The sequence below is a fragment of the Mitsuokella sp. oral taxon 131 str. W9106 genome (genome assembly GCF_000469545.1).
GTDB lineage: Bacteria > Bacillota > Negativicutes > Selenomonadales > Selenomonadaceae > AWVT01.
Map to the genome: position 1 here is coordinate 1 of NZ_KI273072.1, position 115,343 is coordinate 115,343.

Annotated in this window: 98 protein-coding genes, 3 tRNA genes and 3 pseudogenes (1 of these 104 running past the window's edge); 90 read left to right on the plus strand and 14 right to left on the minus strand. The window is 59.2% G+C overall.

The window, feature by feature from the left end:
- Positions 1-186 precede the first annotated feature (186 nt).
- Entirely contained in the window at positions 187-1,500 is a 1,314-nt protein-coding gene (locus tag HMPREF1985_RS09765) for a glucosaminidase domain-containing protein (protein ID WP_021772444.1), read from the minus strand.
- Between the two features lie 264 nt (positions 1,501-1,764).
- On the opposite strand from HMPREF1985_RS09765, the gene rarD reads away from it, so the two are divergent.
- The 76 genes and pseudogenes from rarD to nspC all read left to right on the plus strand — a co-directional run bounded on the left by rarD (position 1,765) and on the right by nspC (position 92,195).
- Positions 1,765-2,649 carry an EamA family transporter RarD gene (gene rarD / locus HMPREF1985_RS09770; protein ID WP_021772446.1) on the plus strand — a complete coding sequence of 295 codons (885 nt, stop codon included), beginning with the start codon at positions 1,765-1,767 and terminating at the stop codon, positions 2,647-2,649.
- A gap of 132 nt (positions 2,650-2,781) precedes the next feature.
- Positions 2,782-4,725: a glycosyltransferase gene (locus HMPREF1985_RS11495; protein WP_040637613.1), complete on the plus strand. Its 1,944-nt coding sequence runs from the start codon at positions 2,782-2,784 to the stop codon at positions 4,723-4,725.
- A gap of 596 nt (positions 4,726-5,321) precedes the next feature.
- The gene (gene ilvB, locus HMPREF1985_RS09780; protein ID WP_021772450.1) at positions 5,322-7,010 is read left to right on the plus strand and encodes a biosynthetic-type acetolactate synthase large subunit; all 1,689 of its coding nucleotides are present in this window, start codon (positions 5,322-5,324) and stop codon (positions 7,008-7,010) included.
- Positions 7,010-7,510: an acetolactate synthase small subunit gene (gene ilvN / locus HMPREF1985_RS09785; RefSeq protein WP_040637640.1), complete on the plus strand. Its 501-nt coding sequence runs from the start codon at positions 7,010-7,012 to the stop codon at positions 7,508-7,510. Before ilvB ends, ilvN begins: the two co-directional genes overlap by 1 nt.
- A 123-nt stretch (positions 7,511-7,633) precedes the next feature.
- Positions 7,634-7,837, plus strand: coding sequence for a 50S ribosomal protein L9 (locus HMPREF1985_RS09790; protein WP_040637614.1), 204 nt, complete (start codon positions 7,634-7,636; stop codon positions 7,835-7,837).
- A 142-nt stretch (positions 7,838-7,979) separates the two neighbouring features.
- The gene (locus tag HMPREF1985_RS09795; RefSeq protein WP_040637615.1) at positions 7,980-8,279 is read left to right on the plus strand and encodes an HMA2 domain-containing protein; all 300 of its coding nucleotides are present in this window, start codon (positions 7,980-7,982) and stop codon (positions 8,277-8,279) included.
- 3 nt (positions 8,280-8,282) lie between these two features.
- Entirely contained in the window at positions 8,283-8,918 is a 636-nt protein-coding gene (locus HMPREF1985_RS09800) for an HMA2 domain-containing protein (RefSeq protein ID WP_021772454.1), read from the plus strand.
- Positions 8,915-11,011, plus strand: coding sequence for a heavy metal translocating P-type ATPase (locus HMPREF1985_RS09805; protein ID WP_021772455.1), 2,097 nt, complete (start codon positions 8,915-8,917; stop codon positions 11,009-11,011). Before HMPREF1985_RS09800 ends, HMPREF1985_RS09805 begins: the two co-directional genes overlap by 4 nt.
- A 184-nt stretch (positions 11,012-11,195) precedes the next feature.
- Positions 11,196-11,603 carry a hypothetical protein gene (locus HMPREF1985_RS09810; RefSeq protein WP_021772456.1) on the plus strand — a complete coding sequence of 136 codons (408 nt, stop codon included), beginning with the start codon at positions 11,196-11,198 and terminating at the stop codon, positions 11,601-11,603.
- A gap of 221 nt (positions 11,604-11,824) precedes the next feature.
- Complete coding sequence (gene flgM, locus HMPREF1985_RS10880; RefSeq protein WP_021772458.1) at positions 11,825-12,103, plus strand: flagellar biosynthesis anti-sigma factor FlgM; 279 nt, start codon at positions 11,825-11,827, stop codon at positions 12,101-12,103.
- 47 nt (positions 12,104-12,150) lie between these two features.
- Positions 12,151-12,633, plus strand: a complete 483-nt coding sequence (locus HMPREF1985_RS09820; protein WP_021772459.1) for a flagellar protein FlgN — start codon at positions 12,151-12,153, stop codon at positions 12,631-12,633.
- A gap of 3 nt (positions 12,634-12,636) precedes the next feature.
- Entirely contained in the window at positions 12,637-13,128 is a 492-nt protein-coding gene (locus HMPREF1985_RS09825; RefSeq protein WP_021772460.1) for a hypothetical protein, read from the plus strand.
- Positions 13,129-13,209: 81 nt separating this feature from the next.
- Positions 13,210-15,057, plus strand: a complete 1,848-nt coding sequence (gene flgK / locus HMPREF1985_RS09830) for a flagellar hook-associated protein FlgK (protein ID WP_021772461.1) — start codon at positions 13,210-13,212, stop codon at positions 15,055-15,057.
- Positions 15,058-15,088: 31 nt separating this feature from the next.
- Positions 15,089-16,468 (plus strand): flagellin N-terminal helical domain-containing protein, encoded by a 1,380-nt coding sequence (locus HMPREF1985_RS09835; RefSeq protein WP_040637616.1) that lies wholly within the window; start codon positions 15,089-15,091, stop codon positions 16,466-16,468.
- A 72-nt stretch (positions 16,469-16,540) separates the two neighbouring features.
- Positions 16,541-17,122, plus strand: coding sequence for a DUF6470 family protein (locus HMPREF1985_RS09840; protein ID WP_021772463.1), 582 nt, complete (start codon positions 16,541-16,543; stop codon positions 17,120-17,122).
- A gap of 32 nt (positions 17,123-17,154) precedes the next feature.
- The gene (gene fliW / locus HMPREF1985_RS09845; RefSeq protein WP_040637617.1) at positions 17,155-17,601 is read left to right on the plus strand and encodes a flagellar assembly protein FliW; all 447 of its coding nucleotides are present in this window, start codon (positions 17,155-17,157) and stop codon (positions 17,599-17,601) included.
- Positions 17,601-17,828 (plus strand): carbon storage regulator CsrA, encoded by a 228-nt coding sequence (gene csrA, locus HMPREF1985_RS09850; protein ID WP_021772465.1) that lies wholly within the window; start codon positions 17,601-17,603, stop codon positions 17,826-17,828. The genes fliW and csrA overlap by 1 nt, the downstream gene beginning before the upstream one ends.
- A gap of 97 nt (positions 17,829-17,925) precedes the next feature.
- The gene (locus HMPREF1985_RS09855; RefSeq protein WP_021772466.1) at positions 17,926-18,366 is read left to right on the plus strand and encodes a flagellar protein FlaG; all 441 of its coding nucleotides are present in this window, start codon (positions 17,926-17,928) and stop codon (positions 18,364-18,366) included.
- An 18-nt stretch (positions 18,367-18,384) separates the two neighbouring features.
- A complete protein-coding gene (gene fliD / locus HMPREF1985_RS09860; protein WP_021772467.1) occupies positions 18,385-20,487 on the plus strand; it encodes a flagellar filament capping protein FliD in 2,103 nt (700 codons plus the stop codon).
- Positions 20,488-20,539: 52 nt separating this feature from the next.
- The gene (fliS, locus tag HMPREF1985_RS09865; RefSeq protein ID WP_021772468.1) at positions 20,540-20,953 is read left to right on the plus strand and encodes a flagellar export chaperone FliS; all 414 of its coding nucleotides are present in this window, start codon (positions 20,540-20,542) and stop codon (positions 20,951-20,953) included.
- Positions 20,943-21,302, plus strand: a complete 360-nt coding sequence (locus HMPREF1985_RS09870; RefSeq protein WP_021772469.1) for a flagellar protein FliT — start codon at positions 20,943-20,945, stop codon at positions 21,300-21,302. Before fliS ends, HMPREF1985_RS09870 begins: the two co-directional genes overlap by 11 nt.
- A gap of 214 nt (positions 21,303-21,516) precedes the next feature.
- Entirely contained in the window at positions 21,517-22,851 is a 1,335-nt protein-coding gene (locus HMPREF1985_RS09875; protein WP_040637618.1) for a flagellin N-terminal helical domain-containing protein, read from the plus strand.
- A gap of 159 nt (positions 22,852-23,010) precedes the next feature.
- Positions 23,011-26,970 (plus strand): glycosyltransferase, encoded by a 3,960-nt coding sequence (locus tag HMPREF1985_RS09880; RefSeq protein ID WP_021772472.1) that lies wholly within the window; start codon positions 23,011-23,013, stop codon positions 26,968-26,970.
- The gene (locus tag HMPREF1985_RS09885) at positions 26,967-28,442 is read left to right on the plus strand and encodes a tetratricopeptide repeat-containing glycosyltransferase family 2 protein (protein WP_021772473.1); all 1,476 of its coding nucleotides are present in this window, start codon (positions 26,967-26,969) and stop codon (positions 28,440-28,442) included. The genes HMPREF1985_RS09880 and HMPREF1985_RS09885 overlap by 4 nt, the downstream gene beginning before the upstream one ends.
- 31 nt (positions 28,443-28,473) lie before the next feature.
- Positions 28,474-33,474, plus strand: coding sequence for an O-linked N-acetylglucosamine transferase, SPINDLY family protein (locus HMPREF1985_RS11370; RefSeq protein ID WP_040637619.1), 5,001 nt, complete (start codon positions 28,474-28,476; stop codon positions 33,472-33,474).
- Positions 33,471-35,930: an O-linked N-acetylglucosamine transferase family protein gene (locus HMPREF1985_RS09895; protein ID WP_021772475.1), complete on the plus strand. Its 2,460-nt coding sequence runs from the start codon at positions 33,471-33,473 to the stop codon at positions 35,928-35,930. The genes HMPREF1985_RS11370 and HMPREF1985_RS09895 overlap by 4 nt, the downstream gene beginning before the upstream one ends.
- Positions 35,923-37,401 carry an O-linked N-acetylglucosamine transferase, SPINDLY family protein gene (locus tag HMPREF1985_RS09900; RefSeq protein WP_040637621.1) on the plus strand — a complete coding sequence of 493 codons (1,479 nt, stop codon included), beginning with the start codon at positions 35,923-35,925 and terminating at the stop codon, positions 37,399-37,401. Before HMPREF1985_RS09895 ends, HMPREF1985_RS09900 begins: the two co-directional genes overlap by 8 nt.
- A gap of 1 nt (position 37,402) precedes the next feature.
- A complete protein-coding gene (locus HMPREF1985_RS10885; protein ID WP_051349112.1) occupies positions 37,403-38,659 on the plus strand; it encodes a tetratricopeptide repeat protein in 1,257 nt (418 codons plus the stop codon).
- A gap of 86 nt (positions 38,660-38,745) precedes the next feature.
- A complete protein-coding gene (locus HMPREF1985_RS09910; RefSeq protein WP_021772478.1) occupies positions 38,746-39,711 on the plus strand; it encodes a tetratricopeptide repeat protein in 966 nt (321 codons plus the stop codon).
- Positions 39,704-40,117, plus strand: coding sequence for a hypothetical protein (locus HMPREF1985_RS09915; RefSeq protein ID WP_021772479.1), 414 nt, complete (start codon positions 39,704-39,706; stop codon positions 40,115-40,117). Before HMPREF1985_RS09910 ends, HMPREF1985_RS09915 begins: the two co-directional genes overlap by 8 nt.
- An 82-nt stretch (positions 40,118-40,199) precedes the next feature.
- Complete coding sequence (locus tag HMPREF1985_RS09920; protein ID WP_021772480.1) at positions 40,200-41,708, plus strand: glycosyltransferase family protein; 1,509 nt, start codon at positions 40,200-40,202, stop codon at positions 41,706-41,708.
- Positions 41,709-41,773: 65 nt separating this feature from the next.
- Positions 41,774-42,973, plus strand: coding sequence for a glycosyltransferase family protein (locus tag HMPREF1985_RS09925; RefSeq protein WP_040637622.1), 1,200 nt, complete (start codon positions 41,774-41,776; stop codon positions 42,971-42,973).
- Between the two features lie 31 nt (positions 42,974-43,004).
- The gene (locus tag HMPREF1985_RS09930; protein ID WP_040637623.1) at positions 43,005-44,162 is read left to right on the plus strand and encodes a hypothetical protein; all 1,158 of its coding nucleotides are present in this window, start codon (positions 43,005-43,007) and stop codon (positions 44,160-44,162) included.
- Positions 44,159-45,328 carry a glycosyltransferase family 2 protein gene (locus HMPREF1985_RS09935; RefSeq protein ID WP_021772483.1) on the plus strand — a complete coding sequence of 390 codons (1,170 nt, stop codon included), beginning with the start codon at positions 44,159-44,161 and terminating at the stop codon, positions 45,326-45,328. The genes HMPREF1985_RS09930 and HMPREF1985_RS09935 overlap by 4 nt, the downstream gene beginning before the upstream one ends.
- Positions 45,329-45,344: 16 nt before the next feature.
- The gene (locus tag HMPREF1985_RS09940) at positions 45,345-46,733 is read left to right on the plus strand and encodes a glycosyltransferase family 2 protein (protein ID WP_021772484.1); all 1,389 of its coding nucleotides are present in this window, start codon (positions 45,345-45,347) and stop codon (positions 46,731-46,733) included.
- Positions 46,734-46,753: 20 nt separating this feature from the next.
- The gene (locus HMPREF1985_RS10890; protein WP_196805401.1) at positions 46,754-48,136 is read left to right on the plus strand and encodes a glycosyltransferase; all 1,383 of its coding nucleotides are present in this window, start codon (positions 46,754-46,756) and stop codon (positions 48,134-48,136) included.
- 29 nt (positions 48,137-48,165) lie between these two features.
- On the plus strand, positions 48,166-49,770 hold the full coding sequence (locus tag HMPREF1985_RS09950; protein ID WP_021772486.1) for a glycosyltransferase family 2 protein: 1,605 nt from the start codon (positions 48,166-48,168) through the stop codon (positions 49,768-49,770).
- A gap of 34 nt (positions 49,771-49,804) precedes the next feature.
- Positions 49,805-51,421, plus strand: a complete 1,617-nt coding sequence (locus tag HMPREF1985_RS09955; RefSeq protein ID WP_155943554.1) for a glycosyltransferase — start codon at positions 49,805-49,807, stop codon at positions 51,419-51,421.
- On the plus strand, positions 51,418-52,056 hold the full coding sequence (locus tag HMPREF1985_RS09960; RefSeq protein ID WP_021772488.1) for a PglD-related sugar-binding protein: 639 nt from the start codon (positions 51,418-51,420) through the stop codon (positions 52,054-52,056). Before HMPREF1985_RS09955 ends, HMPREF1985_RS09960 begins: the two co-directional genes overlap by 4 nt.
- 11 nt (positions 52,057-52,067) lie before the next feature.
- Positions 52,068-52,292: a hypothetical protein gene (locus tag HMPREF1985_RS09965; RefSeq protein ID WP_040637624.1), complete on the plus strand. Its 225-nt coding sequence runs from the start codon at positions 52,068-52,070 to the stop codon at positions 52,290-52,292.
- A complete protein-coding gene (locus HMPREF1985_RS09970; protein WP_040637625.1) occupies positions 52,292-53,320 on the plus strand; it encodes a 3-oxoacyl-ACP synthase III family protein in 1,029 nt (342 codons plus the stop codon). Before HMPREF1985_RS09965 ends, HMPREF1985_RS09970 begins: the two co-directional genes overlap by 1 nt.
- Positions 53,317-54,081: an SDR family NAD(P)-dependent oxidoreductase gene (locus tag HMPREF1985_RS09975; RefSeq protein WP_021772491.1), complete on the plus strand. Its 765-nt coding sequence runs from the start codon at positions 53,317-53,319 to the stop codon at positions 54,079-54,081. The genes HMPREF1985_RS09970 and HMPREF1985_RS09975 overlap by 4 nt, the downstream gene beginning before the upstream one ends.
- 16 nt (positions 54,082-54,097) lie before the next feature.
- Complete coding sequence (locus tag HMPREF1985_RS09980) at positions 54,098-55,132, plus strand: 3-oxoacyl-[acyl-carrier-protein] synthase III C-terminal domain-containing protein (protein WP_021772492.1); 1,035 nt, start codon at positions 54,098-54,100, stop codon at positions 55,130-55,132.
- Positions 55,133-55,511: 379 nt separating this feature from the next.
- Positions 55,512-56,243 (plus strand): FkbM family methyltransferase, encoded by a 732-nt coding sequence (locus HMPREF1985_RS09985; RefSeq protein ID WP_196805403.1) that lies wholly within the window; start codon positions 55,512-55,514, stop codon positions 56,241-56,243.
- Between the two features lie 12 nt (positions 56,244-56,255).
- Positions 56,256-56,738: a 3-hydroxyacyl-ACP dehydratase FabZ family protein gene (locus HMPREF1985_RS09990; protein WP_021772494.1), complete on the plus strand. Its 483-nt coding sequence runs from the start codon at positions 56,256-56,258 to the stop codon at positions 56,736-56,738.
- 86 nt (positions 56,739-56,824) lie between these two features.
- Complete coding sequence (locus HMPREF1985_RS09995; RefSeq protein WP_040637626.1) at positions 56,825-58,612, plus strand: thiamine pyrophosphate-binding protein; 1,788 nt, start codon at positions 56,825-56,827, stop codon at positions 58,610-58,612.
- A gap of 19 nt (positions 58,613-58,631) precedes the next feature.
- A complete protein-coding gene (locus HMPREF1985_RS10000; RefSeq protein WP_021772496.1) occupies positions 58,632-59,678 on the plus strand; it encodes an N-acetylneuraminate synthase family protein in 1,047 nt (348 codons plus the stop codon).
- Positions 59,675-59,917, plus strand: coding sequence for an acyl carrier protein (locus HMPREF1985_RS10005; RefSeq protein WP_021772497.1), 243 nt, complete (start codon positions 59,675-59,677; stop codon positions 59,915-59,917). Before HMPREF1985_RS10000 ends, HMPREF1985_RS10005 begins: the two co-directional genes overlap by 4 nt.
- Entirely contained in the window at positions 59,910-60,590 is a 681-nt protein-coding gene (locus HMPREF1985_RS10010) for an MBL fold metallo-hydrolase (RefSeq protein ID WP_021772498.1), read from the plus strand. The genes HMPREF1985_RS10005 and HMPREF1985_RS10010 overlap by 8 nt, the downstream gene beginning before the upstream one ends.
- A 5-nt stretch (positions 60,591-60,595) precedes the next feature.
- Positions 60,596-62,005 carry an AMP-binding protein gene (locus tag HMPREF1985_RS10015; RefSeq protein WP_040637627.1) on the plus strand — a complete coding sequence of 470 codons (1,410 nt, stop codon included), beginning with the start codon at positions 60,596-60,598 and terminating at the stop codon, positions 62,003-62,005.
- Complete coding sequence (locus HMPREF1985_RS10020) at positions 61,995-63,077, plus strand: LuxE/PaaK family acyltransferase (protein WP_021772500.1); 1,083 nt, start codon at positions 61,995-61,997, stop codon at positions 63,075-63,077. The genes HMPREF1985_RS10015 and HMPREF1985_RS10020 overlap by 11 nt, the downstream gene beginning before the upstream one ends.
- Positions 63,058-64,272: an acyl-CoA reductase gene (locus HMPREF1985_RS10025; protein WP_021772501.1), complete on the plus strand. Its 1,215-nt coding sequence runs from the start codon at positions 63,058-63,060 to the stop codon at positions 64,270-64,272. Before HMPREF1985_RS10020 ends, HMPREF1985_RS10025 begins: the two co-directional genes overlap by 20 nt.
- An 18-nt stretch (positions 64,273-64,290) precedes the next feature.
- Positions 64,291-64,464, plus strand: coding sequence for a hypothetical protein (locus tag HMPREF1985_RS11375; RefSeq protein ID WP_021772502.1), 174 nt, complete (start codon positions 64,291-64,293; stop codon positions 64,462-64,464).
- Positions 64,465-64,561: 97 nt separating this feature from the next.
- Positions 64,562-65,671: a DegT/DnrJ/EryC1/StrS family aminotransferase gene (locus HMPREF1985_RS10030; protein WP_040637649.1), complete on the plus strand. Its 1,110-nt coding sequence runs from the start codon at positions 64,562-64,564 to the stop codon at positions 65,669-65,671.
- A 20-nt stretch (positions 65,672-65,691) separates the two neighbouring features.
- Positions 65,692-67,251, plus strand: a complete 1,560-nt coding sequence (locus HMPREF1985_RS10035; protein ID WP_021772504.1) for an O-linked N-acetylglucosamine transferase, SPINDLY family protein — start codon at positions 65,692-65,694, stop codon at positions 67,249-67,251.
- A 457-nt stretch (positions 67,252-67,708) separates the two neighbouring features.
- Positions 67,709-67,853, plus strand: a pseudogene (locus HMPREF1985_RS11855) (antibiotic acetyltransferase); the annotation flags it as partial.
- 2,023 nt (positions 67,854-69,876) lie between these two features.
- Complete coding sequence (locus HMPREF1985_RS10900) at positions 69,877-72,282, plus strand: CatB-related O-acetyltransferase (RefSeq protein ID WP_021772506.1); 2,406 nt, start codon at positions 69,877-69,879, stop codon at positions 72,280-72,282.
- Between the two features lie 51 nt (positions 72,283-72,333).
- Positions 72,334-73,437 carry a DegT/DnrJ/EryC1/StrS family aminotransferase gene (locus tag HMPREF1985_RS10050; protein WP_040637628.1) on the plus strand — a complete coding sequence of 368 codons (1,104 nt, stop codon included), beginning with the start codon at positions 72,334-72,336 and terminating at the stop codon, positions 73,435-73,437.
- Position 73,438: 1 nt separating this feature from the next.
- The gene (locus tag HMPREF1985_RS10055) at positions 73,439-73,864 is read left to right on the plus strand and encodes a sugar 3,4-ketoisomerase (protein ID WP_040637653.1); all 426 of its coding nucleotides are present in this window, start codon (positions 73,439-73,441) and stop codon (positions 73,862-73,864) included.
- Positions 73,865-73,879: 15 nt separating this feature from the next.
- Entirely contained in the window at positions 73,880-74,608 is a 729-nt protein-coding gene (locus tag HMPREF1985_RS10060) for a phosphocholine cytidylyltransferase family protein (RefSeq protein WP_021772509.1), read from the plus strand.
- Between the two features lie 19 nt (positions 74,609-74,627).
- Positions 74,628-75,401, plus strand: coding sequence for a class I SAM-dependent methyltransferase (locus tag HMPREF1985_RS10065; RefSeq protein ID WP_231385197.1), 774 nt, complete (start codon positions 74,628-74,630; stop codon positions 75,399-75,401).
- Positions 75,402-75,431: 30 nt separating this feature from the next.
- A complete protein-coding gene (locus HMPREF1985_RS11500) occupies positions 75,432-77,459 on the plus strand; it encodes a CDP-glycerol glycerophosphotransferase family protein (RefSeq protein WP_196805405.1) in 2,028 nt (675 codons plus the stop codon).
- On the plus strand, positions 77,446-78,390 hold the full coding sequence (locus tag HMPREF1985_RS10075) for a choline/ethanolamine kinase family protein (RefSeq protein ID WP_021772512.1): 945 nt from the start codon (positions 77,446-77,448) through the stop codon (positions 78,388-78,390). The genes HMPREF1985_RS11500 and HMPREF1985_RS10075 overlap by 14 nt, the downstream gene beginning before the upstream one ends.
- Positions 78,383-79,114 (plus strand): NTP transferase domain-containing protein, encoded by a 732-nt coding sequence (locus HMPREF1985_RS10080; RefSeq protein WP_021772513.1) that lies wholly within the window; start codon positions 78,383-78,385, stop codon positions 79,112-79,114. The genes HMPREF1985_RS10075 and HMPREF1985_RS10080 overlap by 8 nt, the downstream gene beginning before the upstream one ends.
- Positions 79,111-80,031 carry a DMT family transporter gene (locus tag HMPREF1985_RS10085; RefSeq protein WP_021772514.1) on the plus strand — a complete coding sequence of 307 codons (921 nt, stop codon included), beginning with the start codon at positions 79,111-79,113 and terminating at the stop codon, positions 80,029-80,031. Before HMPREF1985_RS10080 ends, HMPREF1985_RS10085 begins: the two co-directional genes overlap by 4 nt.
- A complete protein-coding gene (locus HMPREF1985_RS10090) occupies positions 80,028-80,249 on the plus strand; it encodes a LicD family protein (protein WP_021772515.1) in 222 nt (73 codons plus the stop codon). Before HMPREF1985_RS10085 ends, HMPREF1985_RS10090 begins: the two co-directional genes overlap by 4 nt.
- Before the next feature lie 3 nt (positions 80,250-80,252).
- A complete protein-coding gene (locus HMPREF1985_RS10095; protein ID WP_021772516.1) occupies positions 80,253-81,374 on the plus strand; it encodes a glycosyltransferase family 2 protein in 1,122 nt (373 codons plus the stop codon).
- Between the two features lie 48 nt (positions 81,375-81,422).
- Positions 81,423-83,063, plus strand: a complete 1,641-nt coding sequence (locus tag HMPREF1985_RS10100; RefSeq protein WP_021772517.1) for a glycosyltransferase — start codon at positions 81,423-81,425, stop codon at positions 83,061-83,063.
- Positions 83,060-84,310, plus strand: coding sequence for a glycosyltransferase family 8 protein (locus HMPREF1985_RS10105; RefSeq protein ID WP_021772518.1), 1,251 nt, complete (start codon positions 83,060-83,062; stop codon positions 84,308-84,310). The genes HMPREF1985_RS10100 and HMPREF1985_RS10105 overlap by 4 nt, the downstream gene beginning before the upstream one ends.
- Before the next feature lie 48 nt (positions 84,311-84,358).
- Positions 84,359-85,477, plus strand: coding sequence for a pyridoxal-phosphate-dependent aminotransferase family protein (locus HMPREF1985_RS10110; RefSeq protein ID WP_021772519.1), 1,119 nt, complete (start codon positions 84,359-84,361; stop codon positions 85,475-85,477).
- A gap of 162 nt (positions 85,478-85,639) precedes the next feature.
- Complete coding sequence (gene speD / locus HMPREF1985_RS10115; protein WP_021772520.1) at positions 85,640-86,440, plus strand: adenosylmethionine decarboxylase; 801 nt, start codon at positions 85,640-85,642, stop codon at positions 86,438-86,440.
- Between the two features lie 39 nt (positions 86,441-86,479).
- On the plus strand, positions 86,480-87,952 hold the full coding sequence (locus tag HMPREF1985_RS10120) for an aminotransferase class I/II-fold pyridoxal phosphate-dependent enzyme (protein ID WP_021772521.1): 1,473 nt from the start codon (positions 86,480-86,482) through the stop codon (positions 87,950-87,952).
- A 10-nt stretch (positions 87,953-87,962) separates the two neighbouring features.
- A complete protein-coding gene (gene speE, locus HMPREF1985_RS10125) occupies positions 87,963-88,817 on the plus strand; it encodes a polyamine aminopropyltransferase (RefSeq protein ID WP_021772522.1) in 855 nt (284 codons plus the stop codon).
- On the plus strand, positions 88,804-89,679 hold the full coding sequence (gene speB, locus HMPREF1985_RS10130) for an agmatinase (protein WP_155943555.1): 876 nt from the start codon (positions 88,804-88,806) through the stop codon (positions 89,677-89,679). Before speE ends, speB begins: the two co-directional genes overlap by 14 nt.
- Before the next feature lie 132 nt (positions 89,680-89,811).
- Positions 89,812-91,011, plus strand: a complete 1,200-nt coding sequence (locus HMPREF1985_RS10135) for a saccharopine dehydrogenase family protein (protein WP_021772525.1) — start codon at positions 89,812-89,814, stop codon at positions 91,009-91,011.
- On the plus strand, positions 91,011-92,195 hold the full coding sequence (gene nspC, locus HMPREF1985_RS10140; RefSeq protein ID WP_021772526.1) for a carboxynorspermidine decarboxylase: 1,185 nt from the start codon (positions 91,011-91,013) through the stop codon (positions 92,193-92,195). Before HMPREF1985_RS10135 ends, nspC begins: the two co-directional genes overlap by 1 nt.
- 97 nt (positions 92,196-92,292) lie before the next feature.
- On the opposite strand, the gene HMPREF1985_RS10145 is transcribed toward nspC, so the two are convergent.
- Genes HMPREF1985_RS10145 through HMPREF1985_RS10160 form a run of 4 tightly spaced genes read right to left on the minus strand, consistent with a single transcriptional unit; the run spans position 92,293 to position 97,050 of the window.
- The gene (locus tag HMPREF1985_RS10145) at positions 92,293-93,216 is read right to left on the minus strand and encodes a carbohydrate kinase family protein (protein ID WP_021772527.1); all 924 of its coding nucleotides are present in this window, start codon (positions 93,214-93,216) and stop codon (positions 92,293-92,295) included.
- Positions 93,213-94,580: a PTS ascorbate transporter subunit IIC gene (locus HMPREF1985_RS10150; protein WP_021772528.1), complete on the minus strand. Its 1,368-nt coding sequence runs from the start codon at positions 94,578-94,580 to the stop codon at positions 93,213-93,215. The genes HMPREF1985_RS10145 and HMPREF1985_RS10150 overlap by 4 nt, the downstream gene beginning before the upstream one ends.
- Before the next feature lie 37 nt (positions 94,581-94,617).
- The gene (locus tag HMPREF1985_RS10155) at positions 94,618-94,908 is read right to left on the minus strand and encodes a PTS sugar transporter subunit IIB (RefSeq protein WP_021772529.1); all 291 of its coding nucleotides are present in this window, start codon (positions 94,906-94,908) and stop codon (positions 94,618-94,620) included.
- Between the two features lie 24 nt (positions 94,909-94,932).
- A complete protein-coding gene (locus tag HMPREF1985_RS10160; protein WP_040637631.1) occupies positions 94,933-97,050 on the minus strand; it encodes a BglG family transcription antiterminator in 2,118 nt (705 codons plus the stop codon).
- Positions 97,051-97,520: 470 nt separating this feature from the next.
- Here HMPREF1985_RS10160 and HMPREF1985_RS10165 point away from each other — a divergent pair.
- From HMPREF1985_RS10165 to holA, 4 genes are all read left to right on the plus strand, one after another.
- Positions 97,521-97,596: transfer RNA gene (locus HMPREF1985_RS10165), tRNA-Asn, on the plus strand.
- Positions 97,597-97,598: 2 nt separating this feature from the next.
- Positions 97,599-97,673 (plus strand) — tRNA-Glu (locus tag HMPREF1985_RS10170).
- A 5-nt stretch (positions 97,674-97,678) separates the two neighbouring features.
- Positions 97,679-97,754 (plus strand) — tRNA-Val (locus tag HMPREF1985_RS10175).
- 67 nt (positions 97,755-97,821) lie between these two features.
- On the plus strand, positions 97,822-98,880 hold the full coding sequence (holA, locus tag HMPREF1985_RS10180; protein ID WP_021772532.1) for a DNA polymerase III subunit delta: 1,059 nt from the start codon (positions 97,822-97,824) through the stop codon (positions 98,878-98,880).
- A gap of 7 nt (positions 98,881-98,887) precedes the next feature.
- Here holA and thiT read toward each other — a convergent pair whose 3' ends face one another.
- On the minus strand, positions 98,888-99,493 hold the full coding sequence (thiT, locus tag HMPREF1985_RS10185) for an energy-coupled thiamine transporter ThiT (RefSeq protein ID WP_021772533.1): 606 nt from the start codon (positions 99,491-99,493) through the stop codon (positions 98,888-98,890).
- Positions 99,494-99,679: 186 nt separating this feature from the next.
- On the opposite strand from thiT, the gene HMPREF1985_RS10190 reads away from it, so the two are divergent.
- From HMPREF1985_RS10190 to HMPREF1985_RS10210, 5 genes are all read left to right on the plus strand, one after another.
- Entirely contained in the window at positions 99,680-100,276 is a 597-nt protein-coding gene (locus tag HMPREF1985_RS10190; RefSeq protein WP_021772534.1) for a flavodoxin family protein, read from the plus strand.
- 167 nt (positions 100,277-100,443) lie between these two features.
- Positions 100,444-101,397: a 50S ribosomal protein L11 methyltransferase gene (gene prmA, locus HMPREF1985_RS10195; RefSeq protein ID WP_021772536.1), complete on the plus strand. Its 954-nt coding sequence runs from the start codon at positions 100,444-100,446 to the stop codon at positions 101,395-101,397.
- Positions 101,394-102,125: a 16S rRNA (uracil(1498)-N(3))-methyltransferase gene (locus tag HMPREF1985_RS10200; protein ID WP_021772537.1), complete on the plus strand. Its 732-nt coding sequence runs from the start codon at positions 101,394-101,396 to the stop codon at positions 102,123-102,125. The genes prmA and HMPREF1985_RS10200 overlap by 4 nt, the downstream gene beginning before the upstream one ends.
- Positions 102,122-103,444: a tRNA (N(6)-L-threonylcarbamoyladenosine(37)-C(2))-methylthiotransferase MtaB gene (gene mtaB / locus HMPREF1985_RS10205; RefSeq protein ID WP_021772538.1), complete on the plus strand. Its 1,323-nt coding sequence runs from the start codon at positions 102,122-102,124 to the stop codon at positions 103,442-103,444. The genes HMPREF1985_RS10200 and mtaB overlap by 4 nt, the downstream gene beginning before the upstream one ends.
- A gap of 4 nt (positions 103,445-103,448) precedes the next feature.
- Complete coding sequence (locus HMPREF1985_RS10210; RefSeq protein WP_021772539.1) at positions 103,449-103,796, plus strand: histidine triad nucleotide-binding protein; 348 nt, start codon at positions 103,449-103,451, stop codon at positions 103,794-103,796.
- A gap of 323 nt (positions 103,797-104,119) precedes the next feature.
- Here HMPREF1985_RS10210 and HMPREF1985_RS10215 read toward each other — a convergent pair whose 3' ends face one another.
- From HMPREF1985_RS10215 to HMPREF1985_RS11860, 8 genes are all read right to left on the minus strand, one after another.
- The gene (locus tag HMPREF1985_RS10215; RefSeq protein ID WP_021772540.1) at positions 104,120-106,117 is read right to left on the minus strand and encodes a molybdopterin-dependent oxidoreductase; all 1,998 of its coding nucleotides are present in this window, start codon (positions 106,115-106,117) and stop codon (positions 104,120-104,122) included.
- Positions 106,118-106,181: 64 nt separating this feature from the next.
- A complete protein-coding gene (locus HMPREF1985_RS11085; RefSeq protein WP_304412258.1) occupies positions 106,182-106,643 on the minus strand; it encodes a DmsC/YnfH family molybdoenzyme membrane anchor subunit in 462 nt (153 codons plus the stop codon).
- Entirely contained in the window at positions 106,532-106,939 is a 408-nt protein-coding gene (locus HMPREF1985_RS11750; RefSeq protein WP_081695836.1) for a 4Fe-4S dicluster domain-containing protein, read from the minus strand. Before HMPREF1985_RS11750 ends, HMPREF1985_RS11085 begins: the two co-directional genes overlap by 112 nt.
- 5 nt (positions 106,940-106,944) lie before the next feature.
- Positions 106,945-108,114, minus strand: a complete 1,170-nt coding sequence (locus HMPREF1985_RS11755) for a molybdopterin-containing oxidoreductase family protein (protein WP_369758581.1) — start codon at positions 108,112-108,114, stop codon at positions 106,945-106,947.
- A complete protein-coding gene (locus HMPREF1985_RS10225; protein WP_255349307.1) occupies positions 108,054-109,133 on the minus strand; it encodes a molybdopterin-dependent oxidoreductase in 1,080 nt (359 codons plus the stop codon). Before HMPREF1985_RS10225 ends, HMPREF1985_RS11755 begins: the two co-directional genes overlap by 61 nt.
- On the minus strand, positions 109,130-109,696 hold the full coding sequence (locus tag HMPREF1985_RS10905; RefSeq protein ID WP_021772545.1) for a TorD/DmsD family molecular chaperone: 567 nt from the start codon (positions 109,694-109,696) through the stop codon (positions 109,130-109,132). The genes HMPREF1985_RS10225 and HMPREF1985_RS10905 overlap by 4 nt, the downstream gene beginning before the upstream one ends.
- Before the next feature lie 153 nt (positions 109,697-109,849).
- Positions 109,850-111,022, minus strand: a complete 1,173-nt coding sequence (locus HMPREF1985_RS10235; protein ID WP_021772546.1) for a PucR family transcriptional regulator — start codon at positions 111,020-111,022, stop codon at positions 109,850-109,852.
- Entirely contained in the window at positions 111,009-111,569 is a 561-nt protein-coding gene (locus HMPREF1985_RS11860; RefSeq protein ID WP_021772547.1) for a 4Fe-4S dicluster domain-containing protein, read from the minus strand. Before HMPREF1985_RS11860 ends, HMPREF1985_RS10235 begins: the two co-directional genes overlap by 14 nt.
- 74 nt (positions 111,570-111,643) lie before the next feature.
- Between HMPREF1985_RS11860 and HMPREF1985_RS10245 the strand changes: the two genes are divergently transcribed.
- The 5 genes and pseudogenes from HMPREF1985_RS10245 to HMPREF1985_RS11380 all read left to right on the plus strand — a co-directional run.
- A complete protein-coding gene (locus tag HMPREF1985_RS10245; protein ID WP_196805408.1) occupies positions 111,644-112,552 on the plus strand; it encodes a 4Fe-4S binding protein in 909 nt (302 codons plus the stop codon).
- A gap of 35 nt (positions 112,553-112,587) precedes the next feature.
- Positions 112,588-113,979, plus strand: a complete 1,392-nt coding sequence (locus HMPREF1985_RS10250) for a DUF389 domain-containing protein (RefSeq protein ID WP_021772549.1) — start codon at positions 112,588-112,590, stop codon at positions 113,977-113,979.
- Positions 113,980-114,221: 242 nt separating this feature from the next.
- A pseudogene (locus HMPREF1985_RS10255) lies at positions 114,222-114,608 on the plus strand (magnesium chelatase domain-containing protein); the annotation flags it as partial.
- A gap of 122 nt (positions 114,609-114,730) precedes the next feature.
- Positions 114,731-115,222, plus strand: a pseudogene (locus HMPREF1985_RS10260) (recombinase family protein); the annotation flags it as partial.
- An 86-nt stretch (positions 115,223-115,308) separates the two neighbouring features.
- On the plus strand, positions 115,309-115,343 hold the beginning of the coding sequence (locus HMPREF1985_RS11380) for a hypothetical protein (protein ID WP_021684444.1). 145 nt of this gene lie beyond the right edge of the window; the window shows 35 of its 180 coding nt (coding positions 1-35); its start codon is at positions 115,309-115,311; the stop codon falls past the right edge of the window.

The window sequence follows — 115,343 nt, forward strand, 5'->3', positions numbered from 1 at the left end:
GCTTCGACCGAGGAGATCGCGGCAGCGAGCCACACGCTCGCCGACCTCGCGCAGGAACTGCAGAATGGGGTCAGCAAGTTCCATCTCTAAACGAGATGCTTGGAACATCGGCAAAAAGGGGCGCCGCGCTTCGATGGAAACATCGGGCGCGGCGCCCCTTTTTGCCGAGTTGGCGCTGTGGCGAGGTCAATGGGAGAGGAGACAGGATTCCAGGATGAATTGGTTCGCGAGAATGTCCATGTTTGCAGGCTGCTTCCCTGCCGCCTTGCCGAGCGCGCTCCATGCTGCCGCATAGTCTTTCTTGCCGATGCAGGCAAAGGCGAGCGCGTTCTGCGCGATGGCGTCGTCCGGCGATTCTGCTAGGAGGGCGTTCAGCTCGCGGATTGCCGCATCGTATTTCCTAGCGATGCAGAGCAGGCGGGCGCGGTTGTAGCGTGCTGCTTGGTCGTGCGGCGCGGCCTCTGCGAGCAGGCGCGCGTACGTCTTTTCCGCTTTTTGAGGGTTCCCCGTCTTCTCCTCGGCGAGCGCGCGGTCGAAGAGCGCGTCCGCGCCCGGCGATTTGCCGTCGGCTGCCCGCTCGAAATCGGCGAGGGCATTGGCGTAGTCGCCGCGCGCGTAGTACGCGCTGCCGCGGTATTGATAGGCGGCGGGATCGTTAGGCGTGCGTTGCACGCGCGCCTCTGCTGCCGCGAGCGAGCGGTCTGAGGCATCGGGGCGCTCAGCCTCCGCCAGGAGCGCGAGGATCTGCTCGCCGTAGCTCTTGCCGGGGACTGCCCAGACGCCGTCCAGCTCACGCCATTTCTTGATTTTGCCGAATACGTCCGGGCGGTTTGCCCGAAGGAGCGTGTAGCGCGGATCGACGAGCGCCGTCGTGGGCGGCGCTTCGCTCGCGTATGCCTTGAGGTGCTGGATGTGGGCGCGGACGCCGAGCCGGGGCGTCGCAAAGCTTGCGCCAGGCGCATGGCTGCCCGTCGCGCCGAGCCCGCAGAAGTTGTTCTGCGCAGGCGATACGTCGCCGCCGTAGGAGAAGAATCCCGTCTCCTTGAGCGCCTGGCAGAGCGCAAGGTCGCCTCGGATGCCCTCGCGCGCGCCTTCCTCGTAGTAGAATGCGACGATCTCGCGGACGGAGCAGCTCAGTTTTGGGCTCGGGCTGCGCCGTTCGATGAAGGCGGCCATCTGCTCCGGCGTCGCCTGCGGCTCGCCCAGGATCGCCGCCTGCATGGAGGGGCGCGGTGCGCGCGGCGTATCATAGGCGCGCGTGAGATGGAACGTCACCGCGCGGACCGCCTTTTCGTTGACGGCGCATGGAAGCGCTGCGGGGAAAGCGGGGCGCTCTGCCGTGATCTTCGCCTGCTGCGGCGCACCGGCCTGCTGTGCGGCTTCTGTCTCCTGCGCGGAAGGCGCGGAGGGTTCGCGTACCGCCGCATGCGGAGGAGGCGCAGTTGCAAGGAGAATCGCGGCGGCGATGGTGGCAGCGCTTCTTTTCCGATAGGGTCTCATGAGGGCACCTCTTTTCGTGGGCTGCGTCAAATGGCACGGATGCATGGAGCATCGCATGCATCCGCAACGTTCGGATCAAACCCTTTCCGTCCGTCGATTGACGGGTGCGATGCGAATCCATATAATAGAATCCATGGAATAAAATGGTGGAAACACCGTCATTATAAGGGAAGCGCCTCGCTGCGTCAATGTGCAAAGACGCTTCTGCTTTCCTATGAAAGAATGAAAGAATGAAAGAATGAAAGAAGTTTGAAGGGAGTTTTTATGCAGGACTCACGCCGTGCCGGCGCACTCGCCGCGCTCGCTACGTACCTGATATGGGGCGTGCTGCCGCTCTACTGGAATTTCCTTGCGGCGGCGGACGCGTGGGAGATTCTCGCACACCGCATCGTCTGGTCGTTTGTCTTCATGCTTTGCGTCCTCGCATGCACGGGGAGATGGCAGACGTTCTGCGCGGACTGCCGCACGCTGTGGCGGGATAAGCGGCGCGGCGGCGTCCTCATCCTCGCCGCGCTCTTCGTCAGCATGAACTGGCTCACATATATATGGGCGGTCAATCACAATCACGTCATCGATACGAGCATCGGCTACTACATCAATCCGCTCATGAGCGTCCTCTTCGGCGTCGTATTCTTCCGGGAACGGCTTGCGGGGCTCCAAAAAATCAGCGTCGCGCTTGCCGCCTGCGGCATCGCGATCCTCACATGGGAACTCGGCTCGCTCCCGTGGATCGCGCTCGTGCTCGCCGTGACGTTTGCGACGTACGGCGCGCTCAAAAAGCAGCTCTGCCTCAATCCGTTTTCGAGCATCACGCTGGAGACCTTGCTCCTCCTGCCCGTCGCATTCCCATACGTCGCGTATTGCGTGATGGGAGAGGGGAATCATTTCTCGCTCGCGACGCCCGGCCTCGCGCTCCTGCTCATGGGCACGGGCGTTGCGACAGCCGTGCCGCTCGTGCTTTTTTCCTACGGCGCGAACCTGCTGCCGCTCTCGGTGCTCGGCTTCTTCCAGTACATCAGCCCGACGATCGCGCTGCTCTTGGGCATTTTCTTCTTCCGCGAGCCGTTCGGCGCAGCACAGGCGGCCGCGCTGGCCTTCATTTGGGCAGGGATCGCGCTCTTCATGGGCGTCGAGCGCCTTCGCCGATAAATTTTCGCGGCTATGAAGATTCTTAGATTCTTTATCCTATGATATAATTAGAAAGCGAATGATTATGGAATGAGAGAGCCGGCTATAGGATAAAAGCGATTATGGCAGATGCCAAAGCGTGAGGGGGACGGAATGGATATAAGTTTCAAGGAGTCAAGGACAGAACAGGACTTACGCGTAGAAGGCAATTTCGAAAAGACGGGCGGGGAGCGCTACACAGGGTACTATGCTGCTCACGTTGGCGTGTACAGCTATGTCGTAAGCGGCAGGGTGAGCGGCACGCTTCCGCTCTTTCTTCGTATTGGACGGTATAGCTCCATTGGCACCGATCTGTTGTTGATTGCAAATAACACGCACGATTATAGAACGGTCACGACGTTTCCTATGTTCAGCCTTAGGCTTAGCGATAAGTTTCTTTCGCAGGAACGCGCTGAACAACCGTTTTCCAGTAATGTCAAACGGCAGGTCACGATTGGGAATGACGTTTGGATTGGGGATAAAGTGACGATCCTAGGCGGCGTTCATGTCGGAAATGGCGCGGTTATTGGCGCAGGATCTGTCGTGACGAAGGATATACCGCCATACGCGATTGTCGGCGGCAATCCTGCACGGCTCATTCGCTATCGGTTTCCTGAGGAGACGCGCAAAAAACTCGATCATATCAAATGGTGGAATTGGCATGAGGAGGATATTGCAAGACATGCGGCGGCGATGCGCGATCCCGTATCGTTTGCCGCACAGTTTGACGCGCCGTACAATCTCGGACCAGATGAAGCCAGCACGTATTTTTCTGCACGGCGCAGACCGGGCGGAACGCTCATTCTCGCTGTGGCGGATGAGGATCAGCGTTACCCTGATTGGCCGAACGTCCTGAAAGAGTACCTGCGGACGCGCGGTGCGGACGATTACCTGCTCTTTGTCGGAAAGGGCGAAAGGCGTTTCTTGGGTCGTCAGCAAGACGACCGATGGGGCATCCTTTACGGACTTTCGATGCAGCAGCAGGTACGTCTGCTCTACGAAGCGGATGCGCTCGTATCGACGCGTTCGACTGAGTGCTCGCTTCTCCTTGACTACGCGGGAACGTTTGGCAAGAAAATCTGTGACGGGCTCGACCAATGGCCGTTTGATCATTTCCTGGAAGCGCCGGATCCTCGCCGCTTTGAGCGGCGCCCGCTATTGACGGTTGGCTTCTTCACGCGCGACCGCTGTCCGTGCCTTTGCGAGTCGCTTGCGGAAGCACTCCATCAGATTGGCAATAATCCCTTGGTGGAAGTGCTCGTCGCGGACAACGCTTCGACGGACGATACGGAATTCCTTGTCCGCGAGATGCAGGGCAAGTACGGCAATCTTTCCTACTCGCGCAGCGGCGTCGGGTTCGATGCTCCTGCCGATATGGAAATGGTGTGGAAAAAAGCGCGCGGTACGTATGTCATTGCGGCGGATGACGGCGATCTCTATATGCCGGGCGTCTTGCAGCGCTTATTGACGGAAATCCTGCAGCATCGCGAGAGCACTGTATTTGGGCTTTTGACGGGAGGGCTGACGTATTCGGCAGAAATGGGAAGCGGTGCGCCCGCCTATGTAGGGCAGATGTCCTTTGCGATGACGTTTGCAGGCGGTATCGCGTTCGCGAAAGAAGCACTGCAGAAGATTGATCATTCGGGACGGCATCATGCGACGCATGGCAATTTGGTGTATGCGCAGCTTGCCGCCTTGCGTGAGAATCCTGGTTTTTGCATTATTCGCGGCAGGATATTTCAATCCTCTTCGGGCAAACATAGTCCGCGCGGCCACGATTTTGCCGAAGCGTTCCTAAAGAATTATTTGGATCTCATCATAGCGTATGCAGGTCTTTCTTCGGAGCAGCTCTCTGCGGAAAAGCACAGGTTGTTTGAACGCTTTTTGCTGCCATGGCTATCGGATGTTTTGCACGGCGGCATGGCATCAAGCCTTGACGGGATGGTTCCGCTTTTTGCAGAGTATTATGGGCAGGAGCCGTATTATGGGGAGGCATTGGCTAAGATTCGCGCGATTGAGGCGCAGGCGAGATCGGCACGAGAGCGTAAAGGACAATGACGGAGCTTCGCCATGTTGGCATCGACGTAATGGACTGCACGCTACGCACATGGGAAAGCAGGCCACTTTCCCGCTGAGGCGGCAGGCTGCGCATATAAGCAAAGGAAGGGAAACGTCCATTTGCGCGGACGTTTCCCTTTGTGCTATGATACTGGAGGAGCCACCATAACGGTAGGCGGTTTCCTCGCAGGAAGGCGAAACTTTCGGAAGCGAGGTGATGCGGAGATGGAACAAGTGATTGTCGCATTGGCGTTCATCCTGCTCCTGTATAATCGAAGCAAAAAAATAACCGCCCCATATTCCAAGTGACGGCGTGACGGCGGTTATTTTTGATAAGATAACCAACGAGCGAGGAAAAAACCGTCCATCGGTGGCTTTTCCTTCTTTTCGTATACGTCAAACGGGATGGTTTTGCAAGTACGGCCAGCAGCGCGCCCATCTGTGCATTTTAGGATTGCGGTATCGTTCCAGTGTCGTGTATAATATAAGAACGCTTTTGGAATGTGCAAGGGAAGCGATGGGCAGGCGAACCCGATTTTCGCATGGAGCGTATCGCGTGAAGGAATAGAGAGGTCGAAGGGGGCTTTCGATTGTTGATGAATGGGGCGCAGGCTGTGCTGGAGAGCCTGAAAAAGGAAGGCGTGGAGGTGGTGTTCGGCTATCCGGGCGGCGCGGTTCTGACGCTTTACGATGCGGTCTGCCAGATGAAGTTTCCGCATATCCTGACGCGCCATGAGCAGGGCGCTGTGCACGCAGCGGACGGCTACGCGCGTGCGACGGGCAAGGTCGGCGTCGTGTTTGCGACGTCGGGACCTGGGGCGACGAATCTCATCACGGGCATCGCGACGGCGTGCACGGACTCCGTGCCGCTCGTCTGCATCACGGGACAGGTCGCGAATCCCTGCATCGGCAAGGACTCCTTCCAAGAGGCGGATATCTGCGGCATCACGACGCCGATCACGAAGCACAATTATCTCGTCAAGGACGCACGCGACTTGCCGCGCGTCCTCAAGGAAGCGTTCTTCATCGCGCGGACGGGGCGCAAGGGACCCGTCGTCATCGACGTCGCGAAGGACGTCTTCGATACGACGTTCGACTACCGCTACCCGGACTCGGTCCGCCTGCGCGGCTATACGGGCGCGTACATCGGCGATGTGGCGGAGGTGGACGCGGCCGTCGAGGCGATCCGCGCAGCGAAGAAGCCGCTCCTCTTCACGGGCGGCGGCGTCGTCTCGTCCGGGACGAGCGAAACGCTTCGCGCGATCGTGCGCCGCCTCGGCGTCCCCGTGACGGCGTCGCTCCTCGGACTCGGCACGATTCCGGCCGACTGCGAGAGCTTTTTGGGATTTGCGGGCATGCACGGCTCGTATGCGTCGAACATGGCGATCCAGGAGTGCGACCTGCTGCTCGCCGTCGGCATGCGCTTCAGCGACCGCGTGACGGGCAAGGCGACGGAGTTCGCGCCGCATGCGAGGATCGTCCATTTCGAGCTCGATGCGGCGGAGGTGGGTAAGAACATCCCCGCCGACCTGCGCGTGCTCGGCGATCTAAGCTGGTCGCTCCCCATCCTGCGCGACGAGCTCGCGGCCTGCGCGGACGACTTCCCTGCCCGCTTTGCGCCGTGGCTCGCGCACGTGCGGGAGATGCACGCGCGCGTGCCGTTCCGCTGGCATGAGCAGGGCGACGCGATAAAGCCGGGCGCACTCATCCGCAAGGTTTCGGAGCTTGCGCCGAAGGACGCGATTGCCGTCACGGACGTCGGGCAGCATCAGATGTGGGCGGCACAGTTCTTCGACGTCTACGAGCCGCGCCATTTCCTGACGTCGGGCGGGCAGGGCACGATGGGCTACGGACTTCCCGCCGCGATGGGCGCGCAGGTCGCCTGCCCCGAAAAAGAGGTCATTCTCTTTACAGGGGACGGCAGCATCATGATGAACTGCCAGGAGTTCGCGACGATTGCGGACAACGACATTCCCGTCAAGACCATCATCGTGCACAATTCGATTCTCGGCATGGTCGGGCAGTGGCAGCGCCTCTTCTACAATCATCGCTACGCGCATTCGGAGCTCAAGGGCAAGACGGATTTCGTGAAGCTCGCCGAGGCGATGGGCGTCAAAGGCTATCGCTTGACGAAGAAGGAAGAGCTCGAGACGCGGCTGCCGGGACTGCTCGCGCAGAAAGGACCGCTCGTCATCGACGTGCTCGTGCCGGAAGAGGAGGACGTCCTGCCGATGGTGCCGGGCGGCAGACGACTTGACCAGATGGTGCTGGGAGGGAACAAATGATGAAAAAATACTTGCTCGCCGTGCTCGTCGACAATAAGCCCGGTGTCCTGACGCACGTTTCGGGGCTTATCAGCCGCCGTGCATTCAACATTGAGAGCATTTCGGCAGGCTACACGGAGGAACCTTCCATCACGCGCATCAACATCGTCGTCTCCGTCGCGTCGGAAAACGAGCTCGATCAGGTCGTCACGCAGCTTGGCAAGCTCATCGACGTCATCCGCATCGTCAACCTCACGAAGTACGACTCGATCGAGCGCGAGCTCGTGCTCATCAAGGTCGCCGCGACGAAGGAGACGCGTGCCGGCATTGCGAGCGTCGTAAACATCTTCCGTGCCAATATCGTCGACGTTAACCCGGAGGATGTCGTCATCGAGCTCACGGGCGGCAAGGCGAAGATCGACGGGCTCTGCCAGGTCATGGAAGAGTACGGCATCATCGAGATCGCGCGGACGGGGGCGATCGCGCTCTCGCGCGGGCCGGTGCCGGTCAAGGAAATGTGAATGCTGAGAAGAATTTGATTTCCCTGATCCAAGCCGAATACGCTTTTGACAATATGGCATGCGTATGCTAAAATACGAAAAACGGGCGGATGCCCGCAAGGTACTTTAAGGAGGATGAACAGTATGTTCCAGAAGACAGATTTTTGGATCGGTCTTGCGGTCGGTGCAGTTGCAGGCATTTTCGGCTATCGCTTCATGCAGGAGCGTGAGCAGCAGATGGCATCGCTTCAGGCTGCGCCTGCGGGGGAGATCCCGGTCGCAGAGCTCCAGCGCCAGAAGGAAGAGCTCGAGGATCTCATCGCTGCACAGGAAGCCAAGAAAGGCTGATGCGGTGCGATGCGGTGCCGTGTACGGGTACAGGATCGCCATGCGGGGAGGCTGCTGCAGGGAAAAACACCATGAGGATGGCGTTCCCGCAGCAGCTTTTCTTTTGCCGGCCTTGTTTGTTTTCCTTTGAGGAGGAAGGATTTTGAGTTTGCTTGACAGCTTGCAGATTCCGACGAGTACGCTTGATGTATTCATCCGTACGGTCGAGGTATCAAGCTATATTCCGGGGCGCGCCCGGCTCTATTCGAGACGCCTCGTCGGCAATCCTGCGCTCGCGCGCGAAGTCGAGGCGCGGCTTTTGGCATTTGCGGAGATTGACGCTGCCGCGACGAACGAGACGACGGGTTCGATTCTCATTCAGTACGAGCCGGCACGCCTTCGCCAAAATGCGAAGCTTCGCAAAGTCGAAGATTACATCAAAACACATGTGAGGAGGAAATAGCCCATGTCCTATCTATCCGGCTTTATGATGGGCACTGCGATCGGCAAGAGCCTTCGCCAGATGCTGGGAGGCGCTGCTCCCGCGCAGGGATTCCTGCACCGCGCGGGCACGGTGCGGCAGGTGCGCCGATCCGCACCGCATTCTGCCCTGCAGGTCGTGAGCAGCCTGCCCGGACGCCGCCGCTATCGCGCCGCGCTCAGCGAGGAGCTCGCCGCGCTTCTCATGGCGCATCTCGCGAAGCTCGACTTCTTGAAAGAAGTTCGCGTGAGCGCATCGACGGGGAGCATCCTGCTCGTCTTTTCGGAGGCGCATGCGGCGCGGGTCGATGCGCTTGCAGAGTGGCTGAGAACGAGAATTTTTGCCCATCCGGCGGAAGCGACGGAAGCCCGCAGGGCTGTCTTGCGCGAGGCGGACGAGCCGCATGCCGGCGATCTGACGCGAAGCATTCACCGTACGGCGCGCGCGTTTTCGGCATGCATCAACCGATTGACGGGCGGGCTTTTCGATATGAGCTCGTTCGCGTCGTTCATCCTCGTGCTGCGCGGACTTCGGAAGCTCGTCCTCACGAAGGCGTCTCCATCGGGCGCGCAGATGCTTTGGTGGGCGCTTTCCCTCATGAGGGGGTGGCGCACGGTATGAAACGCTATGCATCCTGCTGTCTGAATCTCGCCGCACCGCTCCCGCGCGAAGCGGCGCTGCGCCTCAGTGCGCGGATCCGCTGCTTCCGCGCGGTCAAGGCGTGCACGGCGCACGGAAAACGCATTCGGATTTGGTATGAGGGCGCGCTTCCCACGGCGCAGATCCAGCACATGGCAGTTGCAGCGGTGCGCGAGGAGAAGGAAGCGTCCGTGCAGCAGGCGGATCGTCTCGCCGAGTACCGCCGCGATGCGATCGTCTCGCTCGCGAGCTTTGCGGCGATGGAGATCCTGCGCCGCACGTCGCCGGGCTTCTTTGTGGGGATGAAGGCAATGCGCAGCCTGCTCGTGCTCGTGATCGCCCGCAAGTTCATCCAAAACGGCGTGCAGGGCATGATCCGTGACCGCCAGCCGAACGCCGACACGCTTACGGCGACGGCGGTCATCGCGTCGGTGCTCGCCGGAAAGCCGGAGTCGAGCCTCACGCTGCTCGCGATCTCGAACGGCGCGGAGATGCTGACGAGCTACGCGGCAGAGCGCGCCCGCTCGCACATCTCAGGGCTGCTTTCCCTGGACCAGCGCCACGTCTGGCTCGTAGAGGGCGAGGCGGAACGCAAGGTCCCCATCGAGGACGTCAAGGCAGGGGACATCATCGCAGCGCATACGGGCGAGAAGATCGTCGTCGATGGACGCGTCGTCCGCGGCGATGCCGCGATCAACCAAGCGTCGATCACGGGCGAGTCCGCGCCTGCGATGAAGCATGCGGGCTCGCCTGTCTACGCCGGATCGGTCGTCGAGGCAGGCGAGCTCGTCATCGTCGTCGAGAAGGTCGGCAAGGATACGAGCCTCGCACACATCGTCCACCTCGTCGAGGAGGCGCAGACGCGCAAGGCGCCGGTGCAGAATTTCGCCGATCAGATGGCGAATTTCCTCGTGCCCGTGTCCTTTATCGGCGCGGCGATCGTCTACGGCGCGACGCGCGACTGGCAGCGCGTCCTGAACCTGCTCTTCATCGATTTCTCATGCGGGCTGAAGCTCTCGACGGCGACGGCGATCTCGGCGGCCATCGGCGCGGCGGCAAAGCGCGGCATCCTCGTCAAGGGCGGCGGCTACATCGAGGCACTCGCCGATACCGATACGGTTGTCCTCGACAAGACCGGCACGCTGACCGTCGGCATCCCGCAGATTTCGTTTGTGCGCACGGCGGCAGGCGTCGAGGAGAAGGAAACGGTACTGCTCGCGGCATCGGCGGAGCTGCACTCCGTCCATCCGCTCGCCGTTGCGATCCAGAAGTACGTCAAAGAGCGCGAATGGGAGACGCCGCACCATACGGTCTCCAAGACGATTGTCGCGCGCGGCATGCTTGCCGACGTGCCGGATTTCGAGGGCTACAAGGGCGGACGCGTGCGCGTCGGCAGCAAGAAGTTCCTCGCGGAAAACGGCATCACGGATGACGAATCGCTCGACGTCGGGCTCACGGGACAGAATCTCCTCTACATCGCACGCGACAAGAAACTCATCGGGGTCATCGGCATCGAGGATCCCGTGCGGCCGAAGATGAAGAAGACGCTCAATCAGATGCGCCGCTATGGCATCGATGAGATCGTCATGCTCACGGGCGACAGCAAGGCGGTCGCCGAAAAGGTTGCTGCGCGCATGGACATCGACTCGTTCCACGCGGAGATCCTGCCGGAGGACAAGAGCGCTTACGTCAACGCGCTCAAGCAGCGCGGCACGGTCATGATGGTCGGCGATGGCATCAACGATGCGCCTGCGCTCGCATTTGCCGACGTCGGCGTATCCTTGGGCGGCCGTCAGACCGATATTGCGGCGGAGTCCTCCGCTGTCACGATCCACAGCGAAGACCCGTCGCGCCTCATGGAGGCGCTGACGCTTGGAAAGCGCACGATGGCACTCGTCCACCAGAACTTCATGGCGACCATTCTCGTCAACAGCGCCGCGATGATGCTCGGCGCACTCGGCCGCATCAATCCGCTTTGGGCAGCCGTCATCCACAACACGGCGACGCTTGCCGTCGTGCTCAATAGCTGCCGCATCCTGAGCCCTGCCGTTCGCGGCGTCCGCCGGAGAAGGTAGGGGAGCGCCGCAGAAACGTCCCAAAAACGTCCAAGGAAGGACTTTGGAAGGACTTTTGCAGCAGACGGCGAATAGGACGATAGAAAGAGCAAGAGAGTCCGCCGGATGAAAGGATGGGCTGAGCATGGGCTGCCAAAGGACATGTCGGCGCAAGGAGGACATGTCGGCGTAAGGAGTGGAAAGAATGGCTGGAAAGATTCGGAACTGCAAGATGTGCGGAAAGATTTTTGTCCCGTACAACAATGCAAAGATTTGCCCGGACTGCAAGGAAAAAGAAGCGAAGATGGAGTCGGTCGTCATCAACTATGTGCGCGACAACCCCGGCGTAAAGATACCAAAGATCCTGGAGGACACGGGCGCAACCGAGGCGCTGATCCGGCGCCTCATCCAGGAAGGCCGTTTCGAGAGCGCGGGCGTCCCGCTCAAATACCCGTGCGAGCGCTGCGGCGCGCCGATCACGACGGGGAAGTTCTGCCGGAACTGTGCGGACGAGATGCGCTCGGCAATCGAGTCGAAAGGCTCGAAGCTCGCAAGCGCCGTCGAGAAACAGCAAAAGAAAAAGGGCGCGGGCATTTATTCCAAGGAGCTGTAAGCATCGCGGCAGGCCCGTTGGCGCATCGCGTGGGTTGGACTGCCTAAAGGTGAAAACGGCAGGAAAATGAAGATAATGCGAGGGAAATGGAACTATCTTTCGTAGATGCCGAAAAAGCAAGAGTTAAGTCTCTTGCTTTTTTTTTCGATAACATAGCAAAAGGATTGAAATGCGGCAGGGAAGCAGCGGGTATGATATCTACTTTATGAGGCGGTGAAACCATGGTCATCAACAACAACGTACAGGCAGTCACAGGCGCCTACCACGCACCGCGTGCGGCGCAGGCACGCCGCGCCGACAGCCCTTCGGCACCGCAGGCAGGTGCCGAAGTCGTCTTTTCGGACGAGGCACAGAGCTTCAGCTCCATGCTGCAGGAACTAAAAGGCATGGATGAGACGCGCCCGGAGAAGGTCCGTATGATCGGGGAGCAGCTTGCGGCGGGAACGTACCATCCTTCCGCGAAGGACGTTGCGGCAAGCCTTTTGGCGCTTCGCTACTGATTCGGCGAGGATGCCGCTAGGAAACGAAACGAAAGGAAGGCTGCACGATGTGGCAGGAACTCACCTCGGTGATCGACGAGCTGAACAAGAGCTACGAAGCGCTCGTCCGGCTCGGCGAGAAGAAGCAGACAGCGCTCGCTTCTCTCGATATGAAGGGGCTGGAATCGCTCCTCGGCGAGGAGGCAAGGCGCACGAAGGCGGTTCGGGAGCTTGAGGAGCGGCGCAAGCAGGTCCTGACGCGCCTTGCGGCGACGGAGGAACGCCTCTCGCCGGATGCGCAGATGAAGGACGTGATCGCGCTCGCACCGAAAGACCTCGCGCGCCGGCTTCGACAGGCACACGAGGCACTGGGGAAGAATGCGGCACGTGCGGCGGAGCTCAGCGACAACAATCGCTTTCTCGCCGAGCATGCACTCGGCGCTGTGACGTTCCATTTGAACCGCATCGGCGGGGCGAAGGCGACAGGCGAATACGGAAGCAGCGGCGGCGAGCATATCGGTCACGCGCAGAACTTCGAGTTTAAGGCGTAGATCATGATGAAACAGAACGAATCGATCCGAGAAGCCATCTCCATCCTGCAGGAGCAGGCCGAGACGCTCGGGCTTTGCCTCTCGCGGTATCGATCCTTGCAGGCACTTCTGCGAGAGAAGCAGGCGTGGCATGGCGTCGCGGAGGCGACGAAGGAGATCGAGCCGCTGCTCGCGCGGCTCGCCGCACTCGTCAAGCGCCAGCAGGGATTCCTTGCGGACAAGGGCACGGCGCGCATGACGCGCTTTGTCGTGCAGCAGGGCGCAGGGAGCTTGCGCGACACGGCGCTTCGCCTCATCAAACGCGTTGCGGAGCTTGAAACAGCTCTTCGGCGAGAGAGCGCGGATGCGCAGATGCTCCTCGAAAACAGCCATCATTTTGCCGTGTTCAATATCAATGTGATGACGGCAGTCAAGGCGAACGAGACGTACGTGCCGCCGGGAGCGGCAGAAACGGAGCACGCGCGCGGGGTCAAGATGTTCGACGCGAATGTCTGACCCCGTGCCTTGCGCGAAGAGGCAAGGGACGAATCGACCGAAAGGCGATAGGCAGGGTACAGAAAGATCAGGTGAGACGCTATGCGCGCTACATTTTCCGGGCTCAATACGATGGTCCGCGGTATTTTTTCCAATCAGCTCTCCCTCGATACGGTAGGGCACAACATCACGAACGCCTCGACGGAAGGCTACTCGCGCCAGAGCGTGCAGCTCGGCGCGACGCCGGCAGAGGAAGTCGCGGGCATGTACGGCGGCAACCTCGTCGGCACGGGCGTCACCGACCTCTCGATCACGCGCGCGCGGGATTTCTACGCGGATCGTCAGTATTGGCAGGAAGAGGCGACGCAGAACTACTTCAAGACGCGCGCAAAGAATTACGACAAAGTGGAGAGCGTCTTTGACGACTCGGAAAAGCACGGCATCAAGAACGCGATGGAGGAATTCTACAAGTCGTGGGACGCGCTCTCGACCACGGCATCGCTCGACAGCAGCCGCGTGACGGTCGCGGAAAAAGGACGCGTCTACGCCGACCGCATCAAGACGGCAGCCGCCCAGCTTCAGGATCAGATCCGCTCGCAGTACGAAGACATGCGCCTTTCCGTCACGCAGATCAACGAGTACACGACGCAGATCGTCGCGCTCAACAAGAGCATCCTCGCCGCAGAGGCGACGGGCGCGATGGCGAACGACCTGCGCGACCAGCGCGACCTCACGGTCGACAAGCTCTCCGAGTACGTCAACCTGAGCGTCGAGGAGAACTCGAATGGCATGTACTCGCTCGTTTCGAACGGGATCTCATTCGTCAACGGCGCAAGCAAGCTCGACTTCAAGATGTCCGATCCCGTGCAGAACAAGCGCTACGGCGTCAACGACTACAGCGTCGAGGTCGCAGATGCGAAGGTGACGTACATACCGGCGAACGGCAGCCTGCGCGCGCAGATGGACGGTATCCGCGAGAACAAGCAGTACATGGACGAACTCGCCGACATGGCCGGCTACATGATGACGACGTTCAATCAGATGCATCAGCAGGGTGCGGGCATCGATGGCTCGGACAGTGCGCTCGGCACGGCCGGCGGCCCGACCTACGGCATCAATTTCTGGGGCGATGACGATTCCTACTATACGTGGGATGCGGACCGCAGGGAAGTGGTTCGGACGTCCTATCGGGCCGGCACGGTGACGCGCACGCTCGACGTCGTCAACATCACGCCTGCTTCGGGCACGACGAACCCGCACGAGCCGCGCGTGACGATCACGGGCACGGTCGATCCGAGTAAGAGCAAGCGCCTCGCGGGCATCGAGGTCATCAACGAACTCGCGCTCAATGCGAAGATCGCGGAAAAGGGCGGCACGAGCCGCATCGCGGCGCGCAAGTTCTCCGTCGATGAGGACGTCGATCCGTCGGGCGCACGTCTTGGCACGTACACGACGCGCGTCAACGGCACGGGCGACGGCACGAACGCCGTCAGCGTCAAGAATGCGTTCAACATGGACCGCGATAACGTCAAGAAGGCGATGAATGCGGCGATTACGGCGGATGTCGCCACGATCCACCCGGTAACGGGCGTCGTAGGGGCGGCGTCTCCATCGAATATCATCGCCATGGCCGGCAGCCCCTCGGGTGCGCGCGTCGTCACGGATCCCGACCGCAGCATCGCGGACGTCTCGCTCAACAGCTTCTACCTTTCCATGATGACGAAGCTCGGCAGCGATTCGCAGACGATGGATGGCAAGGCCGATGCGCAGGGCAAGCTCGTCGAGCAGATCGTGAGCTGGCGCAATTCGACGTCGAGCGTCGATTGGAACGAGGAACTCTCGAACATGATCAAGTTCCAAAAGGGCTACAGCGCGTGCTCGCGCTGCCTGACGACGATGGACGAGATGCTTGACCGGCTGATCAACAGCACGGGCATGGTCGGCCGTTGATCACGAAATCGATAACATGAGGTGACATGAAATGAGCGTTCGTGTAAGCAGCAACCAAATGGTCTATACCTATAAGAGAGCACTCAATGCGGCAAATGCCCGTCAGGACAAGCTCATGGAGCAAGGCGACGGCTCAAAGCTCCATCGTCCGTCCGACAATGCGGCGGACTACTCGAAGTTTCTCCGCTTTGGCACGGCGGATGCCGAAAACGTGCAGTATCAGGACAATGTTTCGACGGGCGTATCGTGGATGAAGACGACGGATGCCTCGCTCGTCTCGATGACGGCGATCCAGACGACCTTCAAGGAGAAGACCGTTGCGGCGGCGAATGACACGAACAACCAAATGGACATGAAGGCGACGGCCAAGGAAATGATGGCCGAGATCCAGGAAGTCGTCTCGATCGGCAACACGCAGCAGGGCGACCGCTTCCTCTTCGGCGGGCAGCGCGACCTCGTGCGCCCGTTCGAGATGAACGAGAAGGAGATCACGCGCGGGCTCGCCAAGACGCTCGACGAGAAGCAGGCGCGTTTCTTCAGCGGCCAGGACGGCGTCGACGACAGCACGGACCGCAGCATCACGCAGATGCTGCGCCTCAGAGGCAGCGACAACAACGTCTACTACCTCAATACGAAGGACGGCAATATCTACTCGGAGAAGTTTGTCGAGAAGGGGTACAAGGACGTCGTCGCGCAGAATGCGGATGCCGTCGCCGATGCCTCGGTGCACCCCGTGGGGAAGCTCGCGGGCTGGACGGGCGCGGCGCCGACGGAGAAGGTTTCGAAGTACTTCAAGAACACGGGCGAGCTCATCCAGGCGGGCGGCGCCCCGCCGACGCTTACGGGCGCGACGGCGAACGCCAACAACAAGGAGGGCATCCCGCTGCCGACGTCCTTTAAGTTCGAGACGATCGAGCAGAAGATCGTCACGTACAGCGGAGACCGCAAGTACATCTCGATGGTCAAGAAGAACGGCACGACGGAGCCGACGGCTGACACCGTCAACGTCACGGGCCCCGACATCTTCGGCACGGACATCTTCGACGATGCGAACTCCGGCAACGTTGCGTCCGGCACGGCGATGCTCAACGACATGCTGACGGTCTATACGAAAGTCAACCAGGACGACCATCACTGGCTCGTAACGGACGGGCAGACGATCTCCGACCAGGCACACGGGCAGACGGTCAATACCGAAGCCAAGCTCGGCGCGCGCCAGAATCTCTACGATTCGACGAAGGAAATGCTCGCCAAGCAGGAAACCATCATCACGGGCGACATCACGGACGTCAGCGCGACGGACGTCGCGGCGCTCGCCGTGAAGCTCATGGAAGCGCAGACCGTCTACAATATGAGCCTTTCGCTCGGCGCGCGCATCCTGCCCGCATCGCTCGCGGATTACCTGCACTGATGACTGGAAGCATTCCGAAAAAGATGCTATAATGGATCGGATCATGGAATCCGCTTGGAGGAGGGAAGCGCGATGCTGCGGCTCAATATACGGCAGACCCAGGCGGAAGTCGCCGTTCGGCGCATCTCCTATACGAAGCTTGAGGCGCATGCAACGCCGGCACAGCTCACGAGCGAGACGAAACCGGCGCGTTCCAATCGCGGAACGACACCGATTCGAATCGATATCGACAGCTATCCGAGCCGCCATTCGTACGGCTATGACAGCCATACGGACTTTGCGAAAGAGCACGGGCAGCAGGGCTTTGCCGATGTGAGGAAGGGGACCTCGGAGCATACGGCGCAGGCGTGGACGAATATCGACCAGGCGGCGCGCCCGGACAGCGAGGCGATTCCGCATATGTACAAGGCGGACATCGAGCAGTTTGCAAAGCAGCGCCGCGTCATCGTCGCCGCGCATATCCCGGACCCGGTCTTCACCGTCCATCCGAGCGAGGTCGTCGGCACGCCTGAGCCTGCGCACCTCGAGCAGCATGTTTCAGCGGAGCCGTTCGCAAAGACGCATTACACGCCGGGGAAGATCGAGACGTATCTCACGCAAAAGGCCGGCGTCCAGCAGTGGACGTCTGAAGGGCGCTACGACATCATGGCATGATAGGGCTGCCGTGTTTTGGGAGGCAAAACGGAATGAAAACAATCAAGACGCTTCGTTTCGGTGAGATTGAGATTGACGAAACGAAGATCGTTCACTTCGAGACGGGCATCCCCGCCTTTGAGGAGGAGCACGAATTCGTCGTGATCCCATACGACGAAGAGAGTCCGTATCTCTTCCTCCAATCGGCCGCGACGCCGGATCTCGCCTTTCTTATGACGAATCCGTTCCTCTTCTTTCCCGATTACGCCTTCGAGCTCGACGATGCGAGCCAGGAGGCGCTCGGCATCAAGGAGCAGGACGACATGGAGCTCTACGTGCTTTTGACGCTTCCGGGCGGAAGCGTGCCCGATATGACGGCGAATCTCATGGCGCCTGTCGTCATCGGCAATAAGACGATGCATGGAAAGCAGATCGTGCTCGAGAAGAGTCCCTACACGACGAAAGAGCGCCTCTTCCCGAAGAAGGAGGAGAAAGCGTAATGCTCGTACTCACGCGCAAGCCGCGTCAGCAGATCATGATCGGCGACGACGTCGTCATCAATATCGTCGAAGTGCAGGGGGACAACGTGCGGATCGCGATCGACGCGCCGCGCGACGTCAAGATATACCGCGGCGAGATATACCGCGCGATCCAGGACGAAAACAAACAGGCGGCAGCGCCTGTGCCTGCCAAGCTCGACCTGTCGGCAGCACTGCCGAAACCATGACCACAATTCCCGCGGACGCCATGGAACGGCGTCCTGCGAGGTGGTAGATAAAAGGATTGCCTGTTAGGGAAAACACGTTATCTATGGAGGGATACCAATGATTGGAAAAGTACAGGACGTGGTGGCTGCTGCTGTCGTCGTCGGCTCTGCCGACCAAGGCTTTGGGCGGCCATCTGACGCGCAGCAGGCGGGCGCGGACAGTGCGCAGGAGACTGGCGCTGCCGCGCCGCAGACGCCCGAAAGCGTTCAGTCCGCGGATGAGACGGACACGAACGCGCAGGACGAAAAAGACGGCAAGGACAAGGACAAGATGGACGAAGAGTCCGTGAGCTACATGGCGCAGGAACTCAACGAGCTCATGAGCCGGATCAATGCGAACCTCTCCTTCACGTATCATAAGGAAGTGAATCTTCTCTCGGTACAGATGCTCGACAAGAAGACGAACAAGGTGCTGAAAGAAATGCCGCCGGAAGCCATGATCGACCACATGATCAAAGCAAAGGACTGGATCGGCGCGTTCCTCGACAAGAACGCATGACGCAGGGAGGAGAAAGCAATGAGCACGAGAGGCATTTACGGGCTTTCGGGATCGGGCATCGATGTCGATTCGATGGTCCGCGTCGGCATGATGTCGAAGCAGAAGCAGTACGACAAGATGTACAAGGAGCAGACGAAGAATCAGTGGAGGAAGGACGCATACGCGGATCTCTACGCGGATCTCACGAAGTTCAACAATGCGACGATGTCGAATTACAAGATGTCGACGACGACGAGCCCGATGAACACGTCGAGCTCGAAATCGACTGTCGCAACGGCTTCCGCGAACGCCGACGCAGCCGTCATGACGCATACGGTCAATGTCACGGATCTCGCATCGAACGCCTACCTGCTTTCGCATGACCACGTCAAGCGTGCGAATACGAGCGCGAGCGCATCGAAGAGCCTCTATCTGAAAGATATGCTGTTTGACCAGACGACGCAGGCAAGCCTTCAGGCGGCGATGAGCGCGCCGGGGTTTGACCGCAACCAGGCGCTCGTGAAGTTCGAGGTTGCGGATGGGCAGGATGAGACGGCGCACAAGAGACAGATCTCGTTCTCCTATGAGGATATCTTCGGCAGCAACGAGACACTCAACGATCTCGCATCGCGCTTCAACAGCGCGGGCGTCAACATCCGCGCCTCGTACGATACGGCAAACGATACGTTCTCGCTCTACCAGAAGTCGGGCGGCGACGGCAACAAGATCCTGCTCTCCATCGCGCAGGACGGCTCGGCGGAATCGGCAAACGGCAAGCGGCTCATCCAGAACCTCGATCTCGCCCAGTCGGAGCAGACGACGGATGCGAGCGGGAATCTGACGAGCACGCTCTCCGCCCCGATCGCCTTTGCGGCGCATGCGGGCACGCATGAGATCGGCGGGGACGAGACGTCCTATGAGAGCGGCGTCTCCGTTGCGGGCACGGACGCGCTCAGCAGCATTTTCACGCCGGCTGGCGGCATGGATCACAGCGCTTCTTTTGTCATCAAGCACGGCACGAAATCGGCGACGGTCAGCCTTGCGGATGTGACGACGGATGACTACGATTCGCTCGTCACCGCGATCAATGCGGCCGCTGCTGCCGTCCCCGGCATGGATCTCCAGGCTGCGCGTGACCCGATGACGGGACGCATCAAGATCGGCAACACGAACCCCGCCAATACGGGCAACGTTTCATTCGACGTCAGCTCCTCGCTTCAGACAAATGCGGCGGCAAACGGGCGTTCGCTTCTCAATGCGATGAAATTCGTTTCGGACAAGAAGCTGACGGCGGACACGACGGGCGTCGATGCAGCCGGCAAGAGCGCGACGGCAGTCATCGACGGCAAGACGTACAAGTCCGATACGGGCAAGATCCTCGTCGCCGGCGTCAGCTACACGCTCCAGTCGAAGGGATCGACATCGATCGCCGTCTCGCAGGATACGGACAAGCTCGTCGAAAACGTCAAGAAGTTCGTCGAAGACTACAATAAGATGATCGACAAGCTCAACGGCATGTACACGGAGAAGCAGTACAGCGACTACCAGCCGCTCACGAAGGAGCAGGAAGCGGCGATGACGAAGGAGCAGGTCGCAAAGTGGAACGAGAAGGCGAAGTCCGGCCTCTTCTACCACGACCAAAACGTCGGCAAGATCATCAGCTCGATGCGCGAGGCGATCTACACGCCGGTCGACAGCGTCGAGGGCAAGTACAATACGATGATGTCGCTCGGCATCTCGTCCGAGACGAACCAAGGCCACCTGAAGCTCGACGAAGACAAGCTCAAGAAGGCGATCGCCGCCGATCCGAATGCCGTGCGCCAGGTCTTCTCGAACCTGGGCGAAGTCAAGAATGCCGACGGCACGACGTCGACGAACTACAAGAACGAGGGCGCGGTCAACCGCATCTCGGATGCATTGTACGCGAACCTCAAGACAATGAAGAAGTACGCGGGGAATTCGTCGAAGATCGACGACGCGAGCCAGCTCGGCGATCTCATGAAGTCGCTGCAGACGAAAATGACGAACTTCCAGAAGCTCCTCGACGGCTTTGAGAAGTCGCTCTACAAGAAGTACGATGCGATGGAGGTCGCGATCCAGCGGCTCGGCGTCTCGATGAACTACATCACGGGCGGACGCTGATTGGAAGCGCTTCGCTGGGAAAAAGCGGATCCCGCGCAATGGGGAGGAAGACATGGTAAACAGTGCAGCAGAGGCCTACAAGCGCCAGCAGATCATGACGGCGACACCAGAGGCATTGACGCTCATGCTATACAACGGCTGCCTGAAGTTCATCGATGAAGGCACGGCGGCTGTTGCGGAAAAGAAATGGGAGCAGGCGAACATAGCCCTGCAGAAGGCGCAGAACATCATCTCCGAGTTCCGCATCACGCTGAACATGGAATACGATATCTCAAAGCAGCTCATGCCACTCTACAATTACGCGTACGACCGTCTCGTCGAAGGCAATATGAAGAGCAGCGTGGAGAAGATCCAGGAAGCGCGCGACATCATCAGCGAGCTCCGCGATGCGTGGGCACAGGCGATGAAGAAGGCGCGCCAGGATCAGGGCACGAGGAACGTGCAGGGCGGCAGCTATGTCGGATGAGCAGCGCGCACGCGCGCAGGCGGAGGAAGACTTCCGCCTATACCTTACGCTTTCGGAAGAGATGCTCAAATTCATCTCGCGGGAGGATGTCGAGGAGTTCCTCGACTTGCAGCAGCAGCGGGATGCGCTCGTCGAACGCATGAAGGAGAATCCTGCGACGGAAGCATTTCGCGAGGAGGCCGCATGCCGGGCGATCGTCGCGCGGATCCAGCCGATCGAGCAGCAGCTTCTCTACAAGGCAAAGGCATGGCTCAACAAGAGCCGCCGCCAGACCGCTGCCGTGAAGAACTACAGCGTCACGCCGCTCGACGTGCATCCGGCAGGAAATTTCATAAGCCGCGATTCGTAAGCCGCGTTCGTAAAAAGTTCGGGGGAGAGGAAAAACGAAAAAAATTCGTTTTCCCCCTTAACATTTCCATCGGGTTTACGATATAATAGGTGTAAGGCACGGTGTGGTGTGTTTTTTTGGTCAGCTAGCAGCCAAGGAGCAGCCGCTTCGTCCGAAACGCGGTCACGGATGGCCGCAGACAATCAAACTGTTCAATCAGGGAGGAAAAACAATCATGGCAATGGTAGTAAAGAACAACATGTCGGCAGTCAACACGCTGAACACGCTCAACAGGAACTCTTCGGCACTCGCAAAGAGCCTGCAGAAGGTTTCGTCCGGCATGAAGATCAACGGTGCTGCGGATGACGCTTCGGGCTATGCGATTTCCGAGCGCATGCGCGTCCAGATCCGCGGTCTCGATCAGGCAAATGCCAATACGCAGAACGGCAGCAGCATGATGAAGGTCGCTGAGGGCGCTGTTTCGAGCACGGTCGAGATCCTGAAGACCCTCAAGGAGAAGGTCATCAACTCGGCCAACGACACGAACACGGATTCCGACCGTCAGCAGATCCAGAAGGAACTCAACCAGAGTGTCGACCAGATCGATGACAATGCGAACGTCACGTACAACGGCAAGTACCTCGTCGATGGCTCGCACAACAACAAGGTTACGGCTACCTGCACGGCGCTGACGAACGAGAGCCTGTTCTCCTCGACGGTCGGCGGCTCAGCTCTCACGGATCTTCAGACGCGTACGGGCGAGAAGCTTAACATCCACAGCACGGATAATATTACGGTTTCCTTCGTCAAGCAGGGCCGTACGTACACGACGACGTATTCGGTCGGTTCGGCCAGCACGCTCGACTCAGTCATGACGGGTCTCTCGTCGGCAATGAACGGCACGGAGGTGGCCTCTACTGTGGGCAGTATGTCGATCACGGGCACGAACTCCTACATCGGCCTCGATACGGCTGGCAACTCGGTCTTCACGGCGGATAACGGCCGCGCGCTGACGATCACGTCGAAGGGGTCGGGCACGGATTATCAGATCTCCGGCTTCACGATCAGCATCTCGAACAACCAAGGCGCGATCAACAAGTCCGCGAACGCTGCGCTCGACAACTTCACGGAGTCCATCCGCGCACAGAACCAGTCGGACGACAACGCGATCGTCCTTCAGGTCGGCACGAAGGCGAACCAGGCGATCAAGGTCGGCATGACGGATATGCGCTCGACGGCTCTTGGCCTCAAGGGCACGGACGGCAGCGTCCTGAACGTTTCCACGCAGGTCAAGTCGAATGCCGCGATCACGGTTCTCGACAACGCCCTCCAGAAGGCGCTCGACCAGCAGACGACGATCGGTTCCGTCGAGAGCCGCCTCGAGTACACGAGCAGCAACCTCACGACGGCAAGCGAGAACGTCCAGGCTTCTGAGTCGACGATTCGCGATGCGGATATGGCAAAGGAAATGACGAACTACACGAAGAACAACGTTCTTCTGCAGGCCGCTCAGTCCATGCTCGCACAGGCAAACCAGAGCAGCAGCTCGGTTCTCAGCCTTCTCCAGTAATCTTTTTGCCGAATGGCTTAAGATTTGTGCTAGCAGGAAGCTCCCTCCTCGGAGGGGGCTTTTTTTTGTGCAAGAAGACAGTTCGGATCCGGAAAAGGTTTTTCGCATGAATTGGAGAATAAAATAAAAAGGGTTTGGTTTGCATCGAAGGGGTAAGAAATGAAACTCACGGCGTGCTACATGGTAAAAAACGAGGCGAGGAATCTGCCGCGCTCGCTCGCATCGATTCGGGGCGCATGGGACGAGCTCATCGTCGTCGATACGGGGTCGACTGATGCGACGAAAGAGATCGCTGCATCCTTTGGCGCGCATGTCTTGGATGTTCCGTGGTGCGATGACTTTTCCGCGCCGCGCAATGCTGCGTTGGAGCAGGCACGAGGTGACTGGATCCTCTTTTTGGATGCAGATGAATCGTTTGAGAAGAGCAAGGATCTTCGTGCGCAACTGGATGGATTGATGCAGGAATCCGTCGATGCGTGGCTTCTGCCGCTGAAAAATGTCGAAGAAGGCAGCGCAGGAGCTGCGGCGGGCAATGTGCAGTACCTGCTGCGTCTCTTTCGCAACCGTGCCGATCTTCGCTACAGGGGACGCATCCATGAAAATATTGTACGCAGGGATGCAGAACTTGTATGGAAATACGCGCCGCAGAAATTGCTCCTATTGCATACGGGCTACGCATCGCACATTTCGCGGGAAAAGGCGGAGCGCAATATACGCATTTTGCTGCAGGAAGCGAAGCGCGAAGGGGATGCGGTGACGTATTCCGCTTACCTTGCAGATGCCTATCATGGACTTGGTGAATACGAACGCGCAAAATACTATGCCATGCTTGCCATTGATAACGGCGTCGTGACAATAGGCAACCGCACGGGACTGTATCATCTTGTGCAGGAGTGCATGCGCCATTTGGGTTATCCGTTGGAAGAGCAGCTCGCGTGGGCACAGAAGACGAAAAAACAATTTCAAAACCATCCCGACAGCCTAGCGGAATGCGGCATCGTTTTGAGTTCGATGGGACGATTGGCGGAAGCGAAGAAGAATCTTTCGGCAGCGCTTCAGCACTATGAAGCGAAAGATTACGATAAAGGATACGGTTCGTTTTTTTATGATGGAATCGCCGAACAGATTGCGGATCGCCTAAAGACGATTGCCGTCATTGAAAAAGATGAAGCGGAAGCGGCGCACTGGGAAGCGCAAGCGATGCGGTATAAGAAAAGGCAGAGGGGAGAATGCGAATCCGTGCGGATTTCGGCTTGCTACATTGTCCGTGATGAGGCGGAAGAACTTCGCCGCTCCCTTGAAAGCGTTGCGGGCGAGGTCGATGATATCGTCCTCGTCCTGACGGGAAAGGACAGCGCGGCTGCGGAAGTGGGGCAGTCGTTCGGCGCGCGCTGCCAAACATTCGATTGGTGCGATGATTTTTCCGCCGCGCGCAATGCTGCGATAGAGGCGGCACGGGGCGACTGGATCGTCTTTCTCGATGCCGATGAGTATCTCTCTGAAAAAACGCGCGGCAATCTGCGCAGCATGATCGAGCGCGAAGCGGAGAAGGGGACGCAGCAGCTCCTTTTTCCCATCCGCAACATCGAGGCGGGGACGGGCGAGACGCTGCTCGTGAGCTGTGCGACGCGCGCCTTTGCGCGAAAGGAAGGGCGCGCTTACGTCGGACGCATCCACGAGGAGATCCGCGATGATGCAAAGGGAACGCCGCGTCTCGTCGAGCCGATGCGGCGTATCGCAGAAACGGAGCTTATGCTCATTCATACGGGGTACAGCGCGGCGCGCTCGAAAGAGAAAGCGGAGCGCAACTTGCGGATTCTCTTGAAGGAGCTCGTGACCGCAGCGTATCCGGAATCGCTTTACATGTATCTCGCCGAAGCCTACGACGGCATCGGCGATGCGGAGCATGCGATCTACTACGCGAAGCGCGACCTTGCGACGGGCGGGCATAAGGGCGTCGCCTATGCGAGCCGTTCGCATCGCATCCTCCTGCGCCTTTACGCAGAATCACGGCAGTACGAGGCGCGCATGAAAGTCGCTGAGCAGGCGGTGCACGATTTCCCGGATCTGCCCGACTTTCATGCGGAGTACGCCGAGTGCCTTGCCGACGCGCTCGATTACGAAACGGCGCTTACGGAGTCGGAGCGGGCGGCGAAGCTCGCCGCAGCCTACCATGGAATCGAGCCGAGCATGCTGGACCCGGCAGCGCTTTCCGTGATGGAACGCCGCCGCGCCGTATGGCAGGCAATCTGCGTGCGCGCAGCGGAGATGAAGCTCTTCGCCTGCCTCATCGTGCGCGATGCGGGGAAGGATTTCGCGATTTGGGCGGAAAATGCAAAAGCGTATGCGGACGCGCTCATCGTCGTCGATACGGGCTCGAAAGACGGCACGCGAGAGCGTGCGGTGGAAGCGGGCGCACGGGTCATAACCCTCGCTTGGCAGGACGATTTTGCGGCCGCGCGCAATACGGCGCTCGCAGCCGCAAAAGAGGCAGGGGCGGATTGGGTCACGGTGCTCGACGCCGATGAGACGTTTTTCGATCCTTCGAAGGTGCGCCTCTTTGCTGCGCGCACGGATCTCAGCATGGAGACGATCGATGCCGTGCAGCTTCCGATCCTTCACGTCGATGAAGACGATGGCGGGCGCGAAATCAAGCGACAGCCCTACATCCGCCTGCTCCGCATGGGGCGCGGGCTATTCTACGAGGGGCGCGTCCACGAGCAGCTGAGGAAAGCGGGCGGCGAGCCCGCAATTTGGACGGAGGGGCGGCATCTTTCGATTCGCCATACGGGCTACAGCATGGGGCGCATCCGCGAAAAGGTGCGGCGCAATCTCGCACTCCTTCTGCAGGAAATCGCGGAGGGCGGGAAAAAGCCGTACCATGACCGCTACCTCGCCGACTGCTACTATGGGCTGGGCGACTATGAAAAAGCGCTCGCCCATGCGCGCGCGGCACGCAGGAGTCCTGTGCACTCGATTGGCGCGGAGAGCGATCTCTTCCGGCTCATGCTGGATGCGATGCGGGAACTTTCCGCACCGCGCACGGAGCAAGCTGCGCTTGCGCGCGAGGCGGTCGCCGCCTTCCCCCTCCTTCCCGACTTTTACGGCAGGCTCGGAATCCTGCTCGCGCCTTCTGCGCCCACAGAGGCGCTTCCGCTCCTGCAAAAGGCGATTGCCCTTGCGGAGACGGGAACGGACGGCAAGGAGGCAAGCCAGTTTGCAGACGAGGCGGCAGAGACCCATGCCGCGCTTGCTGCCTGCCACTTCGCGTGCGGCGCGCGGGAAGCGGCGGAGCGCGAGGCGCTCATGGCCATTTCGCTCGATGGGCATGAGGCGCAGGCGCTCGACGTGCTCTGCGCCCTGCATGCGGATGGGGGAGAGGGGGAACTTGCCGCCCTGCTGGTTTCAATCTTAGGCGAGGGAGATGCGGTGCGCCCCTACCTCCTTCGCTTCGCTGAGAGTTATGGGCATATCGCACTCTATCGCCAGCTTTCAAAGGATTGGCAGACGGAATGCGAAATCGGCGCGTTCTACGACAAGGCAAAAGAAGAAGAGGCGGCATCGCTTCTCGCGAAGCTTGCGCCGGAAGCAGCGCAGCATATTCGCGAAGCGCCTGCCGTGCTGCTCATGCTGGAGCGGCAGGAGACGCCAGAAGCGGCGCACCTCGCGCTGCGCCTTGCCGCACTCATGCCGCCGGCGATGCAGGCGCTTTGGCAGGCGTATCGCGGTGCGGATCTCCCGCATGGCGCATGGGCGGATGGCTGGAATCTCTTTGCGCTTGCCTTCGTCCGCTGGGGCAGCGACGCACAGGTCGTGCGCGTCCTGCCGCTCGTGTCCGCGCTTGGCGACGCGGAAAAAGCAGCATTCTTCCATCAGCTCGTCATGGGACGACGATTCGCGGCGGCGGTTTCATCGGCAGGGCTTGTCCCTGCTGATTCGCCTGCCGCGAATGGCAAGTTTTGGTACGATCTAGGACGCGCGTTTTTCGCCATGGATGAGAGGAAGACGGCACGGGAGTGCTGGGAACGGGCAATCTCGCTCGACCCTGCGCACGGCGGCGCATGCGCTTATCTCGTTTGGACGGCGCAGGACGATGGGGAAAAGGAGGGACGCGCATGAGGATCACGGCTTGCTGCATCGCAAAAAATGAGGCGGCGAACTTGCCGCAATGGCTCGCGAGCGTGCGCGGCTACGCCGATGCCATCGTCGTCGTCGACACGGGCTCAACCGATGCGACGGCGGAGATCGCGCGCGCGGGCGGCGCGCGCGTCCTCTCGTTTTCGTGGACGGGCGACTTCGCGGCGGCGAAGAACTATGCGATCGAGGCGTGCGAGGGGGACTGGATCGCCTTTCTCGATGCCGATGAATTTTTCCGCGAGGAGGATGCGCCCACGGTGCGCGTGCTTGTCGCACGGTACGACGCGGAGGAGCACGTCGCGGGCCTTGCGATGCGCCTCGTGAACATCGACCGCGACACGGGCGAGAACATGGGCACGTCGATGGTCGCGACGCGCCTCTTCCGAAACCGCCCGTGGATCCGTTACGTCGGCACCGTGCACGAGAGTCTGCGCAACCTGCGCCCCGCCTTGCCGCAGGAAATGAAGTATGTGGAATCGCCCGTCATCTACCATACGGGCTACTCGCGCGCGATCATTGCGGAAAAGTCGGCGCGCGACCTTGCGATGCTGCTCGCGCGGCAGGAGAAGGAAGGCGTGCAGCCGCTCGACGACTTCCACCTCGCCGACTGTTACTATTCGCTGAAGGACTACGAAAAGGCGGCGCATCATGCGGAGCGCGCGGCGCACGACACGCATCAGCCCGTCGGCATGGAGCAGCGCCCCTATATGGTCTGGGCGCAGTCGCTCATGCTGCTCGGACGGCCCGGCGCGGAAGTGCGCGCGGTGCTCCACGAGGCGGAGCGCCGCTACCCAGAGGCCGCAGCGTTCTTCCAACTGGACGGCATCGCCTGCCGCAGGATGGGCGACTTCCTCGCGGCGGAGCAGGCGTTCCTTTGCGCGCTCTCACTTACGGCAGAGCACCCAGACGACGCGGCGGCTCGGCTCCTGCCGCTGACGTATGAGCATCTGGGGGAGATCGCGCTTAGGAAGGGCGACAAGGAAACGGCGCGCGCGCTTCTCGCCGAGGGGCTTCGCCTCCAGGTGCGCCACGGGCACATGCTCCAACTGCTCGCCGAAGCGTGCGAGGGGCTGGCGGACGCGGATGTGATCGCGCTCCTGAATGGGCTTTTTGACAAGGCGCGCGATGCAGGCTACCTTGCGCAGATGCTCGCTGGGACGCGGCTCGGCCGCGCCGCGCTCTACTATGACCACGCGGCAGGCGGCGTGCTGGGGAGGATGGACCGTCTCCTTTTGGCAGGGCGGCCAGAGCCTGCGGCGGCGCAGCTCGTCGAGGAATTGGAGCGGACCTTTGTCCTCGCGGACGCGGCGCTCCATAGCGCGGGAACGGATGCGGCGCATGGCGTATGGCAGGTGCTCATGCCAAACGAGATCGCGGACGGTGCGAAGGAGAACGAACGGCTCAGAAAGCGAATGGAGCGCACGCGTCTTTGGTACTGCAGCAAAAATGCGTAACGGGAAAGGGAAATCAGGAAGGAAAGCCATTATGAAAGCAGAGAAGGAGCTCGCAGAAGTCTATGCGGCGGCGTACCGCGCGCTCGAATCGCACGATTACGAGGCGGCGCGCATAGCTGCCGGGAAGCTTGCCGCACGCGCGCCGGTCGAGGCGGCAGGCCTTTCGTGCGCGATCGGGATTGAGGCGGGCGAGGCGGAGGCGGCGGAGGCGGCGTGGGAAAAACTTGCAGCCCTCGCGCCGCAGGACGTCTACACGAAATTCCTCGCCGCCCGCATCGCCTTTCTGCGTGAGGATTACGCGCGCGCGCGGGATATCTTGCTGCCCATTCGCGCGGAGAAGGCGAACGATGACTATCAGGAGCGGATATGGAACCTCTACGGACAGTGCGCGCGCATCTTAGGCGATCCAAAGGAGGCGGGGCGTGCCTACCTCCACGCGGCGCGCGCGGCGACGTCCTTGGCGTTTGCCGCGACGGAGTACAGCGACTATCTGTTCAATCTCCACTACCTCCCCACGAGCCTTGCGGAGCAGAGACGGGCGGCAGAGGGATACGGCAGGCTCTTTCATGGCCTGCCGCAGTTTTTCCACGCCTATCCGAAGGAAAAGGAGAAACTGCGCATCGGCTACATCTCGGGCGACCTGCGCAACCACGTCGTCCTGCGCTTTGTCTATGCGTTCTTTTCGCACTGGGACAAGGAAAAATTCGAGGTATATGCCTACGCGAACAACGAGGAGGACGCCTGCAGCCGCCATCTGCAAAAGCGCGTCACGGCATGGCGCAATATCCTAGGGCTGCCGGCAGAGCAGGCGGCAAGCCAGATCTACGAGGACCGAATCGATATCCTCGTTGACTTTTCCGGGCATACGAAGGACAACTGCCTGCCTGTGCTTGCCTATCGTCCGGCGCCCGTGCAGATCTCGGGCATCGGCTACTTCGCCTCGACGGGGCTTCCCACCGTCGACTACTTCCTTTCCGATACGACGCTCGCGGCAGGAGAGGCGGAGCGCGCGTTTACGGAAGAGCTTCTCGTCCTTCCCGCGAGCCATTTCTGCTACACGCCGCTGGAGGATCCCGCATTCCTTCCCGCCGCGCCTTCCGCGAAAAAAGGCTATATCACGTTCGGCAGTTTCAACAACTTTGCGAAGGTCAATGAAGAAGTGCTCGGCGCGTGGCGCGAGATCCTCGCGCGCGTGCCGGATTCGCGCCTCTTCCTCAAGACGGACGCGTTCGATGCGCCCGCGAGCCGCGAAGCGGCGCTCGCGAAAATCGAGGCGGCTGGCATCGACCTCGCGCGCGTCGATTGGCGCGGCGCGACGCGCGACTACCTCGGCGCGTACCGCGCAGTCGACATCGCGCTCGATCCATTTCCGTACCCCGGCGGCGGCACGACGTGCGATGCGCTCTACATGGGCGTCCCCGTCGTGACGAAGACCGGCGAGAGCCTCGGCGAGCGCTTCGGCGCGAGCATTCTCGTAAATCTCGGCCTTTCGGAGCTCGTCGCAGGGAGCACGGAGGACTACGTCCGGCGCGCCGTGGCGCTCGCGGGCGACGCGGAGACGCTCTCGCTCCTGCACGCGAATCTGCGGAGGATGATGGAGCGCTCGCCGCTCATGGCGCACGAGCTCTACGCGTCTTCCATCGCGTCCGCCTATGCGGGCGTCTGGACGGCGTACTGCGGGAAGGCGAAGGCACCGAGCCGTGCAGAAATGCGCACGCTCGCGCAGCGGATGCGGTCGTTTCAGCAGAGGGGAGACATACGGCAGGCGGCAGCAGCCGCCTCGCATATCGTCGCGGGAGAGCCGGCCGATGCATCGCTCCTGAAGGAGGCGGCATTTGCCGCGATGGACGCGGGCGACTCCTCCACGCTTCAAGCGGCGGCAGCCGCGCTTTGCAGCCATGTGCCGAAGAGCGGCATTGCGGCGCTCGCCGAAGCCTTTTCCGCCTCGCTTCGCGGCAGGCACTCCGCGGCGATTGCAAAGGCGAAGCAGGCGATAACGGCGCATGACCTGCCGAAGGAGGAGCGCGGCATCGCCTATCACCTGGAGGCCGAGAGCTACAAGAAGCTCGGCCGGCGCGACAAAGCGGCAAGAGCCTACCTCGCATCGAGCGAGTTGAAGACGGCCGCACAGGGGAAGCTTGCGGACTACAGCAATTATCTCTTGAACCTCAGCTACGGCACGCATGCGGAAGAAGACCTTTTGCGGGCGGCAAAGGGCTACGGTTCGCTGCTCGCCGGCATACAGCCGCTCACGCATGCGAAGGCGGCGCATCGCCATGCGCGCCTTCGTGTCGGCTACATCTCGCCCGACTTCTGCCGCCACGTCGTCGCCTGCTTTGCGCTGCCGTTTTTCCGCCATGCGGATCGGGCGGTCTTCGAGGTATACGGCTACATGCTCGGCGCGGCAGATGCGGAGACACGGGAATTTGCGGCGCTTGCCGACCACTTTTGCGACCTTTCGGCGCTCCCGCCGAAGCGGGCGGCGCAGCGGATCGATGCAGACGAGATCGACATCCTGGTCGACCTTTCGGGGCATACGGGCGGGAATGCGCTGCCGATCCTCGCCTATAAGCCCGCGCCCATCTTGGTTTCGGGCATCGGCTACTTCCGTACGACGGGGCTGCCCGCCGTCGACTATTTCCTCACGGACGAGCACCTTGCGCCTGCAGGCGAGGAGGCGTATTTCACGGAGAAGCTCCTGCGGCTTCCCGAAAGCCATTGGTGCTACGAGCCGCTCGCGGGCTCGCCGCCGACGGCACCTGCGCCGTTCCTAAGAAATGGCTATGTGACGTTCGGCGCGCTCGCCCATTTCGACAAGGTCACGGACGAAATGCTCGCGCTTTGGGGCAAGATCCTCGATGCCGTGCCAGACAGCCGCCTTTACCTAAAGAGCGCCGTCATGGACGATGCCGCACGGCGCGCGCGCGTGGAAGGACGTCTCGCGCAGGCTGGCATCGACCTTTCGCGCGTGCAGCTCGAGGGGCGTACGGGCGACTACCTCACGGCGTATTACGGAATCGACATCGCGCTCGACACGTTCCCGTACACGGGCGGCGGAACGAGCTGCGATGCACTCTACATGGGCGTGCCGCTCGTGACGCTGGCAGGCGAGCACCACCACGGACGCTTCGGACTGAGCCTCCTCGAAAACGTCGGCCTTTCGGATCTCGCCGCAACGAGCGGCGCGCAGTACGTCGGGATCGCCGCAGCGCTTGCAGGGGATGCCCATCGTCTCGCCGCGCTTCATCAGACGCTTCGCCTTTCGATGCGCTCGAGTGCACTCATGGACGGCGCGCGCTACATGATGCGTCTCGAACGTCGCTACCGCGCGATCTGGCGCGCGCATTGCAGCAAAATGGGCGAGCGGGATGCGCACGCGGCAAGCGAGGAGGCGCTCGGCGAAGCATTTTCGGCAGGCGATTGGGAGAAAGCCTCGCGCCTCGCATTCTGGCAGGCGGGGCTTTCACCGCGCCGCGAGGATGCCGAGCGCATGGAGGTCTTTGCCGCGTACGAGCGCAAGTGCAATTGCCGCACCGCGATGCTCGCGGCGGACTGCCTCGAAAAGGAGGGCGCAGATGCCCAGCTTCGCTTCCTGCGCGCTTCGGCGCTCGAACAGCTCGGCGCGCTTCCCGACGCGCTCGCCTTGACGCGCGAGACCTTGCAGATGGCGCACCTCGCGCCCGACGTGCGGCTGAAGCTCCTGCAGCTTGCCGCCTTCACGGCGTTCAAGCTCGGCAATCCAAAGGCACCCGATTACTACCGTATGGTTTTTGAACAGGATCCCGCCGATGTCGATTCGTACAGCTCGGCGCTCTTTGCCTACAATTCCTTTTCGATCAAGGAAGACAATCTCTTCGCGCGCTCACAGCGATACGGCACGTTCTTTGACGGCGTCAGGCCGTATGCGCACGACGGCGCGCATCATCGTCACGAGAAATTGCGCATCGGCTACATCTCGCCCGATTTTCGCTTCCACGTCATGTTTCATTTCTACCTCGCGATGTTTACGGGCTACGATGCGGATGCGTTTGCGGTTTATGCCTACAGCCTTTCGGCGAAACGAGACAGCCGGACGGATATCGTCGCGCGCTGCGCCGATACATTCCGCGACCTTTCGGGCATGTCGGCGGATGAAGCGGCGAAGATCGTCTATGCAGACGGGATTGACATTCTCGTTGACCTGGCCGGCCACACGGCAGGGAATGGCCTGCCAATCCTCGCGCGCAAGCCGGCACCCGTCTTGCTATCGGGGCTGGGCTACATGGCGACGACGGGACTGCCTGCCGTCGACTACTTCCTGACGGACGGCGTCCTCGACCCGCCAGGGGTCAACGAGCGGTATTTCACGGAGCGGCTTCTTCGCCTTACGAGCCATTTCTGCTACAGCGGCGTGCAGGATGCGCTTCCTGCATCCCTTGGCGCGCCGGCAAAGGAGCGCGGCTGGATCCTGTTCGGCTCGTTCAACCACTACCGAAAGATCACGGACGAAATGCTCGCCGCATGGCGGGAAATCCTCGCGCGCGTGCCGGGCTCGAAACTCCTCGTCAAGACGCAGGTCTTTTTCAGCCCCCAGATGGTGCTCGCGGCACATGCTCGCTTTCGCAGGGCGGGACTCGATCTGAACCGCGTGATCTTTGAGCCTGCGACGCTCGATTACATGGAGCGCTACCTCGACGTCGACATCGCGCTCGATACGTTCCCGTACCCCGGCGGCGGCACGACCTGCGATGCGCTCTACATGGGCGTGCCTGTCGTGACGTGTGCCGCGAGCCGCCACAGCACGCGTTTTTCCGCGAGTATCCTCGAAAATGTCGGGCTGGACGGCCTCGTGACGGACCGCATCGCGGATTACATCGACCGTGCCGTCCACCTCGCGGGCGACATGGAGCTCTTGGACGCGCTGCACCAGAAGCTGCGTCCGATGATGCAGGCATCCCCCGTCATGGATGTCGGGCATTACATGGAAGAGCTTGAAGCCGCATACCGAAAGGTCTGGGCGCGCTGGCAGGAAGGACAGGGGAACAAGGCATGACAAAATATCGTATCGGCTATCTTTCGGATGGCTTTTCCAATGAGGATCTGCGCGATTTCCTTCCCGTCTATTTTACGGCGTATGACAAGAACCGCTTTTCCGTATACGGCTACCATACGGGACGCGTGGACGAGGTCACGGCGATGTTCCGCGAGGCGGCGGACGGCTGGCACGACATGGAAGGAAGGACGGCAGCGGAGATCGCCGGCGCGATTCGCGCCGACGGCATCGACATTCTCGTGCAGCTCACGCGCCGCGACTTGCCGCTCTTTGCCGCCGTCCGCGCGGCGAAGAGCGCACCCATCGTCGTATTCGAGCCAGAGGGCGCGTTCTGCTACTCGCCGTTTGAGAAGGTGCTCGAATACGCTGTCTGTGCGCCGTTCCTCGATCGCGGCGCGTTGAAGGCGGCGTACCTTGACGGCAAGGCGGCAGGCGAGATCGACTACGACGCGCTCGACTTCGGTCTCTACCGCCATGCGCCGACGCTTGCGGCACTCTGCTGTGCGGCAGACCACAGCGTGCCGGTCGTCGTCTGCGACGAGGCGGGCTCGCCCGCACTTGCCCGCACGATGGAGGCACTTGGCATGGGGGGGCTGTACACGCGGGAGGAAAGGGATTTTGCCGCCGCCGCGCTGCGCCTTTCGGAGGACTTCGAGGAGATCGCGCACTATCATCGCAGGCTGCATTGGCGGCTTCACCGTTCGGCGATCATGGATGCAGCAGCCTTCATGATCGATACGGAACGGGCGTATAGCCGCCTTTTGGCAAAACGAGAGAAACGAACCAGAAAATCGCTCGAAACGTCGCTCTGTGCAGCAGGGAAAACACGGGATTGGAATGCGTTTCTCGCCGCATTCCACGCGCTTGACGGGAAAGGCAGGATTCCGAGGAACAAGCGCCTCATGGCAGCATGGGCGTACTTTTTCCTGCATGATTTCCTGCGCTGTCTCTTTTGGGCACGGGAAGCGGAACGATGCGGCGAGGAAAAGCCGATTACACAATGCTATCTGCAAAATCATGCACTCATCCGTGCGAAGCGCTGGCAGGAGACCTATGCGGTCTCGCAAAAGGCGCTTGCGCTCGCTGCGCAGGGCGAACCGATGAGCAAGGATATCCGCTTTGCCGTCATGATGAATTTGGGAAGCGCATCGTATCGGCTGGGAAAGCCGGAGACGACCCAGGCGTACATGGAAGCGTATCGCCTTGCGACGCATGAAGTGGATATCTGCAGCTTCTACAGCAGCGTGCTCATGTCGTATAATTTTCAGGACGTGCCGCCGAAAAAAGTCTACGAAAGGCATCTGACGTACAATGATTTGTTCCGGCAAATAAGGCCCTATACGCATGAAGCCCACAAACGAAAGGAGAAGCTGCGCATCGGCTACATCTCACCGGATTTCCGCGCACACGTCATGGCGAGTTTCTGCTGGCCGTTCCTCGCGACGTTTGACCGCGATTCCTTTTCCGTCTACGCCTACAGCCTTGCGCTTGGCGATCCGTACACGGATACGTTTCATTCGCTCGTGACCGTTTGGCGCGATGTTCATGAAAAAACGTATGCGGAAATCGCAAGGCAAATCCATGCGGATGAAATCGATATCCTCGTCGACCTCGCGGGACATACGATGGGGTCGGGGCTTCCCGTGCTCGCGTATAAGCCGGCGCCCGTCCAGGTGTCAGGGCTCGGCTACATGACGACGACGGGACTCAGGACGGTCGACTACTTTTGGACGGATTCCTTCGTGGATCCTGTCGGACAGGGAGACGCCTATTTTTCCGAACATCTCGTGCGGCTCACGAGCCAGTTCTGCTACAACGGGCAGACGAATCTGCCCGCATCGGCAGGGGCGCCTGCGAAGGCGCGCGGTTACATTCTCTTTGCCTCGTTCAATCAGTACACGAAAATCACGGACGAACTCCTCGCGGACTGGGCGAGGATTCTCGCTGCCGTACCGCGGTCGCGGCTGCTTATCAAAACGGAGGTTTTCGCCGATATACCTACTGTGGAAACCGCATACCGCCGCTTCGAGACGGCAGGCCTCCCGATGGACCGCGTGCTTTTCGAGCCGCCGTCACAGGACTACATGTACCGTTATCTCGACGTGGACATCGCGCTCGATACGTATCCGTATCCCGGCGGCGGCACGACCTGCGATGCGCTCTACATGGGCGTCCCCGTCGTCACGCGCTATCGCGAAGACCGGCATAGCACGCGGTTCTCCCACGGAATTTTGTCGGTCATCGGCCTGCCGGAGCTTTCCTCTGCGTCGCGCGAAGGGTATGTGGAAAAGGCAATCGCACTTGCACGCGACGGCGAGCTGCTCGACGCCCTGCATCAGAACCTGCGCACGATGATGCAGGGCTCCCCGCTCATGGATGCGCAGGGCTACATCGACGAAGTCGAAGCGAAGTATCGGATGATGTGGAAGCGTTATGAGGAAGGCCAGCATGGATGAGTTCGCACGCCTTCAAGCGAAGATGAAGCAGGCGTATGAAGCCGGAAAATACTTCGAAATGCTGCGCCTTTTGGATCGGATGGAGCGGCGGAAAGGGCTTTCGCCGGATGCGATATGGGGCATTCACCTCGCGCGCGGCATGGCGCAGTTTGAGCTCGGTGCGACGGAGGAGGCCGTGGCGGCATTTCGCGCCGCCCTCGAGGGGGGCACGAATGCTTCCATCGAGTCGCGCCGCCGTCTCATGAGCAATTATTTGATGTATTTGCACTACCTTTCCGATGTGCCGATGGAGAAGATGCGGGCGGCACATTTTGCCTATGCCGGTCTCTTCCCTTCCATCCGGCCGTTCGTGCATGAGAAGCGGGAGGAAAAGGCGCGCCTTCGCATCGGATACCTTTCGCCGAATCTTACCGACCATATCGTGCTCTCGTTTGCAGTCCAGCTCTTTGTACAGTACGACCGCACGCGCTATGAGGTCGTGCTCTACAGCACGGGGGAGCGAAAGAATGAGGTAACGGAATGGATCGCGGGATTCGTCAACGGCTTTCGCGATATTTCCGCGCTTTCGCCTGAGGATGCCGCCCGCGAAATCCAGGAGGACGGCGTGGATATCCTCTTTGATCTTGCGGGACATTCCGAGGGCGGGAGGACGCTTGAGATCGCGGCGTACAAGCCGGCCCCCATCCAACTTTGCGGGATCGGCTATTTTGACACGACGGGCCTTCCCGCTATGGATGCATTCCTCGGCGACGTTTACTGCGATCCAGAGGGCGCGGATGCGCAGTTTTCGGAAACGCTCCTGCGCCTGCCGCAGAGCCATTTCTGCTTCACGCCGACGGAGCAGCTTGCACATTTTGCGGGGGCGTACCGCCTGCACAGTCCGATCGTATTCGGCAGTTTCAACAACTTCGCGAAGATCACGGACGAGATGCTCGTCGCGTGGAAGGAAATCCTCGCGCGCGTGCCGGGAAGCCGTCTCGTGCTAAAGAACGTCAAGCGGCAGAAAGAACCCGTCCGCTACATGGAGAAACGCCTGAGAAGGCTGGATCTTCCACAGGAGCGCATCGAGGTTCGCTGCGCGACGCAGGACTATCTGCGCGAATACCTCGACGTGGATATCCTGCTCGACACGTATCCGTACGTCGGCGGCGGCACGACCTGCGAGGCTCTCTACATGGGCGTGCCCGTCGTCACGCGCTACGGCGCGCGCCACGGCTCGCGCTTCGGGCTTGGCCTGCTCGAAAACATCGGTGTGGGCGAGCTCGCCGCGCCGACTGCCGAAGCGTACATCGAACGCGCCGTCATGCTCGCGAATAGCCCCGATCTCGTCGCCGCGCTCCATGCGAACCTGCGGCAGATGATGGAACAGTCGCCCGTCATGGACGGAAAAGGCTATACGCGTTCGGTTGAGGCGGCGTTTGAGATGCTGTGGGAAGAATGGCTTCATGGCGGAAAAAGGGAGGAGGGTTGATTTGAGCAAGAACGATATTTTTTCCATGGCAGATTTTTTGGTGGAGCAGGAACCGATGCTGTTTGATCCCGCGCGCCCGAAAGAGGATGAGAACAGCGAAAAAGAAATCGCGCAAACGCTTTTGCGCTGCCAGGAAGCACCGGTCGTTGCCTCCTTTCTCGCGCTGCAGGAAGGGGACGCACGGCGTGCTATGATGTATTTCTCGTTTTGGATTCGCTACTGCAAACGGTTTTTGGGGAGCAAGATCTCCATGGAACCGTGTTATCATATTGTTGCGTTATTCTTGCGGCTCGGGCATTGGCAGGTTGCGGAAGATTTTGCGCGCGAGCATATTGCGGCGCAGCCATCGAATGAGGACGCAATGTTCTTTTTGGGCGTTGCGCTGCTCGGAAAAGGCGATGCAAAAGGGGCTTGTGCGGCATGGGAAAAAGCATTGGAACGCAAGCATAGCTTTACGGAAGCCAAGCGCAATCTCGCATACCTCGCGGCGGGCGGACGTGACGTACGGCAGCTTCCGTGCCGAATCCCGCATGAGGACCTTATGTGCGCATCGGACTGCGACGGCTTGGACTTTCCCGTCTTTATCAATTCGCGTGACCGCGTCGATTGCCTGCGCCAGCTTGTCGAATGGCTGCTTGCGGCGGGGCATCGGCGCATCGTTATTCTCGACAACGATTCGGATTATCCGCCGCTTCTCGCATATTACAACGAATTGGCGAAAGAGGATGCCGTGCACGTTGCGTATTTGCATAAAAATGGGGGACATACGGCGATTTGGGATTCGGGCATACTGGAGCAAATGAATGTGACGACGCCTTACGTCTACACGGATTCCGACGTCGTTCCGACGGAGGAATGCCCGCCCGATGCCGTGCGCCATTTCTTCGGGATTTTACGGCGCTATCCGTTTCTCGACAAAGTCGGATTCGGTCTTCGCCTCGATGATTTCCACGGGGCAGGGACAGAGCCCATGAAAGCCCATGAGCGAAAGTATTATCGCTATCCGCTTGAGAAAGACGTTTATTTTTCCCAGATCGATACGACGTTTGCCTTGTATCGAAATGTGCGCCATTACGTGATCGGCTTGACGGCACGCACGACTGGAGCTTATATGGCACGCCACCTTCCGTGGTACAAATCGTATACGGTCTCGTCCGAAGATGAGCGGTATTATCGTGCGCGCGCTTCAAAAAGCTCGACCATGGCCCGAATGGATCAAGGTGAGGCTTTGAGGACGCCGGGCGGCGGATTCTTTTAAGCACAGATGCAAAAATCGTTTTAGTGTCAATAAGGAGAATCGTTTTGGGAAGAGCAGGCAGGAAACGAAGAAGGAGAAAGAAAAAAATGCAGAACACGAACACGTACACGCCAAATGAGATGAAGATGCGCGAGCTCATGGAAAAGAAGCAGTACGCGCGTGCGCTTGAGATGCTTGCCGAGATCGTCCGGCAGAAGGAAGTGAAGCCGGAATTTCTCTATGACGGCGCCTACGCCTACTTCATGCTCGGCGATTACGACCGTGCGGCGGACTGGGTCACGAATACCTTGACGTATGCCGGCATGAGTGTCAAGGCACGTCTGCTCCTCGCCCGCATCTGCCTGGCAAAGGGGCGCACGGACGATGCAATGGAGCTTCTGGAATTCCTGCTGACAAAAGAGGCAGCACAATTAGACGCTGCGAAAAAGAATGAGATCCGCATGATCGGATCCTCGCTCGCCTACCGCGATACGGCACGAACGCATCGCGATTTCCCGGCACTCGGCGCGTTCGTTCTCGGCGCGCCGCAGCAGGCTGTGCAGGCGCAGAATACGCCGGGCGCGGGGAATGCACCCGCAGGAGCATCGGACGCAAAGCGCCTGCTCGCCAAGCTCAAGCAGAAGATCGCACAAACGCAGGGGAATCTGCCGAAGGGCATTGCCGACCCAGTTGGCACGGCGACGGCATCGGTGCCTGCTGCGCCCGTATCGTCGCCTGCGCCGATCGCGCCCGCTGCAATACCTGCCGCAGCGCAGGAATCGGACGGTCCCGACGCGGCGGCACAGGCGCGCAGCATCCTCGCGCGCGACATTCCGGCACGCGAAAAAGTACGCATCCTGACGCAGTTTGCGGGCGGCTATTACACGGCACATGACCCCGCGCGCGCAGAAGCGATGCTCGCCGCTGCGCTCCGCGTCGATGTCTCGGACTGGACGCTGAGGAACATGGCGCTCGTGCAGGCGGATCTCGGCAACAAGGAGAAGGCGCTTGCCTTTGCCGCGCAGATGAAGCGCACGGATTTTTTGCTCCTGCACGTCCTGCGCGATGTCTGAGCCGCGCGTGAAGACGCCGTACGTCTACACGGATTCCGACGTCGTGCCGCAGGCGTGCTGCCCAAAGGACGACGGGCGATCTTATGGTTCCTACGATGCGGATGTCTCCGCTAAGATATTGATCTCGGTCGAAAAGTACTTTGTGCGATGGCAGGTCGATGTGTGGCAGGACGGCGTGCAGGTCTTTTCCCATACGTTTGATCCGACGGGGGCGCGTGTTCACTTCGTTTTCGCGAGCCGCTGTATCGGCGATACGATCGCCTGCATTCCCTACTTAGGCGTGTTCTGTGCGCGCTACGGCGTGCGGGCATCCTACGCATGGCGTGCCACGGCTGTTTCAACGACCCGCGCTGGTACTGGTCGGAAGATCCGTGCCATTTGGGAAGGGAAGAACCGAACCGCCTGATGGAATGCCAGCGCACGATTACGCCACGCATGGTCATGGAAGCGGTCACGCGCCTCGTGCATGACCGAGAGAGGGGGAGCGTATGATAAGGTATCCGCAGATCCTGCCACCGAAGGCGCGCACAGTCGTCGAGCTCGGCTGCGGCGACGGCACACTCGGCGCCGCGTTCAAGCGCATTCAGCCGGCGTGCCGCTATTTCGGCATTGACAGTTCGTACGAAAACGTGCGCGAAGCGGCACGCCGGCTTGACCGCGCGGCGGTCGAGCCGCCCGCCCCGGTGGATCTCTCGCACTACGGGCTCTCGGACATCGATTGTATCCTATGCCATGCGCCGTACTGGCAGGGGGCGGATCTGCAGGCGCTTTTGGCCGCGTATCGGCAGATGCTCTCCAAGGCGGGGCAGATCGTGCTTGCGATGGACCTGCAGTATCCCGTTTCGGCCATCGCGCCGTTGCTCGCATCATTTGGTCCTGCCATCGGGCAGGATACCGACGGCGTGCGCTACATCCGTCTCTTTTGCGGCGCTCAGGCAGTGCCGCTCGGTATCCGCACGCTGACGTACGACCCCGCTTGCGAAAACATCCGCGTCCGCCTGCCGAACGGCTTCATGCAGACGGATCCGGGCATCCTGATCGAGGAGGAGACGTTTGACGAGCAGTTGTGCTTCGATCCCCTTCCGACGCAAGAAAACGTGCTCTTATTCGAACGCCTGTTTATCACGAACATCGAGCATCCGCTGATGGACTTAAACCGCGCGGCCGCGCAGCATCAGGTGCTCGTGCACGAGTTCGACGACCTGCCGTACTGGGGCGCATTCTACAAGCGCAATCTCCACGAGGAGACGGACTACATCGCCTTTCGCGGCGTTCACGCTGTGCAGACCTCGACGCCGGCACTCGCCGATTACTTTCGCACCTATAATCCATACGTGCTGACCTTTCCGAATATGCTCATAGAGCTTCCGGAGGCGCGCTCTTTTGACCCGCGTGCGGAGGTGGTCACGATCTTCTTCGGCGCGGTCAACCGCGAGGCGGACTGGCAGGCGATCATGCCTGCGATCAATGCGGCAATCGCGCGTTACGGCACGCGGCTCCGCTTCAAGGTCACGGCGGATCGGAAGTTCTTCGACGCGCTTCAGACGGAGGCGAAGGAGTACGTCGGAGGTGCGTACAACGAGGGAAAGTTTGCGCCGTACGAACTCTACATGGAAGCGATGCACGAATCGGATCTCGCGCTGCTGCCGCTCGGCGATACGGAATTCAACCGCATGAAATCCGATCTTAAGTTCATCGAGGCAGCAGGAAATGGCGCCGTCGTGCTCGCCTCTCCGACGGTGTACGAACGGACCGTGCGCGATGGGCGTACGGGATTCCTCTACCGCAGCCCGCAGGAGTTTTCGGAGCTTTTGCGCATCTTGGTCGAAGATCCCGTGCTTCGCTATGAGACGGCGACGCTCGCTTATGATTATGTCAGGCGGAACCGCCTGCTCGCACAGCACTACGAGGAGCGCATCCATGCCTATCGCGAGCTTGCCACGCATTTCGAAATGCTTGAATCCGCACGGCAGGCGCGCATTGCAACGTACTTATAAGAACAGAGGATGCGCCGAGGAAGGCGGCAGTCGTGCTCAGCCTAGTTCGCAGGGAGGTGCGTTTTTTGGCGAAAGAAATCATTTGCTACCATACGAACCGCTCGCATGTGGCGCTGCGCCCGAATATGGTAAGTCTCGCCGACGGCTTCCGCGCACTCGGCTGCGCCGTCACGGAATGTGATCTCGACAACCGTGCCGATACGGATGCGTGCTATACGCGGCTGCTGTCAGACGGCAATGCGATCGCTTTTACGGTCGGCAACAATGATCTTGGCATGGTACTGCACGATGAAAATGGCGCGCCGTACTACCCCTATGATGCGATCGACACGCCGCACGTGTCCGTCATGCTCGACGTGCCGTACAACCCTTGCGTGACGGGCTTTGATACGCCGTGCCGCCACCATATAGCAACGCTTCTCGACCGTCATGTCGCGCCCATATTGCCGCTTGCATGGCCGAAAAAGCGTATGGCAGGAATCTTTCTGCCGCTCGGCGGCACGCAGGCACTGACAGAAGATCAGGCATTCAGTGCCGCGCGTCCCTACGACGTGGTCGTCAGCGGCGTATTCCCGAGGGGCGAAGCGTGGCCCAGGCGGCGCTGGCATGAGGAGGGGCTTCCCGCTGCCGCTTGCTCGATCTTGGATGAGGCGGCAGACCGCTTGGAACTTGAGCCGAAAAATAGCTGGGACGGGGTTCTTGATGTGCTCGCGGCGCGGGGCTTTTCGTCGGATGTTTTCCGGCGCCGCATGATCCCGTATTTGCCGCTCATGCAGCGCTATATCAAGCAGTATCGGCGCTTGAAGGCGGTCGAATTTCTCGTCCGTGCGGGCATCACGCCGGATGTCTTTGGCGATGGCTGGGAGGGCGTCCCGTTTGCGGATGGCCTTCGCCTGCACGGTCCTGTGCCCTACGAAGAAATGCTCGCGATCATGGGAAAGGCGAAGGTCGTCTACCAGGATAACGCCGAGTTTGCGAACGGGGCGCATGACCGCGTTTTCACAGCGATGCTGAACGGCGCCGTCGTCGTCAGCGAGGAGAGCACCTATCTCGCGGAAGCCTTTGAGAATGGCAAGGATATCGTACTCTTTGATTGGAAGACAGGCGCTGGGCGCGTGGCGGAATCGGTGCCCGTGCTGATCGCCGATGAGACGCTCCGCTTATCTTTCGCGCTGCGCGCCTACGGCAAGGCGAAAGCGCATCATACATGGCGAAATCGCGCAGCGCGCATTGCGGAGGCAGTGGAACTCCTATACGGTGTGTGACGGTATGGGCGCATGAAAAGGAGGTGCAGCAGTGCGGCATTCACTCGGCGATTTGAAGCGTGCATACGAGGCGGCGGATGCCGCCTTTGACACGGAAGGCCGCGCGGCGGCAATGGCGGAAGCCTTTCGCATCATCTGCGGGACACCTTCCCTTGAAACGAGCGAAGCGGGGGCGTTTTTCGCGCGAAAACCGAAAATTTTCCTGCTCGCTGCCATTTCCTTTCTCGTGCGGGAGCGGCCAAAGGAAGCGCTTTATTACCTTGGGCTGCTGGATGAGGGCGTACTTGCGAGGCCCGCATGGTTCCCCATGTATGGCTACTACAAGGCATGGGGCTATGACCTGCTCGGTGATTCGGCACGTGCAAAGGCGTATCTCATGCACCATCTGGCGCAGTTCAAGGGCGATGAAATGGCGCGTCAGAACCTCCTCGCGCTCGGCGCAGGAGCGCCGCGCAGGTGGTTCGATGCCTCTCCGCTCACATCTGTGACGGGATCGTATGCCGACATACCGATCTTTATCAATTCGCGCGACCGCCTTGGCACTCTGCAGGATCTCATACTGCGCCTTTTGGAGCTTGGGCAGCGGACGGTCATCGTACTTGACAACGGCTCGACGTATGCGCCGCTCCTGCACTACTACAGGGAGATCGAGAAACGCGGCATTCGCGTCGTCCGCCTGCCGAATCTCGGCCATCGCGCCCTTTGGGACAGCGGCGTGCTGCGTACGCTTGGCGTAACGGGCGCGTATGCCTATACGGACTCGGACATCGCATTGGGCGAGGGCTTTCCGAAGGATTTCATGCGGCGGCTGCTCCTGTGCCTTTCGAAGCATCCTTATCTTGTGAAAGCGGGGCTTGCGCTTGAATACCGCGATATCACATTCTATGACCGCGAGAAGATTCAGGCCATCGAATCGAAGCTGTACGAGATACCGCTTGCGAAAGATGCGTATTTTGCCGATGTCGATACGACGTTTGCCGTCTACCGCGGAAGCATCCGGCACTATGTGCGCGGCCCATCGGCACGTCTCGCAGGCGCGCTCACGGCACGCCACCTGCCTTGGTACTACGACGAGACGAACCGCCCCGCTGATGAGACGTACTACATGGAGCATGCGGAGGCATACTCCTCGATGAAGGGATTTCAGCAGATGAGGCAGCAGCAAGAACAGAAAGGAACAGGGACATGACACAGGCGGCAGCGAGCAGGGGAGACGGCGTGACGAGCATCGTCATCCTAAGCTACAACACGCTCGATTACACGCGGCTCTGCATCGAGAGCATCCGTACGTATACGGAGGCGGGGACGTATGAGATCCTCGTCGTCGACAACGGCTCGCATGATGGATCGGCTGAATGGCTCAAGGAACAGGCAGATATCCTGCTCTTCTGCAATGCGGAGAACCGCGGTTTCCCCGGCGGATGCAATCAGGGGATGCGGGCGGCGATGGGCGACAGCCTGCTGCTCTTGAACAGCGATACGATCGTCACGCCGAACTGGCTCGGCAATATGCGCCGTGCGCTCTTTTCCGCGCCCGATATCGGCGCGGTCGGCTGCGTGACGAATCGCTGCTCGAACGAGCAGAAGATTCCCGCTCCGTACGAAAGTATTGAAGAGATGGAAACGTTTGCGGAAGCGTTCAACGTATCCGACCCCGCGAAATGGCACCCGTGGTTCATGCTCGTCGGGTTCTGCTTTCTTATGAAGCGTGAGGCCTACATCGAGGTCGGCGGCTTTGACGAACGCTTCAGCCCCGGCAACTACGAGGACGATGATCTTTCTGTCCGCCTGCGCATGGCGGGTTACGATCTCCTGCTTTTGCAGGATACGTTTATCCATCATTTCGGCAGCGCGTCGTTTGGCAGGAAACAGAACGTGAGCGAGGCGGAGCTGCAGCGCAAACAAGAGGCCTACGCTGCCCTTTTACAGCGCAATGCGGAAAAATTCGTTCGGAAGTGGGGCGTCGACCCGAAGTCCTACCGCACGCGCTATACGGTGGAAGCGGTACTGCCCGACGAACTGCCGCAGGGCGCGCGCGTCACGCTCGTCGGCTTTTCGCGCGGCATGGAGCTCTACCACCTCGGCGCGCATTGCCCCGAGGCGACCGTCGTGGGCGTCATCGTCGGCGCGCCGCCGGAAGTCCCCCTGTCTAGGCGCATTTCCGTCCGTCGCGTCGAGCAGTTCGCGGATGCGCCGGATGCCATTGAACCCGCCCAAGACTACATCATCGTGCGCGACGCGCTGAATGGCGATGCGGAATCCTTGTGCAGGCGGCTCTGCGGCAGGCTGAGGATCGGCGGCAAGCTGCTCGTGCCCAACGGCGGCGGCATGCGCGAGTTCAGCCGCACGAGCTGATGAGGGAGGAATAACGATGGGGTCGAATTGGATGGATTTGGCGCAAGGCGCGGAAAAGAAGGGGCGGTTCGGCCTTGCCGAGCTGCTGTTTCAGCGCGCGGAGGCCTCGGCGGACGATGCGGCCTACCGCGCCTTTGATGCGGCGCAGCGCGCGGGGGCATCGGCTATCCTCGCAGCCATCTACAGCGAATGTGCGTCGTGCATGGACGGCTCGAACCTCGTTTTCCTCCTGCGGCGCACGGCGATGCTTGCCGCGCTCTTGGAGCAGAATTTTGACTCTCGTGCAGGCGCGGCCGTTGACGCGGTTTCAGCTGCGCTGTACGAGGAGCTCCAACGCACGGAGCGCCTCGTATTTTGCCTCGCCTTTCAGCAGGGCTGGTCGCTCTTAGCGGACGAGACGGCGCAGTTTCCAGACGACGAGCAGGTGCATATCCGCGCCCTCTGCAGGTGCGCCATGGGCGCGGTGCGGGGCATCGCGGAGCCGCCGCTCGTGAGCGTGCTGATCCCCGCCTACAACCTTCCCGATCTATTCGCGCGGACAATGCGAAGCGCGGCGATCCAAGACTGGCCGAATCTTGAGATCCTCGTCGCGGACAACAGTACGAACGAGGAGACGGCGGCGGAGATGGAGCGCTACGCGGACGACCCGCGCGTGCGCTACATCCGCAACCGCACGGCAAGGACGAAGGCGGAGAACTTCGCCGTATTCGAGCATGAGGCGCGCGGCGAATACCTCCAATGGCTTATGCAGGACGACATCCTGCTGCCACAGAAGATCACCTGCATGGCGCGGGCGCTCATGGATAATCCGCAGATTACGCTCGTCGGCTCGCAGCGTGCCTTCATCGACGCACGCGGAATCCGATGGCCCGAGGAGCGGATGCAGAAGGTTCGCCCCGACTTCGGCATCACGGACGCGTACGCGAGCTACGACGGGCACACCATCGTCCGTGCCATGCTTACGCGCCTGCAGAACCTTATCGGCGAGCCGCCTTCTGTGCTGTTCCGAAGACGCGATCTGATCCACCACTACTGGCGTGCGGAGTCGCGCGGGTATCGCGTGATCTCCGATGTCGTCATGTGGATGGAGCTGCTTGAAAAGGGAAACCTGCTCATGTTCCGCGATGCGCTCTCTTGCTACCGTCGGCATGGAAAACAGGAAGGACAACGAAGCGATATACTGATCGAGAGCCGTCTCGAATGGTGTCGCTTGCTCGACGCGTATCGCGCGCGTGAGAACTTCTTTGAGGCAGCCGAGGTGCAGAGCGCATACAGGAAACTCATGGCAGATTATGAAAGTGGCATGAAAAAAGTCAGCCAAAGGATCGGCGGCCCGCTCAGCGCGGCGTACGAAAAGCGAATGAGCGAAATACGGCAAATACTTGCTGTTCTGGAATCAAAATGAATGGAAAAGAGGAAACGATTATGATCAGCATGATTCTTGCTGTACATAATAATTTGTCGTATACGCAGCATTGCGTGGCCGTGCTGCAGGATAATTTCGCGCCCGATGAATACGAGCTCATCGTCGTCGATGACGGCTCTGCGGACGGTACGGCAGAATGGCTCAAGGGAAATGGCGTGCAGTTCCTTCGGCATGAAGAGGCGAGAGGGATCGCTGCCGCGCGCAATCTCGGTGCATCGGCGGCAAAGGGCGACGCGTTTCTCTTCTTGGAAGCGGACGTGTGGCTCACGCATGCAGCGCTTGAGGAAATGGTTGCCTGTGTGAACCGTGATGCGCGCGTCGGCATAGTAGGCTGCCTGTCGAACTGCGATGAATACGGCTGCGGCTTGTTCCAGGATGCAGCAGATTATGAAGGCTATGAGGGATATAAGGCCTTTGCGCAGAGGGTGGCAAATGATGCGCGACAAAGCGCCAAGCGGGATTGTCCCGCCATATTTGCAACTGCTTTTGCCATGCTCATCACGAGACCGGCATGGTTTGCTCTTGGCGGATTTGACGAAAGCGCGTGCGGCAAGTCGGTGGGAGCAGACGTCGATTTCTCACTCCGTGCTTGGCAGGCAGGCTATCGCGTGGTACGTGCAAAGGGAGCTTATGTGCACCGTATACGTCCCGTATGGAATGGGACTGCAGAAGGGCTCGAGCAGGAAACGATGTGCGGAAGGATGTGGTTCAAGCAAAAGTGGGGCTTTGAAATCAACTATTCGTGCAACGTCCGCACGGAGCTTTTGCAGTTTGTCCAGCCAAAGCAGGCGAGTCCTTCCGTGCTTGAAGTCGGCTGCGCCTGCGGCGGCAATTTCATGCTGCTTCGCGAAAAATTCCCGGATATCACGTGCTGCGGCATTGAACTCGATGACCGGTCTGCTGCGGTCGCGAATTGTTTTGGGCAGATCTTCAATATGGACGTCGAGACGCTCGATATGCCGGCGTGGGAAAATCAGTTTGATGCGGTCATTCTGGGCGATGTCCTTGAACACCTGTATGATCCGTGGCAGACGGTGCGCCACATGTACCGTGTGACGCGTCCTGGCGGGCGCATCATCGTGAGTGTTCCGAACATCACACATATCTCGATTTTCGATATGATGTTAAGCGGTCAGTGGAAATATGCGGCTGCGGGTATCCTCGATCATACGCATCTTCGGTTCTTTACGCAAGCGACGGCAAAAGAAATGGTCGAATCCGCTGGCTACCGTGTCGTGACGCTCGCGTCCGTCTCGGTTATCGAAGGAGAGGAACAAGAGCGGCTCAAGGAAATACTGCGGCCGCTTCTTCGGGCGGATGCCCCTTCGTATCAGCTCGACGCGTACCAGTGGGTCATCGTCGGCGAGAAGGCAGAGGCATAAGGCCTTGCACGCGTGAGAGGAGGTGCTGCATGGAAGCGAATCGAATCGCGATTTTTGCGCAGTGCGGAGCGGACGGCACGTCCAGGATGCGCGAATACGTTTCTGCGCTTCGCGTGCCCGAGGGCTGCGAGGTGGACTTCGAGGAGGTTCCGTTTACGGAGCATATCGCAGCAGCGTATCAAAATGCCATGAAGGCATCTTCGGCGAAGTATAAGATTTACCTGACCGAAGGAAGCGTGCTGCTCCATGAAGACATTCTCGCCGACATGCTCGCGGTATTCCGGTCTGACGATTCCATAGGTCTCATGGGGATCCTCGGCGTGAAGCAGCTTTCGGCGAGTGCCCTCTTTGCGCGCTCTTTCCCGATTGAGGGCGGACGCGTGCTCTTTTGGGACGGCACGCATTTCGATGGCGTCCCGCCGGCGGCAGATGTGACGGACGTGATGGCGATCAGCCGCGAATGCATTGCGACACAGTACGACGTGGCGTGGCGCGCCGATCTCTTTGCGAAGGATTGCTTTTGGGCGGAGGCGCAGTGTGCAGAGTTTCGCCGCAGGGGCTATCGGACGGTAATCCCTCGTCAGGAAGAGGAATGGCTGCTTGCGGCGGGAAAGTCGCCGGACGCTGACGAACCGAGCCGCAGGACATTCCTCGATGCGTATTCGGCGGGGCTTTATCCGCTCGTTTCGATCATCATTCCGACATTCGAGCGCCCGCATTACTTCCGTCTCGCACTCGAAAGCGTGCTTGCACAGACGTATCGGAATCTCGATATTTTCATCACGGACAATTCGCATGACGAGAAAACGGCAAATATGATGGCGCGCGACTTTGCAGGCGATCCGCGTATCCATTATGAACATCATGCGGACTTTGACGCGGCCGGAAATTGGATGCGCGCAATGTCTTATGACAATCCGAATGCCGCCTACGTCAACTGGCTTATGGATGACGATCTCTTCCTGCCGCAGAAGATTGAATGCATGATCGAGTATTTCCTGCAAAACCCGGATGTCAGTCTCGTGACGTCGTATCGTCAGCGCATTGATGGCGAAGGGAAGCTCCTCGTGGATTCTCCAGACACGGAACCGTTCGTTTTCTCGACGCAGAAGCTGGACGGCAAAATGGTCGGACGCGAGATGCTTCGCCGCTGCACGAATTTCATTGGCGAGCCGACGACAGCCCTCATAAAGAAAGCGTGCATGAACGGCACGCGTCTTGGCTGGACGGGGCGGGAAGGGAAGTATCTCATCTCGGATTTTCCGACATGGCTCAATCAGATGGAACACGGGAATCTCGTTTACATACGAGAGGCGCTCAGTCAGTTCCGATATCATGACGGCAACGATTCAGCGCGTCCGCAAACGCTTCTTTGCGGTTCGATCTGCTGGGCCATGATGATCCAGGAGGCCATTGGACGCGGTGTTTTTTTGGCCGATGAGACGGTTCGGCGTGAGGCCATTGTAAAATGGCTTTACGACGCTTCGTTTACGATGAAACTCATGACGCCGTATCCGCAGGTATGGGCAATGGAAATATGCAAGGACTATTACACCGTTTTTTCCGCGATGGCGGATGCGCTGGGCCATGGCTTGCAGCCGCATTTTGAAATGGACACGCGCGTAGATCTATGAGGCTCGCAGGGATTTGAAGAAGGGGGGGCTTGTCGTGCAGGAACATCGGATTGCCATTTTCGCGCGCTGCGGCATGGACGGCACAGCCGCTATGCATTCATATATTGGGGCGCTCACCGTGCCGAAGGGATACGAGACGGAGTTCATCGAACTTCCGCAGGGGGGGAATGTCGCCGCCGCATACCAGCATGCCATGGAGGCGAGTGACGCAAGGTATAAGATCTACTTGGATGAAGGAAACATCATCCTAAAAGAGGATTTGCTCGTGACCCTGCTGCATATTTTCGGGACGGACGAGACGATTGGGCTCATCGGCCTCGTCGGCACGGAGCAGCTTGCGGCAAATGGGATCTTTGCCCAATCGCCGCACGTCGTCGGAAAGCTGCTCTATCCGAACGGACAGCGCTTTGACGGCGATGAACAGGAAAACGATCTCGCGGATGTGATGACGGTCACGGGCAATCTTATCGCGACGCAGTACGATGTGCCATGGCGCTCCGATCTCTTCCCAATCGATTCCTTTTGGGCGGAGTCGCAGTGTGCCGAATTTCGGCGCAGGGGCTATCGATGCGTCGTTCCGCAGCAGGAAAAGGAATGGCTGCTCACGGGCGATAAACGGGCGCCGATCCATGAAGCGAGCCGCCAGGCTTTCCTCGATACGTATTCGGCAGAACTCTTCCCGCTCGTCTCGATCATCATTCCGACGTACGAACGCCTGCATTTTTTCCGCCTCGCGCTCGAAAGCGTGCTCGCACAGACGTATCGTAATCTCGACATCTTTGTCACGGACAACTCGCATAATACCGAGACGGCGGATATGATGGCACGCGATTTTGCAGACGACTCACGCATCCATTACGAGCATCATCCGGAATTCGATGCGGCGGGCAACTGGGCGCGCGCGATGGCGTACGATCACCCGAATGCCGTCTACGTCAACTGGCTCATGGACGACGATCTCTTCCTGCCGCAGAAGATCGAGAAGATGGTCGGCTGCTTCTTTGCAAACCCCGATCTCAGCATCGTGACCTCGTACCGCCTCGCAATCGATGCCGAGGGGAATCCGCTCCCCGATACGCCGCTCAACGCATCCCCGTTCACGCACACGACGAAGCTCAGCGGCGCATCGGCGGGACGCACGATGCTCATGGAACAGGTCAATTTCATCGGCGAGCCGACAACGGCACTCGTGCGCAAGGACTTTTTGCTCGACGGCCATCGGCTCGGTTGGACGGGGCGCGAAGGCAAGTATTTAATCTCGGATTTTCCGACGTGGCTGCGGTTGCTTGCGGCGGGCAATCTGCTCTACCTCGTCGAACCACTGAGCTGCTTTCGCCACCATGCGGGGCAGGATCAGCTGTCGAGCGAGCGCATGATCGCAGGTCGCATCTGCTGGGCACTTTCCATCGCGCACGCCATCGAGACGGGCGCGTTTTTGGAAGACGACGGCGCACGGCGCACGGCGATCCTGCAGTGGATCCACGGCTGCACGGTGGACGTTGGCTCCTATAAAGACAAGGAGGACGTGTGGGGGAGCGAGTCGTGCCGAGATCTCATCGGCGTGCTGCAGGACATGGCGGCGGCACTTTCGGGCGGGCATAGTCCCGCATTCTCTTTCGTGGCGCGACTCGGGGGGGAAAAAATGGCATGAAACACTTGATTATCGTGGGCGTTGGCGGCTTCTCACGGGAAGTGTTCTGGCACGCGAAGGAATCCATCGGGTATGGAACCGAATGGGATCTCAAGGGCTTCCTGGATGGCGATGTGAAGCTGGATGCGCAGGCGTATGAAAAACTCTCCGCACCGCTTTTAGGGGATGTCGATACCTATGGGATGGAATCCGATGATTGTTTTATCTGTGCCATTGGCAGTCCGAGCGTAAAAGAAAAACTCGTCCGAAAGATTTTGCAGCGTGGCGGCGAATTTATAAACGTGATACATCGTACCGCGATCGTCCATCCGACGGTGCAGATGGGACGGGGGAATATTTTATGTCCGCTCGTGCATATCTTGGATCATGCAAAAGTGGGCAGCTTTGTGACCTTCAATGGGCGTTCCGGCATGGGGCATGATGCGGAAGTCGGGGATTACAGCAGCCTGATGTCGGGCATCGACATCACCGGATACGTACGTGTCGGAAAGCGGACGTTCTGGGGGAGTGGTTCCAAAGCCGTTCCGCATAGCCGCATTGATGATGATGCAGTCATAGGCGTTGCGAGCGTCGTGTTCAAGCATGTCAAGGCGGGGACGAAGGTATTCGGCATCCCTGCGATGCCAATTGAATGAGGAGGATTTTTATGAACGAGCAGGATTTTTTGGATGATTTGACGGATTTGATGGACACAGAGGATAACATCACGATGGAAACGCGTCTTTCCGATGTGGAGGAGTGGGATTCGCTCAGTCATGTCGCCTTTATGGCACTTGCCGCGACGAAAGCAAGCGGGAAGATTGCGCCGACGGATGTGAAGGGCGCGCAGACCGTGCGCGATCTCTACCAACTGCTTTACGGAGTAAAATGATGATTGGACTTCTGGAAGATGTAGGCATCGAGGCGATGACGGCGACTGCGTCCCAAAATCGCGTGCCGGTGGAAGCGGTTCTGAAAGACTTGATGCCGCTGAAAAAGGCAAGACGTCTGGCACGTGGGACGGGGATTGATGCGCTGAGCCTTGCACCGCCTGACGTCTGCACGTCGGATTTATGCTTTGAGAGCGCGAGCAGACTGCTCGCGGAAATCGATCGAAACGAAATCGGCGCACTTGTATTTATCTCCCAGACGGCGGATTATCTGTCGCCTGCGACGAGCTACTGCCTGCAGGAACGGCTCGGCCTTACGCATGATATTTTGGCATTCGATGTCAATCTCGGTTGCTCGGGCTTTTGCTATGGTATTTTTTTGGCGGGGACGCTCCTGCCCGCACTCGGTGGGCGAAAGGTTCTTCTTCTCTGCGGGGATACGTCAAGCCGAAACGCATCTTCAGATGCGTCTGCCATGCGCTCGATTGCAGGGGATGCAGGGTCGGCCGCCATCGTCGCACCGCAGATCGGCAATGCGCTTTACTATCACATGGAGAGCTTTGGCGAAATGGCGGATTACCTTCTCATTGCGCGCGGCGGCAGCCGCGCGCCCCGCATCGCGGATGAGAACGGGCTTGCTCTGCACGAGGGGAACTACGTCGTCATGGATGGCATGGGGGTCATGAATTTCACGATTGACGAAGTGCCGCGAAATATCCATGCCCTACTGGATTTTGCAAGGGTGGACTGTGCCGTCCTCGACCGTGTATTGCTTCATCAAGCGAATGCGATGATTGTTCGGACGCTCGCCTCGAAGATCGGTGTGGCGGAAGATCGGGTGCCGTTTATGAGCAGCCAGATCGGCAATACGAGCTCGGCGTCCATCCCCGTATGCCTTGCGGAGATGGCGCGTACGGGGCAGTATGCAGGCGGCAAGTTCCTCCTTTCTGGCTTTGGGGTCGGCATGTCCATCGCGTCCTTGCTGATGGATTTTTCGCAGGTGCGGGTATTGGGGACGTGTGACTTATGAGCGATTTGCAATTGGATTTCAGCGGGAAGCGATTCGTCGTGGTCGGTGCTTCCTCCGGGATTGGGCGGCAGATTGCACGAGAGCTCGCCGCAAGCGGTGCAGACGTTCTCGCCATTGCGCGAAACAAAGAACGGTTGGAGGCACTGGAGCAGGAATCGGAGCATATTCAAGCGGCATCGCTTGATGTGCTCACTGCGTCGACAGAGGACTGGGCGGAGTTGCTGTCAAGCGATGTGCAGGCACATGGAAAGTTTCATGGCGCGGTCTATACGGCAGGCATATCAGGCGCAACGCCACTGCGGCATTTTGATGAGGCATTTGCCCGTCGTATTATGGAAACAAGTTTTTGGGGCGCGATACGCGCGCTTCAGGTTATGACGAAAAAAAGGATTTCCCAGGAGGGTGCTGCGTTTCTCCTCTTTTCCTCCGTGGCAGGTCATACGGGAGAAAAAGGGCTTTTTGCCTATGCGGCTGCAAAGGCGGCCGTCATGGCAGGGGTGAAGTCGCTTGCACATGATTTAGCCAAAGATCGGAAACGGATCAATAGCATCAGTCCCGGCTATGTGCGAACCGGAATGACAATCCAATCCGAGGAAGATATGGGGACGCCCGCAAATGTCGTGAGAGGGCATCTCTTCGGCATCGGCAAACCGCAGGATGTGGCGGGCATGGTGCTCTTTCTTTTGAGTGACCGCGCATCCTGGATTACGGGAGAGGACTTCATTGTCGATGGCGGTTATATGCGCGGGGCGTGGAATTGATAGAAAGGGTTGAGTTATGCCGATTGCAAGAATCGCAGCACTTTCTGCGGCCATACCAAAAGAGCAAGTCGATGTCCTGAACCTCGGCTTTGACGCGGAGCTGACAAAGCGGACGATGCGCTTGACGGGCGTGCGTGCCGTACGCTATGCGCCAAAGGACAAGACGGCGGCAGACTACTGCCTGCGCGCGGCGCAGGAAATCTTCGATCAGACACAGGTGCGTCCCTGCGACGTGGACGGCATCATCTTTGTGACACCGCATCCCGATTACGTGTACCCCGGCAACAGCAGCATCGTGCAGAGTGCGCTCGGAATTCCCAAGAAATGCTGTGCGCTCGATGTCAACCATTCCTGTACGGGGATGGTCTACGGCATTTACCTTGCCGATCTCCTCGTGTGCGCTGGAGACTGCAAAACGGTTCTCGTCTGCTGCGGCGATACGGCATCGCATCACCTGAACGCGCGGGATCGCGCCCTGCGCATGGTCGTCGGCGATGGCGGAGCGGCGGCACTCGTGCAGGGAGACGGCGCGGAAGCCATGCACTACGCGTTTTATCACGATGGCGTGGGGCTAAAGAGCCTTTATACGCCGGCCGGGGGCGAGCGGATGCCGCGTGAGCGAGGTGTGACGGACGTGCCGAAGACGGATGCGGAGGAGAACGTCCGCACACTTGAGGATGAGTACATGGACGGCATGGAGGTCATGCGGTTCGTCATGAACGAGGTACCGCCGCGCATCGATGCGGTGCTCGCGGCGAGCGGCTGGGCGAAGGACGAAGTGGACGTCTACGCCCTTCATCAGGCGAATGCATTCATCGTCAAGAGCCTGGTGCGCGCCATGAAGCTCGCAAAGGAGAACGTGCCGTTTGATGCGGCCGAGACCGGCAACATCGGAGGCGCGTCGCTCGCCCTTGCTCTCTGCCATGCGGCAGCAAAGAGACATGCGCCCCTTTCGCGCGCGGTGCTGGCGGGGTTCGGGGCGGGGCTTTCCGTTGCGGCCATGACGGCAGACCTTGCGGAGACAAAAGTGCTTCAAGCCGCTTTGCTATGAGGGGAGAAACGATATGCTGCAGATACCCGTGTATGAACGAAACGCACAGCATCATATTTATGAAGATATACAAAACGATGGACGGCCTATCGTGATATATGGGGCTGGAGAGGTTGCCGGTCTCGTTGCAAGACGGCTGCAAAAGCATGGGCTTTGCCCGCATGCCTTTGCGGTAGATCGCGCGTATTATCGAAGTGGACAGAAAATCGATGAAGTACCGGTTTGCTGCTATGAAGAGCTACAAACCCACGCGAATGATTATATCTTCTTGCTCGGCATAGGACAGCCGGAAGCTCGCGTCCGTGCGTTTTTTGAAGATGGACAACGCTGCGGGGGAGGGAGACTATCCATCAATACGCCTTATGGGGAATTCGCGCCGATGAATCGTACCTTCTTGGAACAGCATCAAGAGGCGCTGCAGGAGACGTACGCTTGGTTGTCCGACGCTCTATCGAAGCAGACCATGCAAGCCTATCTGAATCTGAAACTGAGCGGGGATTTGCGATTTAATTTTGATGTGTTCCGAGCCGATCAATATTTTAACGCACTGACGGAGTTCTTAAAGGGCGGACTGTTCGTGGACTGCGGTGCATTCACAGGGGACACGGCAGAAGCCTTTGTCCGATGGTCTGGCGGCACGTGCAGCAAGATCATTGCGCTTGAGCCCGATGCCGAAAACTATAAAGCACTTCGAATGCGAACCGATGCGCTTGCGTGCCCTGTGGACACCTATCCGTTTGGCGCATGGTCCCAAAAGGATGTGCTTCGGTTTCAAGGTGAGGCGGGGAGCTCTTCGACACTCGGAGAGGCGGGAATGATTGAGGTTCCGGTCGAGGCACTCGACAACCTGATCCAGCAGGATGTGGACTTTATCGAAATGGACATAGAGGGCGCGGAGATGGAGGCACTTTCTGGTGCACAGGAAACGATACGTCGCTGCCACCCTGCGCTTGCCATTGCCGCTTACCACAAGGCAGAGGATCTTATCACCATACCGCAGTATATCAAGACGTTTGAGACAGAGGATGTAACGTATCGGTTTTTCTTGCGAAAGCATCATGTAGCCGATGAACTGGAACTGGATTTGTATGCACTGCCAGAGCGGCAATGAGGAGGAAAACACATGGAGGATGCAGCCGAAAGACTGACGCATATTGACGCCTATCAGATTCAGCAGTACCAGCAGAACCGCTACCCGCTGCTTTTCGTCGACGAGATTGAGGAGGCCGTGCCGGGGAAGTCGGCGGAGGGGTATAAGAATTTCACCTACAACGAGTGGTTTTTCCCCGCGCATTTTGCCGATGAACCGAACGTGCCGGGGTTCGTGCAGATCGAGGTGCTCACGCAGGTATTTCTGATGACGTTCCTGACGCTTCCCGAATACAAGGGGAAGAAGACGGGTTTCATTGAGGTGAAGAGCCGTTTCCGCAGGAAGATCGTGCCGGGCAACCGGCTCGACGTCGAGGCGGAGCTGCATAGCTTCAAGCGCGGCCTTGCGAAGGGCGTTTCAAAAGGTTACGTGAAGGGGGAGCTCGCGTGCCAGGCGGAGCTTCAGATCGCGATTCCCGACGTCATGGCCGCATTTCGCCCGGCGGCTCGGAAGTAGGAGCGAATTGGAGTGCTCATGTGGCGCATCAAGCTGAAAGAACGGTGCGTTCGAAAAGCAAATTCAGCCAGCAGGGAGGAACCGATGTGGAGCGCGTAGCGGATTACATTATGCAGCGGCTCGTCGAGGCGGGCGTCCGGCACGTTTTTCTCGTGACGGGAAGAGGGATTCTCTTTTTGACTGACGCCCTCGCGAAGGAGAAGCGGCTTACGCCGATCTCGACGTATCACGAGCAGGGCGCGGCGTATGCGGCGATGGCGTACGCGCAGGCGAAGGGCGGGGTGTCCGCCTGCCTCGTCTCGACGGGGTGCGCGGCGACGAACGCCGTTACGACGGCACTGTGCGCGTGGCAGGACAACGTGCCGATGGTGTTCCTTTCGGGTCAGCACATGCTCGCGGAGACGACGCGTTTTACGAAGCTGCCGATCCGCACGTACGGCTCGCAGGAGGCGGACATCGTCGGCATCGTGCGTCCCATCACGAAGTACGCCGCGATGCTGGAGCGCGCGGATGATGTTGGCAAGGTGCTTGACAAGGCGTTTGCGCTCGCGCAGACGGGACGCAAGGGCCCGGTTTGGATCGACGTGCCGCTCGACGTGCAGAACGCGCGCATCGAGCCGGATGCGCTGCCTCGCGGCGCGGCAATGGCGGCGAGTTTGCCGCCCGTTGCGCCTGCGGCTGTCAAGCGGATTGCCGATGACCTTGCCGCAGCGAAGCGGCCGCTCTTCCTCGTCGGCGGCGGCGTCCGCGCGGCAGGCGCGGAAACGCTGCTTGCCGAGGCCGTCACGCGCATGGACGTGCCGCTCGTCTTCACGCCAGCGGGCGCGGACGCCTACGGCAGCGCACACGCGCGTTCCATCGGCGCGGTCGGCAGCATCGGCGGCAGCCGTGCGGGCAACTTTGCCCTGCAGCACGCGGACTGCATCCTCGTGATCGGCACGAAGCTCTGCTCGCAGGTCACGGGGGTGGATTTTGATTCGTTCGCGCCCGGTGCGCGCATCAAAGTCGTCGATATTGACGCAGTCGAGCATACGAAGCGAGAGCCCGCCCACGAGGCGTTTCTCCATGCCGACGCAGCGGATTTTTTGCGGGTGCTGCTCGCGCAGGACTTGCCGCAGACAAGTGCCGCGTGGCGCGCGCAGTGTGCGCATTGGAAGGAGTCGCTTGCCGTCTCGGAGGAGATATTTGTAAAGGAGCTTGCGGAAGAGAACCAGCTCGATCTCTACGCGTTTTCCGATGCGCTCAGCGCGTGCCTTCCTCCCGATGCGGCAGTCATCACGGACGCGGGGCTGGAAGAACTCATCGTTCCCGCAGCCGTTCGCTTTGGGGCGGGGCAGCGCTGCCTTTTCCCCGCCGCGCAGGGGGCGATGGGCTATGCAGTTCCCGCCGCGCTCGGCGCGCATTTTGCGGGAAAGCCTCACATCGCCGTCGTCGTCGGCGATGGCTCCATCCTGATGAATATGCAGGAACTCTACATTCTTGCGGCGCATGGCGCTGCCGCGAAGATCTTCGTCATCAACAACGATATGTACGCCGTGATCCGCAAGCGCCAACGCGACCTGTTCCGCCAGCGTACCATCGGAAACGACCCGTCGGACGGCGTGCCTGCGCCGAACTTTTCCGCGATGGCGGGAAGCGTCGGCATCCGCTACGCGCGGATCGAAGGCACAAAAGGGCTATCTGCCGCCATCGAAGCGGTGCTCCAGATGGAAGGGATGGTGCTCTGCGAGGTCCTATGCACGCCCGATCAGAAATACCTGCACCGCTCTTACGGATTAAACGAAAAGCGACGGCTTGAATACCGCCCGTTCGACGATCTCTCGCCCTTTATGGAGCGGAAGCGGCTTAATCGAGAACGGCAAATCGACGATTAAAAAAAGGGGGAGTGATTGCATGGCACGATGCGTGTTTCGCGACGGCACGGAAGTGGCAGACTACGGGCGGCCGTATGTCGTGGCAGAGGTCAACAGCAGCCACAATGGGAATGCAGGGACGGCGCGCCGGATGATCGACGCCGCCGCCGAAATCGGCTGCGACTGCGTGAAGTTCCAATCGTGGTCGGCAAAGAGTCTCTACTCGGCGACGTATTACGCGGAAAATCCCATTGCGAAGCGCTTCGTCGACCGCTTCTCGCTCGCGCCCGAGACGCTTGCCGAGCTGGCAACGTACGCGCGCGAGAAGGATCTCGCGTTTTCCTCGACGCCGTATTCGGAGGAGGAAGTCGATTTCCTCGTCGATACGTGCAGGGCGCCGTACCTGAAAATCGCTTCGATGGAGCTCGACAATCTCGATTTTCTCGCTTACATCGGGGCAAAGCGCGTGCCGCTCGTGCTCTCGACGGGCATGGGGACGATGGAGGAGATTCGGCGCGCCGTGAAGACGCTTGAGACGGCAGGCGCAGAGCAAATGGTGCTCCTGCACTGCGTCTCGATCTACCCGACGAAGGTCGAGACGATCAACCTGCGCAATATCCTCGGCCTGCGCAAGGCATTTCCGAAGTACCCAATCGGGTTTTCCGACCATACGGAAGGGGATGCGGCGTCCGTTGCTGCCGTCGCGCTCGGCGCAGCGCTCATTGAGAAGCACTTGACGCTCGACCATACGAAGGTCGGCATGGACAACGGCATGGCGACCGAGCCGGCGGCATTTTCCGCTCTCGTCGTAAAATGCCGCATGGTGCAGCAGGGGCTTGGCGCAGAAGAGCGCACGGTCTACGCGGAAGAGATGGAGCAGCGCAGGAAGATGCGGCGCAGTGTCATCTTTGCGCGTGACCTGCCCGCAGGCCATGTGCTCGCGCGCTCCGACCTCTATGCGAAGCGGCCGGGCACGGGGATCGCGCCGGATCGGATGGGCGCGCTCGTCGGAAAGACGCTCGCGCGCGCCGTACGGGCGGATACGCTTTTATGCAGGGAAGATATTTTGGAGGATTTAGACGCATGACGGATTTAGAGAAGTATACGAACGTATTCACGGAACTCTTCGCAAAGAGCGCGGACGAGGTCAAGAAGCTCCACTATCAGGATATTCTCGAATGGGATTCCGTCGGGCACATGACGCTTATATCGAGCCTTGAAGAGGCGTTTGACATCATGATGGAGACGGACGACATCATCGACTTCGAGTCCTATGAAAAGGGCATCGAGATCCTGAAGAAGTATGGCGTATCGTTTGATGCCTGAGAAAAGATGGTTTTCGCGCTACGTTCTGCCGTTTATGGCTTCGAATATGTACGTTCTCGCCGAAGGAGAGGATGCGCTCGTCATTGACCCACAGCCATCGGAAGAGGCTTGCGCCGCGCTGCAGCGCACGGCGGCAGGACGCATCCTCGTCCTGCTCACACACGAGCATTTCGACCATACGTCGGGCGTCAATTTCTTTCGCCGCCATATCCCGTCCGTACGCGTGCTCGCGCATGCGGAAACGGCGCACCACATCGAAACGGCGCGCAACAATCGGCCGCTTGCCCTATTGAAGATGGTGGCCGAAGAGAATCGTGCGGAGATCATGGAGGCGTATCGTTCGTATCCGATGGAATCCATTTCCGTCGATGCGCATCTCGCGGACGGGCAGGAATTTTTGTGGCACGGTCATGTGATTGACGTTGTGGAAGTGCCGGGACACTCGCCCGGCAGCCTCCTTTTTTCGTTCGACGATGGGATGGTGTTCACGGGCGACTATCTGATCCCTCGGACGGCGGTCATCCTGCGCTATCCGGGCGGCTCGGAAGAGGCGTATGAACGCATCACGCTTCCGAAGCTGAAGGCGATACCAAACGGGAGGCTCATCTTGCCGGGACATGGCGCACCGTACCGTTTCGACGGACGCGCAATGGATTGGAATCAAAGGAGGTGAAGACGATGGTATGGGATTTTTCGGCATTTGGCGCGCAAACAGCGCTTCTTTCGGAGACATGCACGATGACCTATCAAGAGCTCGGCGCACGGTCGGGGCAGATTGCCGCGCCTGTGCCGCCGCGCTCGCTCGTCTTTTTGCTGGCCCGCAATTCCCCTGCCGCGATTGCGGGCTATGTTGGTTTCCTGCAGCGCGGTGCCGTGCCCGTGATGCTCGATGCGGCGCTCGATGCGGAACTGCTCGCCGCGCTGCGGAGGGCGTATCGTCCGCGCTACGCATGGCTCCCAGAAGAACGCGCAGCGGCGTTCGCCGAAGGAAGCGAAGTCCTGCGGCAAACGGGGTACGTGCTGCTCGACCTGCAGGAGGAATCCATCCCCCTGCACGAGGATCTCGCACTCCTGATGACGACCTCTGGCTCGACCGGAAGTCCGAAGCTTGTTCGTCAAAGCTATGGGAACCTGAAGTCGAATATCGACTCGATTATTGATTATCTGCGCATTGATGTCTCGGAACGTGCCATCACCAATCTTCCGATGCACTACGTCTACGGGCTGTCGGTGCTCAATACGCACCTCGCGGCAGGCGCGTCTGTCGTCGTGACGGAGCGGACGCTTTTTGACCGCGCATTTTGGCAGCTCGTGCGCGAGCGGGGGGTCACGAGCCTTGCCGGCGTGCCCTACACCTACGCGATGCTCAAGAGGCTTCGCTTCTTCCGCATGGATCTTCCCGCGCTTCATACCTTGACGCAGGCGGGCGGCAAGCTCGACCCAGAGCTGCATGCGGAATTCGCGGAATTTGCCGCGCGCGAGGGCAAGTCGTTTGTCGTGATGTATGGCGCGGCGGAGGCGACGGCGCGCATGGGATACCTGCCAGCGGCGGACGCAGTCCGCAAGACGGGTGCGATGGGCATTGCCATTCCGGGCGGGCGCTTTGAACTCGTCGACGAAGCGGGCAGGGAAATCACGGAAACCGACACGGTCGGGGAACTCGTCTATTACGGCGCGAATGTCACGATGGGCTACGCGACGAGCGGCGCCGATCTCGCGCTCGGCGATACGCGCGGCGGGCGGTACGAAACGGGCGATTTGGCGAAGCGTGATGCGGACGGCTGCTACACGGTCGTCGGGCGCAAGCACCGCTTCCTGAAGCTTTTCGGCAAGCGCACGAACCTGCAGGAAGTCGAGCATATCCTGCGCCGTCACTTCGGCGACATCGACGTCGCCTGTGCCGGCACCGACGATCACCTCCACGTGTTCGTGACGGACGGGGCACTTGCTGCCGAAATCGTACCGTTTTTGAGCGGGAAGCTCGGCGTTCATCGTTCGGCGTTTGCGGTGAAGTGCATTGCGGCGATTCCGAAGAATCCTTCCGGAAAGACGGTCTATCGGGAATTGGAGCAGTATTATGACGTATGAGGAAGTCCTCGCCCTGCCGCCGTTCGGCGTGGCGCGTGAGGAAAAGCAGGCGATGCTGAAAGAGGAACTCCTGCATTTGACACAATACCATCAGGCGCACTGCGCGCCTTATGCGCGCATGATGGACACGGTCGGATTTTCGCCCAGGCGCGTAGGGCGGGCGGAGGACATCCCGTTTCTGCCCGTTCGCCTGTTCAAGGAAATGGAGCTTTGCAGCGTCACGAAGGAAGCCGTGTTCAAGACGATGACGTCGTCGGGTACGACGGGGCAGCAGGTATCAAAGATCTTTCTTGATCGCGAGACGGCGACGAATCAGCAGAAGACGCTCGTGCGCATCGTCTCCGACTGGACGGGCAGGAGCCGCATGCCCATGCTCATCATCGACTGCCCGTCCGTCGTCCGAAATCGCGCGATGTTCTCGGCGCGCGGCGCGGGCATCCTCGGATTTTCGATCTTTGGGCGAAAGAAGCTCTATGCCCTGAATGATGCGATGGAGCTGCAGACGGACGCGATCCGCGCATTCCTCGCCGAGCATGCGGGCGAGCGGATCCTCATCTTCGGCTTTACCTTTATGGTTTGGCAGCACTTTTGCAAGGCACTGAAGGCGGCTGGCGAGAGGCTGCCCCTCGAAAATGCCGTGCTCATACACGGCGGCGGCTGGAAGAAGCTCGCCGCAAAGGCCGTGTCGCCTGCGGCGTTTCGCGCGGCACTGCAGGAGGTCTGCGGCGCGGTCGAAGTCGCAGACTACTACGGCATGGTCGAGCAGACGGGCTGCATTTATCTTGAGTGCGAGCACGGGCACCTCCATGCGAGCACGTATTCCGACGTCATCGTGCGCCGCGCGGCGGACTTTTCACCCGCGCCCTTTGGCGAGCGCGGCATCATCGAAGTCGTGTCCCTCCTGCCGAAGTCGTACCCTGGGCACGCGCTCCTCACGGAGGACGAGGGCATCGTGCTCGGCGAGGACGACTGTCCGTGCGGGCGAAAGGGAAAGTATTTCAAGGTGGTCGGCAGGCTGAAGCACGCGGAGCTAAGGGGGTGCAGCGATACCTATGCAGCAGCATTCAAATGACGGGATGGAGCGGGCGGACGTGACCTACGTGGTCGGGACGAAAGAGACCGAGGCGCAGATGGAGCTGCTGCGCCCGCTTCCGATCTTTTCCAAGGAATCGAAGGACTTCCTCGCGGCGCTTGCGGAGAGGATTCTATCCGACGCGGAGGCCAAAGCGTATCCCGACGTCGTGACGCTCGGCTTTTGGTGCCGCCCCGCCTCGCTCCGCCAGATGGAAAAGCCGTATGTGGGGGAGCGGAACCGGCTCGGGCGCGGCATCGCCTTTCACGTCGCGCCCGCGAACGTCGCGGTGAACTTCGCTTACTCGTGCCTTGCGGCATTCCTCGCAGGAAATGCGAGCATCGTGCGCCTGCCGTCGAAGGATTTCCCGCAGGTCAGGATCCTGTGCCGCCTCGTTTCGGAAGTCTTGCAGGAATATCCCGCTCTCCTGCCGTATTTCCTCTTCGTACGCTATGGGCATGAGCCTGCGATCAACGTGCGATATTCCAGCCTCTGCCAGACACGCGTCGTATGGGGCGGTGACGCTACGATTGCGGCGGTGCGCCGTGCGCCGCTTGCGCCGCGCGCGCGTGAGATCCCGTTTGCCGACCGACACTCGCTCGTCGTGATCGATGCGGACGCCTGCCTTGCGGCAGATCGCGCGCGCATCGCGCAGGCCTTTTATCGCGATACCTATCAGAGCGACCAGAACGCCTGCACCGCACCGCACTTCGTCGTATGGCTCGGCAAAGCGGCGCGCGTGGAGGCGGCGCAGGAAGCCTTCTGGGGCGCACTGCACGAATGCCTAAAGACGCGCTATGCACTGCAGCCCGTGCAGGCCGTTGCGAAGCTTGCGGCACTCTATCGGCTCGGCGCGTGCACGGAGGCGCGAAAGGCGCCGATGCCCGATAACCTCATCACGCGCGTGCACGTGCGTGTGCTCCCCGAGGTGCTTCCTGACTGCAAGGTGGGAAGCGGATTCTTCATCGAGTACGCGGCGCGGGATCTTGCGGAGATCCGTCCGCTCTGCACGCGCGCCTGCCAGACGCTGTCGTATTACGGCGTACCGAGGGAGACGCTTTTGGATGCCGTCCTTTCGATGCGCCCCGCTGGCGTCGACCGCATCGTGCCGATGGGGCGCACGATGGATTTTGCACTCGTCTGGGACGGCGTGGATCTCGTGCGGGCGATGAGCCGCGTCGTTTCGCTCGTTTGAATCAAAGGTTTGGTGGCTATGGCAACGAAGGCGTTCGTGATCTTAGACGGCGATTTGGGTGAAGACCTTGTGCCGCGATACCAGCAGGAGAAATCAGCAGGCGCATTTTCCATCGCCGGCTATGCGAGGATCGAGCATTGGCACTTACTCGATGGCATGAAGGGAATGCAGAGGCGGAGCGCGTGCTCCTAAAAGAAATATTGGGGGACACGGGCCATGTATGAAAATGCGCTGACGGAAACCGTGACGGCTTACGTTGCAGTCAAAGAAGGGCAGGATGGAAAAAGGCATGAGCATTATGGTGACGCGCTCGTCGATGCCGCCGATCGAGGAGTATATCGAGGAAATCCGGGATATTTGGCAATCGCGCTGGCTGACCAATATGGGCGAAAAACACCAGGAATTGCAGAAGGCGCTCAAGGCGTACATGAAGGCAGAATACGTTGAGCTGCTCGTCAACGGGCACATGTCACTGGAACTCACGCTGCAGGCAATGAACCTCACCGGTGAGGTCATCACGACGCCGTTCACGTTCGCTTCGACGACACATGCCATCGTGCGCAATGGTCTTACGCCCGTTTTTTGCGATATCAGGGAAGAGGATTACACGATGGATGCGTCGAAGATCGAGCCGCTCATTACCGACCGCACGTCCGCGATCCTGCCCGTCCATGTTTACGGGAACGTCTGTGCGGTGGAGGAGATCGGGCGCATTGCGAAAAAATATGGGCTAAAGGTCATCTACGATGCGGCGCATACGTTCGGCGAATGGTATAAAGGACGCGCCGTTGCAGATTACGGCGATGCCGCCTGCCTGAGTTTCCATGCGACGAAGGTGTTCCATACAATAGAGGGCGGAGCCGTTGTCTACCACGATGCAGAACTCGGACAGAAGCTCTACGATCTGAAGAACTTCGGCATACACGACGCGGAGCACGTCGAGGCTGTCGGCGCGAACGCGAAGATGAATGAGTTTGCCGCTGCAATGGGACTTTGCAACCTGCGGCACTTGGATGAAGAGATGGAAAAACGGAAATGCGTTGTTCTTGCGTACCGCGAGCAGTTGGAGGGCATCAAGGGGATTCGCTTGTGCACGCCGCAAAAGGATCTCGTGCCCAATTATGCGTACTTTCCCATCGTGGTCGAGGAGAACGTATTCGGCAAGACGCGCAACGAAGTATTCGAAGCGCTCGCAGAAGCGGATATCAAGGCGCGCAAGTACTTCTATCCGCTTACCAATACGTTTGACTGTTTTCACGGCAAGTATGATGCGGACGCAACGCCCGTCGCACGCCATATCGCGAACCGCGTGCTGGCGCTGCCGCTCTACGCCGGCCTTCCCGCAGGCGATGCAAGACGCATCTGCAGCACGATAGCGGTACTGGCAGACGCATCGTAACATGGGGAGGAGGAAGGCGCGTGTCGAGAAGTCGGACGGAAGTATACCGCGAGGCCCATGCGAAGTGGGCGGCGGGGCAGTATGGCGAGGCGGAGCATATCATGCGCGCGCTTTGGGAGGGGTCGGATGGCCTTCGCGCACTGCATGAGATGCTGTTCGTCGCGTACGTGCTGCGCGACGAGGGAAAGCCGGTCTCGGAGCTTCGCCTCCTGTTGGATTTGCTGGAGTCATTCCAGAACGACCAAAATGCAGTGCTTCTCGCTGATGCGTGGAGCATGGCAGGGGCGGCTCTTCGCCTGCTGGGCGAGAGCCGCCTCGCCCTCGATGCATTCTTGCAGGCGACAGACATAGAACCGAACGCGGCACAAAAACTGGTTGAGTGCAGCAATGCGATCTTTACGGCAAACGCGATTGAAGGGATTACGTCAGAAGAGATGCAGGAACTCTACGCGGGTTATCGCGCACTCCTTGCAAAGCGTGAAATTGCCCCCTTGGCGCCCGTCCGCTATGCACACGATGCACTTCGTATCGGCTATCTGTCTGCCGACCTTCGGGATCATCCCGTTGCTGCGTTTGTCCAATCGCTTTTTAGAGGATACGATAGAACGCGTTTTTCCATCTACGCATACTCGCTTGCCAAACGCGAAGACGTGGTGACGGAGCGCCTCCGGGCAGGCGGGGCAATTTGGCGTTCGATGCAAGGCGAAACCCATGAGCGTATTGCCGCACAGATTCGCGCCGATGAGATCGATGTGCTCGTTGATCTCGCCGGGCATACGGCAGGAAATGCCCTGCCCGTCTTCGCCTATCGTCCTGCGCCGGTGATGATTTCGGGCATTGGCTACATGGGGAGCACGGGGCTGCTTGAAACACGTGGCTTTCTGTCGGATGTCCATTGCGCACCGGATGCGCAGTCGCCGTACTTTGTCGAGCCGCTTTTGCGCTTGCCGCACAGCCATTTTTGCTATGCGCCGTACAGCAAATTTCCTACACCGGGCGAGCCGCCGTGCCAATCGCACGGCTACGTGACATTCGGCTGTTTCAATCAGTTCGCAAAGGTCACAGATGCGATGCTCGCGAACTGGGCGCAAATCCTTGCCATCCTGCCGGACGCGCATCTCGTGCTCAAGCACAAGCTTCTCGGCATGGAGGAAGGACGCGATTATGCGAGGAAGCGGCTCATGCGACTGGGGCTTCCATTTGATCGCGTAGAGCTGCGCGGCTATACGTCAGACTATCTTACGGAGTACCATGACATCGATATTGCACTCGATACGAGTCCCTATACGGGCGGGCTCACGACGTGCGAGGCGCTCTACATGGGCGTTCCTGTCGTGACGCTCGCAGGTGCGTACCACGGCGCACGCTTCGGCGCGAGCCTCTTGGAAAATGTCGGGCTTGGCGAACTCGTTGCCGGCGATGCGGGCGAATACATCGCACTTGCCGTGCATTTTGCGCATGAATGGGAATTGCTCCGCCTGCTGCGGCAGTCCATTCGCCCGCAGATGGAGTGCTCGCCGCTTATGGATGGAACAGGTTACGTGCGTACCGTGGAAGAAATTTATGAGATGCTCGTATGAATCGATAGCGACTGCCTGAAAGCAAGGCAGGGAACCCATAAAGAAAGAGGTGCCGTCTTATTCCATTGCCGCAGACGATTCTGCACGCATTATGAGCGATAAAAACCTCGTCCTATCAGCGTATGGATTGAAAAAGGAGAGAACTGCCATGATGAAGGAGATTCAATGCGCCGACTTCTCACAGGCCAACCGGGAATTGTTTCTCGACGATGCAAAAAGCCGATTGGGCATGACCTTGTGTGCTGGTTCGTATTGGGTGCAGGGCGTCTTCGATGCGGGCAGCTACGACGTGAATGCCATTGCGGGCAAATACACGGCGATTGCGCATCGCGTCCGGCTGGAGCTCGGACAGAACCACGCGTACCGAAATGTTTCCGCCTATCCGTTTGAAGCGGTTTCCCTGATCGCGGGCGGGAGCGCCGACGGGCACCACAACACCTCGCCGAACCGCAATCAGATCCTCATCGGGAATGATGTTTGGATCGGCTGCGATGTGCTCATCCTGAGCGGCGTTCGCATTGGCGACGGTGCGGTCATCGGCGCGGACGCCGTCGTGACGAAGGACGTGCCACCGTACGCAGTCGTCGTCGGAAATCCCGCGCGCATCGTCAAGTATCGTTTTGACGAAGATACGATAAAGAAGCTGCTCGATATCCGATGGTGGGACTGGGAGCCTGCTGCCATCGAGGAGGCGCGCGGCTATATGCAGGATCCCCGCGCTTTTGTCGATCGCTTTTGGAAGCAGCCGGCGCCGCTGCCCGTGACCGAGTGGACGAAAAGAATTGCGAAGCTGCAGTCGGGCGGCAAAACCGTGTATTACATGCGTGCGGATTTCGGCTCGACCGATGCGGTATGGATGCGCTTCCTCTGCCGCTTTATCGAGCGGTTCGGGGCAGGGGACGAGGCGGCGCTTTGCTTGGAAACGCCGCCTATGGCAGAATGCCCGCATGACTATGCCGTGCTTGCCTGCCTGATCGAGCAGATGGGAAGCCGCGCTCCCGCGCTCCTGACGCATGAGAGCCGCGCGGCGTTTTCGGAGTGCGTGTTTCCTTATGTCGGCGTGTTCCTGACGACGAAGGAAGCCGTTTCGCTCGAAGGCGTCCGTCTTGCGGAGGCGGACGGTGTCCGCGTACGCTACGCCCTCGATGCGCCGCCGTTCCTTTGGCCGATGAAAGAGGAGCATTTGCCGCTGCCGCGAGACGTTTGGAACGCGACGATGGAAAAGTGCATCATGTGGCGGCGGGAGAAACTCCTCGAAATGGTCTTAAAAGGGCGGTACGACGAGGCCATGGCTGCGATCTGGAATATCGCCGCTACGCTGTACGAATACAATCAGTTCTACGTCGACGATGTGACAGAGGCAGCGCTTCGCGCACTGTCCCTGCTGCTGCCCGCAAGTGAAAAGCCCGTCCCGCAGGGACGGCACGAGAGGCGAATCCTCTTTTACGATGCGTTCGGGCTAGACACCCGCGGGCTCGCACAGATTTACCTGCGCGCACTTGCCCCGCTTGCGGATGCGCTCTGCTACATCGCGCCGATCCATGCGCAGGGGAAGATGCCTTCGCTCGAAGCCGCCGTGCATGCGGCGGGCGGGGAGCTCCAGTACCTGCCGCTCGGACCGAACGCGGCGACGTACCAAAGCCTCTGCTCGGTGATCGACGCATTCGCGCCGACGCACAGCTTCCTCTACACGAAGCCGTGGGATGTGACTGGACTGCTCGCGTTCATGCGCCTTGAAGGGCGCAGCGTGCGCTATCAGATCAATCTCACGGACCATGCGTTTTGGCTCGGGCAGAACGCATTTGACTACAGCTTGGAGTTCCGCGATTTCGGCGCCTCACTCTCGCGCGACTTCCGCCGTATCCCTGAGGGGAGGCTGCGCCTTCAGCCGTTCTATCCATTCGTGGAAGAAGGCGTTCCGTTTCAGGGGTTCCCATTTGCGCGTGAGGCGGGCGATTTCGTCATCTTTTCGGGCGGTCAGCTTACGAAGACGATGGACGAGCAGCTCACGTATTATCGGATCGTCGCGCAGATCCTTCTCGACTTCCCGCAGGTGAAATTCTGGTATGCGGGCGTTGGCGACGGGCGATACCTCGCCTCGCTCGCGCAGCAGTTCCCGGGGCGCGTCGTGCACACGGGCGAGCGGCATGATTTGCTCGCCATACTCGAGCACGTCGATATGTATCTCTCTACTTGTCCCGTCGGCGGCGGGCTCATGACGCAGTACGCGGCGCTCGCGGGGAAGCCGCCCTATATCCTCGACTACAATGACTACCACTACGGCTTCCTGCTCGACGAGGCGAATCTCGGCATCCACTTCACGCAGTACGATGCGTTCATGGCGGAGATTCACCGCTATATCGGCGACGCGGATTATAGGCAGAAAAAGGACGCAGCGTTTGCCGCGCACAAGAACCTTCTGACGGCGAAAGAGTTTGCGGCAAATCTGAAGCAGATCGTGGAGACTGGGCAATCGAACTACCCGATTCACTTCTACGATGTCACGCCGAATATCCGCGGACAGGAACGCGTCTTTTTGGCGAATTATAAGAAAGCGCATCCGTTTCATCAGCCGGATTGACATTGGAAAGGAAGTTTGGCCATAGAGCAGTGCAGGGAGGAATCATGGTAACGGTGATGGAACATACGGGCGTTTCGGCAGGGATACGAGAGTTTTGGCTCGATGCAAAGCGGAAGTGGAAGGGCATCACGCTCGGCGCTGGCTCGTATTGCCGGCAGGCTTGGCTCGACGCGGGCAGCCGCAATGCGGATGTGCTCATCGGCCGCTATGCCGTGATCGGCGCAAACGTCCGATTCATCGTCGGGCGTGCGCCAGACTGCCGCGGCGTCACGGCGTTTCCGTTTGAGGCACTGGCGCTCAAGCATGACGCGCATGAGAGTCTCGTGCCCTGCCGCAATCAGGTATGCATTGGAAACGATGCACAGATCGGCGACGATGCGGTCCTTTTTGGCGGCGTACGCATCGGTGACGGCGCGGTTGTCGCGCCGGGTGCTGTCGTAATGGAGAACGTGCCGCCCTACCATGTCGCGGCAGGCAATCCAGCGACGGCAGTTGAGGCGCGCTTCGATGCGAAAACGATACAGAAGCTCCTCGACATATGCTGGTGGGACTGGCCGCAGGAGGAGGTCGGGCAGGCGCGCGGATTCATGGGAGACGCGGACGCTTTCATCGCGCATTTTTGGCGCGAGCCGCCTGCCGCAGAGGAGACGCCATGGTCGCACAAGGCAAGGGCGCTGTACGAGCAGGGCATTCACATCTACTACATGCGCGCGGATTTCGGTTCGGGCGATACGGCATGGGAGCCGCTCGTCTTCGCGTTTCTCACGCGGTTTTCCGTTCGGGACAAGGTCGCACTTTTCCTCGAGATGCCGCCCTCTTCTGTGCATGCCGCTGCCTGTGCGACGCTCTTTGGCCTGCTCGGACAGCGCGGCAGCGACGCACCGCAGGTCGCTGTGCAGGAAATCGAGGAACCCTTCCCGCAGGCGGTATTCCCGTACATCGGAACATTCTTGATGACGAAGGAAGAGGAGTCGCTCCTTGGTCTTCAGCAGGCGGAGCGCTGCGGTGTTCGTGTCGCCTATGCGCTTGATTCGGCGGAGCTGCTCTTTCCGGCAGACGGGCGGCATGAGCCTGTCAAGGGCGGGGCGCACGCGGCAAAGCGGCGCATTTGGGATCAGCGCTTTGCATGGGAGCGTGAACGCATCTTGGATTACCTGCTCGCGCAGAAGACGGAGGCGGCAATGCAGCTCACGGCATCTGTGGCTGAAGCACTCTATGCGTACAATCAGCTCTATGTCGATGATCGTATCGAGAGTTATCTGCGTGCGCTCCAGTTGCTTCTGCCGCAGGTAGGGCAGCGCGCGGGGGAGGCGGGACGCGTCCTCTTTTACGATCGTTTCGGCTACGAATCGCGCGGGCTCGCGCAGATTTACGTGCGCGCGCTCGCCGATCTCGCGGACGCGCTTTGCTACATTGCGCCGGCAGAGGCCGAGGGACGCATCCAAAAGCTCGAGGAAATTGTGCATGCGGCAGGCGGGCAGGTGCTCTATCTCGATCTCGCGCCAACCGTCGCGAACTACACGGCACTCTGCCGCGCCGTGCAGGCGTTCGCGCCCGCGCACAGCTTTCTCTACACCGAGCCACAGGACGTGACGGGCGTGCTCACTTTCATGCAGATGGAGGGCAAGAGCCGCCGATACCAAATCAATCTGACGGATCACGCGTTTTGGCTCGGCGCGAATGCCTTTGACTACAGCCTCGAGTACCGCGACTACGGCGCGGTCATTTCGCGTGACCGCAGGCGCGTGGAAGAAACGCGGATCCTCTATCAGCCGTATTACCCCGTCGTTGACTACGACGTGCCGTTTGCCGGCTATCCCTTCGCGCGTGCGGCAGGTGATTTCATCATCTTTTCGGGCGGCTTTCTCTACAAGACGATGGATGCGGCAGGGACGTATTACCGCTTGGTGGGAACCCTGCTCGCGCGCTTCCCGCAGGTGAAGTTTTGGTATGCGGGATTCGGCGACGACAGCGGCTTGCGCACGCTCATGGAGCGCTATCCTGGACGCGTATTCCATACGACGGAGCGGAAGGATCTTTACCAAATCCTCAAAAACATCGATATGTATCTTAGCACGTGTCCACAGGGCGGCGGGCTTATGACGCAGTACGCGGCGCTCGCAGGAAAGCCGCCGTACATCCTCGACTACAACGGTTTCCATCACGGCTTCCTGCTCCACGAGGAGGAGCTCGGCATTCATTTCTGCGACTACGATGCTTGTCTGGCGGAGCTTTCGCGCTACATCGGCGACGCGGCGTATCGCCGGCAGAAGGACGCGCTTCTCATGAGCCGTGCGCGGCTCATCGACGCAGACGCGTTCCGCGCGAATCTGCAGGAGATCATGGCGCATGGGAAATCACGTTATCCTCTTCATTTTTACGATGCCGACGAAACGATTGCCCGGCAGGAAGAGATCTACTTCGAACGCTTTATTCAAGATGATGCGTGATCGATGCGCGGACGGTGTGCGACATGGAAAGGCTTGGCGAAAGGAATTATTATGAAGATCAGTTTGGCGGTGCTCGATCGGCAGTTTCAACTGCATCAAGCGGAGTATGAGGCGGCAGCGCTTCGTGCGCTGCGTTCGGGCTGGTATATCCTAGGACCCGAGGTCGAAGGGTTTGAGCGCGAGTTTGCCGCTTACGTCGGCACGAAATACGCCGTCGCGGTCAATTCGGGACTCGATGCGCTGACGCTCACCGTCCGTGCGCTGGGAATTGGTGCAGGCGATGAAGTCCTCGTGCCGGCCAATACGTACATTGCGACAGCGCTCGCCGTGACGGAAAACGGCGCGAAGCCCGTATTCGTCGAGCCGGACGAGGCGTACGGAATCGCGGCGGATCGCATCGAGGCGGCGATTACGGAGGCGACGCGCGCCATCATGGTCGTCCACCTCTACGGACAGGCGTCTGATATGGACGCGATCCGCGCTGTCGCCGCACGCCATGCGATCCCCGTTATCGAGGACTGCGCGCAGTCGCATGGCGCACGTTATGCAGGATACATGACGGGCGCGCTCGGACGCGCAGGCTGCTTCAGCTTTTATCCGACGAAGAATCTCGGTGCGTTTGGCGACGCGGGCGCCGTTACGACGGATGATGCGGAGCTCGCCGCCATGCTCCGCAAGCTGCGCAACTACGGCAGCAAAGTCAAGTACCACAACGAGGTCGCGGGCGTGAACTCGCGCATGGACGAGATACAGGCGGCGCTCCTTCGAACGAAGCTGCAGCACCTGCCGGAACTTGTCGCAGAACGTCGGCGCATTGCTGCGCGGTATGATGCGGCGATCCAAAATCCGCACATCGTGCTGCCGAAGGTGCGCGACGCAAAGGGCGATCACGTCTACCATCAGTACGTCGTGCGCACGAAGGCGCGCGACGCGTTTCAAGCGTACCTCAAGGAGGCGGGCATCGAGACCGTCATTCACTACCCGATCCCACCGCATCTCGCGGAGTGCTACGCGCGCCTCGGCGGCAGGCGTGGCGATTTTCCCATCGCGGAACGCTATGCGGATGAAGTGCTCAGCCTGCCGATGTTCAACGGCATGCGTGTGGAAGAGGCCGATTACGTCATCGCGACGATAAATGCATGGAAAGGGGCATGATATGCAGGTCATCAAGTACGTATTCCAGCCGCACGGCGACGCACGCGGGCAGCTCATCGCACTCGAGGAGCTGCGCGACATTCCCTTTCGCATTCGGCGCGTCTATTACATGTACGACACGGGCGAGGGAGTCGTGCGCGGCAAGCACGCGCACAAGTCGCTCGAGCAGATCCTCGTCTGCATCCACGGGAGCTGCAAGGTACGGCTCGACAATGGGCAGGAGCAGAAGATCGTGCCGCTCGAAAAGCCGTACGAAGGGCTGTATGTCGGCAGCAATATGTGGCGCGAGATGTTCGACTTCTCGCCGGATGCCGTCCTGATGGTGCTCGCGTCCGAGCTTTACGACGAGGCGGACTATGTTCGCAGCTACGAGGATTTTCTGAACATGGTGCAGGAAAGCAAAAATGCGAATGAGGAACAGGGATAACGAAAGGATTTCAAGATGGTAGCTATCATTATGGCAGCGGGCGTAGGAAGCCGCATCAGCCGGCATGTGGACAAGCCAAAATGCTTGCTCGAAATTGAAGGCGAATCCATCCTTCGCCGAACCGTGAAAATGCTGCTGCGCAATCACATTTCATCAGTCGTTGTGACCGGATACCAGCATCGGCAGATCGCGCGGGAATTGCAGGACTTGCAGGCAACGCTTCTCCATAACCCCTTTTACCGCGTGACGAACAGCTTAGGGTCGCTGTGGTTTGCACGGGATTATATTCAAGACGACGAGGACGTGATCCTCCTAAATGCCGACGTGTTCTGGGAACAGGATATCCTCGACATTCTCCTTTTGGGAAAGGAGAATGCGCTTCTCCTCGCCGATTCGTCCGTGGAACGCTTGGAGCAGGGCGATTACTTTTTTGGCGTGCACGATGGGACGATCGTGAAGTACGGCAAGGATATGAAACGCGTGGACCGCACACATGAATACGTTGGCGTCGGCATCGTCCGCGCGGCTTTTGTGCCCGTTTTCTGCGATATGATGCAGTACATGATGGATTCTGAGCAGTACAACTGCTGGTGGGAGGATATTCTCTATCGCTGCAGCAGCGATCACGACGTTTACATCCGCGATATTGCCGGCCATTTCTGGGCGGAGGTCGACTACATCGAAGATTACGAGCGGATCATGAATTACATCTGCCAGCGCAATCAAGGCAAGGCGGCCGAGTAGATGCGGCATGAGGCGGCTTGTGAGGAAAGGGAAGGACACGATGGGAAATCGAATCGAGGGAGAAAGCGCGCCTGTCGGCTATGCGGCGATCCAAAATTTCTTTGAGGAGCGCAGCAGCCGTGCGGATGTCAGGAGCAAGTACAATTACGTCCTGTTCCAAGACGACCACCCGGAGCTGGCGGAGAAGCGCGATGCGATGGAAAAGGAACGCATCGGCGCTATCCTGGCGCCGCACATCCATAAGGGAATGTGTGTGCTCGATCTCGGCTGTGGCATCGGGCGCTGGGGCGAGTACTTCCTGACGAAAGGCATACGCTACGTCGGCATGGATGGCAGCGCGGGCATGGTGGAGCGCGGTGCGGAAAACCTTGCGGGCTTTACGGGGAAAAAGCTCTTTCAGGGCTACGTGCAGGACTTCCCAAGACGTCTTGCCGAAGTGGGGGAAAAGGGAGCATTTGACATTCTGCTCGTCAACGGTGTGTTCATGTACCTGAACGATGCGGACTTTGTAAAGGCACTCCACGATCTGCGCGATTACGTTGCTCCTTCGGCACTCATCTACTTGAAGGAGAGCATGGGCGAAACGGAGCGGCTGACGCTGCAGCAGGTCGAGTCGGCAGAACTCAAGCAGGAGTACAGTGCCATTTATCGTTCGATTGCGGAATATCGAAAGGCATTTGAAGAGACATTTTCTGCGCCTTGCTACAAACGGCTGTCGGACGGACCCCTGTTTGCAAGCGGGCGCAACCGGAAAGAAACGCTCGATTATTACTTCGTGTATCAGCGTATTTGATCGGATCGTTGGGAAAGAGAGGATATTGACGTGAATCAGCCAATGCGAATGGGAGCGCACTGTGTCGTAGGAAAGCGCGTCCAAATCGGAGCGCGCGTCGTCTTAGGGCATGGCGTCATCGTCGAGGACGGTGCGGTGCTTGGCGATGACGTCTGGATTGACAGCCATGCGATTGTGCGCGGCAATGCGCGTATTGGAGCGGGCGGTCACATTGGGGCGCACTGCATCATTGCCGAGTATCAGATGGACTTTTGCCGTGATCATGTATTTCGCGAACACCCGCTCGTGATCGGCGCGCATGCACTCATACGCAGCGGCACGATTCTCTATGCAGGGTCGCAGATCGGATCATATTTTATGACGGGGCACAACGTCATGGTGCGCGAGGATGTGACGATCGGCGATCACGTCAGCATCGGCAACTACTCCGACGTGCAGAACGAGGTGCAGATCGGCAGTTACGTCCGCCTGCACAGCAATGACCGCATCGAGCAGCTCTCGCGCATCGACGATTACGTTTGGCTCGCGCCGGGCGTTGAGCTCACGAACGACCCGACGCCGCCGTCGGACGACATGGCCGGCGTGCACGTCCATTCCTTCGCCGTGATCGGCGCACAGGCGACCGTCCTGCCGGGGTGCGAGATCCAGGCGGGAAGCCTTGTCGCAGCGGGCTCTGTCGTGACGAGGGACGTCGCAAAGGAAACGGTCGTCGCGGGCAATCCCGCGCGCTCCATGGGCAGCGTGCGCACGGTGCACCGCAGGGGCGCGCATGCGGAGGAGGCGGCGTACCCGTGGCGCGAGCGCTTCTCGCGTGCGATGCCGTGGGACGGCGTCGGCTATTCGGCGTGGGCAAGAGAGCAAGCGCCCGCAGCGCACAAGGAAAGGCGCAAGATCCGCGTCGCGTTCCTCATGCAGAATCCCTACTGCTGGGACAAGCAACGCCCCGTCTGCGAAACGCTCTGCGCTGATGAGGCTTTCGAGGTGCTCGGTATCGTCGTGCCAGGCTACGAATGCTACGACATCGGCGTGCGTCCGTTCGGCGCATGGGGCGCAGAACACGAATACTTCCATAATCTTTACGACGGGCTCATCGACGCGGTGGGAGGAGACGGAAAGCTCATCGACCTGCGCGACTATGCACCCGATTACGTATTCTATCAGCGCCCCTATAACATCGTCTTTCCGCCTGCGCTGAAGTCGGGCTACGTCGGCCAGTTCGCGAAAGTCTGCTACCTGCCTTACTGCACGAATGACGTGAAGCCGTTTGAGCGCAACATCACGTCCCTGCACGATTTCTTTGATCCTGCGTATCTTTACTTTGCCGAGGGCAGGAGCATGCACGCGGCGTTTTTCCAGGAGTACGGGGCACGTATTGCGGCGGGGACATTTCGAAACGTACTGACAGGCTATCCCGTGCTCGAGCGCGCGTACATGGAGCGCGCGAACTACGTGCCCGGCGAGAAGCTGCGCGTCCTTTGGACGCCGCGCTGGAGGTATGCAAATCCGATCGGAGGCAGTCACTTCCCGCAGTACAAGGATAAGATCATCGCGTGGAAGCAGGCGCATGAAGCGGAAATGGAACTCACGGTCCGTCCCCATCCGCTGCTTTGGCAGAACATGATCAACGAAGGCTTTATGACGCGCGAGACGACGGAGGCGTACAAGGAAAAACTTCGGCAGGCGGGGATTGCGCTCGACGCGAACGCACTTGTCGAGGATACGTTCCGCACGACAGACGTGCTCTTGACGGACAGCTCGTCAATCGTCGATGTGTTCTTCCTCTCCGCGCGTCCCATCATATACTGCCCGTATACGGACGATCTCAACGAGGAGTACCAGCAGATGTTCACAGCGATGTACATCGCGCGAAGCTGGGAAGAAGTCGAACGGTATCTCGCGCTGCTCCTCAGCGGCGAAGATCCGCTGCGCAAGCATCGCGAAGCACTTGTCTCGGAATTTTCGAAACTGCATATCGGCGCGACGCAGCGCGTCGTGGAAACGCTTCGGGAAGACGGCATGAAACAAATCGAAAAGGAGGGAAATCGTGTCCGGGATTGACGCGAAGGAAGCCCTGCAGGATGCTTGGCAGTGCAACGCAGAAGCCGTCTTGGCCTCCGCTATCGTCATGCATGCACTGGGGGAGAGGGCTATCTCCGTCGCGCGCATGAAAGAGGGCATGACGAACGATTCCTTCCTCGTGACGACGCCGCGCGGGAAGTACATCGTTCGCTTGAATGGCATTGGCTCTGGGCACCTCATATCCCGCACGCAGGAAGTGCGGACGTATGCCTTGCTGAAGGGGGTTGGCATCAGTGACGAAGTGCTTGCAATCGATCCGACATACCGAGGCGGGTACAAGATCTCGCGCTACCTGAAGGGCGCGCGCCCATGTGACCCACGTTGCGAGTCGGACGTGCGCCTTGCGATGCAGCACCTTCGCTGTTTTCATGCGCTTCATCTGCATGTCTCCTATGCGTTCGATGTTTTTGCGGAGATACTGCGGTACGAAGCGCTCGTTCGTGAAATAGGGGGGGACATATGTTCGATTGATTATGCCGCGACGAAGGAACGCGTGCTCTCCCTGCAGGTGCTCCTTGAACCGCTTCCCAAAGAGATGGGCCTCGCACATATCGATGTCGTGCCCGATAATGTCCTCTTTTCGGGCGGACGGACGTACCTCATCGACTGGGAGTACGCGGCTCAGGCGGATCAGCATCTCGATCTCGCGATGTTTGCTGTCTATGCGGGTTACGATGAAAAAGAAACGCGTCGGCTGCTCGCGCTTTACTTCGATAGGAAGCCCGCACCGTACATCACGGCAAAGGTCTTTGCCTACATGGCGGCGGCAGGACTCTTATGGAGCAATTGGTGCGCTTTTAAGACATCGTGCGGTGAAACCTTCGGACACTATGCCGACCTTCAGTACGAGTACGCGCGGAGGTTTCCAATCTTAGCACGGCACATATTGGAAGGAGACGGCGATGCATAAAGCCAAACGCGCCGTCATCATGGCGGCAGGGCGCGGCAGCCGCCTCGATCCCTTGACGCGCACCGTGCCGAAACCCTTGCTTCCCGTTCGCGGCAGCACGTTTCTGGAACGTGCCATCGCAGTGCTTCACGAGAGCGGCATTGAGGAAATCCACATTGTCGTCGGCTATCTCGCCATGGCCTTTGCGCCGATTGCCGCACGCGACCGGCGCGTGCATCTCATCGAAAATCCCTATCACGGTTCGTGCAATAATATTTCGTCGCTCTACGTGGCGCGGGCGCATTTGGAGGATGCGGTCATACTCGACGGTGATCAGTGGATTGCCAATCCGATGATCCTTGCCCCACAGTTCGAGCATTCGTGCTATTGCTGCACGAAGCCACAGCGCGAGACGAGGGAATGGCTGCTCACCGCCCCGCACGGACGCGTCGTCTCCTGCAGCCGGACGGGCGGCGTGCCAGGCGCGGCGGACTGGCAGCTTTGGAGCGTGTCATTTTGGACGGCGAAAGACGGACAGAAGCTGCGCCGATTCGTCGAAGAAGACTTTGCGAAAGAGGCGAATCGCGATCTCTACTGGGACGATATCGCGCTCTTTCTGCACCCAGATGCATTTTCACTCGGCATTCGTCCCGTGAAAGAAGGCGACCTAATGGAAATCGATACGTGTGCAGAGCTCGCCGCATTCGATCCTGCCTATCAGACGGCAGCAGGGGAGCAGAGATGATGATGCGCGGAGCAATTGGCATTGGGCTTTTGAGCGGCCTGCTTTGGGGCATCAACAACGTGCTCGTTGCACGGGCTGGGGATATAGCAGGAGAAGCGTTTTTCCTGCCGATCGTATTTGCCTCCTGCAACGACCTTTGTGCGGCGGCAACGCTCCTTTCGATTACCGCGCTGCGCGGGAAGCTATGGACGATGGCTTCCAACCTGCGGTCGGCAGGCGGAAGGCGTGTCGTGCTTGCCGCACTCGTCGGCGGACCTTTCGGGCAAACGATGTATTTTTTCGCGATCGCCAAGGCAGGTGCGGCGCCGGCGCTCCTCGTCACGGCACTCTATCCGATTGTCGGCTGTCTCTTGGCGCGATTCTTCTTGCATCAGGGCATGACGCGGCGCATGTGGGGCGGCATTGTGCTGTCGGTGGCAGGCGCGATGCTCGTCTGCGGCGGAGGCGGTATGGCAGCACATTTTCCTGAATCCTTTTTGTGGGGAATTGCCTGTGCACTTTGTGCTGCGCTCGCGTGGGGGAGCGAGATCGTCCTCGCGATCTTGGGCATGAAGACGGTCGAGCCACATGAGGCGGTCACGCTGCGCGAGGGTGTATCGGGCCTGACGCTCGCCGCAATCGTCCTATGCTTGCCGGAGGCGCGCCTTGCGGCAGGTGCTTTCGTTCTGCAGAGCGAGGCGCTTCTTCTCGTGGCGGCGGGAGTCGCAGGCGGTCTTTCGTACGCCTTTTGGTATCGGGCGAACAACGCGCTCGGCTGTGCGCGCGGAACGGCGACGAATGCGACGTACATGATTTGGGGCGTTGTGCTCGGCGCATTGCTGCATGGCATAGACACCTTGACCGCTTCGGCGGTCTGTGGCTGTGCGCTTATTTTCATCGGTGTCGCCGTCGTCGTATGGCAGCAGGAGGAAGCATGAAACGCGATATGGTTCGGGACGGTTTTTTCGTGACCGTGTCTCGCCAAAGGATTTGGGAAAAGGAACTTGAAATTTTTTCTGTCTTTGATTCGCTTTGTGAAGTGTACGATATTTCTTATTTTGCTGCGTTTTGGACGCTGCTCGGCGCAGCGCGCCACAAGGGATTTATTCCATGGGATGATGACAACTCAGGACTATTTTCGCGAAATGAGGATTGATCCATGACCAGCATTGTGATCCTGAGCTACAATACGCTCGCTTTGACGCGCCTCTGCATCGAGAGCATTCGCACCTATACGGCGGCGGATTCGTACGAGCTGATCGTCGTCGACAATGGCTCGGCAGATGGCTCGCGCACGTGGCTCAAGGAGCAGGAAGATATCCTTCTCCTATGCAACGAGACGAACCGCGGATTTGCAGGCGGCTGCAACCAAGGGATGCGGGCGGCGCACGGGGATAGCCTGCTGCTCCTGAACAGTGATACGATCGTCACACCACATTGGCTTACGAATCTTCGCCGCGCGCTCTTTTCGGCTCCTGACATTGGCGCCGTCGGAGCTATGACGAATGCAGCGTCCAATGGGCAAATGCTTCCCGTGCACTACGATGGACTGGAGCAGATGGAATCGTTTGCGGCGCGGTTCAATGTACCCGATCCATCGAAATGGCAGCCGTGGTTCATGCTCGTCGGATTCTGCCTTCTTATTCGGCGCGAGGCGTACATCGAGATAGGCGAACTTGACGAGGCGTTTAGCCCCGGCTACTACGAGGACGACGACTATGCGATCCGCCTGCGGCAGGCAGGATTCGACATTCTGCTTGCGCAGGATACGTTCATCCATCACTTCGGCTCGGCGTCGTTTCGGAAGGAGAACGATTCGGAAAAGAGTACGAAGATGCAGGCGCTCAATCGCAGAAACCGCGTTTATCTCGGAGAAAAGTGGGGGCTTGGCGAGGACTATGCGCTATCGGTTGATTGCTCCATGCTGCTGCCCGCTGTGCTGCCGAAAAAGGCAAAGGTCACGCTGCTCGATTTTCGCTACGGGAAAAATATCTACCCGCTTCGCGCGCGGCACCCCGAGGCGGAAGTCTGCGGCATCTTAGTCGGCGCGTGCCCTCTGCTGTGCCCATCGCCGCGCGTTGCGGTGCGCCGCGCGGCGAATCTGGCGGAGGCGGCGCATGCCGTGCAGGCGGGACAGGACTTCATTGTCGTGCTCACGCTCGCCGCGTATCAAGAAGAGCAGGAGACGGTTCGCATCCTGCAAACGAAACTAAATGGAAACGGGCAGGTCGTCTACAGCGATGCAAACGGGACGTACCAAATCGGGCGAGTCGGGCGATGAACGGAAACGGCGGAGGCGGGACGCGCAGGCGAACCAAAGGGGCGCAAGATGGAAAAACGGCAGGATATGCAGGAAAACAAGATTACGATTATCGCGCAGTGCGGCGCGGACGGCACGTCTGCCATGCACGCGTACGCGGAGGCGCTGATCGTGCCGGAGGGGTACGAAGCGGAATGCATCGAGATTCCGCACGCAGAATCAGTAGCCGCGGCGTACCAGCGTGCGATGGAGCAGAGCTCCGCAAAGTACAAGGTCTATCTTTCTGCCGGCAGCGTCATCGTCAAGGCGGATTTTCTCGCCGAGATGATTCGGATCTTTACGGCGGACGAGACGATCGGACTCATCGGCGCCGTCGGCACGGATCAGCTCTCGGCGAGCGGCATCATGGCGCGGTCGCCGCGCATTTACGGACGCCTGCTCTACTGGGACGGAAGCCAGTTCTCAGGAGAACAGGCGGCGGACGGCGTGCAGGATGTGATGGCGGTCACGGGCGAACTCATCGCGACGCAGTACGATACGGACTGGCGCTGCGACCTCTTTGTGCATGACTGCTTTTGGTCGGAGGCGCAGTGCGCAGAGTTTCGACGGCGCGGTCTTCGCGCCGTCGTGCCGCAGCAGGCGGAGGCGTGGGTGCTCGCAGCGAAGAACGCGCCCTTTCATGCGCCGAGCAGGGAGGTTTTCCTCGATACGTATTCCAAGGACATTTACCCGCTCGTTTCCATCGTCATTCCGACGTACCGCACGGAATTTTTCCGGCAGGCGCTTTTGAGCGTGCTCGCGCAGACATACCGCAATCTCGATATTTTTGTGACGGACAACGCCAAGGACAATGGGACAGAGGAGATGATGGCGCGCGCGTTTTCGGACGACGCGCGCATCCACTACGAGCACCATGCCGGCTACACGCCCGAGGAGAACTGGGCGCGTGCGCGCGCCTATGACAATCCCAATGCGGAGTATGTCAACTGGCTCATGGACGATGACCTCTTTCTGCCCGAAAAGATCGAAACGATGATCGACTACTTCTTCGCGAATCCCGGCATCAGTCTCGTGACATCGTACCGCGAATGCATCGACGAAAACGGGAATAAATTGCCCGATCTTCCCTATACGAAGCCGTTTGTACACCATGTGACGCGGATTCGCGGCGAGGAGCTTGGCGCGTATATCCTGCGGCACTGCATCAATGTCGTCGGCGAGCCGACGACGCCGCTCGTGCGCAAGGCGTTTCTGCTGGACGGGCACGATCTCGGCTGGACAGGGTGCGAGGGACGCTATCTGATTTCGGACTTTCCGACGTGGCTGCGCCTTTTGGCGCAGGGCGATGCGATTTATTTGCCGCAGCCGCTGAGCCGATTCCGCATGCACGAGGGCAATGAGAACTGGGATCCAGTCGTGCGGTGCAAGGGATACGTCTGCATGGCGATGGAAATCGAGGAAGCGATTCGGCGCAATGTCTTTCTGAACACGGCAAAGGAACGGCGCGAGGCGATCACCGTCTGGCTCGCCATCGTCTCGGACTTTCTGCAGGAAGCGAAGTGCGCTGAGGCACTCGGCGAATGGCAGGACGTGCAGATGCTCATGCAGTGGGTTGCCGCCATGGCGGCAGCACCGCAGGAAGACTACCAGATCCAGTTTGGCAGCGGTTCGGCGATGGCGCGGCTGATTCAGCAGGAGGCAGGAACATGATGCAGGATGATTGGATCCACGTATGCTACGCCATGCACGATGGCGGCGGCTTTGCCAAATACGTCGGCACGAGCATGGCATCCCTGCTCGCGAACACGAAGGCGCGTGTCGCGCTTCATCTTCTGCACGACGCGACGCTGACGGAGGAAGACCGCGCGAAATTTTCCGCGCTCGTTTCGCGCTATGGGGCGCGCGCACGGATCGCGTTCTATCTGCTGGAGCAGCTCGCGGCGGAGCGGATTGCGTATCTCACGCGGGAAATTGCGGGCATGGCGGAATCGCGCTTCGGTCCTGCGGCACTCTATCGCCTGCTCGCAGCAGACGTCCTGCCGAAGGATATTTCGCGCATCATCTACCTCGACGCCGATACGGTCGTGAACCTCGACATCGCCGCGCTCTACGCGGAGCGGACGGGGGAAAACGGCTTTGCCGTCTGCCGCGAGGACGTGGTCACGCGCAGCCTTCCTGCACCGCAGTACCTGCGTACGGCGGGGCTTGTGGCAGGAGGGAAATACTTCAATTCGGGCGTCCTGCTCATCGACCTTGCGGCGTACCGGCACTGCGTGCATGATGTGCTTGCGGGCGGCGTGCAGCTCCTGCGGAAATGCCCGGAATGTTTCTGCTACGATCAGGACATCCTGAATTTCTTCTTCGCGGAGGGGGCAGCGGACCTGCCGCTTCGCTACAATGATTTCGTCGTGTCCGCACGCCGCGTCGGGGAACGGGAGATAAAACCGCATATCTATCACTACGCGGGCAAGGCGCTCGACGTCATGGCGACGGAAGACGCGTACAACCGGCTCTTCGTGCATTGCTTCGCGCAGACGCCGTGGTACGACGCTGCCTTCCTCATGCGCCTGACGGAACATCTGCGCACCGCCTACGAATCGCGCAAGAAAACGCTCGCCCGCATGACGGATCTCGCCGCAGGGCGCATGCGGCAGCTCTACGGAAGTGCGGCGATGGAACCCGCGGTGTGCGATGCCTTTGCGCTCCGCGCTGGTGAGTCGTACCGTATCGTCGTCGATGCGGCAGGCGAGCTCGTCGTCGGGCGGCTCATCGCCGCGATGAAAGAGAAGCGCGATGGCTTGCACATTTTCTTCTTCGATGGCTACGATGCGCTCGCGCCACATCTCGTGCGGGCAGGATTTGAAAAGGAAAAGGATTTTTTCGACGGGCGCATATTCCTGCCTGCCGGATCGGGCGGCTGGCAACTGTCGGGGACGGATCTTTTCGATGGGCTGTAGGGCATAGCCTTCGCGCGGCATGACGTGTGACAGGGAAGGGATGGAAATATGAAAAAGAACGATGCTTCGTATCCGATAATGGCGGGCAGGAAGCTTTTTACGGCAGGGCCTGTTCGAGAGATTCGCAGCGTGTTGAAAGCAGAGGCACGGGGAAGCGCGTATATGCGCACCGATGATTTTCGGAACTACACGAAGGCCTTGTGCACGAAACTGCAGGCCGTCTTGGAAACGCAGAACCCTGTCCTGCTGGTTGCGTGCTCTGGGACCGGCGTCATGGAAATGGCCGTTGTCAACACGCATCCGCAGATGGCGCTTGTCATCGGGAACGGCCATTTTGCCCACCGTTGGGCAGAGATCTTGGACAGTCATGGATTCCCCTATCATGTATGCGCAGATGACACGTATGCGGGCGTGGAAGAATATTATCGGCACGATGGAAGCAAATACACGTATGATGTCGTGTTCGGTACATTTTGCGAATCATCGACGGGAAGATTGCTGTCGGAGATTCCTAAAATCAGCGAACGAATTCATCGCAACAAGGGGATCTTCGTGCTCGACGCGGTTTCCGGGCTTGTCGTGAACCCGTTGAAGACAGATGAATGGGGCGTGGACATGGTCATATCCTGCGCACAGAAAGGATTTGGCGTGGCGCCCGGCCTTTCCATCATCAGCCCAAGCGACCGTGCGCTTGCCCTGTGCAGACAGCGGCCGTGCACGAGCTATTACTTCGACATTGCCCGCTATGTGGAAGACTACCAAAGAGGCAGCACGCCGTACACGCCGCCGGTATCGCTCATGCATGCGCTCGACAAATCCTGCGACTTCATTCTGAGGCAGGGGGGCAAGTATATCCAAACTTGTGCCAAGCGGACGGGAGAGCTGCGCGAGCAGATGAAAGGGCTGGGCTTTTCCATTACGGATGAGGCACATCTTGGAAACTGCATCACGGAGTTCTCCGTGCCGGATGCATGGCATAAGGCCGGCATTTCCTGCGATGCGATCGTAAGCCGCCTGCGCGTCATGGGCTATGAGACGGTGCCGAAGGATCAAAAGTCTTTCCGCGTCGGCAACTATAATATCTTCCGCGCAGAGGAAATCCGGGATTTCGTGTCAGCGGTCCGAACCGTGCTCCGTTCGATGGAGCGCAATCTCCAAGCGCATTAAGGAAGAGCAGGGCTGCCTGCCGGATGGGTTGGGATCAGGGAAAGCATCTTGTCAAAAAACGCGATTTTTCGTATAATGGAAAGCGATAAAGTGAGCGGATAAAAGACAGATGGACAGGCGGCGCCCGTTCATCTGTCTTTCCGTGCGGAATTGCGTAAGGTAATGGAAGGACGGAACGTCGGTTTGGAAGGAAAGCTGAAATTATACGGGTTCAACAACCTGACGAAATCCTTGAGTTTCAATATTTTCGATATTTGCTACGCGAAGTCGCAGCGCGAGCAGCGCGACTACATCGAGTACGTCGACGAGCAGTACAACTCCGAGCGGCTGACGAATATCCTGCTGCACGTGACGGAGATGATCGGCGCGCACGTCCTCAGCGTCTCGAAGCAGGACTACGACCCGCAGGGCGCGAGCGTCGCCTGCCTCATTTCCGAGGAGAACGCAGCGGGCGGAAAGAGACCCGTCTTGAAAGTGGGCGATGAGATCCTCGCACACCTCGACAAGAGCCATGTGACGGTACACACGTACCCAGAGTTCCACCCCGAGACGAGCATCGCGACGTTCCGCGTCGATATCGACGTCGCGACGTGCGGCGAGATCACGCCCTTGAAGACACTCGATTACCTCATCGGCCAGTTCGACTCGGACATCATCACGATGGACTACCGCGTGCGCGGCTTTACGCGCGACGTCAAAGGGCGGAAGCTATTCCTCGACGACAACCTCGCCTCGATACAGGAATACATCAAGGCGGAGACGCTCGCGGTCTACGATGCGATGGACATCAACGTCTACCAGGCGAATCTTTTCCATACGCGTATGCTCATCAAGGAAATCGAGCTGCGCGATTACCTTTTCAACACGGATATTTACGAGATTCCGCCGAAGGAGCGTCTTGCGATCAGCAACAGCCTGCGGCGCGAGATGATTGAGATATACAGCGGGCGCAACGTGTTCTGAGATGATTCGCACGATTGGCGCAACGCACTCAAATGCGGAATGGGAGGAGCATCGTTGGAACGAATCGACTGCCATACACAGGAACGCGCACCCATCCTGGAGGCGCTCGAAGAATTCAAATCGCGGCGCATCGTGCCGTTTGACGTGCCGGGGCACAAGCGCGGGCGCGGCAATGCGGAGCTCGCGGGCTTTTTGGGCGATGCGTGCCTGTCCGTCGACGTCAATTCCATGAAAATGCTCGATAACCTCTGCCACCCCGTGTCCGTCATTCGCGAGGCGGAAGCGCTCGCGGCAGAGGCGTTTGGCGCGGCGCACGCGTTTTTCATGGTCGGCGGCACGACGTCCTCCGTGCAGGCGATGATTCTCACGGCGGCGAAGCGCGGCGAAACGATCATCCTGCCGCGCAACGTCCACAGGAGCGTCATCAACGCGATGATTCTCTCCGGCGCCGTTCCCGTCTACGTCAACCCGCAGACGGATGAGCGGCTCGGCATCTCGCTCGGCATGCGCTTCGAAGACGTCGAGCGCGCGATCCTTTCGCACCCCGACGCGAAGGCGGTCTTCGTCAACAATCCGACGTATTACGGCATCTGCTCGAATCTGCGCGCCATCACGGATCTCGCGCACGCGCACGGCATGATGCTGCTCGCCGACGAGGCGCACGGCACCCATTTTTACTTTCACGATGACCTCCCCGAAGCCGCCATGCATGCGGGGGCGGACATGGCGTCGATCAGCATGCACAAGTCGGGCGGCTCGCTCACGCAGAGCTCCATGCTGCTCATCGGGCCGAACGTCCACGCGGGCTACGTCCATCAGATCATCAATCTCACGCAGACGACGAGCGCCTCGTACCTGCTGCTCGTGAGTCTCGACATCTCACGACGCAACCTCGCGATTCGCGGGCGCGAGATGGTGGGGAACGTCATCCGCCTCGTCGCGTACGCGCGCGACGAGATCAACGCCATCGGCGATTACTATGCCTATGGCCGCGAGCTTATCGACGGCGATGCCGTCTGCGATTTCGATGTGACGAAGCTCTCGGTCTACACGCGTTCCGTCGGGCTTGCGGGTATCGAGGTCTACGACCTCCTGCGCGACGAGTACGACATCCAGACGGAGTTCGGCGACATCGCAAACCTGCTCGCCTACGTTTCCGTCGGCGATCGTCCGAAGGACATCGAGCGGCTCGTCGCCGCGCTCTCCGAAATCCGCCGCAATTACCGCAAGGATTCTTCCAAGATGCTGAGGGCGGAGTACATCGACCCCGAAGTCGTTGCCGCGCCGCAGGAGGCCTTCTACGCGGAAAAGGAGTCGCTCCCCATCGAGGAGACGGCGGGCAGGGTCTGCAGCGAGTTCGTCATGTGCTACCCGCCGGGCATTCCGATCCTGGCGCCCGGCGAGCGCATCACGGACGAAATCCTGGCCTACGTCCGCTACGCGAAGAAAAAGGGCTGCCAAATGACGGGACCGGAGGATATGAGCCTGCGTCGGCTCAACGTGATGAAATAGAGGGATTTGCATGAATCTTTGGTTTACGGAGCATCATACGCCGCACGTGCGTTTTTCGATCCAAGTGGATCGCCAGATCTACTCGGCGCAGAGCGAGTTTCAGCGCATTGACATTTTCGAGTCCGAGGAGTTTGGGCGATTTTTGACGCTCGACGGCTACATGATGCTGACGGAGAAGGACGAGTTCATCTACCATGAGATGATGGTGCACGTGCCGATGTGCGTGCATAAGGACGTGCGCGACGTGCTCGTGATCGGCGGCGGAGACGGCGGGACGGTGCGCGAGCTGCTGCGCTACGGGAAAATCCGCCGCATCGACCTCGTCGAGATCGACGCGCTCGTCGTCGAGGCGTGCGGGAAGTACCTGCCGCAGACGGCCGCGGGGCTAAGGGATCCGCGCGTTTCCATCCACTACGAGGACGGGCTGAAGTTCGTGCGCCACGCGCACGATGCCTACGACCTCATTCTCGTCGACTCGACTGACCCGTTCGGCCCGGGCGAAGGGCTTTTCACGAAAGAGTTTTACGGGAACTGCTGCAAGGCGCTGCGCGAGGACGGCATTATGGTCAATCAGCACGAGAGCCCGTTTTATGCGGCGGACGCCGAGGCGATGCAGCGCGCGCACAAGCGCATTGCGCTCTCGTTCCCGATCTGCCGCGTCTATCAGGCGCACATCCCGACGTACCCGTCGGGGCATTGGCTCTTCGGCTTCGCCTCGAAGCGCTACGCGCCGGTCCTAGGCGTCGACTGGGCGCGCTGGAAGGCGCTCAAAATCCCGACGCGCTATTACAACACGAAACTGCACGCGGGCGCGTTTGCCCTGCCGACGTATGTGGAGGAGATGCTGCGCCATGTTGAAGGATAATGTCGAAACGTTTCTCGGCTGCGATACGCCGTACGGGGAAGCGCGCATCGTGCTCTTCGGCGCGCCGTTCGACTCGACGACGTCGTTTCGCCCCGGCACGCGCTTTGCGAGCCGCACGATGCGCGCGGAATCATACGGGCTGGAGACGTACAGTCCGTATCTCGACCTCGACATGGAGGAGGCGCGCGTTTTCGACGGCGGCGACCTCGAACTCTGCTTCGGCGATACGGAGCGCGCGCTCGGCGATATCGAAGCGTTTGCGCACGGCATCCTCATGGACGGGAAAAAGCCTTTCCTCGTCGGCGGCGAGCATCTCGTGACCTTGCCCGTCCTGCGCGCGATGAAGGAGAGGTATGACGATCTCGCCATCCTCCATTTCGACGCGCATACGGATCTGCGCGAGGAATACCTTGGCGCGCGGCTCTCGCACGCGACGGTCATGCGCCGCGCCTGGGAGCTCGTCGGCGACGGGGGGCTCTTTCAATTCGGCATACGGAGCGGCGAGCGCGCGGAATTCTACTGGGCGCGCGAGCACACGCAGTTGCAGAAGTTCGACTTCACGGGACTGCAGGAAACGATGGAGCGGCTTGCAGGGCGCCCCGTCTACCTCACCGTCGATCTCGACGTGCTCGATCCGAGCGTCTTCCCCGGCACGGGGACGCCGGAGCCGGGCGGCGTGACGTTCCTCGATTTGCTCGGTGCCGTGCGCTGCGTCCTGCGCCATGATCCTATCGTCGGCTGCGACATGGTGGAGCTCTCGCCGCACTACGACGCGAGCGGCGCATCGACGGCCGCCGCGCTGAAGCTTTTGCGCGAAATGCTGCTCGCATGGGAAGCGCCGCAGATCCGCGCTGCAATATGAGGGATTGCCTGCATGGGAGAACATGAGACGAACGTACGGAAGGACGAACGTACGGAAGGGAAGCATGAAAAGAATGCGTGGAAACCGTCGGAATACGGGCGGATCAGCGGATAAAAGAGGAGGAATCTTACCATGGGAAAGGCTTTGATCATCGGCGCAGGCGGCGTCGCAGGCGTCGCGATCCACAAGTGCTGCCAGAACAGCGAGGCGTTTGATGCCATCTGCATCGCGAGCCGCACGAAGTCGAAATGCGACGCGTTCAAGGAAAAGCTCGGCGGCGGCAAGACGAAAATCACGACGGCAGAGGTGGACGCAAACGATGTCGCGGCGCTCACGCGGCTCATTGAGCGCGAGGCGCCCGACGTCGTCCTGAACCTCGCGCTCCCGTATCAAGACCTCTCCATCATGGACGCGTGCCTCGCCACGAAGACGAGCTACGTCGATACGGCGAACTACGAGCCGGAGGACACGGCGAAGTTCGAGTACAAATGGCAATGGGCGTACCGCGCGCGATTCGAGGAAGCAGGCATCACGGCACTGCTTGGCTCCGGCTTCGACCCCGGTGTGACGGGGGTATTTTCCGCCTATGCGCTCAAACACCAGTTCGATGAGATTCACTATATCGATATATTGGACTGCAATGCGGGCGACCACGGCTACCCGTTCGCGACGAATTTCAACCCCGAGATCAACATCCGCGAGATCTCGGCGAGGGGCAGCTACTGGGAGAACGGCGGCTGGGTCGAGACGGAGCCGATGGAGATAAAGCGCGTCTACGACTTCCCTGAGATCGGCAGGAAGGATATGTACCTCCTGCACCACGAGGAACTCGAATCGCTCGCGAAGAACATTCCCGGCATCCGCCGCATCCGCTTCTTCATGACGTTCGGCGAAAGCTATCTGACGCATCTGAAGTGCCTGGAAGATGTCGGCATGACGTCCATCGAGCCGATTGAATTTGAGGGCAGGAAGATCGTGCCGCTTCAGTTTCTGAAGGCCGTCCTCCCCGATCCCGCGAGCCTCGGTCCGCGCACGAAGGGCAAGACGAACATCGGCTGCATTTTCCGCGGCGTGAAGGATGGCAAGGAAAAAACCTACTACCTCTACAACGTCTGCGACCATGAAGCGTGCTACAAGGAAGTCGGCTCGCAGGCCGTCTCCTACACGACTGGCGTTCCTGCGATGATCGGCGCGATGCTCGTCATGAACGGCACGTGGAAAAAGCCCGGCGTCCATAACATCGAGGAGTTCGATCCCGACCCCTTCATGGCGGCACTCAATCGCTGGGGCCTCCCGTGGAAGGAAAGCTTCTCGCCGGAGCTCGTTGACTGATGGGGGCACTCGGTGCGTACAGCGTGGGCGCGCTCGGCGCATACGAGGCATACCGCGCGCTCTTTGCAGAGGTGCCGACGCCCGCGTACCTCGTCATGGAAGACCGCCTGCGCGCGAACCTCGCCATCTTGAAAAAGCTCCAGGAGGAGACGGGCGTGCGCGTCCTGCTCGCGCAGAAGGCATTCTCGATGTTTCATTTCTATCCGCTCATCGCGCAGTACCTATCGGGCACGGCGGCGAGCGGGCTCTATGAGGCAAGGCTCGCGCACGACTTCATGCCGAATCGGGAGAACCACGTTTTTTCGCCTGCCTATCGCGCAGCCGACATGGCAGAAATCGCGCAGATTGCCGATCACGTCGTATTCAACTCCTTTTCCCAGTGGGAGGCGCTCGGCAGGGGTGCGCTCGCGGCTGGCTGCACCTGCGGCCTTCGGATCAATCCCGAGCATTCGACGCAGGAGACGGCGATTTACGACCCGTGCGCTTCTGGCTCGCGTCTCGGCATCCGCCGGTGCGATTTTCGGGAGGAGCTGCTCGCGGGCATCACGGGGCTTCACTTCCATACGCTCTGCGAGCAGGGCGCAGAGCCGCTCGCGGAGACGCTCGACGCCGTCGAGGAGAAGTTCGGCGCGTACCTGCCGCGGATGAAGTGGATCAATTTCGGCGGCGGCCATCACATCACGCGCAAAGGGTATGACATCCCGCTCCTTCGGCAGTGCATTTCGCGCATGCAGGAGAAATACGGGCTCACGGTCTACATCGAGCCGGGCGAGGCGGTGGCACTCGATGCGGGGTTCCTCGTCACCGAGGTGCTCGAAATCGTCTCCGCCGATACGCCCGTCGCCATCCTGGACACGTCGGCGGCGTGCCACATGCCGGACGTGTTCGAAATGCCCTACCGCCCGCCGCTGCTCGGCGCAGGCGAGGCGGGAGAACGAGCGTATGCCTACGTGCTCGCTGGTCCTACGTGCCTCGCAGGCGACACGATTGGCACGTATTCCTTCGATGCGCCGCTCGCGATCGGCGACCGCCTCGTATTCGGCGACATGGCGATCTACACGATGGTCAAGAACAACACCTTCAATGGAATGCCGCTGCCCGCGATCTGCGCCGCGAAACCGGGGGGCGAGGTCGAGATCGTGCGGCGGTTCGGCTACGAGGATTTTCGGATGCGCCTGTCGTAAAAGCCGTAAATAAATATGGAAGGCAAAATAAAATGCCAACGGGCGACTGGATTCGCTCGCTGGCATTTTTTGTGTGCCTGTGTGACGCGGTGCGATTCTAGGCGCGTTCCCTCAAAAACGCATCTAGCTCCTTCCGGTTCGGCAGGGCACTCCGGCCGCCGAGTGCCTGCGTGTTCATTGCCGCGACGGCGGCAGCGAGGCGCGCGGCCTCGGAAACGGTTTTTCCGCGCGTGAGGGCGTAGAGAAAGGCGCCGTGGTAGCTGTCGCCGCAGCCCGTCGTGTCGATGACGTGCGCCATTTGGCAGGCACGCTGATGGATGACCTCGCCGCCGCGCTCCATGAGCCATGAGCCGCGCACGCCGTCGGTCACCCCCGCGATTTTCGTATGGGACGTGAAGAGGGCGCGAACCATTTCCGCGCAGTCCGTGCAGCCCGTATGCTTTTCCGCGAAGTCGCGCGCGACGATGCAGATATCCGCCTGCTCTGCCAGCGTGCGCATTTCCGAGCGGTATCGGTCTGCCCCGCCGTCAAAGGAAATGCAGACGCCTGCGGCACATGCCGTGCGCATGGCCTCTTCGAGAATCCCCATGTGTCGTCCGTTGATATGGAGCACACTGGCATAGGGGATGCGCGACAGGATGCCGTTTCTTGCGGCGGGGGACAGATTCTCCGTCCCGCCGCGCTGGAAATAGACGGCGCGCTCGCCCTTTTGGTTCACGAGGATGCTCGCGACGGCAGATGCTGCGCCGGGAAGGAAATGCAGGGCGCGCGTATCGACCCCGTAGGTCTGAAAGTCTGCACAGATGGCACGCCCCGCAGCATCGTCTCCCAGCTCGTCGAGCATTTGGCAGGCGGCACCGAGTTTTGCTGCCGCCGCAAGTGCCGTTGCGACGGGACCGCCGCCTTCCATCTTGACGGCGCGCGCCTCGTGCACCGCACGCCCTGTGGGGAAATCCTCTACGGCCGTCAGGATGTCGAGCGTGGAAGCGCCGATGCCGATGAGGTCAAAGACCGCAGTCATTCCTCTTCCTCGTAGTAGTTGATGACGTTCGACTTCGTCTTCAGGAACGAGGGGATGACGAGCACGGCGAGGAGAATGGCGAGGATCGCGTAGACGCCCGTCATGCCGACCGCATTTGCCGCCTGCCCGATGAGGATGCCGAGCACGCCGAAGTCCGCGTCGCCGAACGTCGTGTTCTGGAAGCCGAGCGAGCCGAGGACGGGCAGGAGCAGCGCAGGCAGGAAGGTAATCGCAAGGCCGTTGATGAAGGCGCCGAACGCTGCGCCGCGCCTGCCGCCTGTCGCGTTCCCGAAGATGCCTGCCGTCGCGCCGCAGAAGAAGTGCGGCACGAGACCCGGAATGATGAGCACGCCGCCCACTGCGCCGAGGATGAGCATGCCGATGATGCCGCCGATGAAGGAGCTGAGGAAGCCGATGACGACAGCCGTCGGCGCATAGGTGAAGAATACTGCGCAGTCCACGGCGGGGATCGCGTTCGGGATGATTTTCGTCGCGACGCCCTGGAAGGCGGGGATGAGGTCGCCGAGGATCATGCGGACGCCGGCGTAGACGACGGTGACGCCGACGGCGAACTGCAGGGCGGCCATCAGCGCGAAGAGGAACGGCGACATCGAGCCGGAGAGCGTCGCGACATAGCTAGGACCTGCTGCAATCGCCGCGATGAGGTAGATGACCATCATCGTGAGCGCCGTCGACACCGTCGTATCGCGCAGGAACCCCCATTTTTCCGGGATTTCGATTTTTTCCGTGCTGTCTTCCGGCTTCCCGGCGAACTTTCCCGCCCAGGCGGAGAGGTAGTAGCCGAGACTGCCGAAATGCCCCATGGCGATTTCGTCGCCTTCCGTCACCTGCATCGTGTAGTGCTGGCCGATTGCCGGCGAGATGGAGCTCCATGCGCCGAGGATGAATCCACCCACGAGGATGAGCTGCGTGCCCGAAAAGCCCGATGCGCCGAGCACGGCGGAGAGCAGGCATGCCATGAAGAAGCTATGATGGCCGGTCAGAAAGACGTATTTGTACTTCGTGAAGCGCGCGATGAGGAGATTGAAAATAAGTCCTACGACCAGAATGCTCATCGTCTCGACGCCGAGCATTTTCTGTGCGACGGAGGTAATGGCCTCGTTGTTCGGCACGACGCCCGCGATGTGGAATCCCGTCTCGATCATCTTGCCGAGCGGGTCGAGATTGGAGACGATGACACCAGCGCCCGCACTGAGCATGAGGTAGCCGAGTATGGGCTTGAGCGTTCCCGTCATGACTTTGTGGGCGGGACGCCTGAGGGCAACAAGTCCGATGAAGGACACGATGCCGATTAGGAGCGCGGGCTGCGAGAGCACGTCGCGCAAAAATTCCAGGATTTCCATAGCTTATGCCTTCCTTTCTGAAAAAGTCCATGCCTGCTTATTTTTCCGCTGCTTCCTTTGCCGAGGACTGAAGGAGTTCCAAAACGTCCTCCTTGATCTTCTTCTTGTTGATGTAGCTGCGGACAATGCCGACCTTTTTGCCTTCAAATTGATAGGCGAGTTCCTTCACGGTGATGATGAGGTCGCAGGGATGTCCCTGCGCTGCATTGAAATCGAGTGATTCCACTTGGGCGGCGATCCCGTTTTCCTCGCAGATTTCCTCGATCTTCATTTTGAGCATCAGGCTGCTGCCGATGCCGTTCCCGCAGACGGTGATGATGTTGAGCATGCTGCTTCCTCCTTTGCCATGCGGTCAGATCTCTTCCTGCAATTTTCCTAGGACGTAGGCATGCGCTTCCTTTTCCGTGCGCCGTGCGCAGATCCCATCGCAGAAGCCCTCGTCCTCGAAGAGCACCATTAGGTCGGAGAGGACTTTCAGGTGCTGCACCTTGTCGACGGCGCAGAGAAAGACGACGACGCGCACGGGGTCGTAGTCGGGATTTCCAAAGGGAATGGGATCTTCCAGCGTGAGGATGGCGACGCCCACGCGCTTTGCCCCATCTTCCGGACGCGCATGCGGCATGGCGAGCCCCGGCGCGATCACGATGTAGGGTCCCATCTCTCGCACGGTGCGGAGCATGGCCTCGGTATAGCGTTCTTCCGCCATGCCGAGGCGCTGCATCATTGCGCCGCCATAGCGCACGGCAGCTTCCCAGTCCGCTGCCTTGACCCGCAGCGCGAGGCAGTCCTCGGTCAGTACATCCTTTAGCATAGGCATCTCTCCTTTCGAAGCAGCGGATTCTCCCTGCGTATCGAGGAGTGCGGCAAGCTCGTCGAGCAGCTTGGGGGAATCCAGGATAATCGCGTGGCGCGTCACGGCCTGCATCACGCCCTGCAGCAGCGATTCCGGCGCGCGCCGCCGAAGCGGCAGATGGCTTCCGAGCCGCAGGAGGTCGCGCTGCGTGAGGAGCGGCGCGACGCGAATGCAGGGCGGCGCGCAAGAACCGCATAGCAGCGCTTTCGGCAGCTCCACCGTCGTGATGATGAGCTCGGGAGCCGTTTCGGATAGTGCCTGCTGCGCTTGCCTGCGCGATACGGCCGCCATGATTTCCACGTTGAAAAATTTGCGCACTTTGGCGGCGATGAGTTCCGACGTGCCGATGCCGTGGTCGCAGACGACGAGCACGCGCCGTTTCTCCTCGCGAAGCCGTCCGTGCCGCTCGAGCGCCGCTCCGAAATGCAGGACGAAGTAGGCGACCTCGGCATCGCAAAACCGGCTTCCCGCCCACTCCTCCGCAGGGGCAAGCGCCTCGCGCACGGCCTCGAAAAGCCAGCTGTATTCCGCGCGGATCTCCGCAAGCAGCGGGTTTTCGATGGGAACGCCTTGCTGCAGGCGGGAAATGGCAGGCCGCAGATGCGCGAAAAAGCCCTGAAACAGGCGCTCGTCGCGCGCCATAGCGGCATCGTTCAGCAGCGTGCCCATGCACACCAGGATGCGCCCGGCGAGCGTATGAAGCGTGAACTCGGACGGATCGAAATCCCGCTCGTCGGCAGAAAGCCCGCTGCAGGAAAGCTGCAGGGCAATCGCGTGCTGCTCCGCGCGGGAAATGCTAAGATGAAAGCGTCGGGAAAGCCGTGCGGCAATCTTTTGCGCGGCGGCCTGCTCTCTCGGTGTGCGGCTTTCCTCGCATGGCATGGGAAGGGCGTTTCCGCCCCTCTGGCGCAGGGTGAGGATGGCGAGATGGAGCACGAGGGCAGAAAACCCCGTTTCGGAAAAGACGACTGAAAGCGCGCCTTCCGCCTCGTGGATGCAGCGCTCGTAGAACGCGAAATCCGCTGCGTGGAGCTGGCCTTCAAACACGCGGGCAAGCACGTTGCGGCGCGCATCCTGCGGCGCGAGTGCAAGTTCTTCCTGCATGTGGTGTGCAAAGAGGCGAAATGCCATGGCGCGTATGGCGGATTCGTCTCCCGCAAGGCGGATCCCGCGATTGGGCGCTGCCTCCACGCGAAATCCTGCACGGTGCGCGAGCACCTTTATCTGATGGACGTCGCGCACGATCGTTGCGCGGCTGACCGAAAGCTGCTCGGCCAAAAGCTCCATGCTGACGTAGGCCTGCTGGGACAAAAGGAAGGAAAAAATGCGCTGCGAGCGCTCCTCCGGCGATGGCGCGTATAGGTTCCCCTGGCGCTCGGAGAGGAGTGCCCGCAGCGAGGCGTTCCCGCGCACATCCGCAGGCAGCAGAATCCCGTTTCGCGCACTGCGGAGAAGCGGCGGAAGATGCATCTCGCGCAGGGTGTCATCCAAAAATTTCAAATGGTACTGCACGGAGCGCGTCGAGCGGTTGGTTTTTTCCGCAATCTCCCGCACGAGCAGCGGTCGGTCAGCGCGCCGAAGGACGCGCAGAATTTCCAGACAGCGTTCGTTAAACATCTGCTCCTCCTTTCTCGTTTTATTATACAAAACAATCAAAAATAAGAACAGACAAGAGTTTGTTTCTTCGTTATGTGCAAAATGATACGATTCCTCGATGTGCAGCGATGCGTGCTCTCGTCTCCGCCAAAAAAAGAAGTCTTACGCGCCGCAGTCGGTGCCCAAGGCTTCTTGGAAAGGGGGCTTTTATCGTCAGGCGATATGCCACGTCTGTTCGAAGACGACCGGCGGCTGCCGCCCTGCGCGGCAATGAGAGAATTCCACTGGGACGCACCGCGCGTTTCTCGGTCGCTTCATTCCGGGAGGCTTAGGAAGGCTTCGCATTTCCTCTTCAGATAATGGCAGGGTTGGTGGGAACATGGTACAATATTGTAACCCTGCAAATTCGGGAAATCAATTGAGAAAAAAGGCTTGCATTTTGCATTTGAATCCGTTATACTAATTTAGTCGGTGCGCGAGTGCCGCATCATTCCTCGATAGCTCAGTCGGTAGAGCACCTGACTGTTAATCAGGCTGTCGCAGGTTCGAATCCTGCTCGAGGAGCCAATGGCGCCATCGTCAAGCGGTTAAGACACCGCCCTTTCACGGCGGGTTCATGGGTTCGAATCCCATTGGCGTCACCACCTTCGGGCGATTAGCTCAGCTGGGAGAGCGCTTGCCTTACAAGCAAGATGTCAGCAGTTCGATCCTGTTATCGCCCACCAGTTGGAATGCAAGCCACCTTTCGAGGTGGTTTTTTGCTGTATATGGCACCAACATGAATAGGACAATATGATGGAATATCAGGCATTTCTTTCGGCACTGAAACGGGATCCGCTGCCGCACGTATTCCTGCTCGCGGGGGCGGAGCGTTATTTCGTCGACCGTGCGCGCACGGCGATCTTTGCGCGGCTCTTCCCCGGTGGGATCGGATTGCAGGACGGATTGCAGCGGCTGACGGGCACTGCCGATATCGAGGCGCTGCTCGGCTACATCGAGACGGCGCCGTTCTTCGCCGATAAGAATGTCGTCCTCGTGACGGATGCGGCGTTTGCTTCCGAGAAAAAGGAATCGGATGGAGCGGGCAAGGCGAGGGCAAATCAGAAGATGGATCGCCTGCTCGCCTTGCTCGCCGATATGCCAGCGTACAGCTATGTCGTCTTTCAGACGGAGACAAAGCCGGACAAGCGAAAGAAGTTCTGCAAGACGATCGAAAAGGCAGGGCTCGCGCTCGATGCGGATCCCGTTCGCGCGTGGAATATCGGTGGCTGGCTTACGGCGAAACTGCAGGCGATGGGCAAGGAACTCGACCGCGATGCCTATGATTATTTCACGGGCGCGGTCAGCATGATGCGCGAGATCTCGCTGGAGTACCTCGACAGCGAGTTTGATAAACTCACACTCTTCTCCAATGCGCCGCGCATCACGAAGCGCGAGATGATGACGGTCTTTGCGGGGATCCCCGAAGTCTCGTCATTCGCACTCCTTGATGCCATCAGCGAGCGAAAGGTGGAAAAAGCACTTATGCTCCTGCGCCGCCAGCTTGCGGACGGCACGTATTTTACGATATTGCTGGCGCTCATGACGCGCCATGTCCGTCAGCTTTGGCAGGCGGTCCTGCTGCAAAAAAAGGGCGTTCGCGGCAGGGCGCTCGCGAAGCCCTTGGAGCTCAATCCCTTTATCGCCGAGAAGCTCGGACGTGCGGCGATGCAGTTCCCCGAATATGCGCTCAAGGACGCCATGCTCGCACTCATCGATGCCGACTATCTCTTGAAGACGGGACAGGCGGGCGACGAGCTGCTGGAACACGCGGTCATCACGCTCTGTACGGCGCCGCGTGAGACTGCGTGAGTCCGATTCAGCGCGGCTCGCCCATCGCGTCCATGAGGCGGCGGATCGGCAGGAACTTTAGGATGATGCAGCAGATCAAAAATTCGGGGATGAGGTAGCTCGCGTTGAACGTCAGCGAGTAGAGCCATGCGCTCGTGCCCTCTGGCGCGTACGAGCTGAAAAAGACAACGCCCGAAATGAAGTGGCAAAGGAACCGCGCGAAAAATGCGAGCGCCGTTCCGAGGTAGATACGGTGCGCCCAAACGCCTGCCAGCCCCATCGCCATGTAGGGGAGCGGGTAGTCGAAGAGCACTTGGACGGGATGCACGATAAAAGGATCCTGCAGGATGTTCACCATGCCGTAGAGAAAGCCTGCGAGCGCGCCAACGTTCGCACCGTAGCGGTAGGAGAGCAGCAGGAGCGGGATCATCGCACCGGCTGTGACACTGCCGCCCTGCGGCATATGAAAGAGGCGAAATTGGTGCAAGACAATGGTCAGCGCGAGCATGAGCGCGATATGGACAAGCATCCGCGTCGATAAATGGACGTGGCGCACGTAGAGTCCGCCCGAGGTCAGTGCAAAGACGCCGAGCAAGGCAAAGCCCGCAGCAGGGGCATTCAGAAGTTCAGACATGGCAGGCACTCCCTTCCGTAAGACGAAATGCGTTGATTCGCTGTGCGAAGCATAGCAAAACATGCACATATATTGTAACAAATATCAATGCGAAAGACAAGAAACGCTGATTAAAATAAGAGCGTGCGCATGATAAGCGGCGCAATGTGTGATTTAAGGCGTGAAGTTTGAAATAGGAGCGATACCATGTTGAAGTGGGCCGTGATTTATTCGTCGGTGACGGGCAATACGAAGCGGATTGCCGAGGCAATCGCAGAGCAGGCGGAGGCAGACATCTTTCGCGTGCAGGACGCGCCAAAAGACGTGTCGGGCTATGACGTCGTAGCTCTCGGCTACTGGCTTCGCCTCGGACAGCCCGATCCGCTGATGCTGCAATACCTGCCGACGGTCCACGGCACGCGTGTCCTCTTCTTTCAGACGCATGGCACGGCGCCGACGAGCGAGCACGCGATCACGAGCTTTGCACGTGCGGGCTACGTCCTCGGGGACGGAAATGAAGTGCTCGGCACATTCGGTTGCCGCGGCAAGATCAATCCCGCGTTGAAAAAGAAGCGTGAGAAGTCGGGCAGGACCGACCCGAACGATCCGCATACGGGACCGAAAAGCGAAGCGCGCTGGAAGCTCGCCTCGACGCATCCCGATGCGGCAGACATCGAGGCGGCAAAGGAATTCGTCGAGAACATGAAGCATAAGATCGCGACGAGGGAGCGCTATCTCGCGGCGAAGGCGGCGAAGATGAAGGCGGCAGCGGAAGCGGCCGCTCCTGGGAAAGCAGAATCCTAGCGCGTGCGCGCGGCGTGCCGTGCATTTCCCTCGCTTGCCTCACCAGAACCACATGGGGGAGCGCATCCTTTCGTGACATTCGGGGCAGAATCTGCGCCGGATCAATCTTGTCTTTTCCGATCGGAAACCGTATAATAAAAGGACAAATCAGGAAAGGACGATGCGGATTGGAATGGGCGGAAATCAGTATCGCGGCGAGCGCGGAGGAGACGGACGTCATTGCGGAGATATTCCACGAGGTCGGCGCATCTGGCGTCGTCATCGAAGACCCCGCACTCGTGCAGAGCTATCTTGAGGAGGGGCTGTACGACTACAGTGCGGTCGCATCCGAGGCAGAGGCGGATCGTGTGACGATCAAGGCGTACCTGCCTGCTGATGAAGATCTCGACGGACGCCTGCGCGATTTTGGGACGCGCGTTGAAACGATGGCCAAGCGAATCGGCAGCAGCGAGAGGCACCCCATTTCGTGCCAGACCGTGCGGGACGAAGACTGGGAAGACAACTGGAAAGCGTACTTCCATACGGAGAAGGTCGGCGCGCTCATCGTCATTCAGCCCGCATGGGAGACGTATGAGGCGAGTCCCGATGACATCGTCGTCCGGCTCGATCCGGGATCCGCGTTCGGCACGGGCACGCATCCGACGACGGCGATGTGCATTCGCGCGATGGAAGAGCTCGTGCGCGGCGGCATGCGCGTCTTCGATGTCGGGACTGGCTCAGGCGTGCTCGCCATCGCGGCGGCAAAGCTCGGCGCGGGCGAGGTCCTTGCGATGGACTGCGAGCGCAGGGCAGCGCGGATTGCGGCGAGGAATGCTTCATGGAATGGCGTGGATGGCATCGTAAGGACGGGCGTATCCGATTTGCTTGCCGCATTTGACGGCAAAGCGGATCTCATCTGTGCAAACCTCGTTGCCGATCTCGTCATTCGCCTTTTCGAAGCGCTCGACGCGCATCTTGCGCCAGGCGGTGCGCTGCTCGCTTCGGGCATCATCGACACGCGTGTCGCCGACGTCACAAAGGCGGCGGAAGCGCGTGGCTTTTTGATCGACCGGATCATCGAGGAAGCGGGTTGGGCGGCGATGGTCATTCGCCGCACGGGCGAAGTGGAGGGCGGAGCATGAGACGCCTTTTTTACCGCGGCATTCTCGCGGATAGGGTCGTGATCGAAGGGGCGGACGCGCACCATCTCATGCACGTCATGCGCGCGAGGTGCGGGCAGGAGCTTGTCGTCGTCGATGATGAGGGGAGCGTCGCGCGCATGGAGATCGTCGGCTTTTCGGCGGATGCCGTGCACCTGCGCCTCGTCGAACGCTTCGATGCAGACACGGAGCCGCCCGTGCATATCGCGCTCGCGCCGTGCCTGCTGAAGGGGGAAAAGATGGATCTTGTCGTGCAGAAGGCCGTCGAGCTCGGCGCGATGGAGATCCTGCCAGTCGAGAGTGCGAACTGCGTCGTGCGCTATGACGTGAAGAAGCGGGAAGCGCGCGCGGCGCGCTGGCAGAAGATCGCTGACGAGGCGGCGAAACAGTGCGGCAGGAGCGCGCGCGTCATCGTACATTCGATTCGGGATCTTCGCGCGTTCTTGCAGGAGATGCAGGCGCACACCTTGATTTTTTGCTATGAGAACGAGCAGCAGATGCCGCTCAAAGAAAGCCTGCGAACGCGTGAGGACAGCCGCTATGCAATCCTCATCGGGCCGGAGGGCGGTTTTTCGCTCGACGAGGCGGAGCAGGTCACTGCGGCGGGCGGCGTGAGCGTGACGCTCGGACCGCGCATCCTGCGCGCGGAGACGGCAGCGCTTGCCGCCCTCGCCGCGCTTCAGTACGAAAAAGGAGATTTGGGCAGTTGAAGGCAGCGCTTACGACACTTGGCTGCAAGGTCAATCAGTTCGAGACGGAGACGATGGAAGGGCTGTTCAAACAGCGCGGCTATGGCATCGTCCCGTTTGACGAGGCGGCGGACGTCTACGTCATCAATACGTGTTCCGTCACGAGCCTCGGAGACCGCAAGAGCCGTCAAGTCATCCGCCGTGCCCATCGGACGAATCCTGCTGCGATCATCGCCGTCTGCGGCTGCTATTCGCAGGTCGCGCCCGACGCGATCCGCGCGATCAAGGGCGTGCGCGTCGTGCTCGGCACGAAGGAGCGCGGGCAGATCGTCGATTGCGTCGAGCGCGCGATGCGCGAGGACGGCGTATTGGACTTTGTCGGCGATGTGCGCGGGGCGCGTGTCTTTGAGGATATTCCGATCTATGACAGTCCCGAACGCACGCGCGCCTTCCTGAAAATCGAGGATGGCTGCGAGAACTTTTGCTCGTACTGCATCATCCCGTACGCGCGCGGTCCCGTGAAGTCGCGCGAGGTCGCGCACGTGCGCCGCGAGGCGGAAAAGCTCGCCGCGCTCGGCTTTCACGAAATCGTCTTGACGGGCATCCACCTCGGTGCTTACGGGCGCGACCTCGCAGCGGATGTGACGCTCGCGGACGCGTGCCGTGCCGTGCTTTCCATCCCCGCCATCAAGCGGCTTCGTCTCGGATCGCTCGAATCGATCGAGCTTTCGCCCGATCTCTTTGCGCTCATCCGTGAGGAGGAGCGCTTCTGCGCCCATCTCCACCTGCCGCTGCAGGCTGGCTCGGATCCCGTGCTTCGCGCGATGAACCGCCATTACACTACGGCAGGATTCGCGCGCCTCATCGCGCACGTGCGTGAGGAAGTGCCGGGGGTCGCCGTTTCGACCGATGTCATCGTCGGGTTTCCCGGCGAGACGGATGCGGACTTTGAGGCGGGACTTGCATTTGTGGAGCGCATGGGTTTTTCGCGCATGCACGTCTTTCCGTACTCGCGCCGCACGGGAACGCCCGCTGCCGCGCGCAAGGACCAAGTGCCGGAACCCGTCAGGAAGGAGCGCGCGCATCGCATGCAGGCACTTGCCGACCGCATGGCAGAAGCGTATCATAACGCCTTTATCGGGCGCGAGATGCGCGTGCTTTTCGAGACGGAGCACGAAGGGGAAACGGACGGACTTACGGACAACTACATCCGCGTCTACACGAAAGACGCGGTGCGGGCGGGAGAGCTTTATGCCGTCCGCCTCGAATCCGCATACAAGGACGGCGTCTTCGGGCGCGTCCTCGCATGGATCGATCCATCGAACCCTTTAAGGAGGTGAGAGTATGAGTGATTGCATTTTCTGCAAGATCGCCGCAAAGGAGATCCCCTCGACACGCGTCTATGAGGATGATATGGTCGTCGCGTTCCATGACCTTGAGCCACAGGCACCCGTGCACGTCCTCGTCATTCCGAAGAAGCACGTCGAGAGCCTTGTTGCGCTGAGGCAGGAGGATAGGGAGCTTGCCGCACATATCCTCATCGACGTCATCCCGAAGATCGCAAACGATCTCGGCATTGCTGAGGAAGGATTCCGCACCGTCGCTAATACGGGTGACAACGGCGGGCAGACGGTCAAGCACCTGCACTTCCACGTGCTTGGCGGGCGCTTCATGAAGTGGCCGCCGGGCTGACGGCTGACCCCCAAAAAAGAGAGCGTAAGTTGTAAAATAAATTGACGCAAAAAGTTCCATTTTGCAAACGGTTCAGTTAAACTTTTAGTAACGAAAAATGAAGCAGCTTATCGTGTGATGGCGATTCAAGAGAAGTTGCATAAGACAGGAAGCTGCATAAGCTACCAAAGTCTGGCAGAGCGATGCGACAATTAAACTTGCAATTTGCCTCGAGATTGATCGCAAGGTTATGACGCAGCAGATTAACAATACGGTAATTTTCATACAAAAAAGGGATTCTATTCGTTATCTATGACGTTTGGAATCTCTTTTTCTTCCATTAGTTATTTTGCTCGTATGTTGACCAAAACGTCGTGTAAGGCGATCCCTGGCGTGCCGGTTCGCACCTCCCCCATATCGGCGGTCTGTCCTGCATTGAGCCAGTTGAGCGCAGAAAAGCGACTTTCCCCCTGCGGACAGAGAATCGTATCCTGTGGGACGGTTTCCGTGAGACCTACCGTGACGTGAAGTTCGCCCGTATCATTCCAGAGAATGGCGGCGCTGTTTTCGGAGAGACCTTTTGCCGCAGCGGCTTTGGGATGGAGAAAGACAATGGGGTGCTCGGGAAGCCGCGTTTCCGGCATTTGATGCTGACTGTTGATGTTTTGCTGTGCGTGCGGCGTTAGAAAATAGAATGGATACTCCTGTGTTGGAAAGAGAATGCTGCCCATGTCGGCGAGGGAACAGCAGTGAAATTTTCCATCATCTGTGGCAAATTGATGGTCTGCCCACGGGATGCCCGTGTCATAAGCGCGTGAGCCTTCTTCGAGTTCGCGCCAGTGCTGAATGGAAAGGCGCTCGTACACGAGGGGCGTAAAGGTTTCGTCAAGGAAATCGGCAGCCTCTTTTTGATGCGGGAACGTGCTCGTATGGGGGGCAAGTTCGTTGAGGCGGCGTGTCAATAAGCGGGCGATCTCAAGGTCACTCTTCGCCTCGCCGCGCGGCGGGATGGCGGGGGTGTTCAGTCCAACCCAATGATGAAAATATCCCGCGTAGGCATCGAGTTCCTCAAACTCGGTTGTGACGGGCAGAAACAAGTCGGACAGTGCGGCACTCTGCGTGAGGAATTTATCTGCTGTGACAACAAAATCAAGCTGTGTCCAAGTGGATAGAAGCTTTTGCAGAGAGACATCCTGACCGAGCGGATTGCGGCAGGCGATCCATAGGAAGCGAACCGGCGGGTCATGAAGGGCGGCAAGTGAATCGGCGAACTGGTTGATGTCGATGAAACGCGTATCACTGCGTCGCTGCATAATCGCATCAGAAAATAGAAGCATCCCTTGATGGGCATAGTTTACGCCGCCCCCTCTGCATCCAATGTTTCCCGTCAACATGGAGAGTGCGTCGATGAGTCGAACCGCGAAGCCGCCGTAACGATGTCGCTGCATTCCAAAGCCACACCATACGTGCATGGGATGGTTTTCTTCGATGAGCGCGGCAAGTTTTTGGACGGCATCCAGCGATTGTCCTGCGGTGCGCAGAAGCTCGTCTGCATCGAATGCCGAGAGGTCGCGCAGGAACGAGGATCCGCCTGTAATATGTGCGGGCATATCGTGTAGCATGTTGCGTTTTTCGAGCAGGTGGAGCAGGGCAAGTGCGAAGGAGGCATCGCTCCCGGGACGCAGCTGGATATAGTAGTCTGCTTTGCGTGCTGTTTCTGTAAAAACGGGGTCAAGGACGACGATCGTCGCACCTCTGCGTCGTGCCTCGTAGAAATATGGCATACAGTGCACCGCTGTCCATGCGGGATTCACGCCCCAGAGGAGGATGAGCTTTGCCTGTGTGACATCACGAATGTTGGAGGTGATATTTGCGCCGAAATCGAAATACTGTGCATCGAGACCTGCGGAAAAGCAAGGGGTTCCCCGTGTCTGTGTGGTTGCGCCCAGACTGTTGAACATTCCTTCGACGGCACGGCGCAGGAGTCCCAAATTGCCCGAATACTTGTTGAGGCAGAGCGGCAGCGTTGAGCCGTAGGACGCTTTGATTTCTAAGATTTTGTGTGCGATGAGATCGATTGCCCGCGCCCATGAGATGCGCGACCATCTGCCGCTGCCGCGCCCATGCTGGATCATCGGATGGAGAATGCGGCGCGGGTCGTAGATGGAGGAGAGAATGTGCTGGCGTTTGGAACATAGACGTCCTGCCGTGATGGGGTTCTGTGCATCGCCGTAGAGATCCGTGATTTGTCCGTCCCGACTGCGTGCGATGATGGCGCAGGAGTCATAGCAGTTGCGCGTGCAGATATGGTGGGTGATTTGATCTGTTTTATGCGTGAGCATGGAAAACCTCGTTAAAAGGAAGCAGGAAACACATTCGTACGATGCGTTTCCTGCTTCCTTTATCTCAGTGAAACAAGGGGAAGGGGAGAACGGAGGCGTAGAAGAGCTGATGTCCGAGCAGCTCCCCAAGGGCAATCAGCAGAAACGCCCAGAGAGAAAGGCGATGTGCCGCAGCACGCGGTACGGACATTTTCTTGAGCAGGAAGAGCGGCAGGAGTGCACCGACGGCAATGCGGAGAACGAGCCAGCCGGCCGGAAGCATCAGGTGTTCTGCCTGCACAACAGCATAGGCAATGCTGATCACAATTCCCGCAATCAGGACGAGTGAAATGATGCGCACGAGGGGGAACTGCACCGTCTGTTTTTTCTGCAACAGCAGAAACTGCAGGAGTGCCGGTCCCGCTGCAAAGGTCGTCAGCAGGAAGAACAGCAGGGGGAAGGGGGAGTCCCACGCAGGGCGTGAGGGGAGGGTGTAGACAAGGGAGGTCGAGAGAATGCTGAGCAGGCCGGCGACACTTCCCAGTATACCACAGAAGCGATGCAGCGGTCCTGATCGTGCATCACAATGCCGTCGTCGCGCTTTGTGTAGGCACTGGTTGGACACGCCTTCATGCAGGATGGTGCGTCGCAGTGATTGCAGGCGAGCGAGACGCTGACGCGGCAGGGCTGGGGGAGATCCTTTTCCTGCATATAGTACACCTTGCGCCAGTGGACAGAGGCTTCCTGCTGATAGAAGTTCTTGCAGGCAATTTCACACGCATTGCAGCCAATGCAGCGATCCGTATGAACGAGAAAGGCATAACGTTTGCTCAAGAGACTCACTCCTTTCAGGCTTTCACTAGGGCGACAAAGTTATCGTGGAACGCGAGACCCGGTGAGCCGGTCGCTTTCTTTCCCATATCGGAGGGAATGGCGTGCAGGGTCGTGTTGATGTTAAACGGCGTATCCTTCAGCCACATCTCGTAGACGACGAGCGTATCGGGTGCAACTGTGCGCGTAAGATGCGTCTTTAGACGCACTTCGCCCTCGTTGTTGTAAAGGCGAACCATATCTCCCTCGGCAACATGGTACTGCTTTGCCGTATTCGGATGAATCTCCACTGTCGGCTCGTGATGAATATTCGCCATCCAATCGAGGTTCTGGAACTGCGAGTTTATGCCGAGCTTCCAATGCGGGGAAATCAGCCGCAGGGGGTATGACTCGGGCACGTCCATCGGCTCGTTCCAGATCGGGAGCAGCTCGTGCCCTTCTGTTTGTGCCGTCTCGGATGCAAATTCGTATTTCCCCGACGGCGTTTTGAATTTGCTGTCCTGCCAGCCGATCAGACCCTTTACCGCCTTGCGCGGACCCTTTTTGAGTTCCTCCCAATGCGTGAGTCCGAACTGCGCCAAAAATTCCGGGGAAAACTCAGCGGCAAGCCATTCATCGATACCGCCCGAGGTCGGATAGGTACAGCTTCCGGGCGAGAGCGCATTCAGGCGGGCGGAAAGCCCCATGGCAATCGCAAGATCGCTCCTTGCCTCGTACATGGGCGCGATTGCCTGCTCGTTGAGCGAGAGCCAGTAATGCCAGTAGGAGACGTTCAGTCCGGCGGTTTCAAAGGCACTCGTTACGGGGAGGACGATGTCGCTCATGGCGACGGTCGGCGTCATAAAGAGATCTGCCGTCACGACGAGATCCATGGACTCGAACGCCTTTTTTACAACGGCGGCCTCGGGATCCTGCATCATGGGGTTGCGGCAGGCGATCCAAAGCATTTTGATTGGGGGATCCTGTGCGTCCAGAACCTCACGGCCAAAATTATTGATGTTGATGATGCGGTCTTTTTCCGTGGCCGTTCCTGCGGGCGGCTTCATCTTCATGGCGTGATACTGGATGCCCCATGTTTGGAGCTGCGCGTACTGTGCGCCGCCGCCGGAGGTTCCGATATTTCCTGTCATGGCAGCGAGCGTGTCGATGCAGCGGACGTTCTGACCGCCGTTTGTATGGCGCTGCATCCCGTATCCGATCCAGATGTTTGCGGGCTTGGTCGAGGCGTATTCCTGTGCCAGTGCCTCGATGACGCTTGCCTCGATGCCGGTCTCCTTCGACGCCCATTCAACGGTGATGTTTTCACGCAGATATTGGAGAAGTATTCTTCATAGCCCTTCGCATTCTGCTGCAGCCAATTCCTATCGACGAGATCATGCTCTAGGATGTAGCTGGCCATGCCGAGTGCGAGAGCACCGTCCGTGCTCGCTTTGATCTGAATGTACCAATCCGCTTTCGAGGCGGTTTGGGTGAGGGTGGGGTCAATGACGACCACTTTGCAGCCCTGTCGCTGAGCCTGCTCGATGAGATACATGGAGTGCACCGAGCACCACGCGGGATTTGCTCCCCAGATAATCAGGTATTTACTGTTGACGAGATCCTCGGGGTCGTTGTTCCAGATTGTCCCGAAGTCGAAGGTCTGCGCATCAATGCCCGCAGGCCAGCACGGTGTTCCCGTCGCCCGCGTTGTATGCCCGATGCTCGACATCATGCCCTCGACGCAGTAGTTAAGCAGGTTGAAATTGCCCGAGTACTTGTTGAGACAGATGGGGAGTGTAGAGCCGTATTCTTCCTTGATGGAGAGAATCTGCTTGGCAATGATGTCGAATGCTTCGTCCCAGCTGATCCGCTCCCATTTCCCACTGCTGCGCCCCACTTGGCGCATGGGGTATTTGATGCGATCCGGACTGTAGATGGATCGCGTATAGGAAAATCCCTTTGCACAGAGACGTCCATGTGTATACGTATTGGCGGGGTTGCCCTCGACGTATTTCAAAACGCCGTCTTTGACGGTCGAAAGAATGGAGCACGAGTCATAGCAGTTGCGCGGACAGGCACTTTGAAAAACCTGTTCGGATGCTTCCGCTGCAGCGGGACGGAACGGCGTTTTGTCCAGCGTGAGCGAAGACCCGATTCCAGCGGAAATGACGGCGGCGAGACTTCCCTTTAGGAAGGTTCGTCGGCTGAATGAATGCGGCGAATTCATGAGAGAGCCTCCTTTTCAGAAGTGAAAAACAACTGGGCAGCCTTGCCGACCTGTCGGCAAAATGGCGTCGTGCTGTGTGCGGCGACGTGCTCCAAATGGGGAAAGATCCAGCAGAGCAGGTGATCCCGCAGGAAAGCGGCATAATGTGCAGCGATATCGGACTGGCCGTCGGCTTGCGGCGACGGCGAGAGACTGCGGAGCAGGCAGGCAGCAAAAGCGGCCTCGTAGTGGAGATGGTCGTCTGGGATGCGACCTTTGTCGGCAATCTCGATGCCGACGGCTCGATAGGCCTGACGGACGGACATGGTTTGCCTCGTCATGGTCATCCGATGGGGGGAGAGATAGGATGATTCGTACGGGGGAGCCAAGAGTTTCTGCGGCCCGACGAACAGGCGGTTGAAGTCAAAGCCCACATCATCTTCTTTTGGCGGGAGCACCAACTCTGATTGAAGATAAGCATTGGCAAGCCGAATGAATGTCTCACCCGCTGATATATTGCCGGCGTAATACGAAGAGAGTGCTTCATACAGCGCAGCGCGTTGTTCTATGTCTTGCGATAGCATATTTTCACCTCCTCCATCGGTTCAGGAATCGTTGAGAAAACAGACCCTCAAGTGCTTTTCTAAAGCCATTTTACTATAAATTAAAACGACCAATTCTGTAGTCTTGTACAAGAATTGGTCGAAGTTTTGGAGAAACATACAATGCAAAGGCTGTTATTGTTTTAGATAGCGCAGAACGCGTAAAGACTGACAGGCAACATAGAAGAGGACACGGTGATCGGCAAGCGTGAGGTCAGCATCCAGGAGTTCGCTGATTTTACGGATGTGGTTGCGCAGCGTATTGGCGTGGATGAAAAGGCGCTGGGCAGCTGCGGGCAGCGATTCGTTTTCCTCAAAATATACTTCCAGTGTTCGCAGATAGGCTGTGTCATTTTTCTCATCGTAGTCGATGAGGGGGGCGAGCGTTTCCTGACAAAAGTCGTCGAGCTCCTCCGTGCGGACATGGGATAGGAGTTTTAAGATTCCTAAATCGGCATATAATGTAATGCCTTCCGTTGGATGGCGATATCGGCCAAGACTCACCGCCTGTTTTGCCTCCTGAAAACTGCGGCAAAGATCGGCAGGAGCACGATGCAGGCGGCCGATACCGATGGAGGATGTGGGGAGAAACGCTGCACGCGCATGGAGTTCGTGCTGAAATCGTTCCACCATGCTGCAAAGACTCTGCCGACAGAGGTCTGACTGCTCCAGCAGGAGGACGAGCTGGTCGTCCAGCATCAAGGAGATCGGCTGCAGGAGGTGACGTGAGAAAAATCGTATGGCCTCTTGTTCGAGGAGGGCAAGATGGGATGACAGCTGCTCGGCGGAGCGTGTGAGGTCGAACTCCGCGACCACAACGTAATGCGGGCGATCCACGTGGTAGTTCCACAAGCGCCCGAGTGCCGTCATTTCATTTGACGATTCGAAGTTATGGTAGATCAGGTCATAGAGAAAATGTTCCCGGTAACGGCGGTCATGGTCGTCGATTTCTTGTCTGTGCCACAGTAAAAATGTTATATTGGATCCGAACTGTGCGAGCTGATCTTCCTGCTGTAAGGAAAGATGCTCCGAGGCCGTCGGAAGGACAAGCCATCCGTATGTGGCGTTCGCCTGCGCTAATGAGTATAGGGTGAGCGTGGGGAAAGAGGCACTGCCCTGTTGAAGCAGCACCTGTCGGTTTCTTTGCAGCAGAGCAAGTACGTCAGAAGGGAAGTCTGCCGTCGCGGCAATGGGCGTCCCCACTGCATCGAGCACGAGGAGAGGGAGCCCCAGTGCGTGAGCAGCGCAGTTCATCTGCTCCTCGATGGAAAAGCCTGCCGAAGACAGGCCTGCCTCAATTGTGGTCATGATGTTCCTCCGTTCTCCAAAAACAGGTTGTCGGCTGTGCAGGAAGGATACAGATGGATGGGCGCGTGAACGTGGTCATGGCATAGCTGTCTGCCATTTGCCGAAGATCCGGTGGAACCGTACGCATATCGACAAGGCGCAGCGCTCCCATCAAACAGGCATTGACACAGGCGGGCGGCAGGTCTTGCTGCAGGCGGTCCCAGCACAAGTCGCATTTATCGACCTTTTTCGTCTGTGGGAGCAGTCGCGGTGCGTGAAAGGGACAGGCCCCGACGCAGCGTCCGCAGCCTGTGCATGCGGTGCTGTGGTGAATCACAATTCCGTTTCGCAGCTTGCTGTAGCAATGGGATGGGCAAACACGGATGCATTCGGGAGCTGCGCAGTGGTTACAGGCGAGTGTGAGACAGTCATGGGAATCCTTCACGGTCTTGAGATGCCGAAATACCGTGTGAATGCCTGCGTGCTTATGGTTGCAGGCATTTACGCAAGCATGACAGCCAATGCAGCGCGATAAATCAATCTGAAAGCCGAGCTGATGCGGTTTCATTGGACAAACTCCCTCTTGTGCTACGGTGGTATGATATAATATACAGGTGAATGTGTATTAGGAGAAATCTTACTATGGCATATCGTAGCATTGATTTTGAGCATTGTCTACGTCGTTATCAGGGGGCTTCCTGCCATCGCTGTGAAATGATTTGTCCGAACAAGGCCATCCATGACGGGCAGATCGATGAACCATTATGCGATGACTGCGGGCTATGCACTGCGGTTTGTCCGATGGGGGCTGTCCGTGCACAGGTGGACTATGAGGAGCTGTTTGTGCGCATAGAGCAGATGGAAGAGCCTCTCCTCGTTTGTAAAAAAACATCCTCCTCCGGCCTTCCCTGTCTCGGGGTTCTCACGCGCCACATCCTCTGGGGCTTGGCATCGCGCAGGCCACTTCGTATCGACTGTTCCCGCTGCGCCTCATGCAGACCTGCCGTGTCGAAGTGGCTGACACAGGAGGTGGCTGCTTGTAATGAAGCACTCGTTTTGTGTGGGAAACCTCCTATTATATGTGTACAGACGGATTCGCGCGAAAAGGAGGCAGCCGTCAGTCGTCGCTCCTTCTTTCGCGCGTTGTTTCAAGCGGTAGGAAACGAAATCGAAGAGGTTGCGAAGCACGAATCCGGCATAATGTATGCCTTTTTGCCGCAGAATTTGCTGGTGCGGCAAGCGGTCAATCCGGCAGAGATGGCATCACTCCTCGTCGGGATCGAGGTAGGTGATGCGTGCGATGGGTGCCGTCTCTGTGAAAAGATCTGTCCGCATCAATCATTGCAAATTGTCCCGACGGAGGAGGGGGCGGTTCTTTCGTTTCGAGTGGAACGATGCACTTCATGTGGCCTGTGCCAAGGGAATTGCCCGAAGTACGCCTTGAAAATTCACCCCGTCTTCGATGGGAAGAACCGTTTCATGATACGAATAGTCAAAAAAGAGACAACGCAAAACCATAACGAAAATCATTTTTTCTTGCAGCGTGGGTAAGTATTTTGCTTTACAGTTGATAGGAGAGGGATTATTTGATTTGGAATAAGCTAAACGATTTTTTTGACTTGCATGGCGACATTGCATCAATACAGGAGATTACAGAGCGGATCAATGCCGGCGTGCGATTTCGGGGGACGAATCTCAGTGTCCTGATGCTGGCGATCTTTATCGCCTCCATCGGGCTCAATATGAACAGCACGGCGGTCATCATCGGCGCGATGCTGATTTCTCCGCTGATGGGGTCGATCCTTGGAATTGGCTATGGGCTTGCCCGTTATGACAGCACATACATTCGTTCCAGCGCAGGAAGTCTGCTCGCCCAAGTGATCATTTCGGTTGCCACATCGACGCTTTATTTTTTCCTCACACCGATCGATGCCCCTTCGTCGGAACTGCTTGCACGAACATCGCCGACCATCTGGGACGTTTTGATTGCTGTCTTTGGCGGCTTGGCAGGAATCATCGGCGTAACACGCAAAGAGGGCGGGAATGTCATCCCTGGTGTTGCGATTGCAACAGCTCTGATGCCTCCTCTCTGCACCGCAGGATATGGCATTGCCACGGGCGTTATGGCGTATACCGTGGGCGCACTCTACCTGTTCTTTATCAACAGCTTCTTTATCTGTCTGACGGCATTCATCGTCCTGAAAATCATTGACATTCCCTCCAAGATAGAGCGGAACTCCGTGGAATTTTCAAGACAGAAACGCTACCTGATGGTCTTTGCAGTGCTTGTCACGCTGCCCAGCTGTTTCTTTGCGTATCAAAGCGTGCAGGAAAATCTGGAGAACGAGCAGGCGAAGATTTATATCGAGGAGAATTTCAAAGCACCACCTCGTCTGGCAATCTCCTATACTTTGGATAACGAGAAGAAAATGCTGACAGTATTTACGACTGCCGGAATATCGGAGGATGATTTGACGGTATTGACAGAGAAACTGCATGAAAAGGCACATCTCAGAGCGTTCCAGCTAGAGATTTTTTCTGCGGAAGATCGCGAAAAGATGGAGGCGATGATCGATCAAAGACTCAGCGAGGTTGAAAAAAGAGCGATCCCCTCTGTGCAGGAACGGCAGACTGTGACCGCACTCAAATCTGCCCGCGAGGAAAGCGAGAAGCAGGGAGCTTACATATTGGACTGGAATCGAGAGGCGCGTATTGTATTTCCGCAAATCTCCCGCATCGCTGTCGGGAGTGTACGCGCACCCGCCGGAACTGGGGATAAATCGGCTGCTCTGAGTGAAACGCAAATTGCGTTCATATATCTGCAATCCGATATGGACGAAGCGTCGCGTGCTCGCTTGACCGAATGGATTTCGGACAAAGCAAAGAACCGTGTAGAGGTGCACTTCCTTCCTGAAGTCTCGGCAACAAATGAAAACAAAGGAGGAACTGTATCTGAGGACGGAGCCCACATATCGTGAAAAAAACATGAGACTACATAATCATTCAGATCGTGTAATTCTGTGCGTTTTTCATTGAGGCTCTTCATGGAGAAGGAGCCCATCTTTTTCCAGATAAGCTCCAAAGTTTATAACACACAAGAGAGATTCCATTCGCCTTACCTAGCGTTTGGAATCTCTCTTTCTTTGCAAAGAATCATTAGCCATCTTCCCCTCTCTTGTGTTATAATTTTCTTATATTTGAAACGTAGGAGGGAAGGCCGTTGTTTGCAAAGACTTATGGTGCGACGACCCTCGGAATAGATGGACGGATTATCGACGTTGAGGTGGATGTGTCGCCGGGGCTGCCGGGTTTTGAACTGGTGGGGCTTCCCGATACGTCGGTGAAGGAGTCGAAGGAGCGTGTGACGATGAATCTTGCACTCGCCGATGTGCGAAAGGACAGCTCGGGGCTTGATCTGCCGATCGCCGTTGGTCTCCTTGCATCCTACGGTATGGTTCCGGAGGCGGCGGCGCAGAGTGCGCTTTTCTCAGCGGAGCTTTCTCTCGATGGAAACTGCCATCCGATCAGCGGCATTCTTCCAATGGCGATTACGGCATGTGAGCGGGGACTTGCGGAGTTTTACGTTGCTCCGTCCATTGCGGTGGAGAATTTCATCTGACAACATTTCTATTTTTGTATACTTCCTAGACATGGCGAATCCCTACTGTTGTAATTTTTATTTTACAACAGTAGGGATCTTTTTTACTGTCCGTTCTCTAGAGAGCTGTCCACTTGACGGAGGAGGAAATCAAACAGATTTTCGTCAAGGCACTGAATTCCTTGGTGGAAGTGAAAGAGAACGTGATTGCAGAACTGCGATCTCTGATTGACAGCGTTTGCCAAACGAGGGAGCTGATGGAGGAACGGGATAAAGTAGAGCAGGAACTTCGCGTTTTGACAGAACGGCTTGAAACACTGATTCGCGAGAATGCACGGGTGGCACAGGATCAGACGGCGTATCTGAAACAGGAAAATGAGATTCGCGCACTCTATGTGGAAAAGCAGGGACATCTGGCGACGTTGGATGAGCAAATTGCCGAGAGGGAGCGCAAGAGAAACACCTTGGAGGCCATGATTCAAGTGGTATGTGGTATCAACGGGGAGCAGGTTGAGTTCGATGAGGAGCTATGGGGCGGACTGCTCGATCACATTGTGGTCAAGGAGGACGGCACGGTAGTCGTTGTTTTCAAGGGAGGGATTGAGATTGGTGTTGGGGGATGAGTGCCTCTAGAAAAAAATAGATTCCATTATGCTCCCCATCCTACATTATAGTCAGATGCACATTCCTTTTCAAAGAGAATGAGATTTTGGATATCGTAAAGCAGAACTGCATCACCACATT

Bases quoted from the DNA above. Each gene is read 5' to 3' on its own strand.
- HMPREF1985_RS09765 (WP_021772444.1), bottom strand. From the start codon at position 1,500: ATGAGACCCTATCGGAAAAGAAGCGCTGCCACCATCGCCGCCGCGATT.
- rarD (WP_021772446.1), top strand. From the start codon at position 1,765: ATGCAGGACTCACGCCGTGCCGGCGCACTCGCCGCGCTCGCTACGTAC.
- HMPREF1985_RS11495 (WP_040637613.1), top strand. From the start codon at position 2,782: ATGGATATAAGTTTCAAGGAGTCAAGGACAGAACAGGACTTACGCGTA.
- ilvB (WP_021772450.1), top strand. From the start codon at position 5,322: ATGAATGGGGCGCAGGCTGTGCTGGAGAGCCTGAAAAAGGAAGGCGTG.
- ilvN (WP_040637640.1), top strand. From the start codon at position 7,010: ATGAAAAAATACTTGCTCGCCGTGCTCGTCGACAATAAGCCCGGTGTC.
- HMPREF1985_RS09790 (WP_040637614.1), top strand. From the start codon at position 7,634: ATGTTCCAGAAGACAGATTTTTGGATCGGTCTTGCGGTCGGTGCAGTT.
- HMPREF1985_RS09800 (WP_021772454.1), top strand. From the start codon at position 8,283: ATGTCCTATCTATCCGGCTTTATGATGGGCACTGCGATCGGCAAGAGC.
- HMPREF1985_RS09805 (WP_021772455.1), top strand. From the start codon at position 8,915: ATGAAACGCTATGCATCCTGCTGTCTGAATCTCGCCGCACCGCTCCCG.
- HMPREF1985_RS09810 (WP_021772456.1), top strand. From the start codon at position 11,196: ATGGCTGGAAAGATTCGGAACTGCAAGATGTGCGGAAAGATTTTTGTC.
- flgM (WP_021772458.1), top strand. From the start codon at position 11,825: ATGGTCATCAACAACAACGTACAGGCAGTCACAGGCGCCTACCACGCA.
- HMPREF1985_RS09820 (WP_021772459.1), top strand. From the start codon at position 12,151: ATGTGGCAGGAACTCACCTCGGTGATCGACGAGCTGAACAAGAGCTAC.
- HMPREF1985_RS09825 (WP_021772460.1), top strand. From the start codon at position 12,637: ATGATGAAACAGAACGAATCGATCCGAGAAGCCATCTCCATCCTGCAG.
- flgK (WP_021772461.1), top strand. From the start codon at position 13,210: ATGCGCGCTACATTTTCCGGGCTCAATACGATGGTCCGCGGTATTTTT.
- HMPREF1985_RS09835 (WP_040637616.1), top strand. From the start codon at position 15,089: ATGAGCGTTCGTGTAAGCAGCAACCAAATGGTCTATACCTATAAGAGA.
- HMPREF1985_RS09840 (WP_021772463.1), top strand. From the start codon at position 16,541: ATGCTGCGGCTCAATATACGGCAGACCCAGGCGGAAGTCGCCGTTCGG.
- fliW (WP_040637617.1), top strand. From the start codon at position 17,155: ATGAAAACAATCAAGACGCTTCGTTTCGGTGAGATTGAGATTGACGAA.
- csrA (WP_021772465.1), top strand. From the start codon at position 17,601: ATGCTCGTACTCACGCGCAAGCCGCGTCAGCAGATCATGATCGGCGAC.
- HMPREF1985_RS09855 (WP_021772466.1), top strand. From the start codon at position 17,926: ATGATTGGAAAAGTACAGGACGTGGTGGCTGCTGCTGTCGTCGTCGGC.
- fliD (WP_021772467.1), top strand. From the start codon at position 18,385: ATGAGCACGAGAGGCATTTACGGGCTTTCGGGATCGGGCATCGATGTC.
- fliS (WP_021772468.1), top strand. From the start codon at position 20,540: ATGGTAAACAGTGCAGCAGAGGCCTACAAGCGCCAGCAGATCATGACG.
- HMPREF1985_RS09870 (WP_021772469.1), top strand. From the start codon at position 20,943: ATGTCGGATGAGCAGCGCGCACGCGCGCAGGCGGAGGAAGACTTCCGC.
- HMPREF1985_RS09875 (WP_040637618.1), top strand. From the start codon at position 21,517: ATGGCAATGGTAGTAAAGAACAACATGTCGGCAGTCAACACGCTGAAC.
- HMPREF1985_RS09880 (WP_021772472.1), top strand. From the start codon at position 23,011: ATGAAACTCACGGCGTGCTACATGGTAAAAAACGAGGCGAGGAATCTG.
- HMPREF1985_RS09885 (WP_021772473.1), top strand. From the start codon at position 26,967: ATGAGGATCACGGCTTGCTGCATCGCAAAAAATGAGGCGGCGAACTTG.
- HMPREF1985_RS11370 (WP_040637619.1), top strand. From the start codon at position 28,474: ATGAAAGCAGAGAAGGAGCTCGCAGAAGTCTATGCGGCGGCGTACCGC.
- HMPREF1985_RS09895 (WP_021772475.1), top strand. From the start codon at position 33,471: ATGACAAAATATCGTATCGGCTATCTTTCGGATGGCTTTTCCAATGAG.
- HMPREF1985_RS09900 (WP_040637621.1), top strand. From the start codon at position 35,923: ATGGATGAGTTCGCACGCCTTCAAGCGAAGATGAAGCAGGCGTATGAA.
- HMPREF1985_RS09910 (WP_021772478.1), top strand. From the start codon at position 38,746: ATGCAGAACACGAACACGTACACGCCAAATGAGATGAAGATGCGCGAG.
- HMPREF1985_RS09915 (WP_021772479.1), top strand. From the start codon at position 39,704: ATGTCTGAGCCGCGCGTGAAGACGCCGTACGTCTACACGGATTCCGAC.
- HMPREF1985_RS09920 (WP_021772480.1), top strand. From the start codon at position 40,200: ATGATAAGGTATCCGCAGATCCTGCCACCGAAGGCGCGCACAGTCGTC.
- HMPREF1985_RS09935 (WP_021772483.1), top strand. From the start codon at position 44,159: ATGACACAGGCGGCAGCGAGCAGGGGAGACGGCGTGACGAGCATCGTC.
- HMPREF1985_RS09940 (WP_021772484.1), top strand. From the start codon at position 45,345: ATGGGGTCGAATTGGATGGATTTGGCGCAAGGCGCGGAAAAGAAGGGG.
- HMPREF1985_RS10890 (WP_196805401.1), top strand. From the start codon at position 46,754: ATGATCAGCATGATTCTTGCTGTACATAATAATTTGTCGTATACGCAG.
- HMPREF1985_RS09950 (WP_021772486.1), top strand. From the start codon at position 48,166: ATGGAAGCGAATCGAATCGCGATTTTTGCGCAGTGCGGAGCGGACGGC.
- HMPREF1985_RS09960 (WP_021772488.1), top strand. From the start codon at position 51,418: ATGAAACACTTGATTATCGTGGGCGTTGGCGGCTTCTCACGGGAAGTG.
- HMPREF1985_RS09965 (WP_040637624.1), top strand. From the start codon at position 52,068: ATGAACGAGCAGGATTTTTTGGATGATTTGACGGATTTGATGGACACA.
- HMPREF1985_RS09970 (WP_040637625.1), top strand. From the start codon at position 52,292: ATGATTGGACTTCTGGAAGATGTAGGCATCGAGGCGATGACGGCGACT.
- HMPREF1985_RS09975 (WP_021772491.1), top strand. From the start codon at position 53,317: ATGAGCGATTTGCAATTGGATTTCAGCGGGAAGCGATTCGTCGTGGTC.
- HMPREF1985_RS09980 (WP_021772492.1), top strand. From the start codon at position 54,098: ATGCCGATTGCAAGAATCGCAGCACTTTCTGCGGCCATACCAAAAGAG.
- HMPREF1985_RS09985 (WP_196805403.1), top strand. From the start codon at position 55,512: ATGAATCGTACCTTCTTGGAACAGCATCAAGAGGCGCTGCAGGAGACG.
- HMPREF1985_RS09990 (WP_021772494.1), top strand. From the start codon at position 56,256: ATGGAGGATGCAGCCGAAAGACTGACGCATATTGACGCCTATCAGATT.
- HMPREF1985_RS10000 (WP_021772496.1), top strand. From the start codon at position 58,632: ATGGCACGATGCGTGTTTCGCGACGGCACGGAAGTGGCAGACTACGGG.
- HMPREF1985_RS10005 (WP_021772497.1), top strand. From the start codon at position 59,675: ATGACGGATTTAGAGAAGTATACGAACGTATTCACGGAACTCTTCGCA.
- HMPREF1985_RS10010 (WP_021772498.1), top strand. From the start codon at position 59,910: ATGCCTGAGAAAAGATGGTTTTCGCGCTACGTTCTGCCGTTTATGGCT.
- HMPREF1985_RS10015 (WP_040637627.1), top strand. From the start codon at position 60,596: ATGGTATGGGATTTTTCGGCATTTGGCGCGCAAACAGCGCTTCTTTCG.
- HMPREF1985_RS10020 (WP_021772500.1), top strand. From the start codon at position 61,995: ATGACGTATGAGGAAGTCCTCGCCCTGCCGCCGTTCGGCGTGGCGCGT.
- HMPREF1985_RS10025 (WP_021772501.1), top strand. From the start codon at position 63,058: ATGCAGCAGCATTCAAATGACGGGATGGAGCGGGCGGACGTGACCTAC.
- HMPREF1985_RS11375 (WP_021772502.1), top strand. From the start codon at position 64,291: ATGGCAACGAAGGCGTTCGTGATCTTAGACGGCGATTTGGGTGAAGAC.
- HMPREF1985_RS10030 (WP_040637649.1), top strand. From the start codon at position 64,562: ATGAGCATTATGGTGACGCGCTCGTCGATGCCGCCGATCGAGGAGTAT.
- HMPREF1985_RS10900 (WP_021772506.1), top strand. From the start codon at position 69,877: ATGGTAACGGTGATGGAACATACGGGCGTTTCGGCAGGGATACGAGAG.
- HMPREF1985_RS10050 (WP_040637628.1), top strand. From the start codon at position 72,334: ATGAAGATCAGTTTGGCGGTGCTCGATCGGCAGTTTCAACTGCATCAA.
- HMPREF1985_RS10055 (WP_040637653.1), top strand. From the start codon at position 73,439: ATGCAGGTCATCAAGTACGTATTCCAGCCGCACGGCGACGCACGCGGG.
- HMPREF1985_RS10060 (WP_021772509.1), top strand. From the start codon at position 73,880: ATGGTAGCTATCATTATGGCAGCGGGCGTAGGAAGCCGCATCAGCCGG.
- HMPREF1985_RS10080 (WP_021772513.1), top strand. From the start codon at position 78,383: ATGCATAAAGCCAAACGCGCCGTCATCATGGCGGCAGGGCGCGGCAGC.
- HMPREF1985_RS10085 (WP_021772514.1), top strand. From the start codon at position 79,111: ATGATGATGCGCGGAGCAATTGGCATTGGGCTTTTGAGCGGCCTGCTT.
- HMPREF1985_RS10090 (WP_021772515.1), top strand. From the start codon at position 80,028: ATGAAACGCGATATGGTTCGGGACGGTTTTTTCGTGACCGTGTCTCGC.
- HMPREF1985_RS10095 (WP_021772516.1), top strand. From the start codon at position 80,253: ATGACCAGCATTGTGATCCTGAGCTACAATACGCTCGCTTTGACGCGC.
- HMPREF1985_RS10100 (WP_021772517.1), top strand. From the start codon at position 81,423: ATGGAAAAACGGCAGGATATGCAGGAAAACAAGATTACGATTATCGCG.
- HMPREF1985_RS10105 (WP_021772518.1), top strand. From the start codon at position 83,060: ATGATGCAGGATGATTGGATCCACGTATGCTACGCCATGCACGATGGC.
- HMPREF1985_RS10110 (WP_021772519.1), top strand. From the start codon at position 84,359: ATGAAAAAGAACGATGCTTCGTATCCGATAATGGCGGGCAGGAAGCTT.
- speD (WP_021772520.1), top strand. From the start codon at position 85,640: ATGGAAGGACGGAACGTCGGTTTGGAAGGAAAGCTGAAATTATACGGG.
- HMPREF1985_RS10120 (WP_021772521.1), top strand. From the start codon at position 86,480: ATGGGAGGAGCATCGTTGGAACGAATCGACTGCCATACACAGGAACGC.
- speE (WP_021772522.1), top strand. From the start codon at position 87,963: ATGAATCTTTGGTTTACGGAGCATCATACGCCGCACGTGCGTTTTTCG.
- speB (WP_155943555.1), top strand. From the start codon at position 88,804: ATGTTGAAGGATAATGTCGAAACGTTTCTCGGCTGCGATACGCCGTAC.
- HMPREF1985_RS10135 (WP_021772525.1), top strand. From the start codon at position 89,812: ATGGGAAAGGCTTTGATCATCGGCGCAGGCGGCGTCGCAGGCGTCGCG.
- nspC (WP_021772526.1), top strand. From the start codon at position 91,011: ATGGGGGCACTCGGTGCGTACAGCGTGGGCGCGCTCGGCGCATACGAG.
- HMPREF1985_RS10145 (WP_021772527.1), bottom strand. From the start codon at position 93,216: ATGACTGCGGTCTTTGACCTCATCGGCATCGGCGCTTCCACGCTCGAC.
- HMPREF1985_RS10150 (WP_021772528.1), bottom strand. From the start codon at position 94,580: ATGGAAATCCTGGAATTTTTGCGCGACGTGCTCTCGCAGCCCGCGCTC.
- HMPREF1985_RS10155 (WP_021772529.1), bottom strand. From the start codon at position 94,908: ATGCTCAACATCATCACCGTCTGCGGGAACGGCATCGGCAGCAGCCTG.
- HMPREF1985_RS10160 (WP_040637631.1), bottom strand. From the start codon at position 97,050: ATGTTTAACGAACGCTGTCTGGAAATTCTGCGCGTCCTTCGGCGCGCT.
- holA (WP_021772532.1), top strand. From the start codon at position 97,822: ATGATGGAATATCAGGCATTTCTTTCGGCACTGAAACGGGATCCGCTG.
- thiT (WP_021772533.1), bottom strand. From the start codon at position 99,493: ATGTCTGAACTTCTGAATGCCCCTGCTGCGGGCTTTGCCTTGCTCGGC.
- HMPREF1985_RS10190 (WP_021772534.1), top strand. From the start codon at position 99,680: ATGTTGAAGTGGGCCGTGATTTATTCGTCGGTGACGGGCAATACGAAG.
- HMPREF1985_RS10200 (WP_021772537.1), top strand. From the start codon at position 101,394: ATGAGACGCCTTTTTTACCGCGGCATTCTCGCGGATAGGGTCGTGATC.
- HMPREF1985_RS10210 (WP_021772539.1), top strand. From the start codon at position 103,449: ATGAGTGATTGCATTTTCTGCAAGATCGCCGCAAAGGAGATCCCCTCG.
- HMPREF1985_RS10215 (WP_021772540.1), bottom strand. From the start codon at position 106,117: ATGCTCACGCATAAAACAGATCAAATCACCCACCATATCTGCACGCGC.
- HMPREF1985_RS11755 (WP_369758581.1), bottom strand. From the start codon at position 108,114: ATGCAGCGCCATACAAACGGCGGTCAGAACGTCCGCTGCATCGACACG.
- HMPREF1985_RS10225 (WP_255349307.1), bottom strand. From the start codon at position 109,133: ATGAATTCGCCGCATTCATTCAGCCGACGAACCTTCCTAAAGGGAAGT.
- HMPREF1985_RS10905 (WP_021772545.1), bottom strand. From the start codon at position 109,696: ATGCTATCGCAAGACATAGAACAACGCGCTGCGCTGTATGAAGCACTC.
- HMPREF1985_RS10235 (WP_021772546.1), bottom strand. From the start codon at position 111,022: ATGACCACAATTGAGGCAGGCCTGTCTTCGGCAGGCTTTTCCATCGAG.
- HMPREF1985_RS11860 (WP_021772547.1), bottom strand. From the start codon at position 111,569: ATGAAACCGCATCAGCTCGGCTTTCAGATTGATTTATCGCGCTGCATT.
- HMPREF1985_RS10245 (WP_196805408.1), top strand. From the start codon at position 111,644: ATGGCATATCGTAGCATTGATTTTGAGCATTGTCTACGTCGTTATCAG.